This is a genomic window from Pedobacter humicola (assembly GCF_056490705.1).
Genome location: NZ_JBWJIG010000005.1, coordinates 115344 through 230686, shown reverse-complemented (window position 1 = coordinate 230686; position 115343 = coordinate 115344). Strand labels below are relative to the sequence as shown.

Here is a 115343-nt window from a genome sequence, read left to right as displayed (position 1 = left end):
TAGCACCTTTAACTGCACCAGCAAAACTTCCCCCACTGCCCGGAATGGTAACAGCATCAGAACGCGGTTTAATAACGGTTAATTTATAACGAAGTATTTTAAACTTTACGTCAAAAGGGAAATCATCCAGATCTGCCTCAATTTCAGTTTCACTTTTTAACTGTACCGAAGCTACATCACCTCCCGCACGGCCGCCAACCTTAGCTACAGGAGCAGGAATACCTTTAACCCTGAATTTTTGTGAGCCTAAACTAACCGTTTTACCCGCATTATTTGCCGATACATTGATGGATACTTCCTGGCCAACCATACTTCCTGGAACGTTTACATTAAAGTTTCCGTTTCCTCCAGTCATTGATCCTCCAGAAATAGAAGCACGAACACTTTCTAATGGGAAACCTGCTGCAGAAACTGTAAATGGATTCGCAATACCTGCATAAATTACATTCAATTTAGTTGAAGAAACAGATGCTGATGGTTTCGCTACCTGATAAGTTTGCGGTTGGGTTTTGTATTCCTTTACTTGTCCATCGGTTTGACGGACACGGATAGTACCTACCCAGGTAAACTGACCAACACTACCCGTACCACCAGTATAAGTTCCTTTACCCTCTTTAACAGACAATTTATTCCCGTTAACCGTAATATCAGGAGTTGACCTCGAATCACTGGCGGTTAAAAATACTTCAGCAGTATAAGGCTGACCTTGAATAACGTAAGAAGTAGGTGCTACTGCAACTGCTGCAAACTGATCCAGATTAACCTGAGCTTTATCCATATTTCCGAATAACTTTTTAACAACCTCCGCTTCAGCATTTTTAGTATCTGTTTGCAGTTTGGTTAAAATAGTCATTGCAGCGGTTAATGGCGTTCCTTCACCGAAGTATGTTTCCTGCCAGTTTCCTTTCCTTTTTCTTTCAGGATCTTTCGCCTCCAGAGAGAATGATACATTTGCCCTGTCTTCCTTATCCAATAAAGAGATTAATTTCTCGCGAGTGGCGTTAATCTTAACCTTTAATTCATCAGCTTTCTTTTGGTTAATCATGATGTGCTGAGCAATATCAAGATTATCCCTGTTTACCAAATCACCGGTTTCAGGATTAATTCCATTCCCTTCTGCGGTAAATTGTTTTTTAATGCCTTCGATATAGTTATTTAATTCATCTGCTGCTTTCTGAGCCTGCTTTGCCTTTTCGTAAATCGGCTGTGCGCGTGCTGGTTCTTCTTTCAGTTTCGAATTTTCGAAAGCAGAAAATAACTGATTGATGCTTGTATTTACATTGTTTTTAGAGGTATCCAAACTATCGTTGATATTTTTGAATGCATCTAAAACAGTATCTGATACGTTTAAGGCCAGCATCGCCAACAATACCAAATACATGATATTGATCATCCGCTGCCTTGTTGTTTCTTTTCCGCCTGCCATGTGTAAGTAGCTTTCCCTTTAAAATTAAAAACTAAACAAATTATACACGTGGGCCGTTCATAGCCGATAGCATATTGCCATAAATTGCATTAAGGGATGATAGGTTTTTAGCCAATTTGTTCACCTCTTCTTTAAACTGTTTCGAATCTTCCATCGATTCGTTAAAGTTCTGCATGGTCAAAGATAAGTTTGAATAGAATTTATTCATCGATTTTAAATGTGCGCTTGAATCTTGTAACTCTAACTCATATACCGCATTTAAAGCTGATAAATTCTTCGCCAGGTTGTTAACCTGATCATGGTAGGCCTGAGAATCTACACTGCTCTCGCCCATTGCTTTTAAATTAGCGGTAGCTTTATCAAAAGATGCGCTAAGGTTATCAAAACCTGCTGATGCTGTTTTAATTTTACCTGTAAATTCGTTGGTTGCAGTTGATGCATCTGCAACATTAGAAATGGTTGCCACCTTATCACCGAAAGTACGTAAACCGGTGCCCAAGCTTTCGATCAATTCAGGACCGATTTTAGCATCTGATAACATTTTATCTAAAGCTGCTGTATTTGAAGATCCTGCCGCTACAACTGCTGGTCTGGCTGATGCTGTTGGTAATTCTCCTTTAAAATCGGCTCTTAATTCAGGATAAACTCTCTCCCATGCTGGTTCTGGCTCTGGCGGAAAAAAACCAGTTAAAGCAAATAAAAATGCTTCAACCCCTAATCCAATTCCAATTGCATAGCTCCCGAAAATCCCTCCAATATGTAGAATTTTACATAACGCTCCAATAATTACTATACTTGCTCCAAATGAAATTGCTGGATTCAACCAGCTTGGTTGTTTTTTTGCTGCCATAAAATTTTAATGTTTTTCTTTAGTTTTTAGTTTGGTTTAATTTCTCAGATCGGTACCAGGGTAAGATGAGACACATCTGAAACCAATATAGGATCTTTGGGTATCTTGATATTCGTATGTAGCTACTGCATTTTGTAGAAAATAGCCAGTATCTTTCCACGAACCGCCTTTAACCACTTTGCGTTTTTTGTATTTGCTATCATTGGCACCCGCATCATAAGTGAAGTTGGGATTCAGATCGTGCAACAACGGACTAGCGCCTTTATTGTATGCCGTTAATGTCCATTCGGAAACATTTCCTGCCATGTTGTATAATCCGTAATCGTTAGGAAAATAAGATCTTACCCCAACAGTATAAATACCACCATCGCTCGAATAATCTCCACGGCCAGGTTTAAAGTTGGCTTGTAAACAGCCTTTTGTATTTCTGATGTAAGGACCACCCCAAGGATATTTTGTTTTGGTATTACCACCTCTAGCAGCATATTCAAATTCTGTTTCAGCTGGCAATCTGTAATCTGATCTCGATCCGGCAGGCAGTTTTCTAGCTGTGGCAACACCATCATATAATCTGGTTCTCCAGTGAGAAAAAGCTTTCGCCTGCTCCCAGCTTACCCCAACTACGGGATAATCATCATAAGAAGGGTGGTTAAAATAACCACGAACCATGGGATCATTTTGTGAATAAGAATAATCTGTTTTCCACACCATTGTATCAGGATAAATGGCAATGTTATAGCGGTCGATATAATCCTGGCGTTTAGCATTCGGATCCTTATGTCCAAGGGCCGCTTTTTCCATATTCAACTCTGCATACGCATATTCAAATTTGCGGACATCAAGTTCTTTTTTACCTGGCAGCGCATCTAAGCCTGAATAATACATACCGTCTAACTGACTGGCTTGAGCCGCAGCTGCACCCCTGCCTCTGTTGCGCCAGATATTTGCTCCGTTTGGCCCAACTTTTTTCCAGTCTATGTAATTGTTTCCACCAACAGCTGCCGCAGCATTACCTCTTGGTGTAATCATAAACTGCTGAGGATTGCCCATCATTACAATAGCAATCGAATCGCGAACCCAATTTGTAAACTGACGGTATTCTGCATTAGAGATTTCGGTCTGATCCATGAAGAAAGCACTGATGGTAGTCATTCTACCTGGCAGGTTCTGAGAAAATGTAATATCCTCATCCGCTCCTCCAAGTACTGTATGCCCGGGTGGAACATAAACCATTCCTAGAGGAATTCTATCGTTTTTAAATTTTCGGTTATAAGCACCAACTAGCTCACCCTGGCCTCCATGACCACAGCTTGCTAGCATTACAGTTATACCTACAATAGCTAGAAGGTAGATTTTCTTCATATTTCTTACAGTGTGCAAAGCACGATTAGGAGCAATTTTATCAAAAATCACTGAAATTATCAACAAAAGCAAATATTTTACGTTAAATCATCACCCAAAGGCAATTAAAGTTGCGTTAACAAACCTTCAACAACCTCACGTTTTTGTCTATAACAAGCGTAACTCTCTAAATAACAGTAAAGTTACGCTTTTATTGCACTGACTTAAAATAAATTATAGAATGTATTATTTATTAGATATTTTGATATAATTCTCAATCGCCATTGTCATTGACGGCACACCTGGGGTTGGCGCAGCAATATCCACGATAAGATCCATGTCGGTACAGGCTTTACTGGTATTTGTTCCAAAAGCTGCAATCCGTGTATTGTTCTGTTTAAAATCCGGGAAATTTTTAAACAAAGACTGAATGCTCGACGGGCTAAAAAATGCAATAACATCATAAAAAACTTCAGCAAGATCAGATAAGTCACTCACTACTGTTCTAAATAAAACAGCAGGGGTAAAATCATATCCACTTTTTTCTAAAAATTTCATAGTGTCTTCTGTAGCCATATCAGAACAAGGATATAAAAATTTCTCATTGGCATGCTTTTTCAATACTTCCGCCAAATCTGCTGCAGTTTGTTTACCAAAGAAAATTTTACGCTTTCTATACTGAATATATTTCTGAAGATACAATGCAATAGTCTCAGAAAGACAGAAATATTTTAATTCTGCCGGCACATCATAACGCATCTCTTCACATATTCTAAAAAAATGATCTGCTGCATTACGACTGGTAAAAATAACCGCCGTAAAATCGGCTAAATTAATTTTATCTTTCCTAAAGTCTCTTGCGGGCACACCTTCAACGTGAATAAAAGATCTGAAATCAACTTTTAAGTTGTGTTTTTTAGCCAAATCGTAATAAGGAGATTTTTCTGTTTCAGGTTTTGGTAAAGTAACCAAAATACTTTTTACTTTGCGGATTCTAGAGTCGTTCTTTTCTTGCATTTTCCTTTTTCCTGCTACAGTCCTATCGTTTTAATTAGTATTAGGATAGGACATATTTCGAGGGCGCAAAAATACAAAATTAAATGCATTCTAGAAAACTTATTATTAGAAAGTATTGTAATTCCCGCCCTCAACAATTGAAACGCAAAAATTATGCCTAACAATAAGAAGGCCAACACGATATATACCAATCCGTATTTAAGTGGTGATAGCGCAAAAGCAACCACCAGGGGGATAAATAGTAAGGATGCATTAAAGTAACTGAGGTACAATATGGATATATATTCCCCTACCGGTTTTTGAACATTAAACAGGTAACCCAGAAAACGCAAAAGGATCAGTTTCAGTGCGTAAAAAGCAATGATGGTGATGGAGATACTGAAGAAAAACTTAAATCCATCCTTTGCCTGGTACATATCATTCCATTGCGCCACAAGAAAAAAGAACATGCCAAAAACGAAGCCGAACTGCACAAAAAGCAGTAAAAATGGCCAGGAGCTAAAAAGGTTATCTTCTTTATTGATATTGTTCAGGATCCTATTGCTAAAAAATGATTGAACGATTGCGGATAATTGCTTCGAAAATGCATTTTTCAGGATGGCAAAGATGATGAGCATGCCAAAAATAAAGCCCAATAAACCTACATTTCCTTTAGGGATTTTGGTACCAAGCTGATACGGGTTAACCTTTTTCTTTAAGTGCTGATATTTCTTTTGCCAGGCCAATAGATCCAGCTTAGGGAATAGATATTCTTTTTCGATCGTATCTAACAGCGCATTTTTATTGATCAAGCTATCGGGCAATACCCAGGTGTGATGAACAATAGAATCTGTCGATAATTTCTGTCGGGCTAATGTTGCCGAGTCTGGCCGGTATCTTCTATACTGATATTGATTTACCACTGCACTATCTGTTTGAACAGGAATTTCTTGTGCAGCTACAAAAGTAGCCGACCATAAAAACGCGAACAAGATGAAAATGAATTTCGGCATGCTGTAAATCAAAACTTAATTTGCAAAAGTAGTCGAATAATCATGGTTTACCTAAAGAAAATAAGTGGATTAATTAATAACTTTAGCATGAGCGGAAAAATAACACTGCATTTAACAATGTCCCATTCAAAAAAGAAAACGCCAATATTTGGAATAACAACCGCAGCGTCAGAAAAGTTGGACAAAAGGCGATGGAACAAAACCTTTAGAAGAATTGCGAAAATCCAGATGGCTAGGCAGAAAGAGCTCCCACACAAAATTTCAGCCGTTACAAACGTTTGGGATGGAGATAAAGATGGAAAAACATACGTAAAGGATTACTTCAGCAAAGAAATGCGGAAGTAATTTCGCTCAAACAAATACTGCTCTCTGGTAAAGTTATTACTTTATTGTTCTTCTAACCCCAAATTAATATATTAAATACCTGCCGTATATAAGTCATATATTATGACAATAAAGAAAAACTAACTTCATTATCTTTGCACCAATGTCCGGTATCTATATCCATATTCCTTTCTGCAAAAAGGCTTGTCACTATTGCGATTTTCATTTCAGCACTTCTTTAAAATATGCTGATGAAATGGTTGATGCAATCTGTAAGGAGATTAAAATGAAAAAAGATCGGATTAGCGGGCAGGTAGGAAGCATTTATCTGGGTGGAGGAACACCTTCCATTCTGTCGCAGATAGCATTACAAAAGATTTTCGATACGATTAACCATACTTTTTCAGTCGATGCAAATGCAGAAATCACTATCGAAACCAATCCCGATGATTTAACCGCTCAGAAATTAAAAGAGCTTAAGCAATTGCCTGTTAACCGTTTTAGTATAGGGATCCAGTCTTTTTATGATGAAGACCTGATCTGGATGAACCGGGCACATCAGGCCAGAGAGGCTGAAGATTGCATCAGAAGAAGTCAGGATGCGGGCTTCGAAAACCTAACCCTTGATCTTATTTACGGATATCCATTACTCACCGATCAGAAATGGTTAAACAATATCCAGAAGGCAATCGAACTGGAAGTTCCGCATATTTCTGCATATGCTTTAACTGTTGAGCCAAGAACAGCTTTAGCACATGCCATCAAAAACAAAAAACAAACGCCTGTAAGTGATAACCAAAGTGCGGCCCAGTTCGTAATTTTAATGGACAAACTTGTTGAAGCTGGTTTTGAACACTACGAAATTTCGAATTTTGCCAAACCAAACCATTATGCAGTACACAATACCAATTACTGGAAAGGTATAGATTATATTGGCATTGGCCCATCGGCGCATGGCTTCGAGGGTCAAAACAGATACATGAATCCTGCAAATAACGCTTTGTATATCGAAACTTTAGATCAGAACAAACTCCCTGAAATTGTGGAAGAATTAAGTCTGAACGATAGATTTAACGAATACATCATGACCTCACTCCGGACGATGTGGGGAACTGATTTACAAAAAATAAATACCGATTTTGGAAAAGACTTTTTAGAAGAAACAAAATATAACCTCAAAAATTTTGAAGATAAAGATTGGCTGATTATTGAAGGAGATAAAATCCACTTAAGCCAGAATGGGAAACTATTTGCCGATCATATTGCTTCGGGATTGTTTATCGTAGAAAATGAGTGAAAGAATGAGTTTTGAATGAAAGAATGCTTTACAACCCAAGTCCATTATTCTTTCATTCAATCATTCTCTAATTCAATAATTATATATTTATGGCAAAAATTGTATGGATTACAGGCGCATCATCAGGTATTGGCGAGGCACTGGTATATGAATATTTTAAAGCTGGCGACAAACTGATTATTTCTGGAAGAAACCGCGATGAGCTTTTTCGTGTAAAAGGCAACTGCCAAAATTCTTTTAATGTACATGTATTGCCATTCGATCTGAGCGAAACTGCAACACTCGAAAGCAAAGCTGCCGATGCGATCCGTATTTTTGGCAAAATAGATATACTGATTAATAGTGGTGGCGTAAGCCAGAGAAGTTTAGCGCTGGAAACCAATCTGCAAACTGAACAACAGATTATGGATACCAATTTTTGGGGAACAGTTGTACTGAGCAAAGCCGTTCTGCCTTTAATGATCGCCAATGGTGGCGGACAAATTGTTGCAATCAGTAGCCTCGTTGGAAAATTTGGCACAAAATTCCGCTCTACCTACGCAGCATCAAAACATGCTTTGCATGGCTATTTCGATTCTCTCCGATCGGAAGTTTACGACAAAAACATCGATATTACCATCGTTTGTCCGGGTTTTATCAAAACAAATGTGACCTACAATGCACTTACCGGTGATGGAAACCCACTAAATGTAATGGGCGATGCACATGAAAACGCGATGACACCCGCCGATTGCGCGAAACAAATCGTACAAGCTGTTAAAAGCAAAAAAGAAGAAGTTTATATCGGTGGAAAAGAAACCAGAGCCGTATTATTAAAGCGTTTTTTCCCTAAGATTTTTTCCAAAAAAGTGAGAACCGCAAAGGTGAGCTAAAGGAGCGGTTGGTGGTGCGCGATAAGCGTGACCAGCGAAGTTTAAAGGAGTTACTTATGGACGAACGCAATTTATCTAAACGCGATTGAAGCGATATCCTATTGGCGTCGTTCTGAACGTAGTTGATGAACAGCCAAAAGATTTAGCGAAAAGCGGGACTATTATTTCCGAAGAACTCCTACAGCACCTTTTCAAAAACAAAGAAGTAAAATTAAAACGCTAATAATCAGCAAATTAAATAATAATTTTCATTTCTAAAAACCAAGTATCTGTAAGCCGTCGTAAATGGAATCAAATAACAGAAACTTAAATATTAGAAATAATGAAAAATTTAATCTTATCCGTATTTGCCGTAATTACAATGGCATTCACCACTCAAGTTTACGCTCAAAAAAACCCAATGGTAGGTGGAGCAGCAATGTATGCAACTAAAGATATTGTAGACAATGCCGTAAACTCAAAAGACCACACTACCTTGGTTGCTGCAGTTAAAGCAGCCGGTTTGGTAGAAACCTTAAAAAGCGCAGGTCCTTTCACCGTTTTTGCGCCAACAAATGCCGCGTTTGATAAACTTCCTGCCGGAACCGTTGACAATTTGGTTAAACCAGAAAACAAAGCAACACTTACAACTATTTTAACTTACCATGTTGTTGCGGGCAAAATGGATAGCAAAGCAATCGCAAAAGCAATTAAAGATGGTGGTGGCAAAGCAGAACTGACAACAGTACAAGGTGGCAAACTTTGGGCCTGGATGGAAGGTAAAAAATTAGTATTAAAAGATGAAAAAGGTGGAATGAGCACAGTTACTATTGCTGATGTTTATCAGAAAAATGGTGTGATCCATGTAATTGACACTGTTTTAATGCCAAAATAATATTTGAAAGCTATCCTTATTAAATACATACATCACGCCCTTTGTGATTGTAAAATCAACGTTCTTGCTCAATCGCAAGAACGTTTTTTATTTATTTCAAGTCATACTTTCTGACTTTTTATGATGAATTGTCAGTCTTTCTTCAAGTTTTTGCTTTTGTAATGTTTTGTGTTTTTTAACTATTTAATTTTGCTTTATTAATAGTTATTTAACATGAAATTCAATTTATCTCAGATAGATGTAGTTGAAGACATATCTAAATCAGATTTCGAGCTGAACTACCTTAAACCGCGTAAACCTTTGGTTATAAAAAACATGGCCAAAAAGTGGCCCGCCTACCAAAAGTGGACAATGGAATACATGAAAGAGGTGGTAGGTGATAAAACGGTTCCACTTTACGACAGTTCGAAAGCAGACCCTTCAAAACCGATTAATGCTTCAGCTGCTGAGATGAAATTTGGCGATTATATTGATCTGATTAAAGAAACCCCAACGGATCTGCGTATCTTTCTATTCGATCCGATCAAATTTGCACCTAAATTACTGGAAGACTATATCGCGCCGAAAGATTTAATGGGTGGTTTTTTAGATAGTTACCCGAATATGTTTTTTGGCGGAAAGGGGTCGGTAACCTTTTTGCATTACGACATTGATTTGGCGCATATTTTCCACACCCATTTCAACGGCAGGAAACACGTCATCTTATTCGATTATAAATGGAAAGAGCGTTTATATCAGATCCCATATGCCACTTATGCACTGGAAGATTATGATGTAGAAAACCCTGATTTTGATAAATTCCCAGCATTAAAAGGCGTTCAGGGGGTTGAGGCCTTTTTGGAGCATGGCGATACCTTATTTATGCCTACCGGTTATTGGCACTGGATGAAATATCTGGACGGATCGTTCTCGATTAGTTTAAGGGCATGGGACAAAAGCTGGGCAGTGAAGGCAAAAAGCTTGTATAACTTAACTTTACAGCGTAAATTTGACGACTTTATGAAAGCAAACTACCGCGAGAAGTATATGCACTGGAAAGAAGAACTTGCAATGAAGAGAGCAAGTAGGGCACTAGAGAAAAATTTACCGAAATAAACAAAAGAATAAAGACACCCTTGAATAGGGTGATCAGGCATGGACGCCAAACGCCCAACACAAAATTCAAATATGCATCCCAACATTATAAAAATCCAGGAAGAAATAGAGCCGCTTAGGCAAGAGATCATTAACCATAAAGTTTATTCGGCCATTAACGAACTGGAAGATCTTAGGATTTTTATGGAACACCATATTTTTGCAGTGTGGGATTTCATGTCGTTGCTGAAGGCCTTACAGATTAACTTAACCTGCACTACCCTTCCGTGGTTTCCTGTTGGCGACCCGGTTACCCGCCAATTGATCAATGAGATTGTGGCTGGTGAAGAATCAGATGTAGATGCAGATGGAGCGATTAAAAGTCATTTCGAATTGTATTTAGACGCAATGGATCAATGTGGGGCCAACACAAAGCCGATTAACGCCTTTTTAAATGGGCTAAAAAATGGCAAAAGTTTTAATGAAGCTTTCGATATAGCCAATGTGCCCGCCAGTGCCAAAGATTTTGTTAATGCCACTTTCGAAACTATCAACAGTGGCAAAACACATTTACAAGCTGCGAGCTTTACTTTCGGACGGGAGGATTTAATTCCAAACATGTTTTTCAGCATGGTAAATGACCTAAACAGTACGCAAGCAGATAAAGTATCTATTTTTAAATATTATTTAGAACGCCATATTGAAGTAGATGGCGATCACCATAGCCACCTGGCACTTTCGATGACGGAGAAGCTCTGCGAAAAAGATGAAGCCTTTTGGGCTGAAGCAGAAGAAACTACAAAACAGGCCTTACAGAAAAGGATTGATTTATGGGATGCGGCTTATGCTGAAATTGTTAAAAATAAAGTTGAAGCGTAATTATTAAATTGTTAAGTATTTGCTAATTTAGATTACGTGATTTTAGTCACATTTACCTGTTAACATCAATTTTGTAAAATAAAATTTACACATTTGTTGTTCGGCACAAATAACCGATTTTAAGCGCATGAGTTTCATTTTAAAACCTGTTGATATCGTAGAGAGCATCACTCCCGAAGATTTTAAGAAAAATTATCTGAAAACTAAACGTCCGTTAGTAATCAGGGGCCTTACTAAAGATTGGCCTGCCAGAGAAAAATGGACGACCGAATATTTAAAACAAATTGGTGGCGAGCTGGAAGTTCCACTTTACGATAACTCCAAGGCAGATCCATCAAAACCGATTAATGCGGCTACCGCACACATGAAATTCGGCGATTACCTTGATCTGATCAAGCGCGAGCCAACTGAACTGAGGATATTCTTTTTTAACCTGTTTAAAAAAGTACCCAGTTTAATTAACGATGTAAAAATCCCTAAAGATTTAATGGGTGGCTTTATTGAGAGTATGCCTGCTATGTTTTTTGGCGGTTCCAACTCGGTAACCTTTTTACATTACGATATCGATTTACCGCATATTTTCCATACCCACTTCGGTGGTAGAAAACACATTGTATTATTTGATAACAAATGGAAAGATAGATTGTATTGCTTACCAAATGCAACCTATGCTTTAGAAGATTACGATGTAGCCAACCCTGATTTCGAAAAATTCCCTGCGCTAAACGGCGTAGAAGGTTATGAAGTTTTCCTAGAACATGGCGATACTTTATTTATGCCTACAGGCATGTGGCACTGGATGAAATACCTGGATGGCTCATTCTCGTTAAGCTTAAGGGCCTGGGACCAGTCGATTACCCGTAAAGTGGCGAGTGTTTGGAGTTTATTTACCCACGGCGCTATCGATAGTTTAATCAAAATGACTTTCAAAGAAAAATATGCCCATTGGAGAGAGAAAAAAGCAGTTAAAATTGCTGAAAGAGCTTTAGCCAAAGGCAAACCGTAAAAATTGCTGAAAATTAAAAATACAAAGGGGCATCGGTTACGATAGCCCCTTTTTTGCTATTATTGTGTGCTAAATTTTTAGTTTTAGCAACGTTCAAAAATCAGACACTATAATGGAAACGAACATACTTAGCGAAAAAGAAAAAATGCTTGCAGGCAAGGCCTATCAGGCGGGAGGCGAAGAACTTTCAAAGGAAAGGTTAAAAGCACGTGAAATCGTTTTTGAGTTTAATAACCTCGCGCCGAAATTTATCAAGCAACGTAAAGAGTTATTAAAAAGACTATTCGGAAAAACAGAACGGATGTTTTATGTGGAACCGCCATTTAGATGCGATTATGGTTATAACATCGAAATCGGCGATAATTTTTACGCGAACTTTAACCTGGTTATTCTGGATTGTGCGAAGGTAAGTATTGGCAACAGCGTTTTCATTGCACCAAACGTAGCCATTTATACGGCAGGTCATCCCATGCACGCACATTTAAGAGACCAGGAATATGAATGGGCACAGGAAGTTACCATCGGCAACAGTGTTTGGATCGGTGGCAATGTGGTGATTAATCCAGGTGTAAAAATTGGTTCGAATGTGGTAATCGGATCAGGTAGTATTGTAACCAGGGATATTCCAGATCATGTTTTTGCCGCAGGAAACCCATGCAGGGTAATCCGTCAACTAACGGATGCTGACAAGGATTATTACTATAAGGATTTTAAGTTAGGCGAGTAAAATAAACTGAAATCATCCCCGTTTGCAACGGGGATGCATGACAAAGGGATTTTATCGCTATTACACTTACATACAGCATTAAGAGTGCTGATCGCAAGAAGTCCGGTTGTTATATAGGCATCACTTTGTGACAAACGAAGACTATGGAGTTGTGTTTCATCATGACGATTCAGTTCATCCATTTCCATCCCATATCTTCCATCCTTAACTGCTATGATCGGCAACTACTTTCCATTCTCCATTTATTTTCCTGATCAAAAGCGTGAAATATCCTTTAAGTTCGTCTTTTTCGCGCTTAACATTCCAACTGCCCAATACAAAAGCCAGATCCGGGTTTAGAAAATCGACTTTTTTTATCCCAAATACCAAAAAACCCATCGCTGATTTATCAGGATAACCTTTTTTATAATTATCCAACGTTTTTTGCCAGCCGTAAGTTGGACCACTTTTACCTACAAAAAGTAAACTATCTGATTTTACATAACCTTGCATAAAAGCTTCAACATCGCCTTTATTCCAATCGGTACGTTGTTTTTCGAGTAGATCGAGTATAGCCTGTTTATCTTTTGCATTCTGGGCAAATGCACCAAATGACAATAAAAGCAGGGCAATTACGAGTATCTTTTTCATGATGATTTAAATTAAGGTAAAAATTAAAGATATGAAACAAATTATTTTGTTCCATGGGTAAAAATTCCTTATTTACATATCTATAAATCTACTATGCAAAATAAAGTAATCACAATTGGCGAAATACTCTGGGATGTTTTCCCGGAAGGAAAAAAAGCCGGCGGCTCAAGCATGAATGTTGCGCTTAATTTACACAAACAAAGTATAGAAAGTAATTTTATCAGTGCTGTTGGTGATGATGATAATGGGAGGGAGTTATTGAACTTTTTAGCCAACAACCATTTTGCAACAGATCTGATCCAAGTAAATACCGGATTACCAACCAGTACCGTTGTGGTTCAATTGGATGAAAAACATCAGGCTACTTATACCATTAAACAGCCCGTAGCATGGGATGCGATCAAAATAACTGACGAAAACGTAGCGGCTGTAAAAGCGGCAGATGCTTTGGTGTACTGCAGTTTAACCTGCAGGGCGGAGCAATCTAAGAAAACTATTCTTGCACTTCTAGAACACGCGAAGACCAAAATCTTCGACATCAACTTACGCGCTCCATTCTTCGGGAAAGATTTAGTTGCTGAACTTCTGGCAAAAGCAGATATTCTAAAAATAAACGAGGATGAAATTGTATGGGTTAAAGAATCATTTGGTTTAACGGGCAATACGGACGAACAACTTTTAAAACAGCTTTCCAGCCAGTTTAATATCGAAATCATCTGCCTCACACTGGGCGATAAGGGTGCCTGTGTTTTAAAAGATGGCAAATTGTTTAAACACGCCGGTTATAAAGTTCAGGTAGCCGATACCGTTGGTGCTGGCGATGCTTTTTTGGCCACATTTATTGCCTGTTACCTACAGGGCTACCCAATGGAAACCATTTTGGATAATGCCTGCAAAGTGGGCGCATTTGTAGCCTCTCAGCCTGGTGCAAATCCTGATTATAATAAAAAAATTTACCATATGGCATTGGGTTAATTATCCCAGGCCCTATGGGTTTTAAAAACATATAAGGCCGCTTGTTTATTAGAACGGTGGGGTTGCATTGGCTTGAAAGGGTTCAGTGCCGGTAAGCATCTGCCTTTATTTAATTACGGTATACTTGCTTGTTTCACAGATCTTCATCGGTACCGAAGCACAGCGCAGCCCTGAATGAGCCTGCCGCTTGCGCAGCATGGCGAAACGCCCGGATCAATTTGACAGTTGTCGGTTGGTAATTTTCAGTTCAACCCACATTGGTATTTTCCCCTTCCCCGCCTTCCAAATATGACACCGCGCTTAAATTAATACAAAACGAAACTTTTATCTTCGGTAAATCGTTAATACAAGCACATGAGAGGTTTTCGTTTTTCTGATTACAAGCCTGGCGATACGCCAAAAGGTGGGTTCGATGAGTTGCTGAAATTATTTAGCGAATTGCTAAACTATACGGCAGGAGATGCGGCAGAGGCTTTAAGCTGGCTGAATGAGCTCGATAAACAATATAAATTAACCAATAACGATTATGGCATCGGTAATTTTATCGACGACCTGAAAGACAAGGGTTATTTAACCGAAGATAATCAATCTGGAGAATTTAAGATTACGGCTAAAACAGAACAGACGATCCGAAAATCTGCCTTAGACGAGATTTTCGGGAAACTGAAAAAATCTGGGCGGGGCAACCACAACAGTAACCAATCGGGTATTGGTGAAGAGAAAAATGCCGATAGAAGAGAATATAGTTTTGGTGACAGTTTGGACCAGATCGATATGACGGCTTCTATTCAAAATGCACAGATTAATCATGGCATTGGCGATTTCACTTTAACCGACCGCGATTTAGAAGTGGAGGAAAAGGATTTCAAAACCTTAACATCGACAGTATTGATGATCGATATTTCGCACTCGATGATTTTGTATGGTGAAGACCGGATTACGCCCGCCAAAAAGGTTGCAATGGCATTGGCAGAGTTGATCAAAACGAAATATCCTAAGGATACTTTAGACATCGTTGTTTTTGGAAATGATGCCTGGCCAATCAGCGTGAAAGACCTGCCTTACTTACAGGTTGGACCATACCATACCAATACCTACGCAGGTTTAGAACTGGCTGCGGATTTACTCCGTCGTAGAAAAACGCACAACAAGCAGATTTTTATGATCACGGATGGAAAACCAACCTGCCTGAAGGAAAATGGTAAATACTATAAAAACAGTATGGGTTTGGACAGGAAGGTAATTAATAAAACCCTGAACATGGCGGCTCAATGCAAGCGGTTAAAAATCCCTATCACGACATTTATGATTGCTAAAGACCCGTATTTACAACAGTTTGTCCGCCAGTTTACAGAAATTAACGGTGGAAGAGCCTTTTACAGTTCACTAACAGGCTTAGGCGAATACATTTTTGAAGATTACATTAAGAACAGACGTAAGACAGTTAAATAGTCGGAAGTCTTTAGTCTGAAGTCCAGAGATATAACGCCTTTATGTAACGTTATACACCAGGAGTTCAGTCTGCCGTACCTCAGATTCAACTATAACCCATTTTAAAGAGATGCAAAACACCACATTAGGCGAATTAAAAACCACAGGATATAAATCAAGATCTGTAAAAGAAGAGCTCAGAGAAAATTTGATTAAGGTACTCCGCGATAAAAAAACCGAATTCGAAGGCATTATCGGTTACGATGAAACGGTTATTCCTGAATTGCAGACGGCCATTTTGTCCCGTCATAATATTTTACTTTTAGGTTTACGCGGACAGGCGAAAACACGGATTGCCCGTTTAATGGTAAACCTATTGGATGAATATGTACCATATGTTGCAGGAAGTGAGATTTTCGATGACCCCTTGAATCCGATCTCGTGGTATGCCAAAAATGAAATTGCCATAAAAGGTGATGATACCGAAATTGCCTGGTTGCACCGCAGCGAAAGATATACCGAAAAACTGGCTACCCCGGATGTTACTGTTGCCGATTTAATCGGTGATGTTGATCCTATAAAAGCTGCAACATTGAAATTAACTTACAATGATGAACGTGTAATCCACTTTGGCTTAATTCCACGTGCACACCGTAGCATATTTGTGATCAACGAACTTCCGGATTTACAGGCGCGGATACAGGTAGCATTATTTAACATGTTGCAGGAAAAAGATATCCAGATCCGTGGTTTCAAATTGCGTTTACCGCTGGATATCCAGTTTGTATTTACAGCAAATCCTGAAGATTATACCAATCGTGGAAGCATAGTAACCCCACTGAAAGATAGGATTGAAAGTCAGATTTTAACCCATTATCCTAAGAGCGTCGAGATTTCGCGCAAAATTACTTTTCAGGAAGCTAAACTGACCGCAGATCAAAAAGCCAATATAGAGGCCGATGGTTTGGTGAAAGATTTAGTAGAACAGGTTGCCTTTGAGGCCCGTAAAAGCGAATATATTGATCAAAAATCGGGTGTTTCAGCTAGGTTAACCATTTCAGCCTACGAAAATTTAATCAGCACTGCCGAAAGAAGGATGTTGATTGCAGGAGAGAAAAATACTTTTGTTCGCTTATCTGATCTCGCGGGAATTATTCCTGCCATCACGGGTAAAATAGAATTGGTTTACGAAGGCGAACTGGAGGGTCCGGCACATGTAGCCACCACCTTGATCGGTAAAGCAGTTAAAACCTTGTTTGCGCGTTACTTCCCTGACCCAGAAAAAGCAAAGAAGAGCAAAACGGCCAACCCTTACACCGAAGTAACCGAATGGTTTACCGAAGGTAATAACGTTGATGTTACCGATGCTTTAACCAATGTACAGTATAAAAAAGCATTAATGCTGGTACCAAACCTATACGATCTGGTTAAAAAATTCCATCCAAAATTAAGCGAAAATCAAACTTTGCTTTTAATGGAGTTTGTATTGCATGGCCTGGCAGAATACTCGCAATTGAGCAAAAATTATTTAAATGGCGGCTTCGGCTTTTCGGATATGTTTGGCAGTTTATTTAATGCCGAATTTGACGAAGAAGAGGATGAAGACGATTTCAGATAACCATTAAATCCTACAATTTTATTAGCTTTGGTAAAATTCTGCTCTGAAAGACAGAACTTATCAAAGCTTTTTACTTACCAACCATCCTGCTTATAATGGGAAGATTACCTTTTATCATTACCGCGTGCATTTTTCTAACTGCATTCGATATCTATTTTTTTATAGCGATTATCAATGTTTTTAAAAAATGGAAACCCCTAACAAAAAAAATATTCAGCGTTACTTATTGGGTTTATAGTACATTATTGATTATCGGTGTTTTCAGTGCTATTTACCTCAATCTTTTTCTCACATTAAGGGCTATTATTCTGGTTGCTTTCTTCTTAACGGTAGCCTGTAAACTGGCCATGTTACCTTTTTTGGTATTAGACGATATACGCAGATTGTTTATCAAGATTTTTAGAAGCACAAAAAAAAGAGTTGTTTCTGAAGTCGCTACTACAACCACTGAACCTATTTCCAGATCCGAATTTTTGGTTAAGGCAGGTTTGGTGGCCGCAGCCGTTCCATTAACTTCGTTAAGTTGGGGCATTATTTCGGGAGCTTATGATTATCAGGTACGACGGGTAAATTTAATACTTCCCAACCTACCAAAGGCATTTGACGGCATTACCATGGGGCAGATTTCTGATATCCACTCCGGAAGTTTTTATAATAAAACTGCTGTAAAGGGTGGTGTAGAAATGCTCTTGGGCGAGAAACCAGATTTCATCTTTTTTACAGGCGACTTAGTAAATAACCTCACCAATGAGGTAAGAGATTATCAGGATATATTTTCGAAGGTAAAAGCACCATTAGGTGTATATTCATCATTGGGAAACCACGATTATGGCGATTACTATTTCGGCAAGGAATCATCTCCGGCCAAGGTAAAAAACCTGAAAGATATGGTTGATGTTCATAAAGTGATGGGTTACGATTTATTGATGAACGAAAACCGCAGGTTAAAAGTGGATGGTGAAGAAATCGGAATCCTGGGTATCGAGAACTGGGGTATGGGCCGTTTCCCTAAATATGGGAAAATGGAACTGGCGGTTCAAAATACAGATGATTTACCTGTTAAACTTTTATTAAGTCACGATCCTTCACATTGGCGTGGGGAGGTTCTGCAAAAGTATCCTCAAATAGATGCCATGTTTAGCGGTCACACCCATGGCATGCAATTTGGCGTCCGTTTAAAAGAATTTCAATGGAGCCCGATACAATACATTTACAAAGAATGGGCAGGCCTGTATCAGGAGCAAAAACAACAGCTTTACGTTAATGTTGGTTATGGCTTTTTAGGTTATCCTGGCAGGGTTGGTGTTTTACCGGAGATCACGATTTTCACCCTAAAGAGGGCATAGTGGTGTCTGATGTTACCATCTGACATGTATAATATAACCGTCAGATATTGACATCTGACGGCAAATAATAATTTAATTTTACTTATCCCGCGTTAAAACGGTATCCTACCCCCCTAACAGTCTGTAGAAGTTGCGGGTTATCTGGATTCAATTCAATCTTCTTGCGTAAGCGCACGATGTGCATATCCAGTGTTCTGGTATTTACATCAGAGTTGTAACCCCAAACCACCAGCATTAACTCATCACGGTTGATTACCTTACCCGGATTGCGCAAGAAATAAAGCAGGATACGGTTTTCCAGTATCGTTAATTCAATTTTCTTACCATCCCTAAACAAAGTATGAATGTTTGGATGGTGTTCCATATTCCCAAAACGGTGGATTTCGGCGGTATCTTTGTTTACAATGAATTTCACCTTACTTTCTAACATGGCCACTAAAACATCCATATTAAATGGCTTAGTGATATAATCTGATGCCCCAAAGTTATAAGCGTCGATTTTATCTACATCCTGTGCCTTAGCAGTCATCATGATGATTAGATTTTCGAAACCTTGCTTGCGTACATTCTCGCAAACTTCAGCACCTTGTTTACCAGGCATCATCCAATCCAATAAAACAATATCAGGCTGATCGGCCAAAATCATTCTTTCGCCAGCTTCTCCATCATTTGCTTCAAGCACAGTATACCCCTCTCCCTTTAAACGGTGAGCGACAAGAAAGCGAAGATTTTCATCATCTTCTACGATTAATATTTTTACTTCTTTAGACATTTATGTGTGTTTTATATTGTAATGCTTGAAGGCTAGTTCAAACTTACAACCAATTTCTATTTATTGTTTCCATGTTAAAACGTTTGAAGGTTAACTCAACTTTATAACCTTCGACCTTCCAACCTTTCAACTTAACTATTATAAGGCAGCACAATCTTAAATTCAGTCCCGCTACCTACTTTACTTTTTACAGAGATTTCTCCATCCATAAAGTTAACCAGTTCTTTGCAGAATGCCAAACCCAAGCCCACACTTCCCATTTGATTGTATTCATTCTGAATTCGGAAAAACTTCTTAAATATATTGTTTAATTCTGACGATGCGATACCTATGCCTTTATCGGTGAAACGGAAAACCAGGACCCCTTTAATCAGCTTTGCACTAATGTGTAATTTTTTCTGATCAGGTTTCGAATATTTGTAAGCATTCTCAGCCAGATTATCGAATAAACTCCCCAGTAGCACTGGATCGGTAATAAAGGTCTTAAAGCCCAACACCTCATAGGTCATCTTGAAATCGGGATGTTTTAACGTGTGTGATTCGATAGTGCTTTCTATAAAATCTACAATATTCACTTCTTCCTGATTGAGTTTGATTGCCTTATTTTCGATCTGGGTAAAGGCCAGTAGTTTATTCATTAAACCATTCAGTTTATCGGCCTCCTCATCCAATATTTTACCATAAAGCTGCTGCTCCCGCTGGCTTAAAGCCGTAGCACTCTTGATATTGTTACCTGCAATTTTAATTACGCTAACTGGGGTCTTGAACTCATGCGTAAGGTTATTTACGAAGTCGTACTGTAACTTAAACATTTTACTGTTGATGTTCAGGTTACGGTAAATTAAAAACGCGACCAACAAAAGCACCCCATATACCAATAACAGGACCAAGGCAATTGGCATGAAATAAATAAAAATTTCTTTCTTGATGTAAGACTTAGATGAAAGAAAGTAAAATTTAAAATCCGAAAATGCACCGGGTAAGGCTATTTCTGTGGTGATGTTTTCATCCGAAGTATCTATCGGATCGTAAGTAAGCGGTTCAATCCGGATGCTTTGATATAATAAAGGCCTCGTATTTACCACCTTTATTTTATGTGCATCCAATTTAAAAACCATTACATCCTGCTGATAAACCGGGGCAGGATTAAGCTTGCGCCGGATCATATCCTTATAATTCCTTAAATCTTCGCGACGGGGGATATTGAGGTAGGTGATTTTATTCTCGTTGGAGTTAACAATCGAAAAATTGGTAAACAGTTCTTCTTGTGTAGGTACGGATGCCGTATCCAGATCTTCAACAAATGTAGCCAGTTTAATTGCAATTGCATTAAAATCGCTTCCAACATTAAACGACCGGGTATCATCCTCCGAATATAGTTTTACCGAATCGGGTTTTATCCCCTTACCAAACTGATAAATAGATTTGGGGCCAATGCCCAGGTGGTTTGCATTGATCCCATCTTTAACCGGCACGTTTTTCACCTCTGTATCGTAAAAGGTAACTTTAGCAATAAAGGGATATTTTAACATTACGGTATCTACGAACTTCGATGCGGTAGAAGAGTCCAAAAAACCATTATAGTATGAAATCTCAGGCATTTTGTTCTGAAAAAAGTCGTTGTAGGGCTTTATACTTTGCTCGAGCACATTTACCTTTTCTGATACAAAATCATTTTCAATCGATTTTTTACTATAGTTAAACGCCAAAAAAAGTGAAAGGATAAAAAGGATAGAAATGAGTACAATGAAGGTTACACCAAGGGAGAAGTTTTTACGGTAACTGCTTTTCTTATCTAAGGCCATATCTATTTTTTACCTAGATTTTCCTTTAAAAACTCTTCTAAGGCTTTGTACAAGGCTGTTCTGCTCTGCTGGCGCACCATCGGATCCGGACCTTCCTCCTTTTCGATATAAGTAACCTCAACATTCCGTTTTTTAAGTTCTTTGATAAACTGTACGCCTTCTGCCACATTCACGCTCGGATCTTTCGGATTTTGAGCAATAAAAATAGGTGCCTTAAAGCGGTCGGCATGGAACACCGGTGACGCGAAACGCATATAATCAGTTTCTGTTATCGGATTGCCTACAATTTCGTAATACATCTGCAATTTGGCCTTTAAAAATGGCGGAAAGGTTTTCAGGTAACTAAAGAGGTTGATGACACCCGAATTTGATCCGCCACATTTATAAAGATCAGGATTTTTATACAAACAATTTAATGCGATATAACCGCCAAAACCATTCCCATAAATGGCAATCTTTTTAGGGTTGGCAATTTTTTCTTTAATCAGCCATTTCACACCATCATTCACATCTTCCTGTATTTTATCACTCCATTGTTTAAAGCCCGCAGCATAAAATGATTTCCCGTAGCCAGTAGAGCCGCGGTAATTTACCTGCAAAACAGCATAGCCACGGTTAGCCAAAAACTGTACCTCTGCATTATATCCCCAACTGTTTCTCGATTTAGGTCCATTATGCGGCAGCACTACCACAGGTAAGTTAACTGCCTTTTTATTTTTAGGCAGGGTTAAATAACCATTAATGGTTAAACCATCGCGGCTTTTGAAACAGATCGGCTTCATGGCATCCATATCCTCCGGTTTAATGGAAGGATTCACATCCGTCAGTTTTTTAAGCCTGTTTTCACTCGCTGTGTACAGATAGTAAGAACCCGGATCTTTATCGGTAAAAGTCCGTATTACAAACACCTTATCTGTTTTATCCTTATCCAGAATAACCCATTCGGTACCGGGTAACAGTTTATCTATTCTTGAATAAGCCACTTTTGTACTGTCATCAAGATAATATTTTTCTCTTTTCCATGTTTCGCAGGTTGCAAAAAGCATTTTTTTCCGAAAACGCGAATAGGTTGCATCTACTACATTTAAGGTATCGTTTGCAAAAAGAACCTGTTTTTCTTTCCCGCTTTTTAGATCAATGGCCACCAATGCATTTTTATCCCGGTTAATACTAGATATCGCATACAATACATTGGGCTGATCTTCAGAAAATGTAATCGGCTGAAAAGTAGTCTCAAAATTATTGGTCATTACCGGAGCAAAAACCTCATCTTCCTTTTCGCGGTACATTAAGGTTTCATTCACCCCATCACTGGCAACGGCAATTTTAAGTACGCCTTTGCTATCAGTCATCCATTTGGTAATATTACCTGGATTTTTTGCGGCAATCTCCATTTTACCATCCCGTATATTTAAGCGGTATACATCAAAAACGGTTGAATCACGTTTGTTTGAAGCTACAATAATGTATTTATCATCAATCAGCTGATCTTCTATTACCTTCAACCGGTTTTTTTCATTGGCGCTCAACTGCACCTGCTTGCTTCCATCTTTATTGATCACGAAAATATCAGACCTGCGTTCTTTAGATCCATCTTCGGTGGAATAAATCAATTCGTTATTGCTCGTCCAGAACTGAAAGCTAATGTTTTTTCCATTTAAATGGGTAAGCTGAACGCTGTTTCCCGTAGCCAGGTCTTCAACAAAAAGATCGAGCTTTTTATCCTGAAGTTTTAAATACGACAGGCTTTTCCCGTCAGGTGAAATCCGGTAATAGGCTTTATCCTGAGTTTTAAAAAAATCGTCTACAGGAATAGTACCATTGTCGGAGCCTTTACAAGCCCACATCAATGCAACCATTAACAATAGAAAAATCCTTTTTAGCATAAATAAATCCTTTACGGGATGACAAAAATAAGTATCATAACAACTTTACCGCGATTTACACCAACAATGTTACTTATACAAATAATAATAAGTCGTGGTTCAATTTAGTATTTATAAAATACCTACAAAATAAAATACAGGTAACATTTAAAATACGTTTAATATCAATTGGCGCTTTAGCTAAAGATGTATTAAAATGTTACATTTAAAACTTATAATTTAGGGTTATGAACCGCTTGCTTTTCATCATATTCTTACTGTTAACATCTGGGGCCAATGCACAGATTTTCCGCCCCAATCAACAGGTTGCACCCGATGAAAGTACTTTAGCCATTCAATATTATCAGGACGGTGATTATGAAAAGGCCGTTGTTCTGCTCGAAAAACTCTATGCCATACCCAATAACGAGGCTTATTTCGATATCTATTTCAATACACTCGTAAAATTGAAACGCTATGACGTGGCCGAAAAATTGGTTAAAAAGGAAATCAGGAAAAGTCCGCAAAGTGATCTTTACCCCATCGCATTAGGCAAACTTTATCAGGAAAAGGGCGATGTACAAGCGGCAAATAAAATTTTTACCGAGGTGATAGGCAAACTTCCGAAAGATGAATTTAAGATCAGGAATTTAGCCAATAGCTTTTACCGTTTTGAAAATTATGACTTTGCTGTGCAAACGTTTAAACAGGGAAGGAAACTGCTGGGCAATGATCAGTTATTTGCTTTTGAACTATTGAACATCTACCGTTTTAAAAAGGATAAACCCATGCTTATGCAAGAGTACCTCGATGCCATGGGTACTATGCCACAGCTCTTACCTCAGGCAGAAGCCGTACTGGCTTCTACTTTTGAAGATAAAAATGATTATCAGACTTTCCAGGCGGCCATTTTAAAAAAAATACAGAAAGAACCTGATGCAGAAATTTATATTCAATTGCTTACCTGGAACTACATCCAGCAACAGGAATTTGATATGGCCCTGCGCCAATTAATTGCCTTTGATAAACGCACAAAGGCAGATGGGGCAACTTTATTTAATGCCATTTATACTTTTGTCGACAATGGCGCCTACGAAACGGCCATTAAAGCTTATGATTATCTGTTAACGAAAGGAAAGGATAACCAGTACTATCTGCCATCCAAAATCGAAATGCTGAACACCAAGTATAACCTGCGGACAAACGGGAAATATACTGTAGCAGATCTTGATCTGCTGGCAAAAGATTATCAGGTACTATTGGATGAAAATGGCAAAAATAGAAATACGCTTTTCGCCATTAAAAAACTGGCAAACCTCCAGGCATATTATTTAAATCAGCCTGGTAAAGCAGAAAAAGAATTGGAAGAGGCCATAAAAATGCCGGGCATTAACGATCAGGAGCTTGGTCAGCTGAAACTGGATTTAGGCGATATTTATATCCTAACCAATCAGCCGTGGGAAGCCTTTTTGGTGTACGAACAGGTAAGCAAGCAGTTTGAAGGTCAGCCAGTGGGCAACGAGGCACGCTTTAGAAGTGCTAAACTTTCCTTTTACCAGGGTAATTTCGAATATAGCAGCGGACAATGTTTGGTGTTAAAGGCTGCTACCTCACAACTCATTGCAAATGATGCCTTAAATCTGAGTTTATTGATCAACGATAATATCCAAACACCTGCAGATAGCAATGCGTTAAAAATGTATGCTGATGCAGAGATGTTATTGTTTAGAAACCTGCCTGAACGTGCCGTTAAAAAAATGGACAGTATTGCCATTGCTTTTCCACAGAACAGTTTAACGGATGCCATTATGATGAGTAAAGCCAGGATTTTTATTAAAGCAAACGACTTTCAAAAAGCGGCTGATATCCTTAAAAAAGTAACTGACGATTTTAAAGATGGAATATGGACCGATGATGCGCTCTTTACCCTTGGGGATCTCTATGAAAAGAAACTTAATGATATTGCCCAGGCTAAAATTTATTTCCAGAAACTGATTACCGATTATCCAGGAAGTATGTTTAGCGCCGAAGCCAGGAAAAGGTTTAGGAATTTACGCGGAGATGGGGTTTAGCTGGTTTCTTGATTCGATTAGTGATGGTTAATCGGTTACTTGTTGAAATTGGTTAATTGCCACCAAACGCGCAACGCCAAATTATCTACTGTTCCCAATCCCAAACTACAACATTCCATTCTACCCCGCTGGTATCGGTGTAGGTAGAAATTACTTCAAAGCCAATCCGCTTATGTGCATTCATCGATCGTAAGTTGGTACTTGCAATTTCAGTAATCGCAAAATCGTACTTAGGTTTAAAATAATCTCTGTAGGCCTGATAACATTGATCGAATAAACCTTTACCGCGATAATTCTCCCCTACGCAAACCTGCCCAACAACAATATAATGGTAAGCTGAAACAGGCTTTTCCTGATAGAAAATATGATCAAAGCTTTCGTACATTTCGACCAGCCTCGGGATATCATTTTTTGATTGTTCAGTCATGCCAAGTACATAAGCCGCAATTCGTTCGCCATCTTTTGCAATGATATTAGGCTCATAGCGCTGCATTTTCTCCAGATCATCAAGTGAATGTGAAACGGTGACAAAGCCCTGCTCTTTTATTTGCTGAGCTGTTAAATCTTTCTTTAGATTTAACTTTTGAAGTGCGAGAATGCCTTCCAATTCTTGAGTGGTAGATGAAGTGCTAATGGTAATCATTTAGGATTTAGATGATATTAGGTATCCAACACTAGTACCGTTAAGGTTAACAAAAAAACAGAACAGATGCCCGCCAAAATTAAAATTCTGACGCCATGTTGCCTATCGGTTGGCAAAGAGGAAAAACATCTTTCACCGGAGCGAATTGTTCTTTTCTTTTGCATTAAATCCCAACCAATAACCAGGCCCCAAAATACCCCCGAAAATTACGGAAGTAACCTGTGTAAATGTAATTGCGCGTGGAGTAATCAATTTTTTGAGAGAGATTAGTTCGTATCACGCTAAAAGCAATGGGATTGACAAATTTAAATGATTGAAACTACTACAAAGAATAAAATCCCTTGTCATCAATTTTTTAACGAGTATATATTATTTACCTTTGTCCTATGTTTTTATATAATGTTACTCTTATACTTGATGATGCGGCTGCCGAAGAGTGGTTACAATGGATGCAAGATGTTCATATTCCAAAAGTTATGGCTACAGAAATGTTTGTTTCTAATCGCCTGTTAAAGGTTATAGATTCTCCAAACGAAGGTGTAACCTATTGCGCCCAGTATGTTGCCGAAACATTGGATAACTACAATAATTATCAGGAAACATTTGCTCCCGCCCTCCAAGCAGAGTTAAATGAAAGATACAAGAACCGCTTTGTGGCGTATAGAACCTTGATGGAATTTGTACCCCCAACCATAAAAGAAATCTAAGACTTAGAAAAATTAGATCTAATAGAACCTAAAGAAGGATAAAGTCCCCTTTAAGAAATTTAGGGGTTTAACTTCTCATTATTCTTGTGCCGGTCTGCATCGCGGATACTTTTTTTCTCCAGGTTCTTTTCTAAGGCTTCGGTGAGGTTTATGCCGGTTTGATTGGCCAGACAGATTAACACGAACATCACATCGGCCATTTCATCTGCGAGGTTTACCGCTTCATCACTCTTTTTAAATGATTGTTCGCCGTATTTACGGGCCATAATCCGGGCAACCTCTCCAACTTCTTCCATCAAAATAGCGGTGTTGGTTAATTCATTAAAATACCGGATACCCGTTGTTTTAATCCAGCGGTCTACTGTTTCCTGTGCTTCGTTAATGGTCATTTTTTTCTTCTTCTATTTCTGATTTTATGATACTGCTCACTTCAATATTGGCATTTTCGAGTAAAAACACTCCTGCCCCCTTTTCCCTTGCATAAGGTGTCTTGATTTCACCAATTTTAGTAATCCTGGTAAAAAATGGCTGCTCTCTTTTACGCTGGGGATCCCTGTCGTTCCATTCGGTGATCATAATTAAATCTTTGATCGGTTTATCCATTTTAAACCAATACAGGTAATCTGCATTGTACGACACAGCATTTATATTTTTATATTTCGAATAATAGTTAATCGCACCAGCTTGTCCATAATTATCCGCACGCACCAGAAGTGTTGATTTATCTTTAACCTTTCCATAGGCGATATCAACAAGTGCAGCCAATTCTTTCCAGCCCTGCATATCGGCATAATCTTGTGGCAATGGGTGGTTTTTACCATCTTCCCAACGCAGTGCACCTACACGCTCGAACCTTTTATGATGGGCCACAATTTCTGTAGGACTATAAACCGGCATCAAAAGCGGTAACAGATAAATAAACGAGCCAATATTAAAAACAAACAGCAAGCCTGTTAATATACGCTTCTTTGCTAAGACCCCGCTTAAATAAACCGCACCAAATGCGAGTAAAACGGGATATAAACCTAAGGCATAATAGTCTTTTGCTTTAAAATAACTAAATATGATTAGGGTAATGATGTAGGTAAGGATAACCCAGCTATACTTCCGGAAACCTTTATAAAAAATCAAGCTTCCTATCCCGGCAAAAAGGACAAAAACCGAACTTATAAAAAAAAGGAATTGACCGATAAAAAAATCAATCCGGTTTACATACACCAATTGTGTTGCCTGCAAAAGTTTCATGTGGGTGAGCACCGGAAAGTGATGATTGATCTGCCAGATGATATTGGGTGAAATGATTAAAAGTGCGAGTAAAATGGCCAGGTAGAGATGTTTATCGGCAAATATTTTTCGTTTTGAAGTGATGATAATGGCTGGTAATAGCCCAATAATCAGAAAAAGGATGTTGTATTTATTTAAAAAACCTAGGGCTACAAAAATGGCAAAGGCGTAAAGATATCTGGCCTCAGTTTTATCAAAATATTTTAAGAGATAATAGAATATGGCAGTCCAGGCTAAAACATCGAAGGAATTGGGCTGGTAAAGCGTATTTAACCTCAGCAGAGAAGAACACAGACAGGCAACGGCAACCAAACATTTGGCCAATAAATTACCTTTTAAAAAATCGACAATCTTCCAGCAATATAGTATGGTAATGGCTCCCATTAATGCAGGAACAAGCTTTACCATAAAAACACCATTTCCAAAAGCTTTAATCAGCCATGAAAACAGCGAGGTTAAAGGTGGCACAGAGGTAAAACCTGCGGCCAGGTGGTTGGCTTGATCTAAGTGCAGGAATTCATCGCGGTGGAGTTCATAAACGGAATTAACCAATACAAAAGACAAAACCAATTTTAAGATCAGAAAAAACACCAGACAACTATATTCCGTTAAACGATTTGGATTTTTATCCTTCATATTAGTTTAAGTATAAAAGGTTTTGAAATAGGTGAATAGTCCTTTTGATGATTTATCGTTTTCTTAGTTACATTAGTCAGTCTCAGTTTTTAACTATTCCTTATTTTTGGTATCAATCATAACCGTTACCGGACCATCATTCAATAAAGCTATTTTCATATCTGCTCCAAAAATTCCGGTTTTAACTTGTTTACCCAATAAACCTGATAGCTTTTCGATCATTTTTTCATAGAGTGGAACGGCTACATCTGGCCTGGCTGCACGCGTAAAACCCGGCCGGTTTCCCTTTTTTGTGGAAGCGAATAAGGTAAACTGACTGATCAGGAGGATATCTCCATCAACATCGGCAAGTGCCTTATTCATCATTCCATTTTCGTCGCCAAAAACACGCATACCAATAATTTTTTGTGCCAGCCATTCTAAATCTTCTACAGTATCGGCATCTTCAATTCCCAATAACACTAAAAATCCCGTTTCAATAACACCTGTGATCTGGTCATCAACTGTGCAACTTGCCTGTGTAACTCTTTGTAAAACTGCCCGCATTTTATACTACTTTTGCTTCAATAAAATTGATATGCGCAAGATAAGTATTTTAGTGATTTCTGTATTTCTCTTCTTTGGATGTAAGCAAAAATCAATTGTGCACCCTACTTTTTATTACTGGAAAACAGATTATCATAATAAGAAGGCAGAAAGCACTTACCTTGATCAGTTTAAAGCTAAATCTTTATATGTGCGTATTATGGATGTGGATTTTAATCCCGATCTGCAGTTACCAGTACCGGTTTCGCCCATTAAATTTTCAGACCCCATTCCAAAAGCAACCGATATTATACCTGTTGTATTTATTGTGAATAACGTTTTTAATCAGATCGACACCATGCAGACAAAAGTGATGGCCGATAGGATTGTCAAATTTGTAGCAGCAAAGGTTAAACAGGCCGGAAAACAAAACTATCATGAACTTCAGATCGACTGCGACTGGACCAAAGGCACAAGAAACAGATATTTCAAATTTTTAGAGCAATTAAGTGCCAATCTACTTTTAAAGGGCAAAACAATTTCCGTAACCCTCCGCTTGCATCAGGTTAAAAACCTGGTATCGAGTGGGGTTCCCCCAGTAGAAAAGGCGATTTTAATGTGTTACAACATGGGCAACCTGCGTAAATATGGTGAACAAAATTCCATATTGGATCAGCATGAAATGGATCTTTACCTCAAAGATTTTCTCGAACACTATCCCTTGCCACTTGATATTGCCCTACCTATTTTTGAATGGGCGGTGGTATTCAGGAATGAGCAGTATGCTGGTATTTCCAAGCGGATCGGCCAAATGCAAATCGATGATAAAAAACTTTTTAAACAAAGGGGAAATTCTATCCTTTACGATCTACAGGCCGATTATCCTGAGGCGGGATTGAAACGCGGAGATGTGATCAGATGGGAACAGATTTCTTCAGAAGATTTACATGCTACCTCTAAGTTTTTATCCCGATATTTAAGCCCCAGAGACCGGAACCTCGTTTTTTACCATTTAGACACCGACCTGTTAAAACATTTTACCAATGAACATCTTCAAAAAGTTATCGCTGATTTTTAGTGTATTCCTCATTACTTTTTTCGGCGAAATCGCTGTAAATCTTGCCTGCGGAGGGGAGATAGATCCCTACGATTATTACATTACTTATTTCCACAACAATGTTGAGGGCGATGAATATTCGCCATTTGCCTATAACCAGATGGTTTACCTCAACAGCGAAACCGATATCGAAAGTGAACCCGATATCAATAGCAGGGAGTGGGCCAAATACCTCAATGTGAAAAAAGAAGATGTGCTAAAAGTGATGTACAAAACCGACAGCGCCACTGATGTAAAATTGGTCAGCTTTAATGGCAATGTTTCACAATTACCCGATAGCTTACAACAGAACAGTTTTATCCAGGCACTAAGCAAACGCAAAGAACCCTTAAAGTATTATCAATTTGCGAAAAGCTGCGAACCCCTGGCCAATGTTGATTTCAGCCTATGGGATCCGAAACCGCGCGACACCACTGCCATGGGATCAAAAGCCAAAGAAGCCTTGAAATTAACGGAGGCAGAAAAAGACGAATTTCTTAAACTGCGTTATGCTTATCAGGCGGAACGGATGTTCCATTTCGCAGGTGACCATGCCGAAAGCAAATCAACTTACGAGAAATACATTAAAACAAGCAAGGTAAACAGCGCTGCTAAGGGTTGGGCATTGGCGCTCTATGCCGGGTCTATCCGCAGGTTGGGAAATCCGGATGAATCAGCCTTTTTATTCTCAAAGGTTTTTGCCAGTAATCCTGAGCGAAGGGTGCAAGCCTATAAAAATTATTATTATAACAGTACTCCCGTTAACGGTGCATTAAAATATGCCAAAAGCAATAACGAAAAAGCCAATATCTGGGCCATAAACGGATTTGGTGATGCCGATTCGGGCATAGAAAGCCTGAACAAAGTTTACCAGTACGAACCCAAAAGCCAGTTAAACGGCACATTATTGGTCCGCGAAGTGAATAAACTGGAGCAGGATCTGATCGAAGCAAACGACATTGCCAAAATTGGTTATAATTATTACTTTTCGGATAACGGTAATCCTAAATATAAAGACAGTTTAAAAACCGCTAACTTAAAACGCCTGACTGAAATCCGAAATTTTGCGGTAAAACTGGCCACCGAAAAGAAATACCCACAGCCCGAATTAGGCACTTTAACCGCGGCATATTTATCATGGATGGAAAACAAAGATTTTCTGGCATCAAATTATCTGGCCATCCTAAAACCGGACAAATTACCTGAAAGGTTACGCGATCAATACCGCATTACCGATTTGTTAATCAAGGCGAAGAACATTAAAAAAGGCAATGCTTTTAATGAGAACGATTTGCTACCGACTTTAAAATGGCTGGATGAAAAACGTTTTGCAGAAAACAGCACGCAACCGAAAGGACAATACGATTATGATACCGATCGTGCTGAAAAACGCTTTAGCAGAACCACCAGAAACTTTTACCAACAGATATTGGCCCCAGCCTATTTAAGTATGGGCGATACCGCTAAGGCTGCACTCGCGATGGTGAAAGGCGACATGGAATACAAAACTTTGAAAGAAAATTCACTTTTTCAGAATATGAGTTACCAGAGTATAGCATTCTGGCAGAAAAACTTAAGTCCGAAAAGTATGCAGGGCTTAGCCGTTTATAAAACCAAAGCAACTGGCAATGATGTTACCGCATTATTGGCCACGGCCTTAAATCAACTTAAAAATGACGATTTTTATGAATTGTATGGTACTACTTATTTACGTACGCACCAATACGATAAGGCCGTTCAGATGTTTGCAAAAGTTTCATCAAGCTATCAATACTTTAGTCCGGAAAACTGGTACAGCTCTGAATCGAATTCAAAATTGTATGCCAATCCTTTTATCGAAACGATAAACGATTATCCAAAAAAATATGTAACTGCCAAAGCATCTGTAAGCAAAAAAGCTTTTGCAGCAGAAATGCTCCGCTTGCAGAAATTGCTGGTTAGCGATAAAAAAAATGCAGCGCTTTACTACTATAAAATGGCCAATGCTGTTTATCAAACGGGTTATTTTGGCAACAGCTGGTTCCTGATCAGTTACGATTGGTCATCATACGACAATGGCAACCCGGCAAAATATGTGTACGATGGCGATTATAAAAAAGCCCAGACGGCAAAAGCCTGGTATTTAAAAGCGAGGGCTTTAAGTGCCAATGCCGATTTTAAGGCTAAATGCACCTTTATGCTGGCCAAATGTTTGCAAAAACAGATCATCATGAATGCAAACCCACTTTCATTTTATTATTATGATAAAAAAGATGTAAAATGGAGAAACTTTATTAAGGCGAATTACAATAATCCTTATCTTAAAGAATTAAGGTTTAGCTATGGTAAAACACCTTTTTATGCCGTTGCAGCAGGCGAATGCAGTTATCTTGGCGATTTTATCAGACCAAAAACACAATAGGCCGTTCCACTACACTTATGTAGACACCAAAAGAAAAGCCTTTGAATATGTTTCAAAGGCTTTTCTTTATCTTAATATGCCTGGCATTTTTGAAAAACGCCAAACGCTACCATCTAATCAATGCACTTGCCCAGGTAAAACCCGACCCAAATGCAGCCAGGCAAACTAAATCACCATCTTTAATTTTTCCCGCTTCCCAGGCTTCGCACAAAGCAATTGGAACAGATGCAGCTGTAGTATTGCCATATTTTTGAATGTTATTAAAAACCTGATCATCATTCAAACCCAATAATTGCTGCACATATTGGCTGATCCGTAAATTTGCCTGATGTGGCACCAATAAATCAATATCTTTTTCGGTTAAATTATTAGCAGCCAAAGCCTCTTTAATTACTTCCGGAAATTTAACCACAGCTTTTTTGAAAACCGATGGCCCATCCATATAAGGTAAAGCAGCCCCACTTTCCAAAATCTCCTGCGTCATAAATAATCCACCCAATTCCTGCTCTGGATAAGCGGGTTTATCTTTTAACCATTTATTGGCATGAGAACCCGGATAATACATGGCCAGAATTTCTGCATCAGCCCCATCGCTGTGTAAATGTGTACTTAAAATTCCTTTTCCAGGCTCGTCTGTTGGCTGAAGCACCACAGCACCTGCACCATCACCAAAAATCACCGAAACATTGCGGCTGCGTGTTTCAAAATCCATGGCAAACGAATGTTTCTCGCTTCCTACCACCAAAACATTCTTATACATACCTGTTTTCACAAACTGGTCGGCAACAGAAAGGGCGTACACAAATCCTGAACATTGGTTACGGATATCTAAAGCACCGATTTCGCCCATGCCCATTTCGCGTTGCAACAGCACACCGCAACCCGGAAAGTAGTAATCGGGACTCAGGGTAGCAAAAACGATGAAATCGACATCCTTAGCTGTAATTCCTGCTCTTTCGATTGCAATCCTTGCTGCTTCAATTCCCATGGTTGTGGTAGTTTCCTCATTGCGATCTGCAAAACGGCGCTCTTTAATACCGGTCCGTTCCTGGATCCATGCATCGTTGGTATCCATAAACCGGCTCAAATCATCGTTTGTATATATATTTTTCGGAACGTAGTAACCTATTCCTGCAATTCTAGACTGGTGCATGCTTTATTTATATTTTGGTTAAACAAAGTTAGTTAATTTAAAAAGATATGAGATGTGTGATTTGAGACGCGAGATTCAATGTAATATCCTAAAATCTAATATCTCAAATCTAATATCTCAAATCTTCTAAATTATTGTTTATTTTTGCACCATGTCTACAGAAACCAAAGAAGAGACCTTTACGCTCGAAGAAATTTTAACTTCCTTAAAAACTGTACATCGCCTTATTTTGTGGAATGATGATATCAATACTTTTGATCATGTGATTTACTGCATGATGAAATATCTGGATTATAACGAATCGCAAGCCGAAAAAATTGCATGGAAAGTGCACAATGATGGAAAGTGCCCGGTTTTAGAAGGTTCATTTACCGAAATGGAAGTATACCGCAAAATTTTACAGCAAGAGGGATTGACTGTTTCTGTTGATTAAAACTACGGTCTGGTTTTTTTTCGCTCACGAATCGTCCTGCAGAACTTGGTTCTGCATCTTGCCTGCAAAATAGACCCTGAAATAAATCCGATAGCCATTGGATCAGAGCGACTATTGCCTAATTAAAACTAAAGATTATAGCTCTAAGCCCTTCAAAAGCTCATTTAATCCGGCCTGTGTAGTTTGTGTTTTATCTTTAGCATACCAGCCATGAAGTTTCTCAGCCAGAATTGGCATTTCAGTGCTTTCTTTTCGCCACTCTTTTAAAAGCTCCTGCAAAATTTATGGTCGCGGTCCCCAGGTGCCTAAAACCTGATCTGCCGACTCATTTAGCACAATTAAAACCGGAATTGCTCTTCCGCCATTCGTCAAATGCGCATCAATTAAGGGCAGGTTTTTATCACGCAATACAAATTTCAAATCTATTTTACCCAATGATGCAGCTGCGATTTTATTGAACACCGGAACAATTTGTGCAGCATCGCCACACCAACCTTCAGTAATGACTAAAAACTTATAATTTCCTTTAAGTTGATCAATGGTTGAAGTCAACTCATCATTTAAGCTAACCGTCTTATCCACGCGACTCATCCTTTGCACATTCATTTTGGTGTAGTGTAAATCGTAACTTACATCACCAGTTGCCTTTCCTTCTAAAAGAAGTTGATCAACCAATGCACGATAGGTTTGATAATCCATTCCTTGTTCGCTGAAAATTTCGCTGTAATTCACCATGACGTTTAAAATTATGTCGCAAAGGAAAGGAGAAATTCAATGAAAATAATCACGGATTTGCAAGAATATGTGAGCCGATAGTTGCACAGATTTTGGGATTGCACAGGCTTGACAAGGACTGAAAATTGGCTTTTTTTACTATTGCCATATCTTCTTACTTGCAGTATTTGCGTGAATTAAACCCGATTGAAATGTAAAGCCCGTAAACGAGGTACGAGTGCGGACCTGGAATGAAAAGCGGGGTTATGGCAACCGAAGAGAACCTAAACCTGCTTTCCCTATCCGTAAAATTACTTACACCAGATGGTACAGACTAAGCTTCCATCAACTTACTCACATGCTGTGTTAAGGCCACAAAGTCAGCCACCGTTAACTGCTCTGCACGTTTCTCAAAATAAATATGATCGTCCATTTTATCTTTTGGCATCACTGCCGAAACCGCATTACGCAAAGTTTTTCTCCGCTGATTGAAACCCGCTTTTACTACACGCCAGAATAATTTTTCGTCACAGTCTAAAGTCTCCACCTCGTTCCGTGTTAAACGGATTACGGCGGAATGCACCTTTGGCGGTGGATTAAACGTTCCTGGCTTAACGGTAAACAGGTATTCAATTTTATAATAAGCCTGAAGAAATACACTTAAAATACCGTATTCTTTATTGCCAGCCGGCGCCGCACAGCGTTGTGCAACCTCTTTCTGGAACATGCCCACCATTTCTACCACTTTATTCCGGTTATCTAAAATCTTAAATAAGATCTGCGAAGAAATATTGTATGGAAAATTCCCAATTATGGCAAACTGACCTGGAAAAATGGCATCAAAATCGAGTTTTAAAAAATCGCCATTAATTAACCGGTCGCCCAGTTGAGGATATTTTTCATTTAAAAAATGAAAAGATTCGGTATCGATATCGATCAGATAAGTTTCTAAATCTTTACGCTGCAGCAAAAAATCAGACAGGATTCCCATTCCTGGCCCTACCTCTAAAACCTGATTGTATTTTTCAGTATTCACCAAAGCCTCAACAATACGGTTGGCAATGCCTTTATCGGTTAAAAAATGTTGCCCTAAATGCTTTTTCGCTTTTACTAAACTCATACCCCTTAATCCCGGTGAATCGGGACTTTTAAATTAAAATTGTTAGCAAAGATAGGCTTATTATTTCTTTGCAAATCACTTCGTGTGCTTTGCGGTTTCATTTTTTTTAAAGGGTTTAAACGAAAATCAGTAATTTGCGCTAAAATTTTCCAGTAATTATGAGCGATAAACTTAAAATTGGCATCAGTATAGGCGACGTAAACGGCATAGGTTTAGAGGTAATCATCAAAACATTATCCAATCCTGCTATTTTAAATTATTGCACGCCGATTGTTTACGGTCATACCAAGGTATCCTCTTTTCACCGAAAAGCAAACAGCCTGGGCGATTTCAGTTTTAATGTGGTCAATCACGCCAATCAGGCGCAGCCAAAAAAGGCAAACATGATTAATTGCTGGGAAGAAGATGTAAAAATCGAACTCGGGCAGGTAACTGCAACGGGCGGGAAATATGCACTTTTATCGCTAGAGCGTGCCACTGCCGATCTGGTAAACGGTGATATTGATGCTTTAGTTACCGCTCCGATTAACAAACACAATATTCAATCAGAGACCTTTGCTTTTCCGGGCCATACCGAATACCTACAGGAAAAAAGTGGAAGTAAAGATGTGCTGATGTTTCTCATCAGTGAAAATTTAAGAGTTGGTGTAGTTACCGGACACATCCCTGTAAAAGATGTTCCAGCGGCTATCACAAAAGATAAAATCATCAGTAAATTAAGGCTGATCAACGAAAGCCTGAAAAAAGACTTCTGGATCGAAAAACCAAAAATTGCCGTGCTGGGCTTAAATCCACACGCCAGCGACAATGGCTTATTGGGTACTGAGGAAGCTGAAATTATTACGCCTGCCATTCAGGAAGCCTACGATAAAGGCATTGTTTGTTTTGGCCCATACCCTGCCGATGGCTTTTTCGGCAATGGGAGCTACAAACAATTTGATGCAGTTTTGGCCATGTACCACGATCAGGGCTTAATTCCTTTTAAAACACTGGCCTTCCACAATGGTGTAAACTATACGGCAGGTTTAAACTTCGTACGTACCTCTCCCGATCATGGAACTGGTTACGATATTGCGGGTAAAGATTTAGCTGACTCTACTTCATTTACCGAAGCCTTATTCTCAGCCATCCACATTGTGAAAAACCGCAGGGAACAGGAAGAAATGCTGGCGAACCAATTGCGTTCTGGAGGCAAGGTTGTGGAAACACAATTTGATATTAAGGATGATGCTTCTTAAGGTGGAAGGTTTTTAGCACAGAAAGACCAAAGTATACAAACAATTGGCTGTAAAAAACATAACCTCCGCCTTTGGCCCCCCTTACTTATAAAAAGCCAACATGTCCTTAGATGACTTAAGGCGGTTCATTCTTTTGTAAAGCAAGGCTTTGTGTTTCATCGGTTCCGAAAGCCCTGCTATCCGTTTCAATCTTTTTTGTGATGCCATGCTGCGCTGTTAGATTATTGCAACAAAAAAGGATTTCCACTTCTAGGTTTATTTTAGTTAAAATTGTGCACAAAATTAAAATGAGCAGCACTAAAATAACTAAGTACATTCTCCCTACAATCGTTATTGCACAATTTCTCTGCACCTCTTTGTGGTTTGCCGGGAATGCTGTACTACCCGATATCGTTAAAAACTTCCCTACCGAAAATAACCTTCTGGCCAACCTCACCAGTATGGTACAGTTCGGCTTTATCAGCGGGACATTGCTATTTGCCTTTTTTGCCATTTCAGATATCTTTTCACCCTCAAAAGTGTTCTTTATCTGTGGAATTACAGCAGCCTTGTTTAATCTGGGCATGTGCCTCGAATTACCTAGTGTAAACTTATTATTGCTGTTTCGCTTTTTAACAGGTTTTATGCTGGCCGGGATTTATCCCGTTGGAATGAAGATCGCATCAGATTACTTTAAGGATGGTTTGGGAAAATCATTGGGCTTTTTAGTTGGGGCTTTAGTGTTCGGCACTGCATTCCCGCATTTATTAAAAACATTTACAGCGAGTTTCCCCTGGCAATATGTCATTTTTGCTACATCGGCTTTATCGCTAACAGGTGCAATTGCTATTTTATTGCTTGTGCCTAACGGACCATTTAGAACAGTTGGACAAAAATTCGACCTCCGTTCCTGCCTCAGCGGTTTTAAAAACCCGGGGTTCAGATCGGCCGCCTTTGGTTATTTTGGCCACATGTGGGAACTGTATACCTTTTGGGCATTTCTGCCTGGTATGTTGCTGCTTTATAACAGCAAACATCCCGGTCAAACCTTAAATATTCCGCTGCTTTCATTTTTGGTTATTGCCTCAGGCGGATTATCCTGCATGGTTGGTGGTATATTATCACAAAAGTTTGGCGCAAAACGGATTGCCACTCTGGCATTGGCCATTTCAGGACTGTGCTGCCTGCTCTCTCCCATTTTCTTGTTTAACGGTTCAGCTTATCCTTTTCTTATCTTTTTATTTTGCTGGGGTTTAGCAGGCACGGCCGATTCGCCATTGTTTTCTTCTTTAATTGCCAAACACGCGCCCGAAAACCTGCGGGGCACCTCATTAACATTAGTCAACTGTATCGGTTTTGCCATCACCATCATCAGCATCCAGGTGGTTAACCTGTTATCAAAACAGCTCAATGTGCAATATCTTTATATGATTTTAGCAATCGGGCCAATTTTGGGGCTCTGGGCCTTATTAAACAAAAAGTAATCTAGATATTTTCAATGCGTTTCGAAACGGCATCCCTTAATTGTTCCTCATGTTTGTCGCCCCATTCGCCCAGGGCAGCAACAATAGGAATTAAGGTTTCACCAAAAGGAGTGATACTATACTCCACTTTGGGCGGCATTTGCTGAAAAATGATTTTAGACACCAGTCCATCCTGCTCCAGCTCATTTAACTGCATCCCCAATACCCTTCGCGAGGCATCCGGAATCTTCCGCTGTAGCTCACTCGGCCGTTTATGACCCTGGTTAATAAAATACAATAACCGCATTTTCCATTTACCATATAATACCTCTGCTATCAGATCGAGGCCACAATTTAAAGAAACCGGAATTTTTCTTTTATACATGCACAAATATAATCCATCGTAACCAAACTGCTTATAGTGATAAATTTATCCCTATCTGAATCGCTTTTCCGTAATGGTTTGGGAAGACTATTTAGCCGATTTTTGTGTAATGGAAAATTTCAATTTTAATAAGGAGTTATCGGGCAAAGTAGCCCTGGTAACCGGCGGAACAAAAGGTGCGGGAAAAGCCATCGCCGAAAGACTGGCACAAGCCGGAGCAAAGATTATGGTTACCGCCAGAAACGAACCGACAGATCTGGATAACGATTTTACATTTATTGCTGCCGACCTCAGTACTCCAGGTGGCACAACAAAAGTAATAGATCACATTAAAAGCCTTTTTGGCGGAGTCGACATTCTGGTTAACAATATTGGTGGCTCCGAAACGCCTGGCGGTGGTTTTGATGCCTTAACCGAAGAACACTGGACACAAACACTTCAGAGTAACCTATTGGCACCCGTAAGGCTTGATAAGGGCCTCTTGCCTTACATGTTAGCAAAAAAGGCGGGAGTTATTGTGCACATCTCATCCATACAGGCTACAATGCCCCTGTTCGAATCTACATTACCTTACGCAGCTGCCAAAGCAGGATTAAAAAATTATAGTAAAGGCCTGTCCAATGAAGTATCGCCAAAAGGCGTTAGGGTTTTAACGGTTTCGCCGGGTTTTATTCAAACTACATCCGCAGACCGAATGGTAAAAAGATTAGCCGAAAGCAACAACAGCTCATTTGATGAAGCATTACAAAGCTTGATGGATGCGCTAGGTGGAATCCCATTTGGCCGCCCGGCTAAACCAGAAGAAGTAGCCGAACTCGTGAGCTTTTTGGTTTCACCAAGAGCAGCTTATTTAACCGGAACAGAATATATCATTGACGGAGGAACAATCCCTACAATATAAAAACCATGGAAAAATTACCAAAAGCTATAGCAGCATATATTAAAGCAGCCAATCACAAAGATAGTGCGCTGTTTAGGGAGACATTTACAAAGGATGCCGTGTTTTTTGATGACGGCAAAAGCTATTCAGGCAGTGAGGAAATCCAAAAATGGAAAGAAGCCTTCGATCAACAGTTTACACTAAACAATGAACTTGTGGATTTTATAAAAGAATCCGAAAACCAATATGTAGTGAATATTAAAGTTTCTGGAAACTTCCCAGGCAGTCCGCAAATATTTAAACATTTAATTGCCTTAGCAGACCATAAAATTAAAGAGATGAAAGTAATTTAAAGTTATCAAGAAACTGTATTTCCGGTACGCTATCATAATTTCAATTTTATATATCTTTGGGTTTAAGAAATAAACATGAAATTATCCCCAATCATAAAACCAGCGGAATTAACCTGGCTAAACCAGGATGAAGAAATTGTAATTGTAGATGCCAGTGCCGGTTCTAAAGTCAGATACGACGAACAACATTTAGCAGGAGCACTTTTTGCAGATGTAAATAACGACCTGGCAAATATTGGAGATTTTGCAATTGGTGGAAGACATCCGTTGCCTACTTTCGAGCAGTTTGCTACCGTTCTACAAAAATTGGGGATCACCAGGCACAGTCATGTACTTGTTTACGATGATAAAAATGGTGGCAACGCAGCCGCGAGGCTCTGGTGGATGTTAAAGGCTATCGGGCACGAAAAGGTACAGGTGATTGATGGTGGCTTCCAGGCAGCCGTAAAAGCCGGTTTCCCAACTACGGATAAAGTGGAAATCCCTAAATCCGTTGAAAAATATGAGATCGCGGCCTGGAATTTACCGCTTTCGGATATTAACGAGGTAGAAAGGGTAGCCAAAACCGACAATTATATCTTAATTGATGTACGTGATGCCAACCGTTTTGCAGGCCTTACCGAGCCAATTGATTTAATTGCAGGACATATCCCTGGCGCTGCCAATATTCCTTATACAGAAAATTTAGATGCCACAGGCGCATTCCTGCCGCCTGATATACTAAAAGAAAAATATTCGGAAGCACTTGCCCACGTTAAGCCCGAAAATGTAATTGTGCACTGTGGTTCGGGCATTACGGCCTGTCATACACTCCTTGCAATGGATTATGCGGGTTTACCTATCCCTAAACTCTATGTAGGCTCGTGGAGCGAATGGAGCAGGAACAATAAGGAAATGGTATTGGCCAGCTAGTCATTTTTGTTGACCGGGATGGGCGGGTTTATGATTGCAAATCCCGTGTACCAGGGTGTGCATTACAAATCACAACTGGTGGGAAATTAATTTTTAAAAAATTAACATTCTGAAAACCTGTCCGATTAACACCAACATTTTTAAAAAAACATTTTTAATCTAATTTTTTTATCCCTACATTTGCAGGCTAAAATTTTACAGTACTTTGAACCCACTAAAACAATTTTCTTTACCGTTTACCGGATTAAAATTGGGAACCCATCAGTTTGATTATGAGCTTGATGACACCTTTTTTAATGCATTTGAGTATTCGCTAATTAAAAGCGGGAATTTGAAAGTAGACCTGGAACTCGAGAAACAAGAGACCATGTTGCTTCTAAAATTTAAAATTATTGGTACAGTTAATTTAGACTGCGACAAATGTTTATCTGAGTTTTCGTTACCGGTAAATCTTTACGAACGTCAGATTGTAAAATTTGCTGAAGATGAATTGGAAAGCGATGATGAAGAGATCATCTCGCTAAGCCGTAAGGATACCGAGATTGATATATCGGGCCCTTTATACGAAATGATTAACGTAGCGGTACCTTATATCAAAAACTGCGAACAGGCAGGCAAAGATTGTGATCAGGAAATGATTGACCGTTTAAATCAATTATCGATTGAGAAACAGGCTGAAGAAAATGAACAAACAAGCGACCCACGTTGGGAAGCCCTTAATAAGTTAAAAAAATAATTAGATTATACAGCAATGGCACATCCAAAACGGAAGATCTCGAAACAGAGAAAAAATAAAAGAAGAACGCACTATAAAGCTGTTACTCCTTCTTTAGCAACATGCTCGGCAACAGGTGCTATCCACGTACCTCACCGTGCTTACAACGTTGATGGTAACTTATACTACAACGGTAAACTGGTTATCGAAAATACTCAGATAGGGTAATTTTCTTAAAAAATTGTTTGTGTTTTCAGCGGCTTTAGTCATACCTTAGTCAACTGAAAAATTCAGGATTACACCTGACTTAACACAAACAGATTTTTTCTATGAAAATAGGCCTCGACATAATGGGTGGAGACTATGCTCCCAAAGCAATCGTTTTGGGAGCAATAGCTGCTCATCAATCGCTTAACGCCGGAGAGCATTTAGTTCTTATTGGCGATACCGAACAGATTAAACCGATTCTTGCAGAAGAAGGTTTTAATCCAGATCATTTTGAATACGTTCATACTGATGAAGTAATTGGTATGGGCGAACATCCTACCAAAGCAATCGTTCAGAAACCAAATTCGAGCATAGCAGTTGGTTTTAACCTTTTAAAAGAAGGTAAACTCGACTCTTTTGCAAGTGCCGGTAACTCTGGAGCCATGTTGGTTGGCGCTGTATTTAGCGTTAAAACCATTCCGGGCATTATCCGCCCTTGCTTATGTACAATTCTTCCAAAAATTAAAGGTGGTACTGGCTTACTGTTAGATGTAGGTGCAAATGCCGACTGTAAACCTGATATTTTATTACAATTTGGCGTTTTAGGCAGTTTATACGCAGAAAATCTTTTGCAGATAGAGAACCCTAAGGTAGCTTTGATGAATATTGGTGAAGAAGATGAGAAAGGAAACATGCTCAGCATGGCTACTTTCCCATTAATGAAAGATACCAACCTGTTCAACTTTGTTGGCAATGTTGAAGGAAGAGATTTGTTTAACGATAAGGCTGACGTAATTGTTTGTGATGGATTTACGGGGAATGTGATGCTTAAATTAGCAGAATCGTTTTATGTGCTGACCATCAAAAAAGGGTTAAAAGATGAATTCTTTGATCGTTTTAATTATGAACAATATGGTGGCAGCCCGGTTTTAGGTGTTAATGCTCCCGTTGTTATCGGACATGGTATTTCTAGTCCGCTGGCGGTTAAAAATATGGTTCTCCAATCAAGAGAAATGATTACTACCGGTTTGGTAGAAAAAATTAGAATTGCATTTAAATAGTTTATTAAAATTCTTAAAATGAGTAAAATTCACGCTGCTATTACAGCAGTAAATGGTTACGTTCCCGACTATGTGCTTACAAACGCAGAGTTAGAAACCATGGTTGATACTTCGGATGAATGGATTACCAGCAGAACGGGAATTAAAGAACGTAGAATTTTAAAGGGAGAAGGTTTAGGTACTTCCGATCTGGCTGTTCATGCCGTAAACGGTTTACTTAAAAAGAGAGGAATTGATGCAAAAGAAATTGAACTGATTATCTTTTGCACCACTACACCTGATTTTACTTTCCCTGCAACTGCAAACGTTTTAGCGGATAAAATTGGTGCTACAAATGCATGGGGTTACGATTTACAGGCAGCATGTTCGGGCTTTATTTTCGGACTTTCTACAGGTGCCTCATTCATTGAATCGGGAAGACATAAAAAGGTTTTAGTAGTTGGTGGCGATAAAATGTCGTCAATCATTAATTACGAAGACCGCACAACCTGTATCATTTTTGGTGATGGTTGTGGCTGTGCATTATTGGAACCGAACGAAGAGGGTTTGGGAATACAGGATTCGATTTTAAGAACAGATGGTTCCGGAAGAGATTACCTGGGCATGAAAGCAGGTGGATCGGTTATGCCGGCAACCCACGAAACAATTGATGCAAGATTACATTATGCGCATCAGGAAGGCCCAACGGTATTTAAATTTGCGGTAACCAATATGGCGGATGTTGCTGCAGAAATTATGGAACGCAATAGCCTAACCGCTGATGATGTTGCATGGTTGGTGCCTCATCAGGCCAACAAACGTATTATCGATGCCACTGCAAACCGCATGGGTGTTACTACGGATAAGGTAATGATCAACATCGAGCGTTACGGAAATACAACCAACGGAACCATTCCTTTATGCTTATGGGAATGGGAAAGCAGATTAAAAAAAGGTGATAACATCGTTTTAGCTGCATTCGGTGGTGGTTTTACCTGGGGCTCGGTTTACCTTAAATGGGCTTACGACACAAATTAGTCAGCAGTCTTAGTCGGAAGTCCGAAGTCGTATGCTGCGCAGATAAAAAATTAAAACAAAAAAAGTATAACTTAGTTAATTCAATAAACACTATTTTTTACATAACTAGCCTAAAAAATGGATATCAAACAAATACAGGAACTGATTAAATTTGTTTCTCGTTCTGGAGTAAATGAAGTTGCTATTGAGCAAGAAAACTTCAAAATCACGATCAAAACAAACCAGGCACCAACAGTTGTGCATGCTACCGTACCACAAGCTCCGCTTGTACAGGCCGCTGCCCCTGTTGCCACAGCTCCTACTGCTCCAATTGCAGCAACACCTGCTGTACCAGCTGCAGAAGACACCTCAAAATACATTACCGTTAAATCGCCAATGATCGGAACTTTCTACCGTTCAGCAAGCCCTGACAAACCTATGTTTGTTAATGTGGGTGATGAAATTAGCACAGGTAAAGTAGTTTGTATTATTGAAGCAATGAAACTTTTCAACGAAATTGAAAGTGAAGTTTCGGGCCGTATCGTTAAAATCCTGGTTGATAATGCATCACCGGTAGAATACGATCAACCGTTATTTTTAGTAGAACCTATTTAGAAGCTGATTTCACAGATTAATTTGATTGCACAGATGATTGATGACACCAATTAGACTGGTAAAACCCTTAAAATCAGTGCAATCCTAAATTAAAAATTATGTTTAAAAAAATACTAATTGCCAACAGGGGTGAAATCGCTTTGCGTATTATCCGTACCTGTAAGGAAATGGGCATCAAAACGGTTGCTGTTTATTCTACCGCAGATCGCGAGAGTTTACACGTACGTTTTGCTGACGAGGCTGTTTGTATTGGCCCCCCACCTAGTAAAGATTCTTATTTAAATATCCCAAATATCATCTCGGCTGCAGAATTAACCAATGCCGATGCCATACATCCAGGTTATGGTTTCTTATCAGAAAACGCTAAGTTTTCTAACATCTGCCGCGAGTACAACATCAAATTTATTGGTGCTACCCCTGAGCAGATTAACGGCATGGGCGATAAAGCCTCTGCAAAAGAAACCATGAAAATTGCAGGTGTTCCAACCATCCCGGGATCAGAAGGTTTGCTTACCAGCGTTAAAGAAGGTATTGCCATTGCTAATGAAATGGGTTACCCCGTTATCCTAAAGGCAACTGCCGGCGGTGGTGGACGTGGTATGCGTGTGGTGTGGAAAGATGAAGATTTCGAAAATGCATGGGACAGCGCCCGTCAGGAATCTGGTGCCGCATTTGGAAACGATGGCTTATATTTAGAAAAATACATTGAAGATCCACGCCACATTGAAATCCAGATCATCGGAGATCAGTTTGGCAAAGCCTGCCACTTATCGGAACGCGATTGTTCTATTCAACGCCGTCACCAGAAATTGGTTGAGGAATCTCCTTCACCATTTATGACTGACGAGCTTCGCGTACGAATGGGCGAAGCCGCTATTAAGGGCGCAATGGCTGTAAACTACGAAGGTGCGGGCACAATCGAATTTTTGGTTGATAAACACCGTAACTTTTACTTCATGGAAATGAACACCCGTATCCAGGTAGAACATCCGGTTACCGAAGAAGTAATTAACTTCGATTTAATTAAAGAACAGATTAAAGTTGCTGCGGGGATTCCGATTTCAGGTAAAAACTATACACCAGAGATGCATGCTATCGAGTGTCGTATCAATGCTGAAGATCCGGCGAATAATTTCCGTCCTTCTCCAGGTAAAATCACTAATTTCCATTCTCCGGGTGGCCATGGTGTTCGTGTAGATACACACGTTTATGCAGGATATTCAATTCCGTCTAATTACGATTCGATGATTGCTAAACTGATCTGCGTAGCGCAAACCCGTGAAGAGGCTATTTGCACCATGGAACGTGCGTTGAGCGAATTCGTAATCGAGGGTATTAAAACGACTATTCCATTCCATTTACAACTGATGAAAGACCCTAACTTCAGGGCTGGAAATTTCACCACGAAATTTATGGAAACCTTCGAATTTTCAGAATAATATAAACTATTTCTATATTTAACACGTAAATACCATTCTATTCAAATAGAATGGTATTTTTGTTTTCAACATGAGCGACACTAAAAAAAATCTACTTACAAAAGCAATCGGGCAAAAGAGCACCACATTAGAGGCAGAAATGTCTTTTTTTGATCACCTGGATGTTCTCCGTAAACATTTAATCAGAGCCGTAATTGCTATTGCCGTTTTTACGGGCATCGCTTTTTACTTTAATGAAGAAATTCTTGATAAAATCATTTTCGGGCCTAAAAAACCAGATTTCTGGACTTACCGAATGATGTGTAAACTGGTTGAGCATTTTCCTTCATTAGGTAAGGACATGTGTATCACAAAAATCAACGGCGAAATCATTAATACCGAGATGGCGGGTCAGTTTAACCTGCAGTTAAACGTTTGTGTTATGTGTGGTATTGTAGTTGGTTTTCCTTTCTTACTGTGGGAAATCTGGCGTTTTATTAAACCCGCTTTACATGAGAACGAACGCAAATCGGCCAGTGGTTTTGTTTTCTTCGCATCGGTACTTTTTATTATTGGTATCTTCTTTGGATATTTTGTGGTATGCCCTCTATCGGTTAATTTTTTAACAGGTTATACGGTAAGTGCTGAAATCAAAAACACTTTTACTGTCGATTCATACCTATCTTCGGTTGCCACCTTAACCCTAGGTACCGGAATTATCTTCGAACTTCCTGTGATTATTTTCATCCTTTCAAAACTGGGATTAATGACCCCGAAACTGATGAGATCGAGCAGAAGATATGCAGCCGTAATCATTCTCATTATTGCAGCTATTGTTACGCCGACACCTGATATCATGACGATGTTAATTGTGGCGACACCGTTATTCCTGCTTTACGAATTAAGTATTTTTGTTTCGGCATACATCGAGAAAAAGAAGAAAAAAGCTGAGGCCGCTTTTTATGCTAACTAACAAAAACATTACGAACATATTTCATAATTCTCTATAAATTTGACAATGTCTGATACAAAGATCAAAATTGCGATTGGAGCGGATCACGCCGGTTTTGAATATAAAGAAATACTAAAAGATTTTTTACAGGATTACGAGGTAAAAGATTTTGGTACTTATTCTGAAAGTTCTGTAGATTATCCAGATTTTGCCCATCCTGTTGCTGATGCCGTAGAAAGCGGAGAATTTACCTATGGAATTTTACTTTGTGGATCGGCAAATGGTGTGGCGATAACCGCCAATAAACACCAGCACATCAGGGCTGGTTTATGCTGGGAAAATGAGGTAGCATCCTTAGTACGCAAACACAATGATGCAAACATTCTGTGTATTCCGGCAAGATTTGTTTCAGAAGAACTGGCAAAAGAAATTACCACGACATTTTTAAGCACTGCATTTGAGGGCGGCCGCCACCAGAACAGGGTTGAAAAAATTTCGTGTTAACAAGAAACTCAACTAACTATTATCATAATGAACAAAAAGTTTTTAGCCCTTGGTTTGGCCTCGCTGGTATCAGCGAGTTGCTTTAGCCAAATCAAGCCCCTTAAGCCTAATCAGGATGCGATAAAATTCAGTAAGGCCATTAATCCAGACAATGCTTATAAACATCTTTCTGTATTGGCTTCCGATGCATATGAAGGCCGCGAAACCGGAACCAAAGGTGCCTGGATGGCTGCTGATTATATCCGCGATTATTTTAAATCTTTGGGCTTAAAAGCTCCAGTAAACGGCAGTTATTTTCAAAAAATTGATCTGGTTAACGTTACCTTAAAAGAAAGCCAGGTTACGGTAAACGGTCAACCAAAAGAATATCAAAAAGATTATCTGGTATCGCCTACCCTAATTAGCGATAAGGGCTTTACTTTCTCAAGCAATGAACTTGTTTTTGTTGGTTTTGGAATAAAAAAAGATAGCTATAACGACTTTGCTGGCATTGATATTAAAGGAAAAACAGTAATCATGTTTAATGGTGGCGACCCGACTTTGAAACCTGGTGCCAGGATTGACAGGGCTGCTTACCGTGCTACACTTGAAGCAAGAGCAAAATACTTTGCAGAAAATAATGTGAAAGCGATTATCCTGATCGACCCAGCTGTTGACAGAATAACAGAAAGCACCAAACAGACGCTGAAAAATGGCAGGGTAATGGTCAAAACCAATGCTGCTATCGAAGCCCAGAAACAAAATGACATTCCACGCATCTCTATATCAGTTGCGCTAGCGAACGAATTGTTAAAAGCATCAAATACTACCGTTGCGGATCTGCAAAAGAAAATTGTAGACAGTCAGGCCCCTGCTTCTCAGGTATTAAACGTACCTTTTTCTGCAAGTGCTGCAAAAACAGAAACACCAGTGAGGTGTGAAAATGTATTGGGTTATTTGGAAGGTTCAGATCCAGTATTAAAAAAAGAAGTATTGATTCTTACAGGCCACTACGACCATATTGGATTAGAAACTGATCCAAACGCAAAAGACAAGGTAAATAATGGAGCCGATGATGATGGATCGGGAACTACCGGTGTATTATTAATGGCAAAAGCATTTACAGATGCTAAAAAGGCAGGTAAAGGTTCAAAACGCAGTATCCTTTTCATGACAGTTGTTGGTGAAGAAAAAGGACTTTGGGGTTCTGAATGGTATTCGGAGCATCCGGTTTTTCCTGTCGAAAATACCATTGCTGACTTAAATACCGATATGATTGGCCGTACGGGCGAAGAATATCTAGGCAAACCAGATTCTGCAAACTATATCTACTCAGTGGGTTCGAAAATGTTGAGCAGCGATTTAGCCAACATCAGTGAGCAGGTGAATGCAACCTATACCAAAATGAAACTGGATTATAAATATGATGATCCAAAAGATCCTGAACAGATTTATTACCGTTCAGATCACTATAACTTTGCTAAATTGGGCATTCCGATTATTTTCTATTACGATGGAATGTTACAACAAGACTACCATAAACCAGGTGATGAAGTAAGCAAAATCAATTTCCCGCTTTTGGCCAAAAGGGCAAAACTGACCTACTTTACCGCGTGGGAATTAGCAAACAGAGCTAAACGCCCTGCCGTAGATATGGATGGAAAAGGCAATCCAAAAGAATAATCATTTAAAACATAGCGTCCCGATTTTACATCGGGACTTTTTTATGCGTAATACCCTGAACTTTAGATTTCAAGATTAAAATGTTATTTTTGAATAAAGCGAGCTATGGATCAGTTTCAGATTTTAGAAAAAATTAAAATGATCCCTGTTGCCTATCAGCAAGAGGTAGAAGATTTTATTGATTTTATTTTACAAAAGAAAGTAGAAAAAAAGGATAAAGAAAAAAGTAAAAGAAAACTCGGATTGCTTAAGGGAAAAATGAAAATGAGTGAGGACTTCAATGCACCATTAGATGATTTCAAAGATTACATGTAATGGAAAAGTATTTGCTTGATACCCATGTTTTACTTTGGATGCAAGATGATAATAATGCATTATCAATAGCAGCAAGAAATATTTTAGAAGATTCAACAACCCAACTCTATTTAAGCATCGCAAGTTTATGGGAGATTACGATCAAGCAATCCCTTGGCAAATTACAAATACAATATTCACTTGATGAATTGATAGATTCGTGTAATTCCAGTAATATCAATATCCTACCAATTGATTTTGGAACATTAAAAATACTTAAGAATCTCCCTTTTATTCACCGTGATCCATTTGATAGAATTATTATCGCTACAAGCTTAGCATTAGGTTTAGATCTAATTTCAAGTGATGAGATTGCAAAAAGATATATAACTAGCGTAGTTTGGTAGGAATCTATTTAAAATATTAAGTATTTCTTCTTCAACTTTTCTAAAAATAAACTCAATAGGGTTTCCTATCTTTGAATTTATAACGAAATAGCTAAAAACTAAAATCAGTTTATATTCGTTACCCTATTACAAAATAAAATTGATGAATATTGCCGAGGAATTTTTAGAGAAATCTGACGAGAAAGCTTTCGATTTACCGCATCGTAAAACCATAAATTATAATATTGGCAAATACAATGTTGCTGTTGAACGCGGCTTATCAAAATTCGAAAATTTAGAGGCATCCAAGAAAAAAGCACACGTCATCAAGTGGCGTGTAATGGAAAATCTCGATAAATTCTTACCGGAATTCGAATCTAATTTTCAGCGCCGGGGCGGTAAGGTAATCTGGGCAAACAATACAGAGGAAGCCCAACAGGAAATTCTCAATATCATCAAAAAAAATAATGGTAAAACGGTTATCAAATCAAAATCGATGACCACCGAGGAAATCCACCTGAACGACTTTCTGGAAAAGAATAATATCGAATCATTAGAAAGCGATCTGGGTGAATACATTGTTCAATTGCTGGGCCAGGCACCATACCATATTGTTACTCCTGCCATGCACTTAAGTGCCGCAGATATTGCGCAGTTATTTCACGATAAATTCGGCACCCCTATCGATGCCACTCCCCCACAGCTGGTACAAAAAGCAAGAGAATTGCTTCGCGATAAATATCTGACCGCTGATATCGGCATTAGCGGTGGTAATTTTCTAATCGCTGATACCGGCAGTATCGCTTTAACTGAAAATGAAGGTAATGCACGTTTGAGTACCACATTTCCAAAAATACATATCGCTATTGTAGGGATTGAGAAAGTAATTCCTTCTATGGCTGATCTGGATCTGTTCTGGCCTCTACTGGCATCGCACGGAACCGGGCAGAACTTAACGGTTTACAACACCATTTTAAGCGGTCCACGCCAACCCAATGAAACCGATGGGCCAGAGGAAATGTATGTCATCTTATTAGATAATGGCCGTACCAATTTATTGGCGCAAAAAGATCAAAGACAGGGTTTGTACTGCATCCGTTGTGGTGCATGTTTAAATGCATGCCCGGTGTATAAAAATATTGGCGGCCATACCTACAATACCACTTATAGTGGGCCCATAGGATCGGTAATTACACCGCATTTAAAGGGCATGGAAGAGTTTAAACACTTAAGTTATGCTTCAAGCCTCTGCGGCAAGTGTTCGGAGGTTTGCCCGGTTAAGATCGATATCCACAAGATGTTATTGCTTAACCGTAGAGATGCGGCTGCAGGTCATGAAAATGGCAAAAAAGAGGAAATAGGTTGGAGCATGTTCAGCAGAATGATGCAAAAACGCAAATGGATGGATTTCTTTGGTGGAAAGTTTAAAAACCTTATGCTCAAAAGATTTTTCAAAAAGAGCTGGGGTAAATACCGTGAAATGCCTAAGGTTGCCGATAAGTCTTTTGCAAAACAGTGGGAGGAATTGAAGAAAAGTAAGGAGTCTTAAGATCGGGAGTAATTAGTTATAACCTAACCAGATATGCAATTTCATAGAAGAGATAAAGACGACAAATTCTTATTGAATTTATATAAAAGATTGCTTTATCCCCGGATGGTTGAAGACAAAATGCTCAAACTTTTACGCCAGGGCCGGATTGGCAAATGGTTTTCGGGTATTGGACAGGAAGCCATTGCGGTTGGCAGTACCTTAGCCATGCAAAGCAATGAATATATTTTGCCCATGCACCGTAACCTGGGTGTTTTTACCTCCCGCGATATTCCCCTAAAAAAGCTAATGGCCCAATGGCAGGGCAAAATTACCGGCTTTACCAAAGGTCGGGATCGTTCCTTCCATTTCGGGGCACAGGATTATAAAATTATCGGCATGATTTCACACCTTGGCCCACAGATGGCCCTGGCTGATGGCATTGCATTGGCTGATGTTTTGGCCAATAAGCAACACGCTACCCTGGTTTATACGGGAGAGGGTGCAACCAGTGAAGGCGATTTTCATGAAGCCGTAAATGTTGCTGCGGTTTGGAATCTTCCTGTAATCTTTTTGATTGAGAATAACGGATATGGACTTTCCACTCCAAAATCTGAACAGTTCAGATGTAAAAACCTGGTTGATAAAGCCATTGGTTATGGTATAGAAGGTATTCAGATCGACGGAAATAATATTTTAGAAGTTTATGACACCATCAGTCAGCTGGCCAGTGAAATCCGAAAAGATCCGAGGCCGGTTTTGGTAGAATGCCTTACCTTCAGGATGCGGGGCCATGAAGAAGCATCGGGCACCAAATATGTTCCACATGAATTATTTGATGAGTGGGAAAAGAAAGATCCATTGAGCAATTATGAAGCCTATTTAATTGAACAGGGGATTTTAACTTCTGATGCTGTTATCGACATTAAAATTCAGGTTAAAAGAGATATTGAATTGGAAGTTGAAGAAGCTTTTGACGAAGCTGAGCCCGTGGCCAATGCTACTCAGGAAGAAGAGGATATGTATTTTCCTTACGCGCAAAATGTTATTCAACCGGATCAATCTGCTACAGAAAAAAGATATTTAGATGCCATAACGGATGGACTGGACCTCGCGATGCAAAAATATCCCAATCTGGTTTTAATGGGACAGGATATTGCCGATTATGGTGGTGCTTTTAAGATTACCGATGGTTTTACGGCTAAATATGGAAAAGGCAGGGTGCGCAATACTCCTATTTGCGAATCGGCCATTGTAGGTGCAGGTTTAGGATTATCTATCAATGGCTATAAAGCTGTTGTAGAAATGCAGTTCGCGGATTTCGTAACCGTAGGTTTTAACCAGATTGTAAATAACCTTGCCAAAACACATTACCGCTGGGGTGAAAAAGCAGATGTAGTCGTGCGTATGCCTACAGGCGCAGGAACCGGCGCAGGGCCATTTCACTCGCAAAGTAACGAAGCCTGGTTTACCAAAACGCCTGGCCTAAAGATTGTTTATCCAGCCTTCCCAGAAGATGCAAAAGGATTGTTGTTAGCTGCTATAGAAGATCCAAACCCTGTGCTGTATTTTGAGCATAAATACCTTTACAGAAGTTTAACGGCCTCTGTTCCGGACGGTTATTATACTACAGAGATCGGCAAAGCAGTTATGTTAACCAATGGTGATCAATTTTCGATCATTACCTATGGTTTAGGTGTGCACTGGGCATTGGATTATGTGAAACAACATCCAGATAGTAGTGCTGCTATAATTGATCTGCGTACGCTTCAACCATGGGACAAAGAAACCGTTACCGAAGCCGTTAAAGCAACCGGTAGGGTTTTAATTTTGCACGAAGATACCTTAACAAATGGCTTTGGTGCCGAAATCTCCGCCTGGATCGGAGAACATTGTTTCGCTTACCTGGATGCTCCGGTAATGCGCTGTGCAAGTTTAGATACCGCGATTCCGATGAGCAAGGTCCTGGAAGAAGATTTTCTGGCTAAAGCGAGATTAGCAGAAACAATTGATAAATTATTGAAATATTAAGAAGAGTTAACACCTCTATCGTTATGCTGAATTTATTTCGGCATCTTTGAATTAAGACCCTGAAATAAATTCAGGGTGACGATGGCAAAACATAAGGAATACATGAACACTTTCAAAGTCGAAGGAAATATCATTAACATCACAAAGCGGAATATTTTCTTTGGCAAAGTGGAGGTTAAGGGCGGCAAGATAAAATCAGTTACCAAAATCTCTGATCAAAAAGATGGCGCTCATTTTATTTCTCCGGGATTTATTGATAGCCATGTACACATCGAAAGCAGCATGTTGATTCCGAGTGAATTTGCAAGATTAGCCGTTGTACATGGAACCGTTTCTACAATAAGTGATCCGCACGAAATTGCCAATGTATGTGGCATGGAAGGTGTAGAATTCATGATCGATAACGGAAATACCGTACCTTTCAAATTTAACTTTGGCGCACCAAGCTGTGTTCCGGCTACCATTTTTGAAACTGCCGGAGCTGAATTAAATCATGATGACGTAAAAGCACTTTTGGAAAGGCCTGAGATAAAATACCTCAGTGAAATGATGAATTTCCCGGGCGTACTGTATAAAGACGAGGAAGTTTTAAAAAAGATTGCAGCTGCCCATCAGCTGGACAAACCTGTTGATGGACATGCACCTGGCTTGCGTGGCGATATTGTTCAACAATATATCGATGCCGGAATTTCCACCGATCACGAATGTTTTACTGCGGAAGAGGCTTTAGATAAATTACAACGGGGTATGAAAATCCTCATTCGGGAAGGAAGTGCAGCCAAAAACTTCGAGGCCCTGATCGATTTGCTGAACGATTGGCCGGAAATGATGATGTTCTGCAGCGATGATAAACATCCGGATAGCCTGGTCGAAAACCATATCAATCAACTTTGTGCAAGAGCGGTAGAGAAAGGGATTGATATTTTCAATATCCTGCAGGCAGCCTGTATCAACCCTATTCTTCATTACAAATTGGATGTTGGTTCATTACAGATTAACGATGATGCGGATTTTATCATACTGGAAGATTTAAAAAACTTCAAGGTGAAGCAAACGTATATTGATGGCTTATTGCTGGCCGAAAATGGGAAAACGGTTGGCGATTGGGTAACACACGTTGAAGATCAGAAATCGGTAAATCATTTCGATTGCGGTTTAAAAAAGGAAGAAGATTTTATTTACCCATTTACCGGGCAGGAAGAAATCCCGGTTATTGAAGCTTTAGATGGACAATTGATCACCAACAGATTAGCTGCCAGACCTAAAGTTTCAAATCAAAATATCATCAGTGATCTGGAAAATGATGTTTTAAAAATGGTTGTGGTGAACCGTTACCATGATGCGCCTGTTGCGGTGTCTTTCGTCAAGAACTTTGGATTAAAACGAGGTGCTATTGCGTCAAGTGTTGCACACGACAGCCATAATATTATTGCGGTTGGTGCCGATGATAAAAGCATCTGTGAAGCCGTAAACCTGGTGATTAAAGAAACAGGAGGTGTAGTGGCCTTGGGTAAAGGAAAAGAAGAAGTCCTGGCTTTACCTGTGGCCGGATTAATGAGCAATCAGAATGGTTATCAGGTTGCAGAAAGTTATACCTCAATAGATCAATTTGCAAAAGATTTAGGCTCCACTTTACTTGCTCCTTTCATGACGCTTTCGTTTATGGCATTATTGGTAATTCCACATTTAAAGCTAAGCGATAAAGGCTTATTTGATGGGGATGACTTTAAGTTTATTAAAGCCTAATGTGCTCGTCACCCTGATCCGATGACTATCGGATTTATTCCAGGGCCTGTATTGCTAAAAGATGCTGAAACGAGTTCAGCATGACGATTGCGAAAATCATTCCACCACAAAAACTTCTGCCAAAGGATTAAACAAATACAATCGCTTGTCATCCAGGCAGATACAGCGGTAGCGTTTTCTAATTCTTTCACCTTTAGTAAAACGCCTGCCATCTTTGATTTTAAAATTGGTATGAATCGGCAACTGCTCTAAATGTAAAGTCTCGGTGTTATTACTATCATATTTTTTTAAAGCACGCGATAAATGCAGATCAGAGCAACTAGAGGCTGCCGGATTAGACATGTAATGATCAATCGCTTTATGGATATCCTCAGGAAAAATATTGAGTTCAAAAAAGGGAACCATCATCCTTTGGAAATTTTTTTTCCATTCTGAACCATGCGGTTTTACCTTATTCTTAAAATCATTCCATGTGAGTAAATGTGCAAATTCGTGCACGGTGGTAACCAAAAAGGCGTAATGATTGAGGTTGAAGTTTACCGAAATGCGATGGCCTTTACCCTGGTAAGGATGACGATAATCGCCCAATTTTGTAGAACGGGTTTTGGCGATCTTAAATTCACACTGAAAATAATCGATCCACTTTGCAATTAACGGTGCCGCTGGTTCTGGCATGTACTGCGCTAAAACTTTAACCTTTTCCATTTAACCGCAAAGTTCGCAAAGTTTTTTCGCAAAGAAACAAAAGAAATTTATAAGCCATTCATTACCCGTTTTAATCCATCTTTTAACCTAATTACGTTAAAATTCATCAAAAGGCCTAATTTATAACTACCTAATTTCATATAGGTTAATATTTGTGCTAAATGAACATCATTTAATGATTCAACACTTTTCAGTTCTAAAACCAATTTACGTTCTACTAAAATATCAATCCGATATCCGCAATCAAGTCTTATCTCTTCAAAAATTAGAGGCATCATCTTTTCCTTTTCAACAAACAACCCGGTCTTGATAATTTTATAATACAAACATTCTTTATAAGCACTTTCCAACAAGCCAGGGCCTAAGGCATTATGAACTTCTATTGCCGATCCAATTACAATTCTTGAAATCTCGTTCTCATCTATAGCGTTATTTTTCTTTGCGCCCTTTGCATTTCTATTCTCAGCACCCTTTGCGGTTAAATACTGTATTACTCCGATGGAAACAACGATGCCAGCACCAGTTTAATCTCACCAAAAGAATAATCCTTCCCTAAAAACTCTCTTATCGTAGCCATCGATTTTGTTTTCTGGCTCTCAATCGCATCAGTAATGTTTCTGATTTTATTGGCTTTTACCAATTTGGTCACATCCAGTTGCTGGGTTGACACATAATAAGCCAAGTGCCCTTCAATAGTACCTGCAGAAAAACCACGTTCTTTTGCAATTTCTTCTATCGTTTTCCCTTGCTCATAAAGTTCGAAGCTGACCAGCTTAGTATCTGTTTTGGGTTCTTTTTTCTTTTTCTCCGCTGCTGATTTTACTTTAAGTGTTTCCCCTTTTAGCTGGATGGCTTTTTGAAGCTGATTATTTCTTTCAACCGTATTTAACAATGCATCGGTATCGGCTTTACTAAATTCCTTACCGGCAATGAGCGCCTGCAATAACGCTTTACTTTTATGTATTTTTTTTAATTGCTCATACACCAAAATTTCGAGTTCGAGCAGTTCGGTAACATAGGTTTTAATCTGTTTTTCTTCCTTTATCAGTTCAATCTGAGCCAGGAACCGGTCTGAAATCTCTTTAACCAGCGGATTAAAATATTTCACAGCCGCCTCAACCCTTTTCGATACGTTAAATAAAGTATGCTCTGTTTGTTGCGCGAACAGATTTTTTAGTTGATTCACAAAGGTATCGGCTGTTGCGGTAATCTTTTGAAAATCGGTGTAAATGGTATTGGTCCATTCTTCGTGTCTTTGTTTGGCCGATTTTTCGCTTTTATCAAAAGTCTGCCGGTGTTCCTTTAAATAATACCGGATCAGGTTCAGGTCGAATGCCGCGAGCAGATAACTGCGGATAAAAGCATAACTTTCTAAACTGATCTGCTCGTTGAGTACCTCTGACGGTTGTTTAGTTTTAGAAAAATAATGCACATTCTGGTCCTGCTGCAAACCACTATCACGCAGATGAGAAGTTAAAACCAAGCCCTTTAACGAACGTAAACGTGATAAGGCTACATACGCCTGACCGGGTGCAAAAGCGTCGCCAACATCAATAATGGCTTTATCAAATGTTAAACCCTGACTTTTATGTACAGTAATGGCCCAGGCGAGTTTAATCGGATACTGAATAAAAGAACCTGCTACATTCTCCTTAATTTCATTTGTCACCTCATCCAGTTTATATTTTACATTCTCCCAGGTATACCGGGAAATCTCAATCACTGTTCTATCTTCCGGAAGTTCAATTTCGATTACATCTTTTTCGATATGGTGCACCACGCCGATCTTACCATTATAGTAGCGTTTTTCGGCGGTCATATCATTTTTGATAAACATCACCTGCGCACCAACCTTTAATTCAAGGCTTTTATCATTCGGATAAGCATATTCATTAAACTCACCCTGAACCTTTGCCTCAAAAAAGTAAGATTTGGTTTTCAACTGGGTCAATCTTTCGCGGTTTATACTATCAGCTTTGTTGTTATGTGTGGTCAGTGTGATATAATTTTCATCTGCAGATGGTTTAAAGTCCTGCTTAAAATGCTGTCTCAGCAAGGCCGCATCTTCTGGGGTGATTTTGTTGTTCCGCAGGTTGTTCAGCAGATCGATAAAAACAGCATCATCCTGCCGGTAAATTTTATCCAGTTCAATATAAACCGGCGGATTATCCTGCAAAGCCAGTGCATCAAAAAAATAAATGCTTTTATAAAACCTGGCCATAATGCGCCACTCGTCGTTTTTTACCACAGGAGGTAATTGGTGCAGATCGCCGATAAACAATAGCTGTACCCCGCCAAACGGAAGGTTTCTGTTCCTGCGCACGTAACGCAAGGCGAAGTCGATGGCATCAAGCATATCGGCCCGTAACATGCTCACCTCGTCAATCACCAGTAATTCTAACTCCTGCAACATGCGGCGTTTATTGCCCTGCATGTTGAGATGTTTTACCAGTGTTTTGGGCGTATTGAAGTTGAAACTGATATTTTCATTGATCAAAGCGCCGGCAGCGTCAGGGAAAAAAGCCCCAAAAGGCATCTGGAAAAGGGAGTGGATGGTTACCCCAGAAGCGTTGATTGCGGCAATACCCGTTGGTGCCACAATTAAGGCTTTTTTATGCGTTAGCTTAATGAGTTTCCTTAAAAAAGTTGTTTTACCAGTACCTGCTTTTCCCGTCAAGAAAACGTGTTTTGAGGTATAATTAACAAATTTAGCCGCAATTTCTGCGGGCATAGAAGTTTCTTCTAAAGTGGGCATCGGCAATAAAATTTTAATTGGCAATAAACGGCGGGATGAATAAAGCTAAACATTTTAGCACAAAATTAAACAATGATTGATGAGAAATTTTAAATTTATGCAGATAATTTTAAGTTTAAGACACAGCTTCGCGAAAGAAGTCAAGTGACAACAGAACCATTGCGCTGCTTTTCGAAAGAATAAACACGCAACCTATTTTCAATTAAACAATTAACCTATTCAAACTTTAAGCAAATTCCTTATCTTTGCGGCCTGATGAAACAACACTATTCAAATCTTATCGCTGTTAAATTCCTTTAACAAGGTTTCATCTCTTTTTACACCCAAAATTTTATTATGCTTAACCCTGAAATAGAAAAACGTAAAACCTTTGCCATTATTAGTCACCCGGATGCGGGCAAAACCACATTGACAGAAAAGTTTCTGCTTTTTGGTGGTGCCATCAATACTGCAGGTGCCGTAAAAAGGAACAAAGCGAACCAGAGCAATACTTCCGATTTTATGGAAATTGAAAAGCAGCGTGGTATCTCGGTAGCTACTTCGGTAATGGGTTTCGAATATAGCGGCAAACGCATCAACATCCTGGACACACCTGGTCACAAGGATTTCGCAGAAGATACATACAGAACTTTATCGGCTGTAGATAGTGTTATTCTTGTAGTCGACTGTGTGAAGGGTGTGGAGGAACAAACGGAAAAACTCATGTCGGTTTGCCGCATGCGTAACACACCTGTGATTATCTTTATCAATAAAATGGACCGTGAAGGTAAAGAGGCTTACGATTTACTGGATGAAATTGAAGAAAAACTAAGCATCAGCCTTTGCCCGCTTTCCTGGCCCATCGGTCAGGGGCACACTTTTAAAGGTGTTTACAGCATTTATAACAAACATTTAAATTTATTCAATTCAGATAAAACCAAAGTAACCGATTCGGTTGTAGCGGCCAATGATTTAAATGATCCGTCTTTATTGAATTACCTTAAAGAAAACGAGATCAATACACTAAAAGATGATGTTGAACTGGTAAATGGTATCTATGGCAACATTGATAAGGATTTATACACTGACGGTTTAGTCGCACCTGTGTTTTTTGGCAGTGCGATCAACAACTTCGGGATCAAAGAACTTTTGGATACATTTATTGATATCGCCCCGAGCCCACGACATAGAGAAGCAGAAGAACGTGATGTATTGGTTGAAGAGAAAAATTTCAGTGGTTTTGTATTTAAAATCCATGCCAATCTGGATCCAAAACACCGCGACAGGATTGCCTTTTTAAGGATCTGTTCAGGTAAATTTGAGCGCAATAAATTCTATTACCATACCCGTCAGGATAAGAAACTGAAGTTCTCCAATCCTATGGATTTCATGGCCAACGAAAAAAGCATTGTTGAAGAAGCCTGGCCTGGGGATGTAGTGGGGCTGTATGACAGTGGCAACTTTAAAATTGGCGATACCTTAACCGAGGGCGAAAAACTGCAGTTTAAAGGAATCCCTAGCTTCTCTCCATCAATCTTTAAAGAGGTAGAAAATATGGACCCCATGCGAACCAAACAACTGGAAAAGGGTATTGAACAATTAACCGATGAGGGTGTTGCACAATTGTTCGTGATGCAGCCTGGAAACAGGAAAGTAATCGGTGCAGTTGGTGAACTTCAGTTCGAGGTTATCAACTTTAGGTTAGAGCACGAATACGGCGCAAAATGTCGTTTCCGTACCTTGAGTTATACGCGCTCGAGCTGGGTAACTTCTGCCGATAGAAAAAAACTGGAAGAGTTTGTGAAACGTAAACAACAGCACATTGGTTTCGATAAAGAGGCAAACCCGGTTTATCTGGCCGACAGTGAGTATATGATCAATTTAACCAAACAGGATTATCCTGATATTGAATTTCATAAAACAAGCGAGTTTAAAAGCTAACCCCAAAGCCCTAAAGGGGCTCCTAGAAATGAGATTAAACCTCGCAGGTTTAATTCGGCGTGTCTATTTTTAAGTTCTCATTGAGGGCTTCGCCGTTTCGAAACCTGCGAGGTTTTTATTCTTCCTTACTTTCATATTGTTTAAAAGTCCATTCCAGCCGTTTCTTAATTTTCGAAATCAATAATCGTGGAGAAAGCACTTTAACACATTCTCCAAAACCTAAAATCTCGCGCTCCAGTTCGTAGTTTAATACCACATCGATCCTAAAAATGGTTGTCTTATCATTTTTAGCTAATATGACCTGCGATGAATGCATCGGTTTGGTAACCACATATGGCGCATGATAGTTGGTGAACTCTAAAATCACTTTTTGCGCCCGGTCGCGCTCGTTCTTGGTTACGCCGATCAAATCATCATAATAACGGTCGAAATCTACCCCCTGGTAGGCTACAAATTCTTCGTTGGGCAGCTCCTGAAATTCAACAATCCGATCTAAGGCTAAGTTCAATATCCCAGGCCGCTTTTTAGCCTTACAGATCAAAAACCACCTATTCCGGTATTCCTTTAACAGATATGGGTAGTAAATTCCCTGCTGCGATTGCTGCGCTTTGAAAGATTTATATTCGAGCAATAAGGAGCGCTTATTTAAAACCGCCTGATACAAGGGTGGAATACACTCCAAACCTTTTACCAGTTTATTGCTTTCCAATTGGATATTATTGCCACTCTGCTTGGTCGATTTGTAAAGGTTATTTTCTAAACGGGCAATCATATCGCTCATTTCGTCGAAATAATTGAAGGCGTTGAACTGTTTCAGCACACCAACAATTTCCTTCATTTTATCTACGTCGGCATTGTTGATCGGTGCTTTTGTTATGCTAAAACCCGGGTCTTCATAGGCATAAAAACGCTTATCTTTCACCACAATCGGTGCATTATAGCCCAATTTATCACTACGCATTAATTGAATATCGGCCTGGATGGTGCGCTTGCTTACCCCTGTGGTAATTCCTTCCAGTTCGTACAGCGTTGCGGATACCTTTTCGATAATATCTTCCAGGCTCCATTTCCGGAAACGGTTTTTCAAACAATCGTCGATGGTTTTATACCGTATGAGCGCTAATTTATTTACGGCCATTTTAAAGCGTATTTAAGTTTCTGCCAAAAATCTGGTGATTTCGTTGATCTAAATATAAGGATTGTTTTACATCTACGCAGTGTAATTGCGCAGATTACGATAAAATGAAGTATTTTGAATGAAAGATAAATTTTATTTAATTAATTATCAGCTACTTAAACAAAAGTCCGCAAAATATTTTCAGCTACGCAAATCAGCCGCGCAGTGGTGGTGGCATCTTTGTAATGTCGCCAGTCGATCAAGTTCTTTGATAAATATTAATAATAACAATCTGATTGAAACAAACAGTTTTACTGCTTTAATCATACGCGCTCTCCGTCATGCCGTTCAAGTTCTCCTGATCGGCACTACTTAACATGAAGCCCCTGTTCCGAATTTGCGGAACAGGGTAACGTTGGCGAAGATTATTACAATCAGATCAGTATAAAGAAATTCCGATGAATAATCGGGATGGCAATACTACATAAAACTTATCCAATGTTGTGGGTTTCGGAATAGCCCTAAAGTATTCGGGCGCATGGCCTGGAATATACTGATAACGATTATGATAGATTGTCTGAACACGTTGTGAGTCGTGGGTTCGAATCCCACTTCCGGATATTCCGGAGTAGCTCAGGGGCAGAGCAACAACACCAAAATGCAGGTTCGAATCCTGCTTCCAACCGTCACTTGGAATCGCATAAGGGTAATGCAATGGACTTAGGGATCCATCTAAAAAGAAGGGCAACTTTTCAAATCGCCCACCAGAATAAGCGTTGCGCAACCGCATTTGGCTTTAGGGTTTCTCGAAATCCAACAAGCAAATCTGCATTTGCTCAGTAAGCATCAGTGCAACAAGAAAAGATTTAAAAATCTAACAGGTTAAGAAAAAAAGGTAACATGCTCCAAGGGAGCCTAAACCCAATTAGAGAAACCTGATTTCATTTTTAAACAAGCTTGCTCAACTTTTACTTCCGCAGAAAACGGGTAAATGTGCTTCCGCAACGTTTTTAAAAGAATAATATAAATTAACAATACGCATTTAAGTCCTCCCCTTTAGGGGAGGATTTAGGTGGGGCTAACTCCAGAAAACATGAAAAGAGTAACTATTAACACCAATTATGTTGGATTGGTGTTTAAAAAAGGAAAATTAAAAAACGTTTTAACTGCGGGAACTTACTGGTTAGGTTTCGGTGAAAGCATCACTTTGTACGATATGGCAAAAGAGTATTACTACACAGTTGCCGAATTGGACATCTTGCTTGAAAACGCAGATTTTGTGAATTTGATCCACCTGGTAAATGTTGCAGATAATGAATTGGCTTTAGTTTATCAGAACAAAAATTTCAAATCTGTTTTAACCGCTGGCAGACATGCCATCTGGAAAGGTTTATCTGAATACAATTTTGTTAAGGTAAATATCAGTGATATCAATATTGATGCAACAATCGACAGAAACCTGTTGGAGAAAGCACCCTTATTGAATTACATCATGGCTTATAAAGTAGAATCTTTCGAAAAAGGCTTGTTATTTATTGATGGTAAATTTGAAAGGGTAATGGAAGCAGGAAACTATGTTTACTGGAAAAACAGCACGACTATTCAAGTTATAAAAACCGATATGAGACAATTGAATATGGAGATTATCGGCCAGGAAATTTTAACGAAAGACAAAGCACAATTGAGGGTAAACTTCAGTATTCAATATAAAGTTGATGACATCATCAAAGCGTTATTGGAGAACAAGGAATTCGAAAAACAATTGTACATCACGATGCAATTGGCCTTAAGAGAATGTATTGGCTTAATGACTTTTGACGAATTGATGGAGAGTAAAGAAAAAGTTGCCGAAATGGTCATGGCCATTACCTTGGATAAGGTTGAAAACCTGGGTGTAAAATTAAGCAACTGTGGCGTGAAAGACATCATTTTACCAGGCGATGTGAAGGAAATCATGAATCAGGTTTTAGTTGCCGAAAAAAGGGCACAAGCCAATATCATTACCCGAAGAGAGGAAACAGCCTCAACCAGAAGTTTGCTGAACACCGCCAAATTGATGGAAGACAACAACATGCTGTATAAATTGAAAGAGATGGAATACGTAGAGAAAATCGCGGAGAAAATCAACAACATCAGCTTATCAGGCAGTGGACAAATTGTAGATCAATTGAAACAGATCTTCGTAAAATAATTTAAATTTAGAAACCCCTCGGTCAGGTGAAGGATGCCTGCCGGGGATTAATGAATATACAATGAACAAAAATATAACAGGAAAAGACCTTATAGAAATAGGTTATTCCGAAGGAAAAGTAGTAGGCCTGGCTTTAGCTATTTTAAAAGAAAATTTTGAGGATACTGAAGAAAAAGAATTAATGGCCTTATTAAAAAAAATAAAGGATTATCCGGAAAGTTTTTTAGATGACGAAGTATTAGCTGTATTGGCAACCGCTGTAATTGAGGAAGCCAATCCAAAATCAGACGGAACTATTGAATTGATCAGCCATGCGAAAGATTATTCAATTTTCGGTGCGGATGATATTGAAGAAGGGGCCAGAAACCAAATGAATATCGCCATGAAACTACCGGTTTCGGTGGCTGGTGCATTAATGCCAGATGCACATCAAGGATATGGTTTACCAATTGGTGGTGTTTTGGCTACCAGAAATGCCATTATTCCTTACGGTGTGGGCGTAGATATCGGTTGCCGAATGGCTTTGAGTATTTTCGATATTCCAGAGAAACATTATTTCGGAAAGGATGCGATGTACAAAAGGGAACTAATTGCCTTTACCAAATTTGGTGCGGGTCAAAATTTTAAGGGGAATGAAAAAGCCGACCATGATGTTTTGGAAAATGAAGCTTTCAACTCTACTCCTTTTCTTAGAAATTTACACGGAAAAGCCTGGGCACAATTAGGAACTTCGGGTGGGGGTAACCACTTTGTAGAATGGGGTATCATCGATTTTGCGGAACGTGATGAGATTTTAAACATCGATAAAGGCCGTTATGTAGCCTTGTTAACACACTCAGGTTCCCGCGGCTTTGGCGCAACCATTGCGGGTCACTATACCAAACTGGCGAAAGAAATCTGTAAACTCCCTAAAGAGGCTGCAAACCTGGCTTATTTGGATTTGAATTCTGCCGAAGGGCAAGAGTATTGGATTGCCATGAACCTGGCTGGTGATTATGCCTCTGCCTGTCATGAGGTGATCCATAAAAGATTAACCAAAGCCATTGGTGCCAAAGTGTTGGCCAAAGTAGAAAACCACCATAATTTTGCCTGGAAAGAAATCCTGGATGGCGAAGAAGTAATTGTTCACCGAAAAGGGGCTACACCAGCAGGGAAAGGGGTAATGGGTATTATTCCAGGCAGCATGACTGCCCCCGGATTTTTGGTTAGGGGAAAGGGCGAAACCAGTGCGATTAATTCAGCCTCTCATGGCGCAGGTAGACAAATGAGCCGAACAAAGGCGATTCAATCGATTACCAAATCGGATATGAAAGCCATTTTGAAAGACCATAATGTTACCTTAATCGGTGCGGGTTTAGATGAAGCGCCGATGGCTTATAAAGACATTAACAAAGTGATGTCTGCACAAACTGAACTGGTTGATGTGGTGGCCAAATTTGAACCAAAAATGGTGCGAATGGCTGATGATGGAAGTAGAGAAGATTAGTCTTCAGTCCAAAGTCCTTAGTCTTAAGTCTACAGTAAAATCCAATAAAAAAAGTCGTCATTTCGACTGCAACGTAGTGGAATGGAGAGATCTAATCTCGCAAAAAAGAGCCTGAAAAAAGTTCAGGGTGACGACTCGCTTTAATTATCGTCATCTCGACTGGAGCGTAGCGTAGAGATCTATCCCGAGACAGATTTTGCTTCGCAGAGCCTTGGGGTTCTCGGCTGCGTTGTACTCCGCTTGAAATGACGATGAAATTAAAAAACCCTCTTCAAAATTAATTGAAGAGGGTTTCTTATCTATTTATAATCTTATTTCAGCTTACTCAATGCTGTTTTAATCCTTGGCAACATCTCTTTGATATCCTGCAAGGTACAAGCACCAACCGATGCCCTGAACCATGGCATGCTGTCTTCATTTCCGAAAGCAGAGAACGGTACTAATGCAGCCCCAGCTTCTTTGATCAGATAGAAATTTACATCGGCACTGTCTTTTAAAAGCTGACCATCTTCAGTAGTTTTTCCGATATAATCGATTTTAATGGTTAAATAAATGGCTCCCATTGGCTCCACTGCATCAACGTTAAAACCTTCGCTTTTTAATTCGTTAAAACCGTTGTAAAGCGCATTTAAACTATCCTGGATCTTACCTTTAAAGCTGGTTAAAAATGTATCAACCTGTGCCTTATCATTAAAATAGTTAGACATCGCTACCTGCTCGGCTTTTGGCGCCCAGGCGCCCATGTGGCCAACCAAGGCTTTCATTCTATTGATAATGTCTTCAGGACCAAAACCCCATCCTACACGTACGCCGGTTGCAGCCAAACATTTCGAACTGCCATCCACAAAAATCGTAAATGGTCTCATTTCCGGACGTAAAGAAACCGGATTTACATGCTCTTTCCCGAAAGTTAAAAGTGAATAAATCTGATCATACATCAGGTAAAGCGGCTTTTCGTCAGCACCACGTGAGGCGTTTTCTTCTAAAACAGCATCGCAGATTTCTGCTAATGAATCTGCATCGAACATTGTACCTGTTGGATTTAGAGGTGAACACAAAGCCAATAATGTTGCGCCTTTTAAATGCGGTTTTAATTGTGCAGCCGTTGGCATAAAGTTATGCGCAGCATCTGTTTCAACAGCAATTGTTTTTGCCGAAGTTAAATGAGCATAGTGGTTATTGTTCCAGGATGGTGCAGGAAAAACTACTGTATCACCCGGATCGATCAAAGCCAAATAAGTAGCATAAATTAACGGACGTGAACCACCAGAAACTAAAATGCTGTTCGTGTTGTATGCTAAGCCGAATCTTTCCTTCAACAATTCTGAAACGGTTTCGCGCAATGGCAAAACACCATCAGCAGGTGGATAATTGGTTTGATTGGCATTGTACGCATCCACAATTCCAGCTTTTAATTCAGTTGGGATCGGGTAAATATTTGCATCAAAATCACCTATGGTTAAGTTGGCAATTGAAGCACCTTTGCGCTTCATTTCATTAACCTCATTACCGATTTTTATAATTTCTGAGCCAATTAATGCACTGGCCAATACTGAAACTTTCATATTATGCTATTAAATCTTCTATTGCTTTATTCACTTTCCCGAAGCCAAATTGCGACAAAACATCCTGCATTGCTGCAGAAATCTGTGCGTTACAAAGGTTGCCGATGCTACCTTCATGTGTATGATGTATCTGGCCAGAGGGTGCAAAAGTACCATTTTCTATCTGTTCGCCAACAATTTTATAAGCCTCCCTAAAAGGAACACCCTGCAAAGCCAGATCGTTCACTACTTCAACGCTAAACAGGTAGTCGTATTTTTTATCTTTCAAAATATCATCCTTGATGGTGATGTTCTGGAACATAAAAGTGGCTATTTCCAAACATTCGTTCAGAGAAGTAATTGCCGGGAAAAGATTTTCTTTTAGTAATTGCAGATCGCGGTGATAACCTGATGGCAAATTGGTGATCATCATGGCAATTTCATTAGGCAAAGCCTGGATTTTATTACAACGTGAGCGGATCAGTTCAAAAACATCAGGATTTTTCTTATGCGGCATAATACTCGAACCCGTGGTCAGTTCTGCCGGAAAACTAATGAAACCGAAATTCTGATTGATAAACAAACATACATCCATCGCCATTTTGGCTAAAGTTGCGGCTACTGCCGACATCGCCTGTGCTAAAATTCTTTCCGTTTTCCCTCTACCCATCTGCGCATAAACCACGTTATAGTTTAAACTTTCGAAACCTAATAATTCAGTGGTTAAAGTTCTGTTTAAAGGAAATGACGAACCATAACCCGCTGCAGAACCCAGAGGGTTTTTGTTACAGATTTTCCAGGCAGCCAACATCAGTTCCATATCATCGGCAAGGCTTTCGGCATAAGCGCCAAACCATAAACCAAAAGAAGATGGCATGGCAATCTGCAAGTGCGTATAACCTGGCATCAATTTATCTTGGTGTGTATTGCTTAGTTCGATTAACTGGTTAAATAAGGTTGAAGTTTGATTCACCATATCTTCGATACAGGCCCTGAAAAACAATTTCAAATCAACCAGAACCTGATCATTACGTGATCTGCCACTGTGGATTTTTTTGCCTGCTTCTCCAATGCGTTGCGTAAGTAGCCACTCTACCTGCGAGTGCACATCTTCTACACTGTTTTCTATCGTAAAATTACCAGCTTCAATTTCAGCGTAAATGTTTTTCAATTCTTGCTGAACTGTTTTTAATTCCTCGGCGGTGAGCAGATTGATCGTTTCCAGCATTTGCGTATGTGCCAAAGAGCCCAAAACATCAAATTTTGCCATCTGCAGATCCAGTTCGCGGTCTTTCCCTACTGTAAAACTTTCTACAAACTGATTAACATCTATATTTTTTTGCCAGATTTTCATTATTGTCTTTATTTTTTAACGGGCAATGAAGCTTGCTAAGGTTTCATATTCCATTATTTACTGAAGTTCTAAACAAGAAAATTCATCCTGTTTTATAAAATCATTTATTAATTCTCTTTTTCCGATTAAGGTTTTGGCAATTCCAACAGTGGTATTATTCTCAAAGCGAAGCCATATTATTTTGGGAGGATGCCCATATAAGTTCGAAAATTCGTAAAAATCTGCATCGAAGGTCACAATTACATAGCCGTTTTGACCAGCAAAAGTCCAGATATCCTTATCTGACCTGTTTTCTAATCTTAAACGCCTTATTTGATCACAAACTGGAAAATCAGTCCCTAAAAGTTTTGTTATCCTATGTGATATGTTTTGATCGAACAATAATTTCACTAGGCAACTCTTATGTTATGCTCCCTATCTGCAGAGTAGGCCAGACAGGCTAATACTTCTTCTTCTTTAATTTCAGGAAAATCTTCTAAAATGTTCTGAATAGTCATCCCGTTAGACAACCAACTTAAAACATCATAAACAGCAATTCTGGTCCCTTTTATACAAGGCCTACCAAAGCGTTTGTTTGAATCGATTTCTATGAAATTAGAATAAGTTTTCATCATGTAAAGATAAGCAATATTATAAGATTTCACTCATAGACAACTTTAAACCTTTGATTTCGAAGCTTTAACCTTCAATAACGGGTTTTAACATATTTACATACCCTGCTACACCTTCAGCCACTTCTCGCACAAATAAAAACTCATCGGCCATATGTGAGCGGCCCGAAAAGCCAGGACCACACTTTACTGATGGAATATCTAACAATGCCTGATCGGATGTAGTTGGCGAACCATAAGTAGTTCTTCCGAGTGCAACACCGGCTTGAACAACAGGGTGGTTTTTATCAATCGACGATGGTTTTAAGCGGATCGAACGTGGCGTAACATCACAATCAACATTTGCCCTGATAATTTCTAAAACTTCCTCATTGGTGTAGGCATCTGTAACCCGGACATCAACAGTAAAAGTGCAGTTTGCCGGCACAACATTGTGTTGAGAACCTGCATTGATGATGGTAACCGTCATTTTCAACGGACCGAAAACATCAGATACTTTTGGGAACTGATAATTCCTAAACCACTCAATATCTTTTAAAGCTTTGTAAATGGCATTCTCTCCTTCTTCGCGGGCAGCATGACCAGCTTTACCGTGAGATACGCAATCTAACACCAATAAACCACGTTCGGCAATGGCCAAATTCATTTCTGTTGGCTCACCAACGATCCCGAATTCCAGCTCCCCTAAATCTGGCAGCACCAGCTCTAAGCCGTTGTTGCCTGAAATTTCTTCTTCGGCAGTTGCGGCCAAACAGATATTATATTTTAAATCTTCCTGTTCGTAATAGTACAAAAACGTCCCGATTAGCGAAACCAAACATCCTCCTGCATCATTACTGCCTAAACCAAACAGTTTATCACCCTCAATTGCAGCGTCGTACGGATCGCGTGTATAACCAGAATTCGGCTTAACTGTATCATGATGCGAGTTTAACAACAGCGTTGGCTTACTGGCATCGAAATGTTTGTTGTAGGCCCAAACGTTGTTCATCTTACGCTGGGTTTTAATCCCTCTCTCTTCCAGAAACTGAGCGATTAAATTCGCCGTCCGGTCTTCTTCTTTGCTAAAAGACTGGATGCGAATTAACTGCCGCAATAAATCCAGACTTTCTTTTTGTATATTTTCTAGTAACATAGTAACAAGTAATTAGTATCAAGTTGCAAGACTTTCAGCATTCCTGTCTGCTAACCATTAACCTCTTTATTTATTGAAGGGGATACATCTTCCATTTCACATCTGCCATTAACCTTCTTTAGTATACAAATTCCCTGCTTTTAAAGCCGAAAGTTTAATACCTTTTATTAATGAAGAACTAAAGCCATTGTGTTCCATTTCGTTTAAGCCGGCAATGGTACAACCCTTCGGCGAAGTTACCTTATCTATTTCTGATTCCGGGTGTGTTCCGTGCAATAAAAGCAAATCGGCTGCTCCTTTTGCGGTTTGAACGGCCATTTTCAAAGCCTCATCGGCATGGAAACCGATTTCAACGCCACCTTGCGATGCTGCGCGGATCGCCCTTAAGAAAAACGCGATGCCACAAGCGCATAGTGCTGTTGCAGAAGTCATTAAATCTTCATTAATCTTAACAACAGAACCAACCGTTTCAAACATTTTGGTCACATCTGCAATATTTGCTGCTGAGGCATTATCGCTGGCCATGCAGGTCATGGATTGTCCGATGGCGATTGCCGTATTTGGCATTACCCGGATTACTTCAACATTATCGCCCAATTTTTCCCTAACTGCAGCACAGCTCACACCTGAAATTACCGAAATAACCAAGTGTTTCGCCGGAACAACTGAAGTTTGAATTTCATCAAGAACCGTATTTAACTGTTGTGGCAGAACGGCTAAAATCACAACATCAGCATCAATAACAGCCTGTTTATTGTTATTGCTGATGTTAAAACCAGCTTCAGCAAAAGATTTTAAATGGTCTGTATTTCTACGGGTAAGCGTGATGTCGGTTGCTTGAGCAAAGTCGGCCTTCACCAAACCTTTTGCTAAAGATAAACCGATATTTCCGCTCCCAATGATGGCTATTTTTTTCATGATTATTAATTTTCCTGCGGGTTGATTACACAGATTTATATTTTTTGAAAAGCAATTTCAGTAATGCTATTGATCTTTAGTCCTGCTATCCGTTACAAGTCCCGATGAAAAATCGGGAGCTTTTCACTGCTATCAGGTTTAGTTGGCAAAAGCAGAAATTAATCGGTTTCTTTTTCATGCCATTCTTTGCGTTCTTCGTGTCTGGGTGGTTAATACACTTAAAAAAATTCCAGGCACCTCATTAAAACTCTCCACCTTCAACCTTTCAGCCCCCTACCTTTACTTCAGCATCTTCGTTCCAAAAGTTCCTGCTGCAAGTTCAGAAAGTTCATCAGCTTTACCAATGTACACTGCCGAAACTCCTTTTTTAATGGCCTCAAAAGCGTTGTGTAATTTTGGGATCATTCCACCTTGCACCGCTCCATCTGCCTTTAATCCTTCAAATTCATCAGCTTTGATTTCTCTCACTACAGAACTGTCATCATTCACATCTTTAAGTACACCTTTTTTCTCAAAGCAATATACCAAACGTGTTTCATATAAAGCAGACATGGCCACTGCAACAGAAGATGCAATGGTATCTGCATTGGTATTTAAAAGCTGTGTGGCACCGTCGTGTGTAATGGCACATAAAACCGGAACCAATCCTGCTTTCAGCAAACTATCTAAAGTTGCCGAAGAAACAGAATCTTCATCCAAATCGCCCACAAAACCATAGTCAATTACAGCTCCTGCCATTGGGCCACCCTCAGCACCATAAGTTTTGGTACTAACCGGCCTTTTTTTTGCTTTGATCACGTTACCGTCGGCTCCACTTAAACCAATGGCATTGCTACCTTTGGCCTGCAATTGAGCAACCATATTTTTATTGATCAAACCAGCATAAACCATCGTTACAATTCGCAAGGTTTCGATATCGGTAATTCTTCTACCCTCAACCATTTTAGCCTCGATGCCTAACGATTCGCCAAGTTCGGTTGCAATTTTACCGCCACCATGAACTAGGATTTTATCTCCTGGCAAAGCCGTAAAATCAAGCAAAAACTGATGCAGGTTTTGCGAGTTATCGATTACGTTTCCGCCGATTTTGATGATAGTGAGTTGTTTATTCTTCATTTTTATAGAAAATTTCTGAAAGCTGGTGTAGTTTTTCTACAAGTAATTTTTTATCAATGAGTTTAGTTTCATAATCTGCAATTAAAGCAGGCGACAAATTTCTGGCTAGCGCATATTCCACAACTTCAACATCTTCTCTCGAGTTCCCGTGTAGATAATTTTTCATTTATACTTTGATAGAGGTAAAATAATTTCTCCTCATTTGTTTTTGTTTTGGCTAAAATCAACAAATGATTGGTCCAGCTAATTTGTGTCAGCAGCGCTGACACAACCTTATCACCCTCTATATCAGAATTTTGAATTTGTGCCGCCAGTGCTGACACTAATTCATGATTACTATAAACTTCGTAGAATTGTTTCATTCCATAAAGTCCGCGACGGTTAAATCCTTTCAACAAAGGTTGTTTCCCGGCAATGTAACTTGCTAAATCGTTTACAGTTCCATCACCCCATTTACCATTGGCAACCTTTTCGGAAACTATTTGGCCAACATTAAAATATAACATCACCAATTCTGCATTCGCTTTACTGTAAACCCTATTTCGAGCCTCTGTAATAAGCAAAATAATGTTTTCAAAATCAGGAATTATATTTTTTGTTAGCTCACTCATCCGATTAAAGGTTTACAATTCCTCCAATATCGCTTTAATTACCGCCTGCGCAGCCCATAAGCGATTTCCTGCTTCATGAACAACCAATGAATTTGGTCCGTCCAAAATCTCTGATGATAATTCTAAATCTCGGCGAACGGGCAAACAGTGCATCACTTTAGCATCGTTCGTGAATTTCAGCTTTTCATTGTTCATCATCCAGCCATCGGGGTAAGTTAATACTTTACCATATTCTTTATAACTGCTCCAGTTTTTCACATACACATAATCAGCTCCGGCCAAGGCCTCTTCTAAATTATACTGGATGTTTGCTCCCGGTGTAAAATCTTCTGACAGTTCGTAACCTTCTGGTTGTGCAATTGTAAAATCGATCATGCCTTCCGCCTGAGCTTTACACATCCATTCTGCAAAAGAATTTGGCACCGCCTGAGGCAGGGCTTTAACATGGGGTGCCCAGGCCAAAACTACTTTGGGTTTACGTCCATCAGGTTGTTTGGTCCAGGTTTCGTGGATGGTAATAATATCGGCAAAACTTTGCAATGGGTGGCGTGTTGCACTTTCTAAACTCACTACCGGTACAGCGCAATATTTCACGAATTTATTAAAGAAATCTTCGCTATAATCCTCATCACGGTTATTCAGTTTTGGAAAAGAACGTAAGCCTAAAATATCGCAATATTGGCCCATTACAGCCGCTGCCTCGCGGATATGCTCAACCGTTGAGCCATTCATCACCACACCATCCTGCGTTTCTAATGCCCAGCCTTCCTTATCCATGTTCATTACCATTACGTTCATACCTAAGTTTAAGGCCGCTTTTTGCGTACTTAACCGGGTACGTAAACTCGGATTCATAAAAACCAAACCTAAAGTTTTGTTCTTACCTAAATCTTGGTGCGCATAAGGATTTGCTTTTAACGCAAGGGCATCATTTACAAACTGTTTGATGCTTGGAACATCGTGTACGGAAGTGAAAAGTTTCATTTTTTAAAGCTTAAAAGGTGCTTCGACAGGCTCAGCATGACAATATCTATTTTACTAATTTTCTAAACGCTGCCAAAAACTCGTCAGCATGTGCTTTTGTTAAATTTAAAGCAGGTAATAAACGGATCACGTTCGGTTTAGCCTCTCCGGTAAAAATATGGTGTGTAAACAATAATTCTTTTTTAACATGGGCCAGTTCTGCTGGCAACTCAATACCAATCATTAACCCACGGCCACGAACTTCTACCACTTGCTCGAATTTTTTCAATTCGGCAATTAAGTAATTTCCTACCTCTTCGGCATTTTTCATGAGGTTTTCTTGTTGCATCACTTCTAAAACCGCTAAAGCAGCAGCACAGGCTAAATGGTTACCACCAAAAGTTGTACCCAACTCTCCATGCCAGGGTTTGAATTTAGGAGCGATAGAAATTCCAGCTACCGGAAACCCATTTCCCATGCCCTTTGCCATGGTATACACATCAGCTTCAACACCCGCGTAATCGTGCGAATAAAACAAGCCTGTACGACCGTAGCCACATTGAACTGAATCGGCAATGTAAACCACGTTATATTCATCACAAAGCGAACGGATTTTTTGCAGGAAACTTTTCGAAGCTTCTTTAATGCCACCAACACCCTGAATACCTTCTATAATTACAGCAGAAATATCATTTCCCTGTGCTTTGAAAGTTTCTTCCAAAGCAATCTCGTTATTAAAAGGCAAAAAGATTACATTTTCAGTCTGGTTAACCGGAGCTACGATTTTAGGATTATCCGTTACGGCAACGGCTAAAGATGTACGTCCGTGGAAAGCACCCGAAAAAGCGATTACCTTTTTTCTTCCATTGTAAAATGAAGCGAGTTTTAAAGCATTTTCGTTGGCCTCAGCACCAGAATTACATAAAAAGAGCTGAAAATCTTTTTTACCAGAAACCGTTCCCAACAATTCTGCAAGCTGAACCTGCAAAGGAATTTTTACTGAATTTGAATAAAAACCAACTTTATTTAATTGATCTGTCAAGCGGTTTACGTAATGCGGATTGGTATGGCCAATCGAAATTACGGCATGGCCACCATATAAATCTAGATATTGTTGCTCGTTAGCATCCCAAACATTGCTGCCTGCTGCTCTTGTTATTTCTATATCATTAAGTGGGTAAACGTCGAATAGTTGCATATTTTTGAGGTATAAGGTTTGAGGTGTAGGGTTTAAGGCTTTTTCCCCCACTTCTCAAAAATTTTAAAAATGAAATTAGCTTGCCCTAACTTCGTTAATTGATTTGTTTACTTTTAAATAATCATCTTCGCTTATATACTTTAATTCAGAAGCACATAAACAGCAATAATCTATCTCGTTTGCGGAACCTAAAGCATTATCAAAAAAATGTGCAAAATCCTTATCTGTAAATCTCCCACATCCTTCAACTATGTTTAAGGGAATAGATAATGAAGCTCTGGTGAGTTGTGAGGTTAATTCAAATCGCTCTTCTTTTGGAAATTGAGTTGCAATATTCTTTTTGATGAACATATTTAGCTCATGTGCTTTTTTCCAAACGTCAAGTTTTTTATAATCTCTCATGCTTTTACCTTACGCCTTAAACCTTACACCCTCCACCGTAATTAAAAATTCGCTGCCTTCAATTTAAGTCCGGCAGTTTCATCCAAACCAAACATTAAGTTCATATTCTGAACCGCCTGTCCGCTGGCGCCTTTAAGCAGGTTATCAATAATGCTGATGATAAATAATTTACCGCCATGTTTTTCGACATGGATCAATGCTTTATTGGTATTCACCACCTGTTTTAAATCGATGTTTTTCCGGCTTACGTGCGTGAAAGGATGATTGCTATAATATTCCTCGTAGATGTTTTGCGCTTCTTCTAAACTAGAATCACTTTCCAGATACATGGCAGCCAAAATACCCCTGGTAAATGCACCACGTTGTGGGATAAAATTTAAAGCTTCAGAAAGCGATGGCTGCAATTGTAACAAACTCTCACTGATCTCGTTCAGATGTTGGTGTTCAAATGCTTTGTAGACCGAAAGGTTATTGTTTCTCCAGCTAAAGTGCGAAGTTGCTGATAAACCTTGCCCAGCTCCTGTAGATCCAGTGGTCGCATTGATATGGACTTCGTTATTGATCAAACCTTTTGATGCCAACGGCAATAAACCCAACTGGATGCAGGTTGCAAAACAGCCTGGGTTGGCAATATTTTTAGCCGATTTAATTTGATCACGGTTTAGTTCCGGTAATCCATAAACGAATTCGCGGTTTTCGAAACTAGATTTTTCATGCAACCTGAAATCCTGTGATAAATCGATGATTTTAATGTTCTCGTTAATTGGGTTAGCGGCCAAAAACTTTTTCGCATCGCCATGCCCAACACATAGAAAAAGTACATCGATATCCTGGGGAATATCACTTACAAATTTTAAATCCGTATCGCCGATTAAATCAGTGTGTACATCAGAAATTAAGTTCCCGGCATTACTTGTGCTGTTTACAAAAGCAATTTCAACATTTGGGTGATTCACCAAAATGCGTAACATTTCGCCTCCCGTGTAACCCGCTCCGCCTATTATTCCTGCTTTAATTTTGTTCATCTCTATGCGTTTAGTGCTATTTTATAAAGAAAAAATTCTGTGTCTTCACCCTGTTTTACAAAACCTATATTTTCATACAAACGCTGTGCAGCGTCATTATCAACAGCGGTTTCCAATTGTACAAATGTAGATCCATTGTTCCTGGCAAAATCCATTACTGTCTTAATTAACTTTTCGCCAATGCCCTGTTTACGGTGATCCGCATTAACATACAAATCGTTTAAAATCCAGTTTTTACATAATCTTACCGACGAATATTTAGGATATAACTGCGTAAAACCGACCGCCTGCTTTGTATTATTATCAATGGCCACAAAAACAATAGACTCGTTATGTTGCAATCTTTCGTCCAGGAAAGCTTTAGCCATTCCGATATCCGAAAACTGATTGTAAAACATACGATATTGGTTAAACAGTCCAGCTACTAAGTGGGTTTCTGCTGATCCAATCTGTTTAACCGTTATATTATTCACAATCAGTCCTGTCATTTTGGGTTGATGGATATGAAAAAAGTATAAATTCAAGATCGTCAACGCCTTTGTTCATAATCTTATGTTTGTCTCCCGCTTTAATCTGCAAACCTGAATGGGCATCAACTATAAAGCTTTCACCCTCTACCAAAAACGTAGCTTCTCCTTTCAATATGAAGAAAAACTGTTCTGCATAGGTATGGAAGTGTAATTTTTCAGCAGTTTGAGCCGGCATCAACTCTTGTTTAACCACCGCTTCCGGCCTGCTTATAAAATTCCATCCATCACAGTTATCGCCCCATTTGTAGTGGCCTAAACAATTCTCTTTTGAAAGGATCTTCATCGTATCAAGTATTTAGTATCAGCACCTGCTAGCCTTCAACCTCACTATTCACTTTGTGCCAGATCATAACCTGGTTACCAAATATCTTAGAGAAACCTTTCACATCCTCTCCGCTCCAGGCATTGTTCATTTCGCCGTAGCTGCCAAATTTATTGCTCATTAAATCGTGGTCAGATTCGATGCCGATAATCTGGAAACGGTATGGCAACAATTCTACAAACACTTTACCGCTCACAAACTTTTGTGTATCGGCCAAAAACGCCTCTATATTCCGCATAATCGGATCGTGGAACTGCCCCTCGTGCAGCCAGTTTCCATAGAAAGATGACAATTGTTCTTTCCAGCTTAACTGCCATTTCGTTAAAGTATGTTTTTCTAAAGTATGGTGTGCTTTGATAATGATGATCGGTGCAGCAGCCTCGAAACCCACTCGGCCTTTAATACCGATAATGGTATCTCCAACGTGAATATCTCTGCCAATACCGAATGGTTGGGCAATGGCCTGTAATTTCTGGATCGCCCTCACAGGAGCCAGTTTTTCACCATCAATAGCAACCAATTCACCTTTTTCAAATGTTAATTCAACTTTGCGCGATCCGGTTTCCGAAACCTGGGTCGGCCAGGCACTTTCAGGTAAGGTTTCGTGAGAGGTTAAAGTTTCCTTTCCGCCTACCGAAGTTCCCCATAAACCTTTGTTGATCGAATATCTGGCTTTTTCGGCACTATATTCTACTCCGTGCGCAGCTAAATATTCTATTTCCGCTTCGCGGGATAATTTTAAATCTCTAATCGGGGTAATGATTTCAACTCCTGGAATTAAAATATTAAAAATCATGTCGAAACGTACCTGGTCGTTACCAGCCCCTGTACTTCCATGTGCTACATAATCGGCACCGATTTTTTTAACATAATTGGCGATAGCGGTGGCCTGACTCACACGTTCAGCACTAACAGATAATGGATAAGTAGCATTTTTTAATACGTTGCCAAAAACCAGGTATTTGATACAACCTTCATAATAATTTTCCGTTTCATCTACAACAGCATGCGATTTTACGCCCAAAGCATACGCTCTTTTCTCAATTTCCTGCAATTCTTCATCAGAGAAACCACCAGTATTTACAATTACCGAGTGAACTTCCAATCCGCGATCCTGTGCCAGGTAAATACAACAAAATGAGGTATCTAATCCTCCGCTAAATGCTAAAACAACTTTTTTCATGCTATTTAAATAAAAGGGTAAATAAAAATAAAAGGGCTTTTAAGCCTGTTTTGTTAGGCTTAGGTTTAACAACTAAACGTTGTTTGATGCGCATAAAGCGCTCATATAATTTGGGTTTCTTTTGCAGTTCTTCGGCAAACTGTTTGGCTACTTCATGTTTCTTTTCTGCAGGATCGTAAAGCATGGCCGTGCACATACAGTTCTTACGTTCTTTCATTTTCAGAATTTCGAAGTTGACACAGCTCTGGCAGCCTTTCCAAAATTCTTCATCCTGTGTAAGTTCGCTGTAGGTTACCGGTTCGTAGCCTAAATCAGAATTGATTTTCATTACCGCTAAACCTGTTGTTAAACCAAATATTTTTGCCTTTGGATACAACTTTCTCGATAAACCGAAAATTTCGTTTTTAATGGCTTTTGCCAATCCCGCTTTGCGGTATTTAGGACTTACTACCAAACCACTGTTGGCCACAAACTGGCCATGGCTCCAGGTTTCTATATAGCAAAATCCCGCCCATGAGCCGTCCTTATGGAAAGCAATAACCGATTTGCCCTCCTGCATTTTATTGGAAATGTATTCTGGCGAACGCTTAGCAATGCCGGTTCCACGAGCTTTTGCCGATTCTGCCATTTCGGTTACTATTTCTTCTGCAAATACACGATGTTCAGGAAGTGCAACCTGCACTATAAATTCGTTAATATCCATTCGTTTTCTAACGAAAAATTATAAGTATTCTTGTTAATTGGGTTTTTAGAGAGGATCAATTCCTCGTTACGTTTAGTGTAGGTACTAAATACGTGGAGTGAAATTTTGCCGGCTTGTGGGACAATAAAATACGGGTTGAAAATGATTAATAAACAGACCTTTCCCAGACACCATTTGTGTTGGGGAAACTGAAAGTTTATGTAAAATCTGTTTAATCATTTCTTGCGTATTAAAACGGCTTTAACTCTATTGAGGTGCAAAGGTTTAAATAAAAATCGAGTTACACAATAATATCGTGATTTTTTTATGTTAAGCTTTTGGTTTTATTGAACTAATCTGACTTAATCGGCCTGTGGTGACGCTTTAAGCCATTCAGAATTTTCACCCTGATTTTATCCTCAAGGCATCTTTAACTGACCATTTTAACATTGTTAAAAAAAAGAGCTAAACTTTAACATCTGCTTAACATCATTTAACATCCGGAAACGACGTTTAAACGCAATATTTGTACACCTGTAGCGAATACCGTCCAGCTATCGTTTTATTGATGTTCCATAAATATTAAATCAAATTTTAAAACAACATGAAGAATTTTACACCCGTTTATTTCAAACCGCTTACTTTACTCGTGCTAGCCGCCTTTACGGCATTAACTTCTTGCAAAAAAACAGAAACTGCAGATCCTACCATAGCTTATATCAGGGTAATCAATACTTCTCCGACATTGGCAACGTATAACGCTTACTTTAATGGAACGATGGTTAATACCGCAGCACTGCCTTATGGTGGTTCTGCTTCCTATACTTCATACGCCGCGGGTTCTTACAGTTTAAAATTTACAACAGCCAGTAGTACAGAGAGTTTATTGACCAAAACCATAGCCCTGAGTGCCAGCACTTATTATTCATCTTATCTGATCAATAAACCAGCCGCATTGGATGTTTATACCATTGGTGATGATCTGTCTATTCCGGCAACGGATAAAGCTTACATCCGTTTTATCAATTTATCGCCAGACGCACCTGCATTGGATTTAGCAAAAACCGGTGCCACTACTACACTGATTACCAATAAAGCTTTCAAAAATGCGAGCGCATTTGTTGCGGTAGATGCAGGAACTTATACTTTTGATGCAAAAGAAACCGCTTCAGGATCAGTTAAAGCCACTACCGCAAGTGCTACTTTTGTAGCAGGCTATCATTATGATGTGATCTGTGGTGGTTTGGTATCACCTGCAAATGATACCGAACGTACATTGAATTTACAGGCGATATTGATTAAATAATAAGATTAAAAATCTTTTTTATAGTCGCTTTATGTCATTGGATTCAATGATATAAAGCGATTTCTATTTGATGGTGAAACCGTATTTTTTTGCCACCGTATCAACGTTGTCTAGATACAACCAATCCTTATAAAAAAGTTCTGATTTCTTAAATTCAAAAAAAGCATTTCTTTGAAAGTTGACTCCATATTTTTCCAATTCAAATCCTTCATCTACTATAAATTGTATGTTGGAATTTTTTATTGAATCTAAAACCTCAGCATTATTGCTGGGGATTACAACTATTTTTTTATAGTTACTAAATTTGTTTTCCTTCTTGTCTCCAAGCTGTTTGAGAAATTTAATGGTCTTTTCTGTACAGGAACCACAGTTTCCTGATATTACAACAATAAAAAAATTATTTAATTTACGTAGATCTGTGTTTTGCTTTTCTTTAAAGTACATATTAAGGTGTTCCTCATCTTCCGACGTCTTTCGTTTATTACATGCGGTAATTATTAATAAGAAAGCTAAAACAATATAGTACTTATTCATCAGGATTTATTTTTTGCGATTTTTATGATATCGAATCTCAAATGTAGTAGATCGACAAATTTATTTTTTCTGTGGGTTGGCGAAACAAACAAACCCTCTTTCGTAATAAACCACGTATTTGGCGAATATTTATACATTGGCAATTCTATTTCCTTAATTACTTCGAACTTTTCATTAAAAATCATTAACACCAAAGGTTTATCTAAAATGGAATTAAAATATTTACCATTCTCCTGTAATATGTTTCTTAAACTAAACCTATAATAGACATGCCGGTATTTATCATACATTACATTGAAGAACTGGCTGTTTTCTATATTATGGGTTACCCATTTTTTCGGATCTTCTCCTTCATTATAAGATATTGAATCAGCTAGATTTTTTCCTTTGGAGGGAGTTCCACCATAACAGGTAATTGTTGAATCTTTAGGGTTATACTGATAGATATTGGATTCATAAAGATAGCTATATGTTAAAACACCTTGTTTTTGATGTTCACTCGTAACGATAGATGTTAAAAAACCTGCACTGCCTTTAATTTTGTACAGATAATCAGAATATGAAATTGGAAGAAATGTGAGTTTCTCGGTGCTCATATTTAAAGAAGCAAAAGCAGGCATTTTTTTATTCCAATCAAAGTTATTGTATACTTGGTTTAGAACAAGCTGATTATTATAAAAAAACATTTTAGAATCATGACTATACGAAATTAACTTACCTGGCATATTATTTTGAATTGATATGCCATCCATTGAAATCTCTTGCTTCTTTCGCAGATTTGTATCTATTACAATCAGTTTTTCATTGCTATAGTTAAGTATTATAGAACTAAAATTTATTATACCAATATCCACTACACTTCTACTTTTATCTAAATCTTTCTTATCTAAATTCTTGAATGATAAACCTTTACCAATTAAGCTCAACTGCTTAAACCTCTTACGGTTTGTTAAATCAAAAATATCAATACTCGATGATATAGGGTTATATCCTAAAAGATAATCTACATTGTGCTCGCTGTATTGGGTATAGGTAAAATACGGACCTCCATACTCTTGTTCCAGAGGTATTTGTATAGAATCTATTTTAATCTCATATTTCCAGGCATCTTTGGCTGATTTTGAAATTATTATATATTCATTTTGATCAGTGCTTTTACAGGAAATAAAACAAATACAGCTAATAAATATAAGACAAAAGACAAGCGATAGATATTTAAGCATACAAAATATTTAATCCGGTGACGTTTGACAATTCACTAAAGGACTGCAACTCGGTCAACCGATTGGTGATCCAGAAAAACATCCAAATGCTATGCTTCCGAAATCACATGGAGATGGGTGGGGGTGGACATGACAGTGGATTTAAGCACTCCGGACCTGTTTGAAGGCTCCCCTTGCATCCAAAAAGACTAGATCCAGGACAAGGATATAGACGAAGAATTGTCAGTGGGCCACAATCCTTCTGCCCTATACATGGCTGGCCAGATGTGCCTCCGCAACCAATAAATCCATCAGGGCATGTTTTCACGTAGCTCCCCATTACTTGATTAGTGATCAACTTCAACGAGGTCAAATTTTGATTAAGCGGTATTGCTTTTGTTACTTTGTAATTTACTTCATTTTCCTTACTATAAGAAAACAAACAAATAGTTGTTAGAACAAGGCAAATAGTTATAACTAATTTCATATTAGTACATAGTTTAGTGAGTGTTAATTATTTTTTACTTTGATTACATTAAATTATTAAGTATTACTTGGTACGATTGGTGCTGGAGCAGTTTTCATTAATCCCTATAAATGAATACTTACTACTGTGAATTTAGTATTATTACCCCCTAAATTGTAACTTTTTTTTAACTGAAAACGACCACATATTAACCAAAAGAATCGACTTTAGATGAAATTAATTTTATTAATTTCGGTATATTTACTAATCATTATCAATTTATCAATAACTTATTAACTGAAGATTAAACCTACTTCAGCATGACAATTGAATTTTTCGGAATTAGTATTTTGCACATAAAAAACGTAAAATCGACCAGTTGATATTTGATACCTAAAATTGAATGTAAGAGGGCAATTTTCGATATGAAAATTGCCCTTTTATTTGTTTTCAGTTAAAGGTTGTGTAAATATTGATCAACCTATCTGCTATTTTTTGACTACATCAGGGAATTTTACCTGGATTATATAAGTTCCCTCAAGCTTCAATTGCCACGACCATCTTGGATTTACAGAAAAACCTGGCGATGCCGGAAAGCCATCTATCGTCTTTATAAAGGTGCTCGGTATTCGGTAGTACATCAAAAAGCCCCAATCGGTAGTTGGCGTAACATATTTTGTTAAAGGAAACGGTGCTACCTCAAAATCGCAAATCATGGCGGTATCCGTCTGGATTACAGGGTTAAATTTCGCATAGTTTTCAAAAATTGGCCTATCTCCCCTTGCTATAATTTCTCCTGCCTTAGGATTAAAAACTTTACCATTTTTATCCACCATCTTTAAAATTGCCCTCGCACCATCGTTAGAAATTTTGGTACAGGTAATGATTGGGTTTTTCATTGGCGTTGCTACACCCGTAACATCATTAAAGCCGTTAGCAACATTATCTGTGATAACGAATAAATCTTCAATGCTCGGATCTACAACGTTGATCGTGGCCAGTTTCGGAAAAAGTTTCGTGCCGGTACGATTCGTCATTTCCACATCAAAAACATATCTGCCTAAGGGTAAATTGGCTGATGCCTTGTTAAAGGTAAGCTGACCGCTATTCTCATTAAAATACATGGGTAGTCTCTTCACCAATTCTCGTTTTTTATCCAGTTGTTCACGCGTAACATCTATTTCTGGATCAAAATTCATCCCTGTTTTAAACACTAAGATTTCGTATTCTTTTGAAAATTCTGCCGGTGCCGGAGAACCATCTTCTTTTCGCAAGTTTAACATTTTAAAGGTAAATGGCGGGGTGGATCCATCGGCATTAATCCTGTCAGATTGAACAATGATTAAGCCTCTTTTCGCAAAAATATCATTGTCTTTATAGCGAATACCGTCACTCTGAAAACCTTTCTCAATTTTAGTGCAGGCATACATGCTCAGTAGAAAAAGTATACCTAAAATATATTTAATTTTCATGCTTTTTAAAATTTATAGTTAATTGCCAAGAGGTTGAGCGTTAAAGAACAAACGGTGATTTCCATTTAAAACATGAACAATTCCTGTTTTGGTGATAATTCCCGAAGTTTGAATATCTTCCGCCTTGTCTTTCTGATTTTCTGGTATTGCATTCACATCGGGTTCTTTGTCATCACGCGTACCAATCACTTTGGTATAGGTAACATAATCTACGTAATTTATATACTCACTAAACTCGTAAGAACGCCTAAATTTTATCAAGTATTGAACGTTTGGGATTACACCCAATAAACTATTATATAATTTACCCCCAAGCGTAATCTGATCCCTGTTTATTTTTCCTGCAAACAGATAGGTTTTTAAAGAATCGCTCAACTCCTGTGATGGAATATCCTTTATTCCGAAATTAAAATTTTCATTTCCGGTTTCAATAGCCTTTTGGTTTTTCTTTGCCTTTACATAATCGGCAACGCTATAATTGGTGGCAGCAAAGAAGGTAACATCTCCATTTACGACATCTTTTAAGCCCGCTTTATCAATCACTTTAACCAAAGAATCAAAATTCCTGTTAGATTTTAAATAATCGTAGGTGGTCATGTCCACATAAGCGTTACTAGTCCCGCCATCACGTTTATAATCGTCTTTTTTACATGCCGATAAGACAGTTAAGGCTATGCATATATATATTAAAATATTATTTTTCATGTCTTTTAATCTAAGAATCAACTTATTTACACTTTACCCAACCAATAGGTAGTTTGTTTCAGATATGGATTGTTCCTAAATAAAGCAGGATCTAGAGGCCAATAAAAGCCTTCTTTTCTAAATCTTGCTTCAGGAAGCCAGTCTACAATAAAACCATATCTCCGCGTCCGCAGCAAATCATAAAACAAATGCCCTTCCAAAAACATTTCTCTCCCACGTTCTATAATATATTCGTCCATTACCTCATCTACTGTTAAGCCAGCATCTACCAAAACAGGATCAGGATCATTTCTTCTTCTAAAGTTATTAATAATCGTAGTTGCAGTTGCGGCATCGCCTTTGTAAAGTGCAATTTCCGCTTTCAGTAACTGCATATCCCCCAATCTGAAGATGATGATGTTATTGCTTAGATAAGGGTTTAACTTTTGCCCCGGATTCCGGTAAGTTACATTGCTGTATTTAATGCACATGGGTTTTTCCGGCAGTGTAAAATCAAAACCCTTTTTATACCTGATATCGGTATCAGTATAAAAATGATCATTGATATACCTCGGTACTACATAAAACCTGGGATTGTTGCCAAATCCATTAATATAGCTTCCGTTTAGAAACTCCGCACCTACTGAACTGGCTGATCCCTCGAGTGTATTTTCGCTAATGTTAATTTCGAAAATACCTTCCGAAGAACGGCCTATAAATGTATTTTTATAATTGGCGGTATCAGTTAAAGTATAACCTCCTTTACTTACGAGGGTATTAATCGTGGTATCGGCACTATTTACATCAACTAAATTTGGTGCATCGGTAGATATGTTCGACATTGTTGCACGCCATAAATACAAATGGGCCAAAAGCGCATAGGCAGAACCCTTATTGGCGGTAACTTTTGCATCGCCTGTGTTGGCGTAAGTCCAACTCAATAGATTAATGGCTTTATGGCAATCATCCTCGATCTGTTTCATTACTTCTGCCTTAGGCCTTCTAGGCAGTTGAGGCGAATTAAGAGGATCTTCATATGCTTCGGTAACTATTGGCACATCGCCCCATACCCGCACCATCATAAAATAACTCAAGGCCCTTAAAAAATAAGCTTGCCCTACAACATTATTTCTGAATTCAATAGGATCATCCTCCTCAGACAATTGAGCATCTGTCATACCGGCTGCCTTTTGCAATATGAGATTAGACATGGCTATACTTTTATAATAAAGCGTATAATTAGCCAATGTATTTAGGTTGTATTGAAAAGTAAAGTCTCCATTTTGTATGCCTTCAAGCCCATCACCCGTATACTGTATTGTAAAGTAATTTTTAGCAATGGCATCTCCATACATGTAATACCGGTTACTTTTATCAGTAATGGCATTGCGGAACAAGGCATAGTTACCAGCCATAGCACTCCTTACATCTTTAGCCGTCTTCCAAAAAGTTTGTTCATATGGTGCATTTTTAGGTTCTTCGTAAAGTAGCTTTTTACACGCACTGGTACTTACTATAATGATTACAGTGCTTAATATGGCGAGTTTTGTGATTATATTTTTCATCTTAATAGTATTAAAATTGAACTTGAAGACCTAGAGTGTATTTTTTCGGAATCGGGTATCCATTCCCACTATATTCTCCATACCCGTTTACAGCCTCTGCGTCTGGCAACTTTTTAGATTGTTGGAACATGTGCACATTATCAATCATAGCAAACACTTTAAACTGGCTTAAGCCCCACCTGCTCAAAGTTTTTGCTCCTAAATCGTATCCAAGGGTAATATTTTTTATTCTTAAATAACCGCCTTTTTCTAAGAAAAACGTTTGTGCACCCGTGTAATAATAACGGTAAGTACCCAAATCATATTTAGCATATTCAGCATTGTCGCCAGGATTTCTCCAAATATTCAACTTGTCTAAATCCGGTGTTGAGAAACGAGCAAATTGATATATCGCATTTCCGTCTTGAGAATTTGCAAAACGATCGGAATCGAATAAATTGAGTACATCTCTTTTAAAGGTAAATGCTGCAAAAATACTCAATGAGAAGTTTTTATAATTAAAATTATTGGTCCAGCCTCCTGTAAAACGAGGATTAGGATCTCCAATAGGTTGTTTATCTGGATTAATCCCATCATTAAAAATATCCACAAAATAATCGCCATCTAAATCGGCCAGGTAAAAATCTCCCTCATTAAAAGTGCCGTTGCTATTTCGGTATCTTTCGCCCGTATATGGATTTTGCGGGATATCTCCGGTTCTGGAAAACACCCCCTTGGTTTGATAAAGATAAAATGCGTTAAGCGGACTACCTACTGATAAAATGTGGGTTTTATCAAACCGATCACCGCTTAAAATGATATCTCTACCCCCATTAGGTAAACTCATCACCTGGTTTTTGTTATAAGAAATATTAAATGAAGTATTCCACCTAAATGGCTTGTTAATCGGATTGGCATTAAAAGTCAGCTCCATACCAGAATTACGCACCGAAAAAGCATTGGTAAAAGCCACATCATAACCTGAGGTAACGGGCAAATCAACATTGAACAATTTATCTTTAACCTCTTTGTTATATACTTCAAAGGTAAATGCATATTTTCCGTTTTGGATTTCAATATCGGTACCAATGTTCCATTGGGTAGATTTTTCCCAGCTTAAATCTTTTTGTGCTACACCATTCCTAAAATTAGGTGTAATAACTGTAACACCATTGTAAGAGGTAGAACCACCATTACCTGAAAAACCACCATTATTAACCAGGTAATTGTTATATTGTACATAAGCATTTTTCAGGTCTTCATTACCGGTGGCACCCCAACTACCCCGGATTTTAATCAGGCTAAATGGATTATTAGTGATGTTTTTAATGAAGTTTTCTTCTGAGAGGATCCACCCAACCGATACTGATGGGAAAACACCATACTTGTTGTTTTCGCCAAAACCAGATGAACCATCCGTCCTGATCGTTCCCGATAACAGGTATTTTTCTGCATAATCATAGTTAAACCTACCATAATAAGCTATTAATCCATGGGCCCGATATTCTGAATAGCCAAAAATATTTGCCTGTTGAAAGCCTGTTACTACTTGTACATCATCAGAAGCACCACCAAAGCCAGCAGCTTGTGTGTTTTGATACTGATTATACTCTATATCTTGCCCCACTACAGCCGTAAAAGAATGTTTGCCGAGGTTACCGATATAATTCAAATAATTAGAAGTTCTTAAGCCCATTCCGGTAGATGAAAAGCTGCTGGCACTGTTACCTAAACCATTATTTAAAAGACTGCTGACGCTGGCATCTCTTCGTGAATTATCTGATGTGTAAGACGACTGGGAGTTTAACGTAAAATGTTTATTAAACTCGTAGCTTAAATTTAGGTAAGCTCCAAACTGATTAGAAATGTTCTTATCTAAGTTTTCACTGTTGGGGTTTACAAAAAAGTCGAGTTTCTCGGGGGATAAGCTGAGTAGGGATGACGGCAAGTTCCCTGAACCTACCTTGGTGGGTTTAGAAGGATCGTTAGGGTCTTCGTTGCCTCTGGCCCGATCGGCCCTCGAGTAAGAAAATTGTGGGTTGATCATCAATTTTTTATTTAACGCCCTTGAGGTTAAGTTGATCCTGGTACTATAGCGTTTAAACCCTGTTCCTTTTACAACACCCTGTTCGTTATAATAGCCTCCACTAAAACGGTAAGTCATTCCATTATCCGAACCACCAGTTAAACTGATGTTGTTATCATTAATTTTACCAACCTGATAAAATAAATCCTGCCAGTCTGTATTACCATTGAATATCGGGTTCAAACTATCAGTAAGCAGGTATGGTAGCTGTCTTCTCTGGTCGTAACTAAGCTGCCTTTGTAAAACTTCCATTTTTTGTCTGCGTTCAGTAGTTCCCATAGTGGCTTCACGTAAATCTGGTCGTTGTACAAAACCTGCATAACTGCTTAGGGCAATTTTTGTTTCCCCGCTAACCCCTTTTTTGGTTGTTATTAATATAACGCCATTTGCAGCTCTCGAACCATAAATAGCCGCCGCCGAAGCATCTTTTAATACGTCAATAGATTCAATATCATTGGGGTTGATACCAGCCAGATAGTTGGTTCCCGTACCTGTTCCGGGCGGCACAAAATCGTCAGAAGATTGAGGCACCCCATCTACCACATATAAGGGTGATCTTATTACATTAAACTGGTCGTAACTGGTACTCCCTGTTGAGTTACCCCTAACGGAAACTGTGGGCGCTACCCCTGGCTGCCCTGTAAAGTTTTGAACATTTATACCGGCAAGCCTACCCTGCAATAATTGATCGAAGCTCGCAGCCGGTAAATTGGCCAGTTCTTTTCCCGAAATACTGGAAATAGAGGCTGTTGATTTTTTCCTGGTTATTTTCTGATAACCGATCAGTACCACCTCATCGAGCACTTTGTTGTCGTCTTGTAACGAAAAGTTGATGGTGCCACTTGCCGTAATTGTTTTTTCAACAGTAACGAAACCGACTATCCTGGCCACTAGAACAGCCTTATCGCTTTGTACAGCCAATGTGAATTTCCCTTCAGCATTGGTTGAGGTACCATTTTTTGTCCCCTTTTCTAAGATGGATACCCCGGGGATAGGTTTATCATTTTGATCTAAAACGGTTCCTCTTATTGTTTTCTGGGCAAAAGCCAGCCAGGGAATTAACAAATAAAAGAAGGTGGCCGCTAAAAATTTCACATAGGGATGTCTTGTAGAATTTTTTTCCATTGATGATTAGTTAGGGATGATTAGTTGTGTTTGAGTTATAAGTAAAAGTATCAGAAATTTTACTTGGATTTTAATTGGTTATTAACTAAGAAAAGCAATATTTTAACCTAAAAAACAACCATCACACCGTATTTAATTTCATAAATAGGGGTATCTACAATTAAAAATGTGCGATTAGCAACGTAAAAGGCGCATTTTCCACCAATTTTGTCAGTTTTTCGGAGTGTAATAGCAGTAATTACCAACAAAACATTTCTTACCGAAAAAAATCAGTAAAATACTGATAATAATAGCTACTAAATCGTTAAACTAACTCATTAGGGCATTAATAATTGCCAATATCAAAAATCTCGTTTCACATAATCGCTTTCTTTATTTAGAATAAATCAAAATAATTTGGATTATAGGATTTTCTACCGTTATTTTGCACCTGTTTAGAATTAATCCAAATAAATACTATCATGCTTAAAATCAAACTTTTTAGTTTAACATTTCTTTTAACTTTTATAAGCTTACTCACCTTCGCCCAGCAGTTTTCGACTATTAGTGGTACTGTTACCACTTCAGATGGAAAACCAGCCGCTTATATTTCGGTAGGTTTAAAGGGTAAGGGTTTAGGGAATGTGACCAACGATAAGGGTGTTTTTGAAATACAAAGAGTTAAACCAGGTTCTTATATCTTACGCGCATCGGGTGTTGGCATTCAGAGCATCGAAAAATCTGTGGTAATTGCCGCAGGGGAGAATAAAACTGTTGATTTCGTCATCAGCCAAAATTCAAATCAGCTTACCGAGGTAAACATCAGTCAGGGAAGGGCTAATAAATATGCCACCAAAAAGAGTGATTATGTTTCTAAAATGCCACTTAACAATTTAGAGAACCCGCAGGTGTACACCACGATTACCAAAGCGACCTTTAATGATCAGTTGATCTTTTCGGTTGACGATGCCACGCGTAATGCTGTTGGTATTCAAAAAATGTGGGAGTCGACTTCACGTGGTGGAGACGGTGGCGCATATTATGCGTCCAGGGGTTTTATCGTACAATCGAAACTAAGAAACGGAATTGCAGGTAATGTAACCAGCCGTAACGATGCGGCCAATATTGAAAGTGTTGAGGTAATTAAAGGACCGTCTGCTACCTTATTTGGCAGTACTTTAACTTCTTATGGGGGCTTGATCAACCGTGTAACCAAAAAGCCTTTCGAAGGTATTGGTGGAGAAGTAACTTATTCGGCAGGTAGCTATGACTTAAACAGGATAAGTACCGATTTTAATTTCCCTGTTGATAAAGCTAACCATATTTACGCACGCCTAAATACTTCTTACAACTACAAAGGTTCTTTCCAGGAGAATGTATATGATAGAGGTTTCTTTATTGCACCAAGTTTATCATATAAAGTGAACGATAAACTGGATTTTACTTTTGACGCGGAAATCGCCAATGGTAAAAACACGTTAAAACCTTTCGTTTTCTTCTATTTCCCTGTAAAAGATCTTGGTTTTGATCGGGCAGATCAATCTGGGATACCTTACGACAAATCTTTCACCGCTGATGCGATGAAACAAAAATACAACAGTACAAATTTCTTTGGTCAGGCCAATTATCAATTTAACGAAAACTGGTCATCACATACCAGTTTTTCATCGAGCTATAGTTTTTCTAACGGTCGTGGTACTTATTTGTTCCTCGTTCCAAATAACTATCCTCCGCTCGGCAATCCAACTGCTGCACCTGGAGCCGATTTAATATCAAGGGCAGATCAATCGACCGACAATAGTAAACTTTACAATTACGAAGTACAACAAAACTTTAATGGTACTTTTAACTTAGGATCTATCAAAAACAGGATTGTTTTAGGCTTAGACTATTTACGTCAGAATTCTGACCAATTATTTTATTCGATCGATACTTTTGATTTAACCGATAAAAATGGAACCGGTGCCAATTACAATAATTTTACCGAGCATAATTTAGCTGCCTTTTATGCAACAAATCCCTACTCTACGTACCTGTCAAATTTCAAAACAAATACATACAGTGCCTATGCTTCTGATGTAATCAATATCACCGACAGATTAATTGCCCTGGCTGCATTAAGGGTAGATCGTTTTGATAACAAAGGTAATTCCGACCGTTCGGGCTCGGCGCCAACAGGCGCATACAAACAAACGGTTTTCTCTCCAAAATTTGGATTGGTATTCCAACCCATTAAAGATCAATTGTCGTTATTTGCGAACTATCAAAACGGATTTAATAATGTTAACGGTCTGGATTATAAAAGAGAAGCTTTTAAACCAGAACAGGCCAACCAGATTGAAGGTGGGGTTAAGAGCAATTTGTTTGACGGAAAATTAACAGGATCAGTATCTTATTATTATATCAAAGTTAAAGATATTGTAAGGGGTTACAATGGCGATCCTTCCAACCCTAACGCTCAGATCCAGGATGGCAACAAAATCAGTAAAGGTATCGAAGCCGAAATCGTGGCAAACCCTATCAACGGTTTAAATATCATTGCCGGTTTCGCTTATAACGATAATCATTTAGAAAATGCTTCGCCGGATGTTGAGGGTAGAAGAGATGCTTATTCGGCAGCTCCATATTCTGCAAACTTATGGATCAGTTACAAATTTAACACCGGCTCACTTAGAGGTTTTGGATTGGGAGCAGGTGGTAATTATGCCAGCGACAATAGAATCGTAAATAACCTAATCATCACGCCAACATCCACCACTGAAAACGTGTTTACCCTGCCTGCCTATAAAATTTTCAATGCTTCGGTATTTTATGACCATGAAAGATTCAGGATCGGTGCAAAGGTAGACAACTTTACCAACCAAAAATACTGGACAGGTTACAGCACGATGAACCCTCAGGATCTAAGAACCTTTACTGGTAGTGTTACTTACAAATTCTAAATAAAAAACAACAATAAATATTAAAAATGAATAAAATTAAACCCATTAGCTTAACGTTCCTTCTCGCTCTTTTTAGTCTATTTTCATTTGCACAGCAACTCGGCACAATTAAGGGAAAGGTGAGCACCTCTAATGGAAAACCTGCAGCTTTTATTTCAATTGGCTTAAAAGGCAAAGGCCAGGGTACTACATCTGATGAAAACGGTAATTATACCGTTAACCGTGTAAAAGCCGGCACCTATATTATTAAGGCTTCTGCTGTTGGTATCGATCCTTCAGAAAAAAGCATTGCCATCGTAGCTGGTGAGACCAAAACTGTTGATTTTTTACTAAAAGAAAACGATCAGGTACTGGAAGAAGTTACTGTAGCCGGAATAAACCAAAAATACAAAGTAAGCTTACCTTCAGCTACGCTTAGGTTAAACGAGCCGCTATTAGAAGCGCCGCAAAACATTCAGATTGTAAGTAATCAGATTATTAAAGATCAACAGATCATTAGCATGAGCGATGGTTTGATCAGGAATGTGAGCGGTGCAGTGCGCCTTGAGCACTGGGGAGATATGTACACCAATATCTTAATGCGTGGATCTCAAATCCAAGCCATGCGCAATGGGTTTAATGTGGTTTCGTCTTATTGGGGGCCGCTTACCGAAGACATGAGCTTTGTTGACCATATCGAATTCGTAAAAGGTCCTGCGGGCTTTATGCTGGGCAATGGCGATCCAAGCGGAATGTATAATGTGGTAACCAAAAAACCTACTGGCTTAAACCAGGGTGAAGTTTCATTTAATGCCGGCAGTTTCGATCTGTACCGTACAACCATAGACTTTGACCACAAGCTAACCGCAGACGGAAAATTTCTATTCCGGTTAAACGCAGCGGCACAAAACAAAGCTTCATTTAGACCATACGAAAAAAACGACCGCTACAGCTTCGCACCAGTACTGAGCTATCAGATCACCCCCAGCACTAAATTAACGGCAGAATATGTTTTGCAAAATGCAAAAATGACCGAGGTAGGTTCTTATTACATCTTTAACCCTGCCGGCTATGCAAGTTTGCCAAGAGACTTTACCTTAACACAGCCTGGCGTACAGCCTACAAGGATTAACGACCATAGCGTGACTTTGAACTTAACACAACAGCTAGGCCAAAACTGGAAACTAACCGCACAGGCGGCTTATTATAAATATTTACAAAATGGCTCAAGCTCTTGGCCATCAGTAATAAATGCAAATGGTACGGTTATTCGAAATGTTGGTATATGGGATGCTGAAAGTACCATGAAATTAGGACAGTTATTTGTTAACGGAACAGTTAAAACCGGAGGCATCGTACACCGCATTTTAGCCGGATTTGATGGTGGCAAGAAAAGTTATATTGCAGATTGGGGCCAATCGCACGATTTAGATTTGGCAAGTGCTCCATTTGACCTGTACAACCCAAATTATGGATTCCCATCAAACGGTTATCCAAACTTTGACCGTAGCACACCATTATTACAAAGGGCAATTGCGGCGGGAGGTTTAATGGACCAGAAATACCTGAGCGGTTATGTGCAGGATGAGCTGGGCTTTTTTAACAACATTGTCCGTTTAACCCTTGCTGGCCGTTATACCTACGTTAACCAATCGGCATATGGAAGTCCGGCAGATAAAGCGAAGCATGTTACCCCTAGGGTGGGTTTAAGCGTATCCGTAGATAAAAATACTTCTGTTTATGCGGTTTACGATGAAGCATTTACCCCACAGACCGGCTTTTTCCGGGATGGTGGCACCGCAAAACCCATTACCGGCAACAATAAAGAATTTGGTATCAAAAAAGACTGGTTTGACGGCCGTTGGAACACCACCCTATCGCTTTATAGAATTACCAAACAAAACGAGATTACCGGGGATCCCAACAATAAGGCAGGAGAAACTTTTAGCATCGTAATTGGCGAAAAAAGAGCACAGGGTGTAGAGTTTGATATCCGTGGTGAATTGGCCAAAGGATTAAACTTAATCGCGAACTATGCCTATACCGATGCGAAAGTGACCAAAGTTGCCGACGGCGTGGAGGGCGTTTATGTTGGCCAGGTGGTTCCGGGTTTTTCAAAGCATACCACTAATGCATGGTTAACCTATTCACTACAGAATGGCTTGCTTAAAGGTGCAGGTATTTCAGGAGGATTTACTTATCTGGCTGGTAGAGCAGTAGGAACATATAGTGGAGAAAACGCTAACGAAAATCTTCCCGACTATTTTAAACTGGATGGCGGTTTATTCTGGGCCAATAAAAAGATAAAAATAACGGCAAACGTGTTTAACATTTTAGACAAGTATTTATACAGCGGAGCCTATTATACCAACTATTGGAACGCACCCGACTATAATCAGGCGGTGTATTCATGGCAGGCAGAAGCACCAAGAAACTACAGAGTAAGTATAGCATACAAATTTTAATTTACCCCATCAGGAGAGACTGGATCAGATCAGTTTCTCCTGTTTTTAAAACCAAAACGGAAAACATGAAAACTAAAATCTCATTATTATTTTTCTTTCTGGCCTTTAGCATCTCTAGTGCATTTGCACATGCTTTATGGATAGAAACAGCCTCAACAGGTAAAAAAGGACAGGCGCAGGAAGTGAAAGTTTTTTTCGGAGAGTACGAAAGCAACGAACCTGATTCTGCTGCAAAATGGTTCAGCAATCTGAAAGCATTTAGCCTGGTTTTAACCGCACCGAACGGAACCACGAAGGTTTTAACAAGTACCCCAGACGTACATTTTTTTAAAGCCAGTTTCACTCCAGATCAGGACGGCACCTATAAACTTTCTATCGTACATGAAGTTGCTGCTGTTTATGAAAAAGCCAAAATAGAATATTATGCCTTTGCAGATGTTGCAGTTGGAAACGCTAAAATTAATACGGCCTTTCCTGCTACTGCAGCGTTAACCATCCGACCTGATAAACACGCATTAACCGTTGGGGAAACTTCAGTTCACCAGGTGATTTACAACAAAGCACCTTTTGCAAAACAAAAGTTAACCCTTGTAAATACTGAGCGAAAAGCGCAGCCTACTGAAACCGATGCAGAAGGAAAATTCACTTTTAAACCAGAAAAAAAAGGAAATTATTTCCTTGAAGCATTTACAGAAGATAAAACTCCTGGAAAATTAAATGGAAAAGACTACGAAAAAGTTTGGCATTTAGTAACTTATACTACTGAGGTGAAATAACCGAAATTATACTTAAAATTTAAAGCCAGTTGGTCTCGAAAAAAGGCCGATTGGTTCTTTTATTCATACCGCATTGCGAATGGCACTAACAAAAACATCAACCAAATCAAAAAACAAAAAATCGCGTTTGAGGCGGATAAGCGACTGGCTGCACCTGTGGCTGGGCATTGCATCTGGCTTAATCGTGCTGATGTTAGGTGTTACCGGATGTATCTATGTATTTCAAAAAGAAATTACCGAGCTCATTCATCGTAAGAAATATTTTGTTGAAGTACCTGCCAATCCAAAAACTTTACCCCTAAGTTTATTACAGGCCAATGCCGAAAAAGCACTGGGCAATAAAAAGAAAATCAATTTTATTTCAACATACAAAACACCAGAAAGGGCCTGGGAATTTGGCACTTACAAAGCTGGCGATCCTAAGGCTTTCTGGTATTTTGATTCTATTGATTATTACGATCTGGTATTGGTAAATCCATATACCGGTAAAGTAACGCTGGTTGCCGATCATAAGTATGAGTTTTTTGCTGTAGTAAAAATGATCCATTGGAGTTTGCTGATCAATCACCCCATCGGTCAGCAGATTATCGGCTGGTCTACCTTCATATTTGTATTTCTCCTCATCTCTGGAATGGTGATGTGGTGGCCTAAAAACCTTAAAAAATCTAATTTCGACAAGAGTTTTAAAGTAAAATGGAAAGCCAAGTTTAAACGCATCAATTACGACATGCACAATGTGCTGGGTTTCTACGTGATGCTGATCTGTTTAATGCTGGCCTTAACTGGTCTGGTATGGGCATTTCAATGGTTTCAAACTACAGTCTATGTTGTTGCTTCGAGAAGTGTTACCCCACCAAAAGTGGTAGAAGTTAAATCTGATTCGACAAAAAAGATAACTGCAGTTCCATTCGATATTGCTTTTGAGCAAGCCAGAAATATTTTCAAAAATGAAGACCGTATCGGAATGTCGCCCGCAGAAGGCGGTTCGGCAACCATTTATGCCACAGGTTACCGTGGTGAGGAGACCTTTTGGAATTACGACCTGCTTCAGTTTGATCAGTATTCTGGCAAACTATTACACAGAACCAACCAGTCTGAAAAAAATGCAGGTGAAACGGTTATCGGGATGAACTACGATATCCATGTGGGCGCCATTTTAGGCTTACCCGGAAAAATAATGGCATTTTTTGCCAGTTTAATTGCAGCAAGTTTGCCCATAACCGGATTTATTATCTGGTGGGGAAAAGGAAAAAAGAAAAAAAATCCCGCAGTAGCGGAAAAATAAGCACACCCTAATTAATAATAAAAATGAAATTTTTAACCCTAATTGTAGTATTAACCGGTTTGATTACCCTTAATGCTCCTGCGCAAACAAAAGTTGAGTCCCCGGAAGAAAAACTAGAACAGGATAGAAAGGCTATAAAATCTTTAGCTGGCTTTTATGAAGTGAACTTCAACTACGGCGAAGTCACTGCTCCTGATCCGAACTATAAATTCAGCAAACCTTACGAAAGCCATGGCAACGAATGGGCAGAGATCATTGTTGATGAGCCTAAAAGAATTGTAATCCAGCATATGCTGGCCATTAACGACACCACTGTAATTAAACACTGGCGCCAGGATTGGACCTATGAAGATACCAACATTATTCTTTATACCGAAGGCAATGCATGGAAAAAAGGCAATTTAACCCCTGCTGATGTTAAAGGAAAATGGACTCAAAAAGTATATCAGGTTGATGATAGTCCACGTTACCAGGGTTACGGAACCTGGAGCCATGTTGGTGGACACGATTCTTGGTCGAGCGAAACCGATTCGCCGTTACCAAGAAGGGAATCTACAGTGCGTAAAGATTACAATGTATTAAACCGTGGCAGCAGGATTACCATTACTAAAAATGGATGGATGTTCGAACAGGACAACAAAAAAGTTGTACGTTCTGCCAATGGCGACAAATTATTGGCTGTTGAAAAGGGTTATGAGGAATTTACCAAAATAGATCCTAAAACTTTTGCTTATGCTCAAAAATGGTGGGCAAGTCAACAAACGTATTGGGCTGATGTACGCGGTGTTTGGGCTGATATTATTGGTTCACAAAACACATTCAAGGTACAAACCATGGCAAATGGTAAATTGCTTTACGAAACCCTATTTAGTTTGGGCGATCAATCGATCAAAGAAAAATGGACCGCAAACCAGAACAAAGAAAAAATTAAAACTGCTTTACAGCCTTATTTGGTAAAATAGACCGATAAATATATAATAAATGGTTGATGATTAATGGCAATGGTCCGTTAACCATCAACCATTTTTTTGTTGGTCGGAATTTGCAATCTAGACCAACAACCACGCTTGTAAGAATCTCAACTAAGCGCTATATTAGCAGATATCTAATGTTAAATCTCATGAACTTTTTTAAAAACTATTTTCTCGCTGCCGGCATTGTTTGGACACTGGGTGCATTATCAATTCTATGCTTTAAATTTAATTTCCAAACGCGTGAAATTACCTTAACGCTTCTTTTCCCACTTGCATATGCTATTATCAGGTTGTTTGATCAATCAAAACAATTACCCAAAGCAGAGTAATCCCTTGCATTATTCAATAATTTGACATGAGAATTTTTCTTTTAATTGCATTTTTCCTCCTCTCAAATTACTCCTTCGCACAAGATTCTACCTATACCAGAAATCTAGTCAACATCCTCACCTCAAAACAATTTTGGGGCAGGGGTTATACCAAAGATGGGATGAAAAAAGCGGCAGATTATCTTGGGGTAGAATATCAAAAAATTGGCCTGCTGCCAATGGGCATATCTTATAAGCAGACTTTTAATTTCCCTGTAAACACCTTCCCGGGAAAAATGATGGTAGCCATTAACGGACAAAAACTTGTTCCCGGTAAAGATTTCATTGTAAACAATGAGAGTCCGGGTATTAAGCTGAAGGCCCGGTTAATTCAGGTCGACAGTCTAAATTATCAAGCTTCTCCGTCGTTACATCTGTTATTAAAAGATAAGCTCACGTGGTCTGTTGCTAGCGAAGTTGGAGCGCAAACAACAATACAAATGGATAAAAAGCATTTCGCTACCGTACCAAAAGAAATCAGTGTCGATATCGAAAGTAAACTTCTTCCAGATTTTGAGGCAGCCAATATTTGCGGTTTGGTTAAAGGTACCAAATACCCCGATTCTCTTTTAATCATTACAGCGCATTATGACCATTTGGGAGGAATGGGTGCCGAAACTTATTTCCCCGGCGCTAACGATAATGCTGCTGGTGTGGCCTCTTTATTAAGTTTAGCCAGATATTATGCCGTTCATCCGCAACCTTATTCGATTGGTTTTATCTGCTTTGCAGCTGAAGAAGCTGGATTATTGGGATCCAGATATTTTGTAGAAAACCCATTAGTGCCTTTAAGCAAAATTAAATTCCTCATTAATTTAGATTTGGTAGGTACAGGCGAAGCGGGCATGACGGTAGTTAATGCATCCGTTTATCCAAAAGCATTTGCAGAGTTAAATGGAATCAACCATGAAAATCATTATATCTCCAAAATAAATTCAAGAGGTAAAGCCGCAAACAGCGACCATTATTTTTTTACCGAAAAAGGTGTTCCGGCATTTTTCATCTACACCCAGGGCGGCCCATCAGCCTACCACGATGTATTTGATAAACCAGAAACTTTACCCCTTACCGAGTATAAAGATCTCTTTAAATTAATCGTTGGTTTTAATCAAAAACTGATGGAATAGCTTCCATTATAGGATGAAAACCTTAAATCACTATTCAAACGCTTAATCCTGAATACTTAACCCTTATATTCCCATTTTCTCCAATTGGGATAATATTATAGGCCTTTGGGATAATTAAATTTAGCAGCAAAGCGTGTATGCCCATCTTTGAATCAACAAAAACGAAATAAGATTCATTATGGAAACTATACAAAAACTTAGCTTTGCATTAATACTAATGGTGGTATTTACGATTAAATCGAATGCCCAAAACCAAATCGAGATTGTGATTGTAGGCTCTGCCCACGACAATTCTAAATCGACACAAAATTTTCAGGCCATCATTGATAAGCTTAAAAACTTTAAACCTGATATGGTTTTTGGCGAATATCTGCCCCAGGGCGATTACGCCAAACTGGAAGAAGATAACTGGGCCAAAAAATCGTTTAGAAAAGGACACGATTATGTAGAAAAATTAAATCCGGCATCTCTGAAAAATATTGATGCACAAATTAAAAAAGACCAAAAAGCACTTCACTCATTTGCCTACTACCACAAAACAAGAATGAATTTAGCTGTTAACTATGCAAAAAACTGGGACAGGGGAAATGCCGATTATCAGATCTTTGTACTCGAAAACTATATGAAACAAAGTTTTGGCAAAGAAGAACAGGTTGAATATGCAAAAATGTTCGGAAATATCGATTCATTAAAGAAAAAAGGCTTTTATAGACCCGGAAGTGAGTACAGTAAAATCTATTTCCCCCTTATTTACCAGTTAAAACAAGACCGGATTTACAATATGGATTGCCAAACTTATGATCAACCATGGAGCGAAGCCTGGGGCAAAACTGATTCATTATATAAGATGTTATTAACTAAAGCGAAAGCCGATAGCACCTCGCAGGAAGCAGCAACCGTTAAAGCCATAGAAAAATACTGGAGTTACAGTCCTGAAGAATCGAAAGTTTTCAATGCCGATCCTTATGCTGGCATGAACACCGTAAAATATGGTATTTTGGATGAGGCCTGGAACTTTTATGGTGGCCGGTGCTTTTATGGTTATGCGGGATTCCCAACTGATACGGTAAAAGATATGATTGCGCAATGGACTTTAAGGAACGAAGGCATGTGCAAAAACATCATCGATCAGGCGAAAGCCAATAAAGCAAAAAGGGTTGTGGTGGGTGTTGGTGCATCGCACCGCAAATGGATGGAAGAAATTTTAGCCAAAAACCCGGAAGTTAAAATCATCAACTATAACGATCTGCACTAAATTAACAATAATTGCTTTCTCAGCCCCTTGCATTAGCAACGGGGTTTTCTTTTTTAATCTTTGTAATTTTTTCGTGTGTATTTGCAAAAACAGCTCAACACTATTACTTTTACCTAAAGATTTAGTTAAACACAAAGAATGATGCAACATTTAAACACTTTTTGCGTCTACTGGTAGACTGGGTCAAAATATCGTCTGTCACATATTTTTTAGCGTTCATCACATTTATCTATACCATCGAAAAATAGCTGATAATTTTAGCTTGTTTATTCAAAAACATATATGAGGAAACTTTTACTTTTGTTCGTTTTAACCTTGGTTATTTCTAATCTGTTTGCACAAAAAAATGGCAGCATCACCGGGATTTTAGCCGATAGCGCCAACCATAAAACCACCTTAAATTATGCAACGGTTTCGGTGTATAAAGTTGGCGATAGTGTATTGAGCACTTATAAATTATCGGACGATAAGGGGATTTTTAAGATCAATGGTTTAACCATTGGTATTAAATACCGTTTGGTGGTAACGGCATGGCAATACGGAACCTACCGGAAAGAAGTAGAACTCACCACCACCAACCCAGCCTTGAACCTGGGCACCCTCTATCTTTCTACTAAGGCCAACGATTTAAACGAAGTAGTCATTTCAGCAGAAAGACCACCTGTTATTGTACGTAAAGATACCATCGAATTTAATGCAGAATCTTTTAAAACATTGCCCTCAGCGGTAGTAGAAGATCTGTTGAAAAAGCTTCCGGGCGTGGCCATTGCAGCCGATGGGTCTATCCAGGTAAACGGTAAGGCCGTGAGTAAAATCTTAGTAGACGGAAAAGAATTTTTTGGTGGCGACCAACAAATTGCAACCAAAAACCTGCCTGCAAACATTATCGATAAGGTACAGGTAGTGGATGATAAACAGGCCAAAAGACGTGATCCTGACCTAACCGCGGCCGAAATACCACAGATTATTAATCTAAAGCTGAAAAAAGCCATTAAAAAAGGAGCCTTTGGTAAGTTATATGCAGGTGGTGGATTAAAAGACCTCTATCAGGCTGGCGGATTAATGAACTTTTTTAGAGATACTACGCAGGTAAGTATATTGGCTTATGCCAACAACATCAATCAGCCAGGCTTTAATCCAAATGATGTGCAGCGCATTGGTGGCTTTAGCAGAAGCGGTGTAAATTCTATGATGATGAGTTCTGGTGGTTACTTCGAATTCAATGGCATTAATTTCGGTGGAACCTACAATGGTGTACAAGCCTCATCAGGTGGCGGTTTTAATTTTAACACCCTAACCAAAAAGGGAATCAAGATCAATACTCAATATTTTTTCGGTCGATCAGACAATCTTTTAGAAAAACTCACCAACACCAACCAAACACTAGGCACAGATCGATTGATTACCAATGCCAACGAAAATACCACCTCGCTAATCCTTAAACACAATATCGGCGGAAAACTAGATTGGCAGATCGACTCGCTAACACAACTGACCATTGAACCTGCAGTTATACTGAGCTCAAACAATTCGGTAAGCAAGGTTTCTTCCCGCAACAACAATGCAAACAACCAACTCATCAACACCCTCGAAAACTTAAACGACCTCAATACTTCGAGCAATAAATACCAGTTAAGGGCCGATTTTAGTAAGGATTTTAAAAAAGCAGGAAGATCTTTAAACTTAGGCACCGATATTTCAGCTACCCCAAATCCGATGATCAACTACAACAGAAGCAATAGTGTCTTTTACCTCACTCCCTCTACTTCGGAGATTGATCAGCTGAGGAACAATACTATCGACAACTTTAGAGGGTATCTTTATGGCAACTATACCGAACCGATCAGTAAAAAACTGAATTTCAAGGCAGATGTAAGCGGCAACATCATCAACAACGAAAATGCATTAAGCACTTTTTACCGCAATCCGGCCAATCAGCTTTACGATATTGTTGTACCAGATTTATCACAAACAGTTAAACAGGCTGGTTTTAAAACCAATACAAACATCAGCCTGGGTTATAAAGTAACAAAAGACCTTTATCTGCAGCCCGGTTTGGTGCACAATTACATTTCGTTAAACAACCGTTTCACCAATAGCGCAGCTATCAATCAGCGTTATAATTTTATGTGGCCAACCTTCCAGCTAAAATATAAAATATTCCGCTTTAACTACTCGGCCCGTTTTACAGAGCCCAACGTAAGTTATCTTCAGCCAGTGGCCGACAATACCAATGCATTTTACATCAGAAATGGAAACCCAAATCTATTGCCCGCCCGTATGCAGGGTTTAAGCATGAATATGTATAAATATGATCCTAAAAGCCTGATCAATTACAATTTATATGGGTATGGCAATTTCACAAAAAACGGTATTGTGAATTCGATTACCATCAAAGATGGTGTACAAACGGTTAACCCGGTTAACAAAAACGGCATGTATAATTTTAGCGGCGGAGCCAATATTTCAAAAGATTTTAAAAAGGATAAAACAAGTGTAAAAGTAGGTTTAGGTTTCTGGGCCAATTTTGATCATAGCCCGGTTATTGTGAACAACGTGGAGAGCGATGCCAATATATTTTATGTGGGCCCTAATGGAAGTGTAAGGTTAAACCTGAACGATAAGGTAGAGATCAACCAATCGTATTCAGTAAACCTGAACCGCAGCAGGTATGATGACAGTTATTATACCAACGTGAGTTACAATACACATCAAAGCACGTCCGAACTCATTATCCGCTATCCCAAAAAACTGGTTTTTGAAACCAGCTATTCTTTAACCATCAACGATCAAAAAGTTGCCGGATATAACAACAATATCAAATTCTGGAATGCGGCCTTAACTTACCTGTTTATGAAAAACGATAGGGCACAGTTAAAATTCTCGGTAAACGATATTTTGCAGAGCAACGTGCGTAGAAACATCCAGATTACCGGAAATAGTATTATCGATACGCAGAGCAATAACCTGGGCAGATATGGCATGCTTACCCTTACTTACAACATCCAAAACTTTGGACAAAAAGTAGGTGGCAGACAAACCTTCTTTAGTTTTTAAATTGATTACCGTTCATTTCTAATATGATCGTCATTGCGGGCCGAAGCAATCTTGTTAGTTAAAAAAATAGATTGCTTCACTCCCAGCGATCCGTTTTCTTTAGTTCGCAATGACGACTTTTCTTATAAAAGTACCTCCGCTAACAATTCATACGATCTTACCCTATCCTCAAAATGCTCGGTAATGGTAACTGCCATCAGTTCATCCACATCATAATCAGTTGCCAGTTGGGTAAGCCGCTCCTTAATAACTGCAGGTGTACCGTAAATCATCCGCTGTTTATTGGCATTAATTCTTTCCTGCTCCGCAACATTATAACTCACATCTTTGATATCCTCCCAGCCCACTGCAGGCAATCCCTTACCTTTTTCCAGTTGTAAAAAACGGTAACTCATTAACGCTTCCTGTTGTTTTACCTTTTCTTCATCTTCCGAACAAAAAACATGAAGCGCCACATTTTCAACAGGATGTGCCAGATCTACCGAAGGTTTAAAATGTTCACGATAGTATTGAACAGCCTGTGCACCACCAACAGGGTTGATAAAATGCGCAAAAGAAAAGCCCATTCCAAAATGTGCCGCATATAAAGCGCTTTGGCCGCTGCTGCTTAAAAGCCATTGTGTTGGCACCGTATCCGAAATCGGTATGGCTTTTATTTTGGCCTGAATGCCACCATCAGAAGTATCGTGCAGATAGTGCTGCAATTCGCGCAACTGCTCTGCAAAATCCTGCTCGCTCCAGGTATTTGATGGATTAAGCATCGAAGCCGTAATCCGGTCAGTACCCGGTGCCCTACCCATCCCCAGGTCGATCCGGTTGGGGTGCATCACCTCTAATAGACGGAAACTCTCTGCTACTTTTAGTGCACTATGATTGGGCAGCATAATGCCTCCAGAGCCAATCCTTAACGTTTTGGTATGATTGGCCAGATGGGCAATTAAGATCTCCGGGGTAGAACCCGCTAAACTGGTGGTATTGTGATGTTCCGAAACCCAAAAACGGTGATAACCCAGCCGCTCGGTTTCTTGTGCAAGTATAGTGGTTTCCTCAATGGCACGGCGGGCGGTTACACCTTTACGTACCGGCGATTGATCTAAAACACTTATTTTAATTTTCCTATTGCTCATATGCTTATCTAACAAATCTATGAGCCTGTTGATTAAAATACGATCACGAAAAGTTTTATGACTTTTAAATTATTGCGTCAAAGTCAATTTGACCAAATACTGATCTTCACCATCGTCGAAAATCATTTCTGTATCCCATCCGGTTTCTTTTGCAGTACGTTTGATGGTTTCTTCATCAACATAAATCCAGTTGAACCAGTTGCCTTTTTCGCCCTTATATTCGTATTGGTACGATACCTCACCATAATATTGGTTTAGTGGCTTTGGCATGTCTTCATATAAGTAAGCAATATCAGAAGAATCGAAAATCACTTGTCCGTTAGGGTTGATAAGCTCTTTCAGCTTGATTAGAAAATCCTTAAAACCAGGCAAAGTCCCGGTAAGGCCAATCCCATTCATGAGCATGATAATGGTATCGAATTTCTCTTCATAAACAAAAACATCTTGTAACAGCGCCTTTTTTACGCCACGGTCTTTCATGATGTTTACTGCTGCTTCCGAAATATCTATAGCTGTTACATCGATATTAAAAGCCTGTAAAAGTAAGGCATGACTTCCCACACCAGCGCCAATGTCCAATACCTTTCCATTGCACATCTGCAACGCCTGAAGTTCTAAAACAGGCATATCTTCATCATCACGGAAGAAAAATTCTAAAGGCATTTCTTCTGGCTCTCCATACGAATTGTGCAACCAAAGCGTATCTGCTTCGCCTGTTCTGTAAATATCTGTTAACGCTTTACCAAAAACATCCATAAGGCAAAGATAGGGAAAATGGAAGATGGAGGATGTATGAGGGTCGATGGAAATTATAATATCGCAATTGGCCGGGATTTGTAATCCTGTCTCTTAAAAAGATATGTGTAAGGCCAGATTAAAAGTAAAAGGTCCGGATTATAAATCCGAACCAACTTTATATCATGATCAACATTTTATATTACTCAATCTCAAATACCTGATGGTATTCCGGAATAGCGACATGTTTAAAACCTTTGTCCTTCAACCTGCTGGCAAAATGTTGCTGTACTTCATATTCGCCATGCACCAAAAACAACTGTTTCACTTTTGCAGGGTCCTGACAAGATAAAAAGTGCAATAAATCTTCATAATCGCCATGCGCACTCATCGATTTGATCGAACGTACTTCAGCTTTAACATCAAGTTGTTCACGAAAGATCTCGACGACCTTTTGTCCCGCAATTAATTTACCGCCAAGCGAATTGGGCTCGCAATAGCCTACCATTAAAATGGTGTTTTTCTGGTTGCCAATATTATTCCTGATGTGGTGTTTTACCCGGCCAGCCTCGGCCATTCCTGATGCGGAAATAATCACGCAAGGCCTTGGATCAGCATTTAAAGCTTTCGATTCTTCAACACTTTCAATAAAACGCAGTCCTTTAAACGCAAATACATCATGATCAACCTTTAAGATTTCCTTAACACCGTTGTTGTATACTTCAGGATGGTTTTTAAGGATTTCGGTTGCCTTTGATGACAATGGACTATCTACATAATAAGGAATATCGGGCAGTTTGCCTTTCAGCTCTAAACCGTTCAACGCATACAGCAGTTCCTGGGTACGGCCAACCGCAAAAGCAGGAATGATGACCTTGCCCTTTTTAATTTTGCAGGTATTGTTAATGATCTCCAAAAGCATATTTTCGATCGGATCGAGGTCTTTATGCAGCGAATCGCCATAGGTAGATTCCATTAAAATATAATCGGCCTGGTCAAACTGTTGCGGACTTTTTAAAAGCAGGTCGCCATAGCGGCCAACATCACCAGAAAAAGTAATGCGTGTAGGCTTTCTGTCTTCTGTAATTGTGAGGTGTACCGCAGCACTGCCCAAAATATGGCCTGCATCTGTAAATTTCAGACGGATTCCAGTCTCGATCTCGAAATCTTCTTCATACTCTACTATTTTCATCTGACTAAGTGTTTTGGTAACATCTTCTTCAGTATAAAGTGGCTCCTCCATTTCCTCACCCTTGTGTAGGTGGCGGTTCGAAAACTCAGCATCCTGCATCTGGATCTTGGCAGAATCCATCATTAAAATACGGGCAAGATCCATTGTTGCCGAAGTACAGAAAATTTTTCCTTCAAAACCCTCTGCAACCAATTTTGGCAATAAGCCACAATGATCGATGTGTGCGTGAGATAATACGAGATAAGTTACTTTCTTGGGATTGAAACCAAAATAGTCGTTTAATTTATCGGTAACGTGGCCCATCCCCTGGAATAAGCCACAATCTAATAATATTTGAGTGCCGTTTTTTAAGGTAATAAGGTGCTTACTCCCCGTAACGGTACGGGCGGCACCATGAAAAGCAATGTTCATTTAAATGCTGGTTAGAATATATAGAATAAAAATGCCGGATAAATCCGGCACTTCCAATTCTTTAAGCATTTATTTCTGATATTTTATCTTTCACCTTATCTGCAACACCGGTTGCTTTATCGGCTAAACCTGCTAATTTATCTTTTGAAGCATCTAACAGATCAGCAAAAAAGTCTGATACTTTACCTTTTAAATCGCTTGTCGAATCTGAAGATAAGGCCAATGCGATTGTTGCACCAAGTGCTGCTCCAGCTAATACGCCTACTATAATTTTTGTTTCCTTTGTCATAACTTTAGTCTTTAATAATTAAACATTAATTAGCACTTGTTGTTTTGGTTTTATTACAACATAAATCATTTCACTTACATGAAGCATATTTTTTTTATCGATTTAGACAATACCATCTATTTTACCAAACCGAATGAAGAACAGTTAACGGGTGAGTTATACAATTTCCTGGAAAGTTTGGACTTAGGGATCAGTAAAGAAGATTTTCAGCTCGCAAAACAGGATATGCTTAGAACGCCATTTCAAAAAGTGGCCAAAAAATATGGCTTTAGGGAAGAAGTGATGCCAGATATACTGGCTTATCTGCAAAACCGCCAGGTAACCAAAACATTAAAACCGAGTGACGATTACCACTACATCAAAAGCCTTAAGGGAAGAAAGTTTATTGTAACTGCAGGTTTTCAGAAACAGCAAACTTCGAAAGTAAGGATGTTGGGCATAGCGGATGATTTTGAACATGTACACGTTGTGGATGTTTCAACAAGCAATAAAAAAGAAGCTTTTAAACTGTTGATTGATCAATACAACCTCAAAACCGATGATATCTTAATCATTGGCGATGATGCTGAATCGGAAATTAAATTCGGACTCGAACTGGGGATAAGTACCTTTTTACTCGACCCGGAAAACCTGCATCCGAATGCCGAAAGCACTTTTAGGGGAACTGATTTAAGTCATCTTCATGCCGCAGCGGGACAATAAATCTTCCTGAGATTTAAGCAGTCTGGATACACTCGCTAGTAGCGATAGTTGCAAGATTGCAACCTACCTCGCATCTGATAGCGATCGGATGGGGTCTATTTGGCAATTAAGCGATGCTGTTTTTGGCCGGTGCTGATTTGCACGACCCTTTGTTTCTAAACCCGGTAGCAGCGGCAGCTCCCGATATTTCATCGGGACTATAGCGAATAACGGGACTGATGCTCCCGAAGTTGTACTTAGGGTTCATTTCCAAATCAAAACATTAACAATTTCCATCATCTTGCTATTAAGTATATGTCTTTTAAACAAAAAAGTCCCGACTTTCATCGGGACTTTCCATTTTATCCTCTGCCACCTCTTGATGGTCTTCCACTTTCACCACTACTTCTTTGTTGTGGCGGAGCTTCTGTTCTTCGTTGTTCTTGTCTTTGTTGTTGTTGCTGCTGCTGTTGTTGTGCTCTTTGTTGCTGCGCCTGAGCATCACGTTGTGCACGCTCTTGTTGCTGTTGTTGTGCACGTTGCTGTTGAGCCTGAGCATCACGCTGAGCCCTTTCTTGTTGTTGGGCCTGTGCTTGTTGTGCACGTTGCTGTTGCGCTTGCTCATTACGTTGTTGTTGAGCCTGAGCATCACGCTGAGCTCTTTCCTGCTGCTGGGCCTGAGCCTGTTGTGCACGTTGTTGTTGCATCTGCTCATTACGTTGCTGTTGTGCCTGGGCATCACGCTGTGTTCTTTCTTGTTGTTGTCCCTGAGCCTGCTGAGTGCGTTGTTGTTGCAATTGTTCGTTACGTTGCGCCCTTTGTTGCTCCATTTGAGCAGCACGTTGTTGCTGATCTACCTGACCACGTTGCTGCCCCTGAACATCACGTTGAGCGCGCTGTTGTCTGATCTGCTCTAAACGTTGCTGATCCTGACCACGGTTAACATTTTCCTGTCCGTTTCTTCCGTCTACACCAGTGCTGTTGTTACGGCTAATACGTCCGTTTGCATCCCTGTTGTAAGCCTCACCCCTATTATTAGGCTGAGTGTTATTGTTATCTCTGCCTGGAGTACCATTAGGCCTATCAGGTTGTGCAGTACGGTTATCTCTCGAACCAAAACGGTTATCGTTGTTGTTAGGCGTACCTCCTCTTTGATCGCGGTTGGTATAACCTTCATTTCTTCCACCTCTGCTGATGCCTGCATTTCCTTGCTCAAATTTTCTTGGCGCCGCACTACGGTTATCTGCATTACGCTCTGGTCTTGGTCTGTAAATCGATACTTCCCTACTGTTTATCCTGCTTGCGCCAGGTCTTGAACCTTGCGAATATCTATAAACCGTTACATCTCTATTGGTTGCACGTCTGATGTCTTCAATCCGTGGACCACCATAATAATTCCTTCTGTTATACACATAAGTATTGTTGATGATCGTGGTATTGCGGATATAGATATTGTTCCGACCGTAATCGTACCTTGGGAAGCTATTGATATAAATATTACGTTGTGGAATAAAGTTCCAACAGAATTCTGGTACTGAATAGCGGCGACCAAAGCTCAGATTAATGCTGATACTTGGTGCCATTGGGGCCCATCCATAATAACCATCGCCACTTCTCCAATCTACCCATGCTGGTCCCCAATTGGTATCAGGTAACCAGATCCATTGCCGGTAACTGTTAATTACCCAACGGCCATAGTGGAAAGGTGCCCAGCCCCAATCATAATTGGAAACCCAGGTATTACCGTATTCGGTCATGGCCCAACGTCCGTTTGTGTAGTAAGGACGAAATTCGTTCTGATCTACATCAGGGCGCCAAACATAACCATATTGCGGATCCTGAATCCAGGTTCCATAGGGCGAAAGTTCATCGTAAAAAGTCTGTAAAGAAACGTTGCCAGTGCTGTAACCATCATCCTGGTAATCGTTTTGATAGTCTTGTGCCCTGACAAGGGTTGTGGTTCCGGCAAGGAGCGCAAAGAGCCCCAGCACAAGTGCCGTAGATTTCAGTGTTTTCATTTGTGTGTTTTATTTTAATAACCTAATGTGTGTGTATCAATTAGAGAACCAAAAATACCGAAGGTTTAATATGCAAGCATAGTTTTTACATTTTCCCGCAAATATTGCCCTACAAGGCATATTTAACTAATATTTAACGTTTTATGCCCGGTTTAATTGTGCAGAAAATAAGTCAGTTAGAAATAAAATTTGCTACACCTTTGTTTGTAAAAGAGATTATATTGCTATTACCATAAACTTTAGAACTTAAATTCTATTTATTGTAAGTATTTTTGTGCCATGCAAAAAGGCACTCTATACCTTATTCCCGTACCATTGGCTGAAGAGGTAGCACACAAAACTTTTACCCCTTATTTGGTTGATACCATTAACCAGATTGATACTTACATCGTAGAAAACAGTAAAACAGCCCGTCGCTTTTTAAAAGAGGCAGGTTTAAAAACACCACAGAAAGATTTAATCGTACACGACTATGGTAAACACAACAGAACAGACTTAGGCCAGTTTTTTGTCGAGCTTGCTGCCGGGAAAGATGTAGGCCTAATGAGCGAAGCAGGTTGTCCGGGCATTGCTGACCCAGGTGCCGATATTGTTGCTGAAGCACATAAACGCGGGATTAAAGTGGTTCCATTGGTAGGCCCGAGTTCCATTTTACTGGCTTTGATGGCATCGGGTTTTAATGGCCAGAGTTTTGCCTTTTGGGGATATTTGCCCATCGATAAAGAACAGCGCACCAAAAGGATCAAAGATCTGGATTTATCGGCAAGCCGTTATAAACAGACCCAGATTTTTATCGAAACGCCATTTCGCAACAATCAGCTTTTCGAAGAGGTGTTGAAGAGCTGTAAACCCAATACACAGGTTTGCGTGGCCAGTAACCTTACTGCCGAGGATGAGTTTATCAAAACACAAAGTGTATACAACTGGCGTAAAGAGGAGATAGATCTGCATAAAAAGCCAACTATATTTTTGTTGTACTAGTTGGGTCATTGGTTCATTAGTAACTAACCCAGTAGCCGATTTTTGATGATTGGTTATTAGTTTATTGTTCACATTAGTTGCCTAATCATGGCTTGCCGTACTGCGCTTAAAATAGAGAACTAATTCAAAAAAATAAAACTTATCCAGCCCCCATTGGTTGTTATTACAGCGTTCCGTAATATTATTCACTAAATTTTACAGTTATGAAAAATACGAGCACACCAAAAAACAACCCAACCGTTCAGGGCAGTTCGATAGCAGACAGGGCTAATCACGATATTAAAACGGATAAAAAAATCCAGGGCATTACCAATGGCGGTGGCCAACGGTCTGATCAGACTTCCAACAAAGACAATCAACGGAAATACGACAATAAGAAATAATCAAAAAAATCGTAACAGACAGAAGCCAGGTCGAAAATTCATTGAATATGAGTTTTCGACCTGGCTTTTTTTATCAAGTAGCGATTGTTATTTGGCCATTACATTATAGAAATTATAATCCGTCATCGGGGCTCCGGTAATTCCCAAATTGTGGCAGATGGTAATGATCTGCCCGCGGTGATAGGTACTGTGGTTAAAAACATGCAGTACATATTCAAAATTCTGAAAGTCAGAAGTAAACCAGGGGCTTTGAATCTCTGTTTTTTCATTAAACCTGTCTTCACTGATTGCGGTAATATAAACAGCCAGGTTTTCCGACTGTTTCAACAGGTCTTCAAAAATAGCGGTTAAACTACCGTATTCCCGATATTCAAATTCTGTTTTAGTCAGGATCGAATACCAATATTCCTGTGTTTGTAAAATATGGGCGAGGGTTAACTTAACACTTTTAAAACTCGACAATACTTCTTGCTCCAATAATTGCTGCGGATGTTTTTTTAACCAGTTGATCAAGGTTAAATTTGCCCAGAAATTATAGTTTGCATAATTTTTCATTAAATACACAAGGGAAGTTTCTTCCATTGTTTCTGCGAATAATTGTTCCTGTATCATAGTATTTTGTTTTTGTTATACAAAGAAAATACAGGCCACTGACAACCCTATGGCAGTGCAAAAATCAACTTAAAAAATATTTATAAAAAAGAATTCCATCCTACATTTTCCATTGTTCGAATTATTTAAGTGATATAAAAAACCTTCGCCTGTAAGGCTACATTCTCTTTTGGCATATGATCAGATTTTAAGCCCTTATGGCCGTTTTTCGGTAAGTTAAGAAGAATTAACTGGTAGCTGTCGCTTTTTGATAGCAGGTAACATCCGAACAAAGCCGCTTCTTTCCAACAATTCTTATTTAACCAAAAAATACAGATCAAACAGATTGTTCGTGTAAATTTTTAAATACATATATAGATTTAAACATTTACAAAGTAGACTGATTAAGTTTTCGTGTAAAATTCTGTCAAGGAGAAGAATTCATGTAACACGTTCTTTTACATTTGTTTATCAGCTATTAAGGACTAACTAACTTAAATCCCATGAAAAAAAATCTAAAACAGATCGCTATTGTTGCGATGGTTGCGGTAGTATTTGCAGCCTGCAAAAAAAACCAGGAATCGTCAATAACAGAACCACAAGAAACAGTAAAAAACGCCGATAAGGTTTTACAGCACATTAAAAACCTTGGCTTTCCTGAATCGAGCATTGTTGACAATGGAAATGAGTATGTTGTTGAGGAAGATATTTTATTCCCTAAAGACATGGAAATTCCAGTTACAACAGCCGGGCCAAGAACGGAACAGTATTACACCGGAAGCATTGTAAACGCTACGAAAAAACTGAACATCAGGATTTTTGTAGATGCATCCATGACTTCTATGAGCAGCGAAATCAATAGTGCGATTGCGCAATGGAATGCTGTTCCAAATTCAACTTTGCGCTTCAGCACCGTAACTACCGCTCCCTACGACATCCTGATCAAAAATGAAAATTTAGGAAATGGTGTTTGTGGCCAGGGCCAATTCCCATCTGGCGGAAGCGCAGGTGCTTTGGTTAAAATCAATAAAAATTATATTGCAGGCAATTCATTTGCTCAACGTGCCAGAACCATTTGCCATGAGTTTGGTCATTGCATCTCGTTCCGACATACCAATTGGGCTGCCATAGGCGAATCGAGTGCAACAAATGTGCCTGGTGTTACCGGAACCGATGCTTCATCCCTCATGAATGGCGGCCAGTGCGGCTCGGGTGCAACGGTATTATCTACAAAAGATAAAAACGCAACCGCAGCCTTATATTAAAATTTTAAGATCATTAATCAAACCTAAACCAAATCCTTAAACAGTTGAAGGTAAGCTTGGGTACCCCATCAGGTATCTGAGCTTATTCTTTAGCCAAGGCGATAATATCTTTTCCTTCTAAAATCCGCCTCTCATCATGATGACTTAAAGTATTGATCATCGCATTGGCCAGCTCATCCATGGTACAGAATCCACCTGGATAAATACCTCTTCCAATGGGGAATAACCAATTGATATACTTGTAGAATTTATGTGCGTATTTTTGCCCTGGCAGAGGTTTAATGAAACCCGGCCGGAAATTAAATACCTGTTCAAACGGTAATTTCATTAAATCATTCTCCGTTTTCCCTTTTACCTGCGCCCATTTCAAACGCCCATTCTCATTGGTTCCCCCTCCAGAAACATAACAAAAAGTCATGTTCTTATTCAAGCGGCTAAACGTTTCGGCAACGTGCATGGTTAAGGTATAGGTCATTTTATAATAGGTATCATTATCTACACCTACCGAACTAATTCCTAAACAAAAGAAACAGGCGTTATAACCTGTCAACTGATTTTCTATCGTAGAAAGATCGAAAAAATCGGCATGAATAATCTCTTTAAGTTTCGGGTGCGCATAACCACAAGGCTTGCGGTTAATCACCAATACACTATTGATTTCGGGACTGCTTAAACATTGCATCAATACCCCTTCGCCAACCATTCCGGTTGCACCGGTAATAACGACATTAAACGGATCTCTGGTTTTTCCCATGAATTGATTTTATTGTATAAAACGAAGTAGGGTAGTCTTTGTTTCGGGACAAATAAAATCGGATATGTTTTTTCATCAAAAGAAAAGAGGCTGAACCGAAAACAACATGATTAATTGATAACGGTTACAGCCTCTTTTATAGCCATTGAATTTTAATATCCAGGGTTTTGCACCAGATTAGGATTACCAATCTGATTTTCTGGAATCGGGAAAAGCAGGTATTTCGCTTCACTTGCGGGTTTTTCCTGCCATGCGGCAAGGAATTTGCCAAAACGGATTAAATCCTGTCTTCTGAAACTTTCCCAGTACAGTTCACGGCCACGTTCATCCAATAAAATGTCCAGGGTTAAGCTAGGCAGGGTAGAAGCTCCTCTAACCGTTCTGATCGAATTCACAATGGTTAATGCAGCAGCAGGTTGCGCGGTTCTTAACTGCGCTTCAGCTTTCATCAACAGTACATCTGCATAACGGAAATAAACCCAATCATTATCAGGCTTTTTAGATCCCGAATTGGCATAATCAATCGGATATTTGATCACCCGTATACCCGCCACCTCCAGGTGGTTAGGATCTCTTTCTATAATACTTACCTCAGGCGTAAATGCTAAAGGATTGCCTTTTCTATCTTTTAAGGCCTCTCCTTTCCCATTTACTTGTTGCCCCACCAAAAAACCTACCCTAACACCAGCAACATTGGTTTGTCCCGCATAAGTACCGCCCCTTCGGCTATCAGTTGCTTCAAATTTTGCGTAGAAGTTAGATAGGGTACAAAAACCGTTATATCCACTTGGATCCTGGTTATAATGTGTGGTACATTTCCACTGGCCATCCAAATCACTACCATTAACGCCACCTATATTTTGAGCAGTGAAAATATTTTCTTTTGAAAGATGGTTTGTTGGTGAAAAATTATCGAAATAATTTGGTGTCAATACATAACCTCCTGCGGCTATTTCATCTGCCAGTGAAATTACCTTGGCCATGTCTGCGGCATCAAAAGTGGGTGCACTGCGGTTTAGGAATGCGCCTTTATTGAGGTAAATCTTCATTAACAGTGTTTTGGCTGCATTTTTATTGGCAAGGTTTGCCGGCCCATCGGGTAAATTGGGAATAATGGCATTTAACTCACTAATGAGGTAAGCAATTTCATCAGCCGCATTTCTCACGCGTGAGGGTTTGGTTACACCTTCTCCTGGATCCCTGTAAGGAACCTGCCCCCAGCCATCCAAAACAGAAAATTGAGAAAATGCACGTAAAAAACGGGCCTGAGCAGCTTGATCAGTAGTTGGGCC

At 39.2% G+C, this 115343-nt stretch carries 105 protein-coding genes (2 of these 105 cut by a window edge); 53 read left to right on the top strand and 52 right to left on the bottom strand.

The window, feature by feature from the left end; genetic code table 11:
- From porM to AC04Q1_RS10710, 5 genes are all read right to left on the bottom strand, one after another.
- A protein-coding gene (porM, locus tag AC04Q1_RS10730; RefSeq protein ID WP_478364441.1) for a type IX secretion system motor protein PorM/GldM crosses the window boundary here: on the bottom strand, positions 1 to 1426 show its 5' portion. It extends 107 nt beyond the left edge of the window; 1426 of the gene's 1533 nt are visible here — the first part of the coding sequence; it begins with the start codon at positions 1424 to 1426; its stop codon lies beyond the left edge, outside the window.
- A gap of 40 nt (positions 1427 to 1466) precedes the next feature.
- The gene (porL, locus tag AC04Q1_RS10725) at positions 1467 to 2276 is read right to left on the bottom strand and encodes a type IX secretion system motor protein PorL/GldL (protein ID WP_478364439.1); all 810 of its coding nucleotides are present in this window, start codon (positions 2274 to 2276) and stop codon (positions 1467 to 1469) included.
- A 36-nt stretch (positions 2277 to 2312) separates the two neighbouring features.
- On the bottom strand, positions 2313 to 3638 hold the full coding sequence (gene porK / locus AC04Q1_RS10720; RefSeq protein ID WP_478364437.1) for a T9SS ring complex lipoprotein PorK/GldK: 1326 nt from the start codon (positions 3636 to 3638) through the stop codon (positions 2313 to 2315).
- 225 nt (positions 3639 to 3863) lie between these two features.
- On the bottom strand, positions 3864 to 4634 hold the full coding sequence (locus AC04Q1_RS10715; protein ID WP_478364435.1) for a uroporphyrinogen-III synthase: 771 nt from the start codon (positions 4632 to 4634) through the stop codon (positions 3864 to 3866).
- A 14-nt stretch (positions 4635 to 4648) separates the two neighbouring features.
- Positions 4649 to 5626: a DUF4271 domain-containing protein gene (locus tag AC04Q1_RS10710; protein WP_478364433.1), complete on the bottom strand. Its 978-nt coding sequence runs from the start codon at positions 5624 to 5626 to the stop codon at positions 4649 to 4651.
- Between the two features lie 87 nt (positions 5627 to 5713).
- Here AC04Q1_RS10710 and AC04Q1_RS10705 point away from each other — a divergent pair, with 87 nt between their 5' ends.
- The 8 genes from AC04Q1_RS10705 (at position 5714) to AC04Q1_RS10670 (ending at position 12679) form a co-directional block, all read left to right on the top strand.
- Positions 5714 to 5971 carry a hypothetical protein gene (locus AC04Q1_RS10705; RefSeq protein WP_478364431.1) on the top strand — a complete coding sequence of 86 codons (258 nt, stop codon included), beginning with the start codon at positions 5714 to 5716 and terminating at the stop codon, positions 5969 to 5971.
- 142 nt (positions 5972 to 6113) lie between these two features.
- On the top strand, positions 6114 to 7247 hold the full coding sequence (hemW, locus tag AC04Q1_RS10700) for a radical SAM family heme chaperone HemW (protein ID WP_478364429.1): 1134 nt from the start codon (positions 6114 to 6116) through the stop codon (positions 7245 to 7247).
- An 89-nt stretch (positions 7248 to 7336) separates the two neighbouring features.
- Complete coding sequence (locus tag AC04Q1_RS10695) at positions 7337 to 8119, top strand: SDR family oxidoreductase (protein WP_478364427.1); 783 nt, start codon at positions 7337 to 7339, stop codon at positions 8117 to 8119.
- A 322-nt stretch (positions 8120 to 8441) separates the two neighbouring features.
- Complete coding sequence (locus tag AC04Q1_RS10690; protein WP_478364425.1) at positions 8442 to 8993, top strand: fasciclin domain-containing protein; 552 nt, start codon at positions 8442 to 8444, stop codon at positions 8991 to 8993.
- A 213-nt stretch (positions 8994 to 9206) separates the two neighbouring features.
- Positions 9207 to 10088, top strand: coding sequence for a cupin-like domain-containing protein (locus AC04Q1_RS10685; protein WP_478364423.1), 882 nt, complete (start codon positions 9207 to 9209; stop codon positions 10086 to 10088).
- A 72-nt stretch (positions 10089 to 10160) separates the two neighbouring features.
- On the top strand, positions 10161 to 10946 hold the full coding sequence (locus AC04Q1_RS10680) for a DUF3050 domain-containing protein (RefSeq protein WP_478364421.1): 786 nt from the start codon (positions 10161 to 10163) through the stop codon (positions 10944 to 10946).
- A 127-nt stretch (positions 10947 to 11073) separates the two neighbouring features.
- Entirely contained in the window at positions 11074 to 11952 is an 879-nt protein-coding gene (locus tag AC04Q1_RS10675) for a cupin-like domain-containing protein (protein ID WP_478364419.1), read from the top strand.
- Positions 11953 to 12064: 112 nt separating this feature from the next.
- On the top strand, positions 12065 to 12679 hold the full coding sequence (locus AC04Q1_RS10670) for a sugar O-acetyltransferase (protein ID WP_478364417.1): 615 nt from the start codon (positions 12065 to 12067) through the stop codon (positions 12677 to 12679).
- A 204-nt stretch (positions 12680 to 12883) separates the two neighbouring features.
- Here AC04Q1_RS10670 and AC04Q1_RS10665 read toward each other — a convergent pair whose 3' ends face one another.
- Complete coding sequence (locus AC04Q1_RS10665; protein WP_478364415.1) at positions 12884 to 13309, bottom strand: YybH family protein; 426 nt, start codon at positions 13307 to 13309, stop codon at positions 12884 to 12886.
- 93 nt (positions 13310 to 13402) lie between these two features.
- On the opposite strand from AC04Q1_RS10665, the gene AC04Q1_RS10660 reads away from it, so the two are divergent.
- From AC04Q1_RS10660 to AC04Q1_RS10645, 4 genes are all read left to right on the top strand, one after another.
- Positions 13403 to 14284 carry a carbohydrate kinase family protein gene (locus AC04Q1_RS10660; protein WP_478364413.1) on the top strand — a complete coding sequence of 294 codons (882 nt, stop codon included), beginning with the start codon at positions 13403 to 13405 and terminating at the stop codon, positions 14282 to 14284.
- 354 nt (positions 14285 to 14638) lie between these two features.
- Positions 14639 to 15736: a vWA domain-containing protein gene (locus AC04Q1_RS10655; RefSeq protein WP_478364411.1), complete on the top strand. Its 1098-nt coding sequence runs from the start codon at positions 14639 to 14641 to the stop codon at positions 15734 to 15736.
- 109 nt (positions 15737 to 15845) lie between these two features.
- Positions 15846 to 17333 carry a magnesium chelatase gene (locus tag AC04Q1_RS10650; protein ID WP_478364409.1) on the top strand — a complete coding sequence of 496 codons (1488 nt, stop codon included), beginning with the start codon at positions 15846 to 15848 and terminating at the stop codon, positions 17331 to 17333.
- A 95-nt stretch (positions 17334 to 17428) separates the two neighbouring features.
- Entirely contained in the window at positions 17429 to 18679 is a 1251-nt protein-coding gene (locus tag AC04Q1_RS10645; protein ID WP_478364407.1) for a metallophosphoesterase, read from the top strand.
- Positions 18680 to 18761: 82 nt separating this feature from the next.
- Here AC04Q1_RS10645 and AC04Q1_RS10640 read toward each other — a convergent pair whose 3' ends face one another.
- From AC04Q1_RS10640 to AC04Q1_RS10630, 3 genes are all read right to left on the bottom strand, one after another.
- Entirely contained in the window at positions 18762 to 19451 is a 690-nt protein-coding gene (locus tag AC04Q1_RS10640; protein WP_316846132.1) for a response regulator transcription factor, read from the bottom strand.
- Between the two features lie 131 nt (positions 19452 to 19582).
- Positions 19583 to 21256 carry a sensor histidine kinase gene (locus AC04Q1_RS10635; RefSeq protein ID WP_478364405.1) on the bottom strand — a complete coding sequence of 558 codons (1674 nt, stop codon included), beginning with the start codon at positions 21254 to 21256 and terminating at the stop codon, positions 19583 to 19585.
- 2 nt (positions 21257 to 21258) lie between these two features.
- Positions 21259 to 23142, bottom strand: coding sequence for a S9 family peptidase (locus AC04Q1_RS10630; protein ID WP_478364403.1), 1884 nt, complete (start codon positions 23140 to 23142; stop codon positions 21259 to 21261).
- A gap of 227 nt (positions 23143 to 23369) precedes the next feature.
- Here AC04Q1_RS10630 and AC04Q1_RS10625 point away from each other — a divergent pair, with 227 nt between their 5' ends.
- Positions 23370 to 25193, top strand: coding sequence for a tetratricopeptide repeat protein (locus tag AC04Q1_RS10625; protein ID WP_478364401.1), 1824 nt, complete (start codon positions 23370 to 23372; stop codon positions 25191 to 25193).
- Positions 25194 to 25278: 85 nt separating this feature from the next.
- On the opposite strand, the gene AC04Q1_RS10620 is transcribed toward AC04Q1_RS10625, so the two are convergent.
- Positions 25279 to 25836, bottom strand: a complete 558-nt coding sequence (locus AC04Q1_RS10620; RefSeq protein ID WP_478364399.1) for an N-acetyltransferase family protein — start codon at positions 25834 to 25836, stop codon at positions 25279 to 25281.
- 386 nt (positions 25837 to 26222) lie between these two features.
- Between AC04Q1_RS10620 and AC04Q1_RS10615 the strand changes: the two genes are divergently transcribed.
- The gene (locus AC04Q1_RS10615) at positions 26223 to 26543 is read left to right on the top strand and encodes a DUF4286 family protein (protein ID WP_478364397.1); all 321 of its coding nucleotides are present in this window, start codon (positions 26223 to 26225) and stop codon (positions 26541 to 26543) included.
- Positions 26544 to 26602: 59 nt separating this feature from the next.
- On the opposite strand, the gene AC04Q1_RS10610 is transcribed toward AC04Q1_RS10615, so the two are convergent.
- The 3 genes from AC04Q1_RS10610 to dtd form a co-directional block, all read right to left on the bottom strand.
- Positions 26603 to 26932, bottom strand: a complete 330-nt coding sequence (locus AC04Q1_RS10610; protein WP_478364395.1) for a nucleotide pyrophosphohydrolase — start codon at positions 26930 to 26932, stop codon at positions 26603 to 26605.
- Positions 26922 to 28463, bottom strand: coding sequence for a glycosyltransferase family 39 protein (locus AC04Q1_RS10605; protein ID WP_478364393.1), 1542 nt, complete (start codon positions 28461 to 28463; stop codon positions 26922 to 26924). Before AC04Q1_RS10605 ends, AC04Q1_RS10610 begins: the two co-directional genes overlap by 11 nt.
- A 93-nt stretch (positions 28464 to 28556) precedes the next feature.
- Positions 28557 to 29009 (bottom strand): D-aminoacyl-tRNA deacylase, encoded by a 453-nt coding sequence (dtd, locus tag AC04Q1_RS10600; protein ID WP_478364391.1) that lies wholly within the window; start codon positions 29007 to 29009, stop codon positions 28557 to 28559.
- Positions 29010 to 29040: 31 nt separating this feature from the next.
- Between dtd and AC04Q1_RS10595 the strand changes: the two genes are divergently transcribed.
- Together AC04Q1_RS10595 and AC04Q1_RS10590 are read left to right on the top strand one after the other, a co-directional pair.
- Complete coding sequence (locus AC04Q1_RS10595) at positions 29041 to 30066, top strand: hypothetical protein (protein ID WP_478364389.1); 1026 nt, start codon at positions 29041 to 29043, stop codon at positions 30064 to 30066.
- Positions 30032 to 32485, top strand: a complete 2454-nt coding sequence (locus tag AC04Q1_RS10590) for a hypothetical protein (RefSeq protein WP_478364387.1) — start codon at positions 30032 to 30034, stop codon at positions 32483 to 32485. Before AC04Q1_RS10595 ends, AC04Q1_RS10590 begins: the two co-directional genes overlap by 35 nt.
- Before the next feature lie 106 nt (positions 32486 to 32591).
- On the opposite strand, the gene AC04Q1_RS10585 is transcribed toward AC04Q1_RS10590, so the two are convergent.
- Positions 32592 to 33638 carry a 3-oxoacyl-ACP synthase III family protein gene (locus tag AC04Q1_RS10585; protein WP_478364385.1) on the bottom strand — a complete coding sequence of 349 codons (1047 nt, stop codon included), beginning with the start codon at positions 33636 to 33638 and terminating at the stop codon, positions 32592 to 32594.
- A gap of 151 nt (positions 33639 to 33789) precedes the next feature.
- Here AC04Q1_RS10585 and AC04Q1_RS10580 point away from each other — a divergent pair, with 151 nt between their 5' ends.
- The gene (locus tag AC04Q1_RS10580; protein ID WP_029274160.1) at positions 33790 to 34071 is read left to right on the top strand and encodes an ATP-dependent Clp protease adaptor ClpS; all 282 of its coding nucleotides are present in this window, start codon (positions 33790 to 33792) and stop codon (positions 34069 to 34071) included.
- Between the two features lie 135 nt (positions 34072 to 34206).
- Here AC04Q1_RS10580 and AC04Q1_RS10575 read toward each other — a convergent pair whose 3' ends face one another.
- The 3 genes from AC04Q1_RS10575 to rsmA all read right to left on the bottom strand — a co-directional run bounded on the left by AC04Q1_RS10575 (position 34207) and on the right by rsmA (position 35905).
- On the bottom strand, positions 34207 to 34350 hold the full coding sequence (locus AC04Q1_RS10575; RefSeq protein ID WP_478364383.1) for a hypothetical protein: 144 nt from the start codon (positions 34348 to 34350) through the stop codon (positions 34207 to 34209).
- Between the two features lie 3 nt (positions 34351 to 34353).
- Positions 34354 to 34806 carry a thioredoxin family protein gene (locus tag AC04Q1_RS10570; RefSeq protein ID WP_478364381.1) on the bottom strand — a complete coding sequence of 151 codons (453 nt, stop codon included), beginning with the start codon at positions 34804 to 34806 and terminating at the stop codon, positions 34354 to 34356.
- Positions 34807 to 35119: 313 nt separating this feature from the next.
- Complete coding sequence (rsmA, locus tag AC04Q1_RS10565; protein WP_478364379.1) at positions 35120 to 35905, bottom strand: 16S rRNA (adenine(1518)-N(6)/adenine(1519)-N(6))-dimethyltransferase RsmA; 786 nt, start codon at positions 35903 to 35905, stop codon at positions 35120 to 35122.
- Between the two features lie 158 nt (positions 35906 to 36063).
- Here rsmA and pdxA point away from each other — a divergent pair, with 158 nt between their 5' ends.
- Together pdxA and AC04Q1_RS10555 are read left to right on the top strand one after the other, a co-directional pair.
- Complete coding sequence (gene pdxA / locus AC04Q1_RS10560) at positions 36064 to 37143, top strand: 4-hydroxythreonine-4-phosphate dehydrogenase PdxA (protein WP_478364377.1); 1080 nt, start codon at positions 36064 to 36066, stop codon at positions 37141 to 37143.
- Positions 37144 to 37430: 287 nt separating this feature from the next.
- On the top strand, positions 37431 to 38606 hold the full coding sequence (locus AC04Q1_RS10555; RefSeq protein ID WP_478364375.1) for an MFS transporter: 1176 nt from the start codon (positions 37431 to 37433) through the stop codon (positions 38604 to 38606).
- Between the two features lies 1 nt (position 38607).
- On the opposite strand, the gene AC04Q1_RS10550 is transcribed toward AC04Q1_RS10555, so the two are convergent.
- The gene (locus AC04Q1_RS10550) at positions 38608 to 38970 is read right to left on the bottom strand and encodes a winged helix-turn-helix transcriptional regulator (protein WP_478364373.1); all 363 of its coding nucleotides are present in this window, start codon (positions 38968 to 38970) and stop codon (positions 38608 to 38610) included.
- 109 nt (positions 38971 to 39079) lie between these two features.
- Here AC04Q1_RS10550 and AC04Q1_RS10545 point away from each other — a divergent pair, with 109 nt between their 5' ends.
- The 17 genes from AC04Q1_RS10545 (at position 39080) to ade (ending at position 55230) form a co-directional block, all read left to right on the top strand.
- The gene (locus AC04Q1_RS10545; RefSeq protein ID WP_478364371.1) at positions 39080 to 39871 is read left to right on the top strand and encodes an SDR family oxidoreductase; all 792 of its coding nucleotides are present in this window, start codon (positions 39080 to 39082) and stop codon (positions 39869 to 39871) included.
- Positions 39872 to 39876: 5 nt separating this feature from the next.
- Positions 39877 to 40203: a Cif family virulence factor gene (locus tag AC04Q1_RS10540; protein ID WP_478364369.1), complete on the top strand. Its 327-nt coding sequence runs from the start codon at positions 39877 to 39879 to the stop codon at positions 40201 to 40203.
- Positions 40204 to 40278: 75 nt separating this feature from the next.
- Complete coding sequence (locus AC04Q1_RS10535) at positions 40279 to 41115, top strand: sulfurtransferase (protein ID WP_478364367.1); 837 nt, start codon at positions 40279 to 40281, stop codon at positions 41113 to 41115.
- Positions 41116 to 41320: 205 nt separating this feature from the next.
- Entirely contained in the window at positions 41321 to 41851 is a 531-nt protein-coding gene (locus AC04Q1_RS10530; protein WP_478364366.1) for a YceD family protein, read from the top strand.
- A gap of 15 nt (positions 41852 to 41866) precedes the next feature.
- Positions 41867 to 42058 carry a 50S ribosomal protein L32 gene (gene rpmF / locus AC04Q1_RS10525; RefSeq protein ID WP_025143959.1) on the top strand — a complete coding sequence of 64 codons (192 nt, stop codon included), beginning with the start codon at positions 41867 to 41869 and terminating at the stop codon, positions 42056 to 42058.
- 101 nt (positions 42059 to 42159) lie between these two features.
- Positions 42160 to 43098 carry a phosphate acyltransferase PlsX gene (gene plsX, locus AC04Q1_RS10520; protein WP_478364364.1) on the top strand — a complete coding sequence of 313 codons (939 nt, stop codon included), beginning with the start codon at positions 42160 to 42162 and terminating at the stop codon, positions 43096 to 43098.
- An 18-nt stretch (positions 43099 to 43116) separates the two neighbouring features.
- Positions 43117 to 44115 (top strand): beta-ketoacyl-ACP synthase III, encoded by a 999-nt coding sequence (locus AC04Q1_RS10515; protein WP_478364362.1) that lies wholly within the window; start codon positions 43117 to 43119, stop codon positions 44113 to 44115.
- Positions 44116 to 44232: 117 nt separating this feature from the next.
- Positions 44233 to 44709, top strand: a complete 477-nt coding sequence (accB, locus tag AC04Q1_RS10510; protein ID WP_316846107.1) for an acetyl-CoA carboxylase biotin carboxyl carrier protein — start codon at positions 44233 to 44235, stop codon at positions 44707 to 44709.
- 98 nt (positions 44710 to 44807) lie between these two features.
- A complete protein-coding gene (gene accC, locus AC04Q1_RS10505) occupies positions 44808 to 46148 on the top strand; it encodes an acetyl-CoA carboxylase biotin carboxylase subunit (RefSeq protein ID WP_478364360.1) in 1341 nt (446 codons plus the stop codon).
- A 70-nt stretch (positions 46149 to 46218) separates the two neighbouring features.
- Positions 46219 to 47100, top strand: a complete 882-nt coding sequence (gene tatC, locus AC04Q1_RS10500) for a twin-arginine translocase subunit TatC (protein ID WP_478364359.1) — start codon at positions 46219 to 46221, stop codon at positions 47098 to 47100.
- A gap of 45 nt (positions 47101 to 47145) precedes the next feature.
- Positions 47146 to 47583: a ribose 5-phosphate isomerase B gene (rpiB, locus tag AC04Q1_RS10495; RefSeq protein ID WP_478364357.1), complete on the top strand. Its 438-nt coding sequence runs from the start codon at positions 47146 to 47148 to the stop codon at positions 47581 to 47583.
- A gap of 27 nt (positions 47584 to 47610) precedes the next feature.
- The gene (locus AC04Q1_RS10490) at positions 47611 to 49245 is read left to right on the top strand and encodes a M28 family peptidase (protein ID WP_478364355.1); all 1635 of its coding nucleotides are present in this window, start codon (positions 47611 to 47613) and stop codon (positions 49243 to 49245) included.
- A gap of 105 nt (positions 49246 to 49350) precedes the next feature.
- The gene (vapB, locus tag AC04Q1_RS10485; RefSeq protein WP_478364354.1) at positions 49351 to 49560 is read left to right on the top strand and encodes a type II toxin-antitoxin system VapB family antitoxin; all 210 of its coding nucleotides are present in this window, start codon (positions 49351 to 49353) and stop codon (positions 49558 to 49560) included.
- Entirely contained in the window at positions 49560 to 49946 is a 387-nt protein-coding gene (locus AC04Q1_RS10480) for a type II toxin-antitoxin system VapC family toxin (RefSeq protein ID WP_478364352.1), read from the top strand. Before vapB ends, AC04Q1_RS10480 begins: the two co-directional genes overlap by 1 nt.
- Positions 49947 to 50088: 142 nt before the next feature.
- On the top strand, positions 50089 to 51474 hold the full coding sequence (locus AC04Q1_RS10475) for a LutB/LldF family L-lactate oxidation iron-sulfur protein (RefSeq protein WP_478364351.1): 1386 nt from the start codon (positions 50089 to 50091) through the stop codon (positions 51472 to 51474).
- 33 nt (positions 51475 to 51507) lie between these two features.
- Positions 51508 to 53484, top strand: coding sequence for an alpha-ketoacid dehydrogenase subunit alpha/beta (locus AC04Q1_RS10470; RefSeq protein ID WP_478364349.1), 1977 nt, complete (start codon positions 51508 to 51510; stop codon positions 53482 to 53484).
- Between the two features lie 102 nt (positions 53485 to 53586).
- The gene (ade, locus tag AC04Q1_RS10465) at positions 53587 to 55230 is read left to right on the top strand and encodes an adenine deaminase (protein WP_478364348.1); all 1644 of its coding nucleotides are present in this window, start codon (positions 53587 to 53589) and stop codon (positions 55228 to 55230) included.
- A gap of 96 nt (positions 55231 to 55326) precedes the next feature.
- On the opposite strand, the gene AC04Q1_RS10460 is transcribed toward ade, so the two are convergent.
- The 3 genes from AC04Q1_RS10460 to AC04Q1_RS10450 all read right to left on the bottom strand — a co-directional run bounded on the left by AC04Q1_RS10460 (position 55327) and on the right by AC04Q1_RS10450 (position 58690).
- On the bottom strand, positions 55327 to 55935 hold the full coding sequence (locus AC04Q1_RS10460) for a SprT-like domain-containing protein (RefSeq protein ID WP_478364346.1): 609 nt from the start codon (positions 55933 to 55935) through the stop codon (positions 55327 to 55329).
- A gap of 47 nt (positions 55936 to 55982) precedes the next feature.
- Positions 55983 to 56336 (bottom strand): GxxExxY protein, encoded by a 354-nt coding sequence (locus AC04Q1_RS10455; protein WP_478364653.1) that lies wholly within the window; start codon positions 56334 to 56336, stop codon positions 55983 to 55985.
- A gap of 89 nt (positions 56337 to 56425) precedes the next feature.
- Complete coding sequence (locus AC04Q1_RS10450; RefSeq protein WP_478364344.1) at positions 56426 to 58690, bottom strand: helix-turn-helix domain-containing protein; 2265 nt, start codon at positions 58688 to 58690, stop codon at positions 56426 to 56428.
- 336 nt (positions 58691 to 59026) lie between these two features.
- On the opposite strand from AC04Q1_RS10450, the gene AC04Q1_RS10445 reads away from it, so the two are divergent.
- A complete protein-coding gene (locus tag AC04Q1_RS10445) occupies positions 59027 to 60610 on the top strand; it encodes a peptide chain release factor 3 (RefSeq protein WP_478364342.1) in 1584 nt (527 codons plus the stop codon).
- A 115-nt stretch (positions 60611 to 60725) separates the two neighbouring features.
- Here the strand turns inward: AC04Q1_RS10445 and AC04Q1_RS10440 are convergent, their stop codons facing one another.
- Positions 60726 to 61748, bottom strand: a complete 1023-nt coding sequence (locus AC04Q1_RS10440) for a helix-turn-helix transcriptional regulator (protein WP_478364340.1) — start codon at positions 61746 to 61748, stop codon at positions 60726 to 60728.
- A 1072-nt stretch (positions 61749 to 62820) separates the two neighbouring features.
- On the opposite strand from AC04Q1_RS10440, the gene AC04Q1_RS10435 reads away from it, so the two are divergent.
- Together AC04Q1_RS10435 and AC04Q1_RS10430 are read left to right on the top strand one after the other, a co-directional pair.
- Entirely contained in the window at positions 62821 to 63918 is a 1098-nt protein-coding gene (locus AC04Q1_RS10435) for a slipin family protein (RefSeq protein WP_478364338.1), read from the top strand.
- A gap of 61 nt (positions 63919 to 63979) precedes the next feature.
- Entirely contained in the window at positions 63980 to 65404 is a 1425-nt protein-coding gene (locus AC04Q1_RS10430; RefSeq protein WP_478364336.1) for an RtcB family protein, read from the top strand.
- Positions 65405 to 65715: 311 nt separating this feature from the next.
- On the opposite strand, the gene AC04Q1_RS10425 is transcribed toward AC04Q1_RS10430, so the two are convergent.
- The 16 genes from AC04Q1_RS10425 to AC04Q1_RS10350 form a co-directional block, all read right to left on the bottom strand.
- Positions 65716 to 66969, bottom strand: a complete 1254-nt coding sequence (locus AC04Q1_RS10425; RefSeq protein WP_478364334.1) for a pyridoxal phosphate-dependent aminotransferase — start codon at positions 66967 to 66969, stop codon at positions 65716 to 65718.
- Between the two features lies 1 nt (position 66970).
- Positions 66971 to 68302, bottom strand: coding sequence for an argininosuccinate lyase (argH, locus tag AC04Q1_RS10420; RefSeq protein WP_478364332.1), 1332 nt, complete (start codon positions 68300 to 68302; stop codon positions 66971 to 66973).
- Positions 68303 to 68359: 57 nt separating this feature from the next.
- Positions 68360 to 68692 carry a DUF5615 family PIN-like protein gene (locus AC04Q1_RS10415; protein WP_478364330.1) on the bottom strand — a complete coding sequence of 111 codons (333 nt, stop codon included), beginning with the start codon at positions 68690 to 68692 and terminating at the stop codon, positions 68360 to 68362.
- Positions 68692 to 68916, bottom strand: a complete 225-nt coding sequence (locus AC04Q1_RS10410; protein ID WP_293307326.1) for a DUF433 domain-containing protein — start codon at positions 68914 to 68916, stop codon at positions 68692 to 68694. The genes AC04Q1_RS10415 and AC04Q1_RS10410 overlap by 1 nt, the downstream gene beginning before the upstream one ends.
- Before the next feature lie 64 nt (positions 68917 to 68980).
- Positions 68981 to 70048 carry a M20 family metallo-hydrolase gene (locus AC04Q1_RS10405; RefSeq protein WP_478364328.1) on the bottom strand — a complete coding sequence of 356 codons (1068 nt, stop codon included), beginning with the start codon at positions 70046 to 70048 and terminating at the stop codon, positions 68981 to 68983.
- 108 nt (positions 70049 to 70156) lie between these two features.
- Complete coding sequence (gene proC / locus AC04Q1_RS10400; RefSeq protein WP_478364326.1) at positions 70157 to 70966, bottom strand: pyrroline-5-carboxylate reductase; 810 nt, start codon at positions 70964 to 70966, stop codon at positions 70157 to 70159.
- Positions 70967 to 71245: 279 nt separating this feature from the next.
- Positions 71246 to 72082, bottom strand: a complete 837-nt coding sequence (gene argB / locus AC04Q1_RS10395) for an acetylglutamate kinase (protein ID WP_478364324.1) — start codon at positions 72080 to 72082, stop codon at positions 71246 to 71248.
- Between the two features lie 125 nt (positions 72083 to 72207).
- Entirely contained in the window at positions 72208 to 72693 is a 486-nt protein-coding gene (locus AC04Q1_RS10390) for a DUF1016 N-terminal domain-containing protein (RefSeq protein ID WP_478364322.1), read from the bottom strand.
- A gap of 12 nt (positions 72694 to 72705) precedes the next feature.
- Complete coding sequence (locus AC04Q1_RS10385) at positions 72706 to 73677, bottom strand: Rossmann-fold NAD(P)-binding domain-containing protein (protein ID WP_478364320.1); 972 nt, start codon at positions 73675 to 73677, stop codon at positions 72706 to 72708.
- A 46-nt stretch (positions 73678 to 73723) separates the two neighbouring features.
- The gene (locus AC04Q1_RS10380) at positions 73724 to 74854 is read right to left on the bottom strand and encodes an aspartate aminotransferase family protein (protein ID WP_478364318.1); all 1131 of its coding nucleotides are present in this window, start codon (positions 74852 to 74854) and stop codon (positions 73724 to 73726) included.
- A 75-nt stretch (positions 74855 to 74929) separates the two neighbouring features.
- Entirely contained in the window at positions 74930 to 75256 is a 327-nt protein-coding gene (locus AC04Q1_RS10375) for a four helix bundle protein (protein WP_478364316.1), read from the bottom strand.
- A gap of 41 nt (positions 75257 to 75297) precedes the next feature.
- Entirely contained in the window at positions 75298 to 76281 is a 984-nt protein-coding gene (argC, locus tag AC04Q1_RS10370) for an N-acetyl-gamma-glutamyl-phosphate reductase (protein WP_478364314.1), read from the bottom strand.
- Between the two features lie 2 nt (positions 76282 to 76283).
- Positions 76284 to 76769 (bottom strand): GNAT family N-acetyltransferase, encoded by a 486-nt coding sequence (locus AC04Q1_RS10365; RefSeq protein WP_478364312.1) that lies wholly within the window; start codon positions 76767 to 76769, stop codon positions 76284 to 76286.
- A complete protein-coding gene (locus tag AC04Q1_RS10360) occupies positions 76747 to 77094 on the bottom strand; it encodes a cupin domain-containing protein (RefSeq protein WP_478364310.1) in 348 nt (115 codons plus the stop codon). The genes AC04Q1_RS10365 and AC04Q1_RS10360 overlap by 23 nt, the downstream gene beginning before the upstream one ends.
- 28 nt (positions 77095 to 77122) lie before the next feature.
- Positions 77123 to 78316, bottom strand: coding sequence for an argininosuccinate synthase (argG, locus tag AC04Q1_RS10355; protein ID WP_478364308.1), 1194 nt, complete (start codon positions 78314 to 78316; stop codon positions 77123 to 77125).
- A 1-nt stretch (position 78317) separates the two neighbouring features.
- Positions 78318 to 79019 carry a GNAT family N-acetyltransferase gene (locus AC04Q1_RS10350; protein ID WP_478364306.1) on the bottom strand — a complete coding sequence of 234 codons (702 nt, stop codon included), beginning with the start codon at positions 79017 to 79019 and terminating at the stop codon, positions 78318 to 78320.
- A gap of 583 nt (positions 79020 to 79602) precedes the next feature.
- On the opposite strand from AC04Q1_RS10350, the gene AC04Q1_RS10345 reads away from it, so the two are divergent.
- Positions 79603 to 80304 (top strand): DUF4397 domain-containing protein, encoded by a 702-nt coding sequence (locus tag AC04Q1_RS10345; protein WP_478364304.1) that lies wholly within the window; start codon positions 79603 to 79605, stop codon positions 80302 to 80304.
- Positions 80305 to 80367: 63 nt separating this feature from the next.
- On the opposite strand, the gene AC04Q1_RS10340 is transcribed toward AC04Q1_RS10345, so the two are convergent.
- The 6 genes from AC04Q1_RS10340 to AC04Q1_RS10315 form a co-directional block, all read right to left on the bottom strand.
- Positions 80368 to 80838, bottom strand: coding sequence for a hypothetical protein (locus AC04Q1_RS10340; protein WP_478364302.1), 471 nt, complete (start codon positions 80836 to 80838; stop codon positions 80368 to 80370).
- Complete coding sequence (locus AC04Q1_RS10335) at positions 80838 to 82061, bottom strand: DUF4221 family protein (RefSeq protein ID WP_478364300.1); 1224 nt, start codon at positions 82059 to 82061, stop codon at positions 80838 to 80840. The genes AC04Q1_RS10340 and AC04Q1_RS10335 overlap by 1 nt, the downstream gene beginning before the upstream one ends.
- Positions 82062 to 82994: 933 nt before the next feature.
- Positions 82995 to 83978, bottom strand: a complete 984-nt coding sequence (locus AC04Q1_RS10330) for a hypothetical protein (protein WP_478364298.1) — start codon at positions 83976 to 83978, stop codon at positions 82995 to 82997.
- Positions 83979 to 83996: 18 nt separating this feature from the next.
- Positions 83997 to 84683, bottom strand: a complete 687-nt coding sequence (locus AC04Q1_RS10325) for a hypothetical protein (RefSeq protein ID WP_478364296.1) — start codon at positions 84681 to 84683, stop codon at positions 83997 to 83999.
- Positions 84684 to 84709: 26 nt separating this feature from the next.
- Positions 84710 to 86227 (bottom strand): RagB/SusD family nutrient uptake outer membrane protein, encoded by a 1518-nt coding sequence (locus tag AC04Q1_RS10320; protein WP_478364294.1) that lies wholly within the window; start codon positions 86225 to 86227, stop codon positions 84710 to 84712.
- Positions 86228 to 86237: 10 nt separating this feature from the next.
- A complete protein-coding gene (locus tag AC04Q1_RS10315) occupies positions 86238 to 89417 on the bottom strand; it encodes a SusC/RagA family TonB-linked outer membrane protein (RefSeq protein WP_478364292.1) in 3180 nt (1059 codons plus the stop codon).
- Between the two features lie 461 nt (positions 89418 to 89878).
- On the opposite strand from AC04Q1_RS10315, the gene AC04Q1_RS10310 reads away from it, so the two are divergent.
- The 9 genes from AC04Q1_RS10310 (at position 89879) to AC04Q1_RS10270 (ending at position 103624) form a co-directional block, all read left to right on the top strand.
- Positions 89879 to 92338, top strand: coding sequence for a TonB-dependent receptor domain-containing protein (locus AC04Q1_RS10310; RefSeq protein ID WP_478364290.1), 2460 nt, complete (start codon positions 89879 to 89881; stop codon positions 92336 to 92338).
- Between the two features lie 26 nt (positions 92339 to 92364).
- Entirely contained in the window at positions 92365 to 94782 is a 2418-nt protein-coding gene (locus AC04Q1_RS10305) for a TonB-dependent siderophore receptor (protein ID WP_478364288.1), read from the top strand.
- 65 nt (positions 94783 to 94847) lie between these two features.
- On the top strand, positions 94848 to 95558 hold the full coding sequence (locus tag AC04Q1_RS10300; RefSeq protein WP_478364286.1) for a DUF4198 domain-containing protein: 711 nt from the start codon (positions 94848 to 94850) through the stop codon (positions 95556 to 95558).
- Positions 95559 to 95637: 79 nt separating this feature from the next.
- On the top strand, positions 95638 to 96843 hold the full coding sequence (locus AC04Q1_RS10295; RefSeq protein ID WP_478364284.1) for a PepSY-associated TM helix domain-containing protein: 1206 nt from the start codon (positions 95638 to 95640) through the stop codon (positions 96841 to 96843).
- A 23-nt stretch (positions 96844 to 96866) separates the two neighbouring features.
- Positions 96867 to 97805, top strand: coding sequence for a DUF6607 family protein (locus tag AC04Q1_RS10290; RefSeq protein WP_478364282.1), 939 nt, complete (start codon positions 96867 to 96869; stop codon positions 97803 to 97805).
- Between the two features lie 158 nt (positions 97806 to 97963).
- The gene (locus tag AC04Q1_RS10285; protein ID WP_478364280.1) at positions 97964 to 98146 is read left to right on the top strand and encodes a hypothetical protein; all 183 of its coding nucleotides are present in this window, start codon (positions 97964 to 97966) and stop codon (positions 98144 to 98146) included.
- A 26-nt stretch (positions 98147 to 98172) separates the two neighbouring features.
- Positions 98173 to 99312, top strand: coding sequence for a M28 family metallopeptidase (locus tag AC04Q1_RS10280; protein WP_478364278.1), 1140 nt, complete (start codon positions 98173 to 98175; stop codon positions 99310 to 99312).
- Between the two features lie 178 nt (positions 99313 to 99490).
- On the top strand, positions 99491 to 100567 hold the full coding sequence (locus tag AC04Q1_RS10275) for a DUF5694 domain-containing protein (protein ID WP_478364276.1): 1077 nt from the start codon (positions 99491 to 99493) through the stop codon (positions 100565 to 100567).
- A 282-nt stretch (positions 100568 to 100849) separates the two neighbouring features.
- Entirely contained in the window at positions 100850 to 103624 is a 2775-nt protein-coding gene (locus tag AC04Q1_RS10270) for an outer membrane beta-barrel protein (protein ID WP_478364274.1), read from the top strand.
- Positions 103625 to 103746: 122 nt separating this feature from the next.
- Here AC04Q1_RS10270 and AC04Q1_RS10265 read toward each other — a convergent pair whose 3' ends face one another.
- The 4 genes from AC04Q1_RS10265 to AC04Q1_RS10250 form a co-directional block, all read right to left on the bottom strand.
- Positions 103747 to 104751, bottom strand: coding sequence for an LLM class flavin-dependent oxidoreductase (locus AC04Q1_RS10265; RefSeq protein ID WP_478364272.1), 1005 nt, complete (start codon positions 104749 to 104751; stop codon positions 103747 to 103749).
- Between the two features lie 69 nt (positions 104752 to 104820).
- Complete coding sequence (locus AC04Q1_RS10260) at positions 104821 to 105507, bottom strand: class I SAM-dependent methyltransferase (protein ID WP_478364270.1); 687 nt, start codon at positions 105505 to 105507, stop codon at positions 104821 to 104823.
- Between the two features lie 181 nt (positions 105508 to 105688).
- The gene (locus tag AC04Q1_RS10255) at positions 105689 to 107089 is read right to left on the bottom strand and encodes an MBL fold metallo-hydrolase RNA specificity domain-containing protein (protein ID WP_478364269.1); all 1401 of its coding nucleotides are present in this window, start codon (positions 107087 to 107089) and stop codon (positions 105689 to 105691) included.
- Positions 107090 to 107150: 61 nt separating this feature from the next.
- Complete coding sequence (locus tag AC04Q1_RS10250) at positions 107151 to 107378, bottom strand: YtxH domain-containing protein (RefSeq protein ID WP_478364267.1); 228 nt, start codon at positions 107376 to 107378, stop codon at positions 107151 to 107153.
- 78 nt (positions 107379 to 107456) lie between these two features.
- Here AC04Q1_RS10250 and AC04Q1_RS10245 point away from each other — a divergent pair, with 78 nt between their 5' ends.
- Positions 107457 to 108080 (top strand): HAD family hydrolase, encoded by a 624-nt coding sequence (locus AC04Q1_RS10245; protein ID WP_478364265.1) that lies wholly within the window; start codon positions 107457 to 107459, stop codon positions 108078 to 108080.
- 341 nt (positions 108081 to 108421) lie between these two features.
- Here the strand turns inward: AC04Q1_RS10245 and AC04Q1_RS10240 are convergent, their stop codons facing one another.
- Positions 108422 to 110077 carry a DUF6600 domain-containing protein gene (locus AC04Q1_RS10240; protein WP_478364263.1) on the bottom strand — a complete coding sequence of 552 codons (1656 nt, stop codon included), beginning with the start codon at positions 110075 to 110077 and terminating at the stop codon, positions 108422 to 108424.
- 279 nt (positions 110078 to 110356) lie between these two features.
- On the opposite strand from AC04Q1_RS10240, the gene AC04Q1_RS10235 reads away from it, so the two are divergent.
- On the top strand, positions 110357 to 111058 hold the full coding sequence (locus AC04Q1_RS10235) for an SAM-dependent methyltransferase (RefSeq protein WP_055913180.1): 702 nt from the start codon (positions 110357 to 110359) through the stop codon (positions 111056 to 111058).
- A gap of 203 nt (positions 111059 to 111261) precedes the next feature.
- Positions 111262 to 111441 carry a hypothetical protein gene (locus AC04Q1_RS10230; protein ID WP_316847763.1) on the top strand — a complete coding sequence of 60 codons (180 nt, stop codon included), beginning with the start codon at positions 111262 to 111264 and terminating at the stop codon, positions 111439 to 111441.
- 87 nt (positions 111442 to 111528) lie between these two features.
- Here AC04Q1_RS10230 and AC04Q1_RS10225 read toward each other — a convergent pair whose 3' ends face one another.
- Positions 111529 to 112053 (bottom strand): DinB family protein, encoded by a 525-nt coding sequence (locus AC04Q1_RS10225; RefSeq protein ID WP_478364261.1) that lies wholly within the window; start codon positions 112051 to 112053, stop codon positions 111529 to 111531.
- A 482-nt stretch (positions 112054 to 112535) separates the two neighbouring features.
- Between AC04Q1_RS10225 and AC04Q1_RS10220 the strand changes: the two genes are divergently transcribed.
- Complete coding sequence (locus tag AC04Q1_RS10220) at positions 112536 to 113297, top strand: M57 family metalloprotease (protein WP_478364259.1); 762 nt, start codon at positions 112536 to 112538, stop codon at positions 113295 to 113297.
- Between the two features lie 82 nt (positions 113298 to 113379).
- On the opposite strand, the gene AC04Q1_RS10215 is transcribed toward AC04Q1_RS10220, so the two are convergent.
- Both AC04Q1_RS10215 and AC04Q1_RS10210 read right to left on the bottom strand, forming a co-directional pair.
- Positions 113380 to 114051: an NAD-dependent epimerase/dehydratase family protein gene (locus AC04Q1_RS10215; RefSeq protein WP_478364257.1), complete on the bottom strand. Its 672-nt coding sequence runs from the start codon at positions 114049 to 114051 to the stop codon at positions 113380 to 113382.
- A gap of 152 nt (positions 114052 to 114203) precedes the next feature.
- Positions 114204 to 115343, bottom strand: partial view of a RagB/SusD family nutrient uptake outer membrane protein gene (locus AC04Q1_RS10210; RefSeq protein ID WP_478364255.1) — the 3' portion only. 366 nt of this gene lie beyond the right edge of the window; the window shows 1140 of its 1506 coding nt (coding positions 367–1506); its start codon lies off the right edge, out of view; the stop codon is at positions 114204 to 114206.

Coding starts and splice junctions, on each gene's coding strand:
- porL (WP_478364439.1), bottom strand. CDS start 2,276: ATGGCAGCAAAAAAACAACCAAGCTGGTTGAATCCAGCAATTTCATTT.
- porK (WP_478364437.1), bottom strand. CDS start 3,638: ATGAAGAAAATCTACCTTCTAGCTATTGTAGGTATAACTGTAATGCTA.
- AC04Q1_RS10715 (WP_478364435.1), bottom strand. CDS start 4,634: ATGCAAGAAAAGAACGACTCTAGAATCCGCAAAGTAAAAAGTATTTTG.
- AC04Q1_RS10710 (WP_478364433.1), bottom strand. CDS start 5,626: ATGCCGAAATTCATTTTCATCTTGTTCGCGTTTTTATGGTCGGCTACT.
- AC04Q1_RS10705 (WP_478364431.1), top strand. CDS start 5,714: ATGAGCGGAAAAATAACACTGCATTTAACAATGTCCCATTCAAAAAAG.
- hemW (WP_478364429.1), top strand. CDS start 6,114: ATGTCCGGTATCTATATCCATATTCCTTTCTGCAAAAAGGCTTGTCAC.
- AC04Q1_RS10695 (WP_478364427.1), top strand. CDS start 7,337: ATGGCAAAAATTGTATGGATTACAGGCGCATCATCAGGTATTGGCGAG.
- AC04Q1_RS10690 (WP_478364425.1), top strand. CDS start 8,442: ATGAAAAATTTAATCTTATCCGTATTTGCCGTAATTACAATGGCATTC.
- AC04Q1_RS10685 (WP_478364423.1), top strand. CDS start 9,207: ATGAAATTCAATTTATCTCAGATAGATGTAGTTGAAGACATATCTAAA.
- AC04Q1_RS10680 (WP_478364421.1), top strand. CDS start 10,161: ATGCATCCCAACATTATAAAAATCCAGGAAGAAATAGAGCCGCTTAGG.
- AC04Q1_RS10675 (WP_478364419.1), top strand. CDS start 11,074: ATGAGTTTCATTTTAAAACCTGTTGATATCGTAGAGAGCATCACTCCC.
- AC04Q1_RS10670 (WP_478364417.1), top strand. CDS start 12,065: ATGGAAACGAACATACTTAGCGAAAAAGAAAAAATGCTTGCAGGCAAG.
- AC04Q1_RS10665 (WP_478364415.1), bottom strand. CDS start 13,309: ATGAAAAAGATACTCGTAATTGCCCTGCTTTTATTGTCATTTGGTGCA.
- AC04Q1_RS10660 (WP_478364413.1), top strand. CDS start 13,403: ATGCAAAATAAAGTAATCACAATTGGCGAAATACTCTGGGATGTTTTC.
- AC04Q1_RS10655 (WP_478364411.1), top strand. CDS start 14,639: ATGAGAGGTTTTCGTTTTTCTGATTACAAGCCTGGCGATACGCCAAAA.
- AC04Q1_RS10650 (WP_478364409.1), top strand. CDS start 15,846: ATGCAAAACACCACATTAGGCGAATTAAAAACCACAGGATATAAATCA.
- AC04Q1_RS10645 (WP_478364407.1), top strand. CDS start 17,429: ATGGGAAGATTACCTTTTATCATTACCGCGTGCATTTTTCTAACTGCA.
- AC04Q1_RS10640 (WP_316846132.1), bottom strand. CDS start 19,451: ATGTCTAAAGAAGTAAAAATATTAATCGTAGAAGATGATGAAAATCTT.
- AC04Q1_RS10635 (WP_478364405.1), bottom strand. CDS start 21,256: ATGGCCTTAGATAAGAAAAGCAGTTACCGTAAAAACTTCTCCCTTGGT.
- AC04Q1_RS10630 (WP_478364403.1), bottom strand. CDS start 23,142: ATGCTAAAAAGGATTTTTCTATTGTTAATGGTTGCATTGATGTGGGCT.
- AC04Q1_RS10625 (WP_478364401.1), top strand. CDS start 23,370: ATGAACCGCTTGCTTTTCATCATATTCTTACTGTTAACATCTGGGGCC.
- AC04Q1_RS10620 (WP_478364399.1), bottom strand. CDS start 25,836: ATGATTACCATTAGCACTTCATCTACCACTCAAGAATTGGAAGGCATT.
- AC04Q1_RS10615 (WP_478364397.1), top strand. CDS start 26,223: ATGTTTTTATATAATGTTACTCTTATACTTGATGATGCGGCTGCCGAA.
- AC04Q1_RS10610 (WP_478364395.1), bottom strand. CDS start 26,932: ATGACCATTAACGAAGCACAGGAAACAGTAGACCGCTGGATTAAAACA.
- AC04Q1_RS10605 (WP_478364393.1), bottom strand. CDS start 28,463: ATGAAGGATAAAAATCCAAATCGTTTAACGGAATATAGTTGTCTGGTG.
- dtd (WP_478364391.1), bottom strand. CDS start 29,009: ATGCGGGCAGTTTTACAAAGAGTTACACAGGCAAGTTGCACAGTTGAT.
- AC04Q1_RS10595 (WP_478364389.1), top strand. CDS start 29,041: ATGCGCAAGATAAGTATTTTAGTGATTTCTGTATTTCTCTTCTTTGGA.
- AC04Q1_RS10590 (WP_478364387.1), top strand. CDS start 30,032: ATGAACATCTTCAAAAAGTTATCGCTGATTTTTAGTGTATTCCTCATT.
- AC04Q1_RS10585 (WP_478364385.1), bottom strand. CDS start 33,638: ATGCACCAGTCTAGAATTGCAGGAATAGGTTACTACGTTCCGAAAAAT.
- AC04Q1_RS10580 (WP_029274160.1), top strand. CDS start 33,790: ATGTCTACAGAAACCAAAGAAGAGACCTTTACGCTCGAAGAAATTTTA.
- AC04Q1_RS10570 (WP_478364381.1), bottom strand. CDS start 34,806: ATGGTGAATTACAGCGAAATTTTCAGCGAACAAGGAATGGATTATCAA.
- rsmA (WP_478364379.1), bottom strand. CDS start 35,905: ATGAGTTTAGTAAAAGCGAAAAAGCATTTAGGGCAACATTTTTTAACC.
- pdxA (WP_478364377.1), top strand. CDS start 36,064: ATGAGCGATAAACTTAAAATTGGCATCAGTATAGGCGACGTAAACGGC.
- AC04Q1_RS10555 (WP_478364375.1), top strand. CDS start 37,431: ATGAGCAGCACTAAAATAACTAAGTACATTCTCCCTACAATCGTTATT.
- AC04Q1_RS10550 (WP_478364373.1), bottom strand. CDS start 38,970: ATGTATAAAAGAAAAATTCCGGTTTCTTTAAATTGTGGCCTCGATCTG.
- AC04Q1_RS10545 (WP_478364371.1), top strand. CDS start 39,080: ATGGAAAATTTCAATTTTAATAAGGAGTTATCGGGCAAAGTAGCCCTG.
- AC04Q1_RS10540 (WP_478364369.1), top strand. CDS start 39,877: ATGGAAAAATTACCAAAAGCTATAGCAGCATATATTAAAGCAGCCAAT.
- AC04Q1_RS10535 (WP_478364367.1), top strand. CDS start 40,279: ATGAAATTATCCCCAATCATAAAACCAGCGGAATTAACCTGGCTAAAC.
- rpmF (WP_025143959.1), top strand. CDS start 41,867: ATGGCACATCCAAAACGGAAGATCTCGAAACAGAGAAAAAATAAAAGA.
- plsX (WP_478364364.1), top strand. CDS start 42,160: ATGAAAATAGGCCTCGACATAATGGGTGGAGACTATGCTCCCAAAGCA.
- AC04Q1_RS10515 (WP_478364362.1), top strand. CDS start 43,117: ATGAGTAAAATTCACGCTGCTATTACAGCAGTAAATGGTTACGTTCCC.
- accB (WP_316846107.1), top strand. CDS start 44,233: ATGGATATCAAACAAATACAGGAACTGATTAAATTTGTTTCTCGTTCT.
- accC (WP_478364360.1), top strand. CDS start 44,808: ATGTTTAAAAAAATACTAATTGCCAACAGGGGTGAAATCGCTTTGCGT.
- tatC (WP_478364359.1), top strand. CDS start 46,219: ATGAGCGACACTAAAAAAAATCTACTTACAAAAGCAATCGGGCAAAAG.
- rpiB (WP_478364357.1), top strand. CDS start 47,146: ATGTCTGATACAAAGATCAAAATTGCGATTGGAGCGGATCACGCCGGT.
- AC04Q1_RS10490 (WP_478364355.1), top strand. CDS start 47,611: ATGAACAAAAAGTTTTTAGCCCTTGGTTTGGCCTCGCTGGTATCAGCG.
- vapB (WP_478364354.1), top strand. CDS start 49,351: ATGGATCAGTTTCAGATTTTAGAAAAAATTAAAATGATCCCTGTTGCC.
- AC04Q1_RS10480 (WP_478364352.1), top strand. CDS start 49,560: ATGGAAAAGTATTTGCTTGATACCCATGTTTTACTTTGGATGCAAGAT.
- AC04Q1_RS10475 (WP_478364351.1), top strand. CDS start 50,089: ATGAATATTGCCGAGGAATTTTTAGAGAAATCTGACGAGAAAGCTTTC.
- AC04Q1_RS10470 (WP_478364349.1), top strand. CDS start 51,508: ATGCAATTTCATAGAAGAGATAAAGACGACAAATTCTTATTGAATTTA.
- ade (WP_478364348.1), top strand. CDS start 53,587: ATGAACACTTTCAAAGTCGAAGGAAATATCATTAACATCACAAAGCGG.
- AC04Q1_RS10460 (WP_478364346.1), bottom strand. CDS start 55,935: ATGGAAAAGGTTAAAGTTTTAGCGCAGTACATGCCAGAACCAGCGGCA.
- AC04Q1_RS10450 (WP_478364344.1), bottom strand. CDS start 58,690: ATGCCCACTTTAGAAGAAACTTCTATGCCCGCAGAAATTGCGGCTAAA.
- AC04Q1_RS10445 (WP_478364342.1), top strand. CDS start 59,027: ATGCTTAACCCTGAAATAGAAAAACGTAAAACCTTTGCCATTATTAGT.
- AC04Q1_RS10440 (WP_478364340.1), bottom strand. CDS start 61,748: ATGGCCGTAAATAAATTAGCGCTCATACGGTATAAAACCATCGACGAT.
- AC04Q1_RS10435 (WP_478364338.1), top strand. CDS start 62,821: ATGAAAAGAGTAACTATTAACACCAATTATGTTGGATTGGTGTTTAAA.
- AC04Q1_RS10430 (WP_478364336.1), top strand. CDS start 63,980: ATGAACAAAAATATAACAGGAAAAGACCTTATAGAAATAGGTTATTCC.
- AC04Q1_RS10425 (WP_478364334.1), bottom strand. CDS start 66,969: ATGAAAGTTTCAGTATTGGCCAGTGCATTAATTGGCTCAGAAATTATA.
- argH (WP_478364332.1), bottom strand. CDS start 68,302: ATGAAAATCTGGCAAAAAAATATAGATGTTAATCAGTTTGTAGAAAGT.
- AC04Q1_RS10410 (WP_293307326.1), bottom strand. CDS start 68,916: ATGATGAAAACTTATTCTAATTTCATAGAAATCGATTCAAACAAACGC.
- AC04Q1_RS10405 (WP_478364328.1), bottom strand. CDS start 70,048: ATGTTACTAGAAAATATACAAAAAGAAAGTCTGGATTTATTGCGGCAG.
- proC (WP_478364326.1), bottom strand. CDS start 70,966: ATGAAAAAAATAGCCATCATTGGGAGCGGAAATATCGGTTTATCTTTA.
- argB (WP_478364324.1), bottom strand. CDS start 72,082: ATGAAGAATAAACAACTCACTATCATCAAAATCGGCGGAAACGTAATC.
- AC04Q1_RS10390 (WP_478364322.1), bottom strand. CDS start 72,693: ATGAGTGAGCTAACAAAAAATATAATTCCTGATTTTGAAAACATTATT.
- AC04Q1_RS10385 (WP_478364320.1), bottom strand. CDS start 73,677: ATGAAACTTTTCACTTCCGTACACGATGTTCCAAGCATCAAACAGTTT.
- AC04Q1_RS10380 (WP_478364318.1), bottom strand. CDS start 74,854: ATGCAACTATTCGACGTTTACCCACTTAATGATATAGAAATAACAAGA.
- AC04Q1_RS10375 (WP_478364316.1), bottom strand. CDS start 75,256: ATGAGAGATTATAAAAAACTTGACGTTTGGAAAAAAGCACATGAGCTA.
- argC (WP_478364314.1), bottom strand. CDS start 76,281: ATGAACAAAATTAAAGCAGGAATAATAGGCGGAGCGGGTTACACGGGA.
- AC04Q1_RS10365 (WP_478364312.1), bottom strand. CDS start 76,769: ATGACAGGACTGATTGTGAATAATATAACGGTTAAACAGATTGGATCA.
- AC04Q1_RS10360 (WP_478364310.1), bottom strand. CDS start 77,094: ATGAAGATCCTTTCAAAAGAGAATTGTTTAGGCCACTACAAATGGGGC.
- argG (WP_478364308.1), bottom strand. CDS start 78,316: ATGAAAAAAGTTGTTTTAGCATTTAGCGGAGGATTAGATACCTCATTT.
- AC04Q1_RS10350 (WP_478364306.1), bottom strand. CDS start 79,019: ATGGATATTAACGAATTTATAGTGCAGGTTGCACTTCCTGAACATCGT.
- AC04Q1_RS10345 (WP_478364304.1), top strand. CDS start 79,603: ATGAAGAATTTTACACCCGTTTATTTCAAACCGCTTACTTTACTCGTG.
- AC04Q1_RS10340 (WP_478364302.1), bottom strand. CDS start 80,838: ATGAATAAGTACTATATTGTTTTAGCTTTCTTATTAATAATTACCGCA.
- AC04Q1_RS10335 (WP_478364300.1), bottom strand. CDS start 82,061: ATGCTTAAATATCTATCGCTTGTCTTTTGTCTTATATTTATTAGCTGT.
- AC04Q1_RS10330 (WP_478364298.1), bottom strand. CDS start 83,978: ATGAAAATTAAATATATTTTAGGTATACTTTTTCTACTGAGCATGTAT.
- AC04Q1_RS10325 (WP_478364296.1), bottom strand. CDS start 84,683: ATGAAAAATAATATTTTAATATATATATGCATAGCCTTAACTGTCTTA.
- AC04Q1_RS10320 (WP_478364294.1), bottom strand. CDS start 86,227: ATGAAAAATATAATCACAAAACTCGCCATATTAAGCACTGTAATCATT.
- AC04Q1_RS10315 (WP_478364292.1), bottom strand. CDS start 89,417: ATGGAAAAAAATTCTACAAGACATCCCTATGTGAAATTTTTAGCGGCC.
- AC04Q1_RS10310 (WP_478364290.1), top strand. CDS start 89,879: ATGCTTAAAATCAAACTTTTTAGTTTAACATTTCTTTTAACTTTTATA.
- AC04Q1_RS10305 (WP_478364288.1), top strand. CDS start 92,365: ATGAATAAAATTAAACCCATTAGCTTAACGTTCCTTCTCGCTCTTTTT.
- AC04Q1_RS10300 (WP_478364286.1), top strand. CDS start 94,848: ATGAAAACTAAAATCTCATTATTATTTTTCTTTCTGGCCTTTAGCATC.
- AC04Q1_RS10295 (WP_478364284.1), top strand. CDS start 95,638: ATGGCACTAACAAAAACATCAACCAAATCAAAAAACAAAAAATCGCGT.
- AC04Q1_RS10290 (WP_478364282.1), top strand. CDS start 96,867: ATGAAATTTTTAACCCTAATTGTAGTATTAACCGGTTTGATTACCCTT.
- AC04Q1_RS10285 (WP_478364280.1), top strand. CDS start 97,964: ATGAACTTTTTTAAAAACTATTTTCTCGCTGCCGGCATTGTTTGGACA.
- AC04Q1_RS10280 (WP_478364278.1), top strand. CDS start 98,173: ATGAGAATTTTTCTTTTAATTGCATTTTTCCTCCTCTCAAATTACTCC.
- AC04Q1_RS10275 (WP_478364276.1), top strand. CDS start 99,491: ATGGAAACTATACAAAAACTTAGCTTTGCATTAATACTAATGGTGGTA.
- AC04Q1_RS10270 (WP_478364274.1), top strand. CDS start 100,850: ATGAGGAAACTTTTACTTTTGTTCGTTTTAACCTTGGTTATTTCTAAT.
- AC04Q1_RS10265 (WP_478364272.1), bottom strand. CDS start 104,751: ATGAGCAATAGGAAAATTAAAATAAGTGTTTTAGATCAATCGCCGGTA.
- AC04Q1_RS10260 (WP_478364270.1), bottom strand. CDS start 105,507: ATGGATGTTTTTGGTAAAGCGTTAACAGATATTTACAGAACAGGCGAA.
- AC04Q1_RS10255 (WP_478364269.1), bottom strand. CDS start 107,089: ATGAACATTGCTTTTCATGGTGCCGCCCGTACCGTTACGGGGAGTAAG.
- AC04Q1_RS10250 (WP_478364267.1), bottom strand. CDS start 107,378: ATGACAAAGGAAACAAAAATTATAGTAGGCGTATTAGCTGGAGCAGCA.
- AC04Q1_RS10245 (WP_478364265.1), top strand. CDS start 107,457: ATGAAGCATATTTTTTTTATCGATTTAGACAATACCATCTATTTTACC.
- AC04Q1_RS10240 (WP_478364263.1), bottom strand. CDS start 110,077: ATGAAAACACTGAAATCTACGGCACTTGTGCTGGGGCTCTTTGCGCTC.
- AC04Q1_RS10235 (WP_055913180.1), top strand. CDS start 110,357: ATGCAAAAAGGCACTCTATACCTTATTCCCGTACCATTGGCTGAAGAG.
- AC04Q1_RS10230 (WP_316847763.1), top strand. CDS start 111,262: ATGAAAAATACGAGCACACCAAAAAACAACCCAACCGTTCAGGGCAGT.
- AC04Q1_RS10225 (WP_478364261.1), bottom strand. CDS start 112,053: ATGATACAGGAACAATTATTCGCAGAAACAATGGAAGAAACTTCCCTT.
- AC04Q1_RS10220 (WP_478364259.1), top strand. CDS start 112,536: ATGAAAAAAAATCTAAAACAGATCGCTATTGTTGCGATGGTTGCGGTA.
- AC04Q1_RS10215 (WP_478364257.1), bottom strand. CDS start 114,051: ATGGGAAAAACCAGAGATCCGTTTAATGTCGTTATTACCGGTGCAACC.